Source organism: Micrococcus sp. HOU01 (assembly GCF_035609305.1).
GTDB classification, from domain to species: domain Bacteria; phylum Actinomycetota; class Actinomycetes; order Actinomycetales; family Micrococcaceae; genus Micrococcus; species Micrococcus luteus.
The window spans coordinates 1,185,963-1,301,305 of record NZ_CP141211.1 but is presented as its reverse complement, the minus strand read 5'-3'; the positions used below and the strand labels follow the sequence as shown (position 1 = coordinate 1,301,305).

Annotated in this window: 89 protein-coding genes and 3 pseudogenes (2 of these 92 cut by a window edge); 30 read left to right on the top strand and 62 right to left on the bottom strand. The window is 73.6% G+C overall.

The annotated features are described in order from the left end of the window. The 3 genes in view from SOY78_RS05955 to dxs are tightly spaced (at most 3 nt apart) and all read right to left on the bottom strand, a layout consistent with a single transcriptional unit that may run on beyond the window. A protein-coding gene (locus tag SOY78_RS05955) for an aldo/keto reductase (protein WP_036317666.1) crosses the window boundary here: on the bottom strand, nucleotides 1-739 show its 5' portion. It extends 236 nt beyond the left edge of the window; the window shows 739 of its 975 coding nt (coding positions 1-739); its start codon is at nucleotides 737-739; its stop codon lies off the left edge, out of view. Between the two features lie 3 nt (nucleotides 740-742). Beyond that, nucleotides 743-1,261: a hypothetical protein gene (locus tag SOY78_RS05950; protein ID WP_036382832.1), complete on the bottom strand. Its 519-nt coding sequence runs from the start codon at nucleotides 1,259-1,261 to the stop codon at nucleotides 743-745. Then, complete coding sequence (gene dxs / locus SOY78_RS05945; RefSeq protein ID WP_049147652.1) at nucleotides 1,258-3,273, bottom strand: 1-deoxy-D-xylulose-5-phosphate synthase; 2,016 nt, start codon at nucleotides 3,271-3,273, stop codon at nucleotides 1,258-1,260. Before dxs ends, SOY78_RS05950 begins: the two co-directional genes overlap by 4 nt. A 501-nt stretch (nucleotides 3,274-3,774) precedes the next feature. Here dxs and SOY78_RS05940 point away from each other — a divergent pair. From SOY78_RS05940 to SOY78_RS05925, 4 genes are all read left to right on the top strand, one after another. Continuing rightward, nucleotides 3,775-4,362 carry a YdhK family protein gene (locus SOY78_RS05940; RefSeq protein WP_270618287.1) on the top strand — a complete coding sequence of 196 codons (588 nt, stop codon included), beginning with the start codon at nucleotides 3,775-3,777 and terminating at the stop codon, nucleotides 4,360-4,362. An 89-nt stretch (nucleotides 4,363-4,451) separates the two neighbouring features. Continuing rightward, nucleotides 4,452-6,587 (top strand): heavy metal translocating P-type ATPase, encoded by a 2,136-nt coding sequence (locus SOY78_RS05935; protein ID WP_317676438.1) that lies wholly within the window; start codon nucleotides 4,452-4,454, stop codon nucleotides 6,585-6,587. Between the two features lie 11 nt (nucleotides 6,588-6,598). After that, the gene (locus SOY78_RS05930; RefSeq protein ID WP_270618289.1) at nucleotides 6,599-6,934 is read left to right on the top strand and encodes a metal-sensitive transcriptional regulator; all 336 of its coding nucleotides are present in this window, start codon (nucleotides 6,599-6,601) and stop codon (nucleotides 6,932-6,934) included. A 182-nt stretch (nucleotides 6,935-7,116) separates the two neighbouring features. Further along, nucleotides 7,117-7,740 carry a CueP family metal-binding protein gene (locus SOY78_RS05925; RefSeq protein ID WP_044659994.1) on the top strand — a complete coding sequence of 208 codons (624 nt, stop codon included), beginning with the start codon at nucleotides 7,117-7,119 and terminating at the stop codon, nucleotides 7,738-7,740. A gap of 67 nt (nucleotides 7,741-7,807) precedes the next feature. Here the strand turns inward: SOY78_RS05925 and SOY78_RS05920 are convergent. From SOY78_RS05920 to SOY78_RS05900, 5 genes and pseudogenes are all read right to left on the bottom strand, one after another. Then, a protein-coding gene (locus tag SOY78_RS05920; RefSeq protein ID WP_324701277.1) for an IS3 family transposase occupies nucleotides 7,808-8,958 on the bottom strand; the annotation gives its coding sequence in 2 pieces (ribosomal slippage) (nucleotides 7,808-8,688 and nucleotides 8,688-8,958; 1,152 coding nt in all). Nucleotides 8,959-9,327: 369 nt separating this feature from the next. Further along, nucleotides 9,328-10,045 (bottom strand): annotated as a pseudogene (locus SOY78_RS05915) (transposase); the annotation flags it as partial. Nucleotides 10,046-10,276: 231 nt separating this feature from the next. Further along, complete coding sequence (acnA, locus tag SOY78_RS05910) at nucleotides 10,277-12,979, bottom strand: aconitate hydratase AcnA (RefSeq protein ID WP_324701276.1); 2,703 nt, start codon at nucleotides 12,977-12,979, stop codon at nucleotides 10,277-10,279. 201 nt (nucleotides 12,980-13,180) lie between these two features. Further along, the gene (locus SOY78_RS05905; RefSeq protein WP_270618290.1) at nucleotides 13,181-14,653 is read right to left on the bottom strand and encodes a class I SAM-dependent RNA methyltransferase; all 1,473 of its coding nucleotides are present in this window, start codon (nucleotides 14,651-14,653) and stop codon (nucleotides 13,181-13,183) included. 159 nt (nucleotides 14,654-14,812) lie between these two features. Beyond that, nucleotides 14,813-16,765, bottom strand: coding sequence for an APC family permease (locus SOY78_RS05900; protein WP_324701275.1), 1,953 nt, complete (start codon nucleotides 16,763-16,765; stop codon nucleotides 14,813-14,815). A 134-nt stretch (nucleotides 16,766-16,899) separates the two neighbouring features. On the opposite strand from SOY78_RS05900, the gene SOY78_RS05895 reads away from it, so the two are divergent. Further along, nucleotides 16,900-17,601, top strand: a complete 702-nt coding sequence (locus tag SOY78_RS05895; protein ID WP_020625081.1) for a potassium channel family protein — start codon at nucleotides 16,900-16,902, stop codon at nucleotides 17,599-17,601. Further along, entirely contained in the window at nucleotides 17,598-18,311 is a 714-nt protein-coding gene (locus SOY78_RS05890) for a potassium channel family protein (RefSeq protein WP_324701274.1), read from the top strand. The genes SOY78_RS05895 and SOY78_RS05890 overlap by 4 nt, the downstream gene beginning before the upstream one ends. On the opposite strand, the gene SOY78_RS05885 is transcribed toward SOY78_RS05890, so the two are convergent. The 4 genes from SOY78_RS05885 to dut are packed head-to-tail and all read right to left on the bottom strand — an operon-like array spanning nucleotide 18,263 to nucleotide 20,560. Beyond that, nucleotides 18,263-18,967 carry a DUF3159 domain-containing protein gene (locus tag SOY78_RS05885; RefSeq protein ID WP_020625079.1) on the bottom strand — a complete coding sequence of 235 codons (705 nt, stop codon included), beginning with the start codon at nucleotides 18,965-18,967 and terminating at the stop codon, nucleotides 18,263-18,265. The genes SOY78_RS05890 and SOY78_RS05885 overlap by 49 nt on opposite strands. A gap of 23 nt (nucleotides 18,968-18,990) precedes the next feature. Continuing rightward, nucleotides 18,991-19,308, bottom strand: a complete 318-nt coding sequence (locus SOY78_RS05880) for an OB-fold nucleic acid binding domain-containing protein (RefSeq protein ID WP_036382824.1) — start codon at nucleotides 19,306-19,308, stop codon at nucleotides 18,991-18,993. Next, nucleotides 19,305-20,081: a DUF3710 domain-containing protein gene (locus SOY78_RS05875; protein ID WP_324701273.1), complete on the bottom strand. Its 777-nt coding sequence runs from the start codon at nucleotides 20,079-20,081 to the stop codon at nucleotides 19,305-19,307. The genes SOY78_RS05880 and SOY78_RS05875 overlap by 4 nt, the downstream gene beginning before the upstream one ends. Further along, nucleotides 20,078-20,560, bottom strand: coding sequence for a dUTP diphosphatase (dut, locus tag SOY78_RS05870; RefSeq protein ID WP_036382821.1), 483 nt, complete (start codon nucleotides 20,558-20,560; stop codon nucleotides 20,078-20,080). The genes SOY78_RS05875 and dut overlap by 4 nt, the downstream gene beginning before the upstream one ends. A 117-nt stretch (nucleotides 20,561-20,677) precedes the next feature. Between dut and SOY78_RS05865 the strand changes: the two genes are divergently transcribed. After that, nucleotides 20,678-21,220 carry a DUF3093 domain-containing protein gene (locus tag SOY78_RS05865; protein WP_036382817.1) on the top strand — a complete coding sequence of 181 codons (543 nt, stop codon included), beginning with the start codon at nucleotides 20,678-20,680 and terminating at the stop codon, nucleotides 21,218-21,220. Nucleotides 21,221-21,239: 19 nt separating this feature from the next. Here the strand turns inward: SOY78_RS05865 and SOY78_RS05860 are convergent, their stop codons facing one another. After that, nucleotides 21,240-21,539 (bottom strand): DUF4193 domain-containing protein, encoded by a 300-nt coding sequence (locus SOY78_RS05860; protein ID WP_002858157.1) that lies wholly within the window; start codon nucleotides 21,537-21,539, stop codon nucleotides 21,240-21,242. A 291-nt stretch (nucleotides 21,540-21,830) separates the two neighbouring features. On the opposite strand from SOY78_RS05860, the gene sepH reads away from it, so the two are divergent. Beyond that, a complete protein-coding gene (gene sepH / locus SOY78_RS05855) occupies nucleotides 21,831-23,255 on the top strand; it encodes a septation protein SepH (protein ID WP_036382816.1) in 1,425 nt (474 codons plus the stop codon). A 30-nt stretch (nucleotides 23,256-23,285) separates the two neighbouring features. Here sepH and SOY78_RS05850 read toward each other — a convergent pair whose 3' ends face one another. Genes SOY78_RS05850 through SOY78_RS05840 form a run of 3 tightly spaced genes read right to left on the bottom strand, consistent with a single transcriptional unit; the run spans nucleotide 23,286 to nucleotide 27,919 of the window. Next, on the bottom strand, nucleotides 23,286-24,467 hold the full coding sequence (locus tag SOY78_RS05850; RefSeq protein ID WP_036382815.1) for an alkaline phosphatase family protein: 1,182 nt from the start codon (nucleotides 24,465-24,467) through the stop codon (nucleotides 23,286-23,288). Further along, nucleotides 24,464-25,132, bottom strand: a complete 669-nt coding sequence (locus SOY78_RS05845; protein WP_036382843.1) for a DUF5998 family protein — start codon at nucleotides 25,130-25,132, stop codon at nucleotides 24,464-24,466. Before SOY78_RS05845 ends, SOY78_RS05850 begins: the two co-directional genes overlap by 4 nt. 57 nt (nucleotides 25,133-25,189) lie before the next feature. Then, a complete protein-coding gene (locus tag SOY78_RS05840; protein ID WP_324701918.1) occupies nucleotides 25,190-27,919 on the bottom strand; it encodes a GNAT family N-acetyltransferase in 2,730 nt (909 codons plus the stop codon). 48 nt (nucleotides 27,920-27,967) lie between these two features. Between SOY78_RS05840 and SOY78_RS05835 the strand changes: the two genes are divergently transcribed. Then, complete coding sequence (locus tag SOY78_RS05835) at nucleotides 27,968-30,574, top strand: DNA gyrase/topoisomerase IV subunit A (protein ID WP_324701917.1); 2,607 nt, start codon at nucleotides 27,968-27,970, stop codon at nucleotides 30,572-30,574. Nucleotides 30,575-30,584: 10 nt separating this feature from the next. On the opposite strand, the gene cydC is transcribed toward SOY78_RS05835, so the two are convergent. The 3 genes from cydC to SOY78_RS05820 are packed head-to-tail and all read right to left on the bottom strand — an operon-like array spanning nucleotide 30,585 to nucleotide 36,721. Continuing rightward, the gene (gene cydC / locus SOY78_RS05830; RefSeq protein WP_036382811.1) at nucleotides 30,585-34,100 is read right to left on the bottom strand and encodes a thiol reductant ABC exporter subunit CydC; all 3,516 of its coding nucleotides are present in this window, start codon (nucleotides 34,098-34,100) and stop codon (nucleotides 30,585-30,587) included. Next, entirely contained in the window at nucleotides 34,097-35,119 is a 1,023-nt protein-coding gene (gene cydB / locus SOY78_RS05825; RefSeq protein WP_036314110.1) for a cytochrome d ubiquinol oxidase subunit II, read from the bottom strand. The genes cydC and cydB overlap by 4 nt, the downstream gene beginning before the upstream one ends. A 27-nt stretch (nucleotides 35,120-35,146) precedes the next feature. Beyond that, a complete protein-coding gene (locus SOY78_RS05820; protein ID WP_036314107.1) occupies nucleotides 35,147-36,721 on the bottom strand; it encodes a cytochrome ubiquinol oxidase subunit I in 1,575 nt (524 codons plus the stop codon). A gap of 270 nt (nucleotides 36,722-36,991) precedes the next feature. Between SOY78_RS05820 and SOY78_RS05815 the strand changes: the two genes are divergently transcribed. Genes SOY78_RS05815 through SOY78_RS05805 form a run of 3 tightly spaced genes read left to right on the top strand, consistent with a single transcriptional unit; the run spans nucleotide 36,992 to nucleotide 42,048 of the window. After that, on the top strand, nucleotides 36,992-38,023 hold the full coding sequence (locus SOY78_RS05815) for a 3-oxoacyl-ACP synthase III (protein WP_036314104.1): 1,032 nt from the start codon (nucleotides 36,992-36,994) through the stop codon (nucleotides 38,021-38,023). 18 nt (nucleotides 38,024-38,041) lie between these two features. Further along, nucleotides 38,042-40,978 carry an alpha/beta fold hydrolase gene (locus SOY78_RS05810; RefSeq protein ID WP_250161798.1) on the top strand — a complete coding sequence of 979 codons (2,937 nt, stop codon included), beginning with the start codon at nucleotides 38,042-38,044 and terminating at the stop codon, nucleotides 40,976-40,978. Then, entirely contained in the window at nucleotides 40,975-42,048 is a 1,074-nt protein-coding gene (locus tag SOY78_RS05805) for an NAD-dependent epimerase/dehydratase family protein (protein ID WP_036384625.1), read from the top strand. The genes SOY78_RS05810 and SOY78_RS05805 overlap by 4 nt, the downstream gene beginning before the upstream one ends. A gap of 142 nt (nucleotides 42,049-42,190) precedes the next feature. On the opposite strand, the gene SOY78_RS05800 is transcribed toward SOY78_RS05805, so the two are convergent. After that, a complete protein-coding gene (locus SOY78_RS05800) occupies nucleotides 42,191-44,296 on the bottom strand; it encodes a DNA gyrase/topoisomerase IV subunit B (RefSeq protein WP_036384624.1) in 2,106 nt (701 codons plus the stop codon). Between the two features lie 251 nt (nucleotides 44,297-44,547). On the opposite strand from SOY78_RS05800, the gene SOY78_RS05795 reads away from it, so the two are divergent. Further along, nucleotides 44,548-44,757 carry a DUF7455 domain-containing protein gene (locus tag SOY78_RS05795; RefSeq protein WP_002858172.1) on the top strand — a complete coding sequence of 70 codons (210 nt, stop codon included), beginning with the start codon at nucleotides 44,548-44,550 and terminating at the stop codon, nucleotides 44,755-44,757. Between the two features lie 65 nt (nucleotides 44,758-44,822). On the opposite strand, the gene SOY78_RS05790 is transcribed toward SOY78_RS05795, so the two are convergent. The 3 genes from SOY78_RS05790 to SOY78_RS05780 form a co-directional block, all read right to left on the bottom strand. Next, nucleotides 44,823-46,298, bottom strand: coding sequence for an RNA polymerase sigma factor (locus SOY78_RS05790; RefSeq protein WP_036384623.1), 1,476 nt, complete (start codon nucleotides 46,296-46,298; stop codon nucleotides 44,823-44,825). 235 nt (nucleotides 46,299-46,533) lie between these two features. Next, nucleotides 46,534-47,592, bottom strand: a complete 1,059-nt coding sequence (locus SOY78_RS05785; protein ID WP_012750911.1) for a DUF4192 domain-containing protein — start codon at nucleotides 47,590-47,592, stop codon at nucleotides 46,534-46,536. A 36-nt stretch (nucleotides 47,593-47,628) separates the two neighbouring features. Continuing rightward, nucleotides 47,629-48,585 carry a PAC2 family protein gene (locus tag SOY78_RS05780; RefSeq protein WP_036384622.1) on the bottom strand — a complete coding sequence of 319 codons (957 nt, stop codon included), beginning with the start codon at nucleotides 48,583-48,585 and terminating at the stop codon, nucleotides 47,629-47,631. A 234-nt stretch (nucleotides 48,586-48,819) separates the two neighbouring features. Here SOY78_RS05780 and SOY78_RS05775 point away from each other — a divergent pair, with 234 nt between their 5' ends. The 4 genes from SOY78_RS05775 to SOY78_RS05760 all read left to right on the top strand — a co-directional run bounded on the left by SOY78_RS05775 (nucleotide 48,820) and on the right by SOY78_RS05760 (nucleotide 54,174). Beyond that, on the top strand, nucleotides 48,820-50,352 hold the full coding sequence (locus SOY78_RS05775; protein WP_145951433.1) for a leucyl aminopeptidase: 1,533 nt from the start codon (nucleotides 48,820-48,822) through the stop codon (nucleotides 50,350-50,352). Between the two features lie 115 nt (nucleotides 50,353-50,467). Then, the gene (gene lpdA / locus SOY78_RS05770; protein WP_036336938.1) at nucleotides 50,468-51,847 is read left to right on the top strand and encodes a dihydrolipoyl dehydrogenase; all 1,380 of its coding nucleotides are present in this window, start codon (nucleotides 50,468-50,470) and stop codon (nucleotides 51,845-51,847) included. A 98-nt stretch (nucleotides 51,848-51,945) separates the two neighbouring features. After that, nucleotides 51,946-53,811, top strand: a complete 1,866-nt coding sequence (sucB, locus tag SOY78_RS05765; RefSeq protein WP_036336936.1) for a 2-oxoglutarate dehydrogenase, E2 component, dihydrolipoamide succinyltransferase — start codon at nucleotides 51,946-51,948, stop codon at nucleotides 53,809-53,811. Nucleotides 53,812-53,829: 18 nt separating this feature from the next. After that, nucleotides 53,830-54,174: a hypothetical protein gene (locus SOY78_RS05760; protein ID WP_010078527.1), complete on the top strand. Its 345-nt coding sequence runs from the start codon at nucleotides 53,830-53,832 to the stop codon at nucleotides 54,172-54,174. Between the two features lie 116 nt (nucleotides 54,175-54,290). On the opposite strand, the gene SOY78_RS05755 is transcribed toward SOY78_RS05760, so the two are convergent. Beyond that, entirely contained in the window at nucleotides 54,291-55,964 is a 1,674-nt protein-coding gene (locus SOY78_RS05755) for a serine/threonine-protein kinase (RefSeq protein ID WP_324701916.1), read from the bottom strand. A 108-nt stretch (nucleotides 55,965-56,072) separates the two neighbouring features. Between SOY78_RS05755 and lipB the strand changes: the two genes are divergently transcribed. The 3 genes from lipB to SOY78_RS05740 are packed head-to-tail and all read left to right on the top strand — an operon-like array spanning nucleotide 56,073 to nucleotide 58,617. Beyond that, nucleotides 56,073-56,774, top strand: coding sequence for a lipoyl(octanoyl) transferase LipB (gene lipB, locus SOY78_RS05750; protein WP_036383074.1), 702 nt, complete (start codon nucleotides 56,073-56,075; stop codon nucleotides 56,772-56,774). Further along, entirely contained in the window at nucleotides 56,771-57,778 is a 1,008-nt protein-coding gene (gene lipA / locus SOY78_RS05745; protein ID WP_036383060.1) for a lipoyl synthase, read from the top strand. Before lipB ends, lipA begins: the two co-directional genes overlap by 4 nt. Before the next feature lie 26 nt (nucleotides 57,779-57,804). After that, nucleotides 57,805-58,617: a DUF4191 domain-containing protein gene (locus SOY78_RS05740; protein WP_036314203.1), complete on the top strand. Its 813-nt coding sequence runs from the start codon at nucleotides 57,805-57,807 to the stop codon at nucleotides 58,615-58,617. Nucleotides 58,618-58,739: 122 nt separating this feature from the next. On the opposite strand, the gene SOY78_RS05735 is transcribed toward SOY78_RS05740, so the two are convergent. Beyond that, nucleotides 58,740-59,240: an RDD family protein gene (locus SOY78_RS05735; RefSeq protein ID WP_049146950.1), complete on the bottom strand. Its 501-nt coding sequence runs from the start codon at nucleotides 59,238-59,240 to the stop codon at nucleotides 58,740-58,742. Between the two features lie 151 nt (nucleotides 59,241-59,391). Here SOY78_RS05735 and glnA (SOY78_RS05730) point away from each other — a divergent pair, with 151 nt between their 5' ends. Both glnA (SOY78_RS05730) and SOY78_RS05725 read left to right on the top strand, forming a co-directional pair. Beyond that, entirely contained in the window at nucleotides 59,392-60,816 is a 1,425-nt protein-coding gene (gene glnA, locus SOY78_RS05730) for a type I glutamate--ammonia ligase (RefSeq protein ID WP_036314201.1), read from the top strand. A gap of 153 nt (nucleotides 60,817-60,969) precedes the next feature. After that, entirely contained in the window at nucleotides 60,970-61,974 is a 1,005-nt protein-coding gene (locus tag SOY78_RS05725; protein WP_036314199.1) for an LLM class flavin-dependent oxidoreductase, read from the top strand. A gap of 66 nt (nucleotides 61,975-62,040) precedes the next feature. Here SOY78_RS05725 and SOY78_RS05720 read toward each other — a convergent pair whose 3' ends face one another. Together SOY78_RS05720 and glnA (SOY78_RS05715) are read right to left on the bottom strand one after the other, a co-directional pair. Beyond that, nucleotides 62,041-65,163: a bifunctional [glutamine synthetase] adenylyltransferase/[glutamine synthetase]-adenylyl-L-tyrosine phosphorylase gene (locus SOY78_RS05720; RefSeq protein ID WP_141844051.1), complete on the bottom strand. Its 3,123-nt coding sequence runs from the start codon at nucleotides 65,161-65,163 to the stop codon at nucleotides 62,041-62,043. A gap of 10 nt (nucleotides 65,164-65,173) precedes the next feature. After that, the gene (gene glnA / locus SOY78_RS05715) at nucleotides 65,174-66,514 is read right to left on the bottom strand and encodes a type I glutamate--ammonia ligase (protein ID WP_036383058.1); all 1,341 of its coding nucleotides are present in this window, start codon (nucleotides 66,512-66,514) and stop codon (nucleotides 65,174-65,176) included. A gap of 36 nt (nucleotides 66,515-66,550) precedes the next feature. Here glnA (SOY78_RS05715) and panB point away from each other — a divergent pair, with 36 nt between their 5' ends. Continuing rightward, complete coding sequence (gene panB / locus SOY78_RS05710; protein ID WP_036383056.1) at nucleotides 66,551-67,414, top strand: 3-methyl-2-oxobutanoate hydroxymethyltransferase; 864 nt, start codon at nucleotides 66,551-66,553, stop codon at nucleotides 67,412-67,414. A 67-nt stretch (nucleotides 67,415-67,481) separates the two neighbouring features. On the opposite strand, the gene SOY78_RS05705 is transcribed toward panB, so the two are convergent. After that, nucleotides 67,482-67,694: an SPOR domain-containing protein gene (locus SOY78_RS05705; protein WP_036314191.1), complete on the bottom strand. Its 213-nt coding sequence runs from the start codon at nucleotides 67,692-67,694 to the stop codon at nucleotides 67,482-67,484. Between the two features lie 36 nt (nucleotides 67,695-67,730). Here SOY78_RS05705 and map point away from each other — a divergent pair, with 36 nt between their 5' ends. Together map and ppgK are read left to right on the top strand one after the other, a co-directional pair. Continuing rightward, the gene (map, locus tag SOY78_RS05700) at nucleotides 67,731-68,675 is read left to right on the top strand and encodes a type I methionyl aminopeptidase (protein WP_324701915.1); all 945 of its coding nucleotides are present in this window, start codon (nucleotides 67,731-67,733) and stop codon (nucleotides 68,673-68,675) included. A gap of 21 nt (nucleotides 68,676-68,696) precedes the next feature. Then, nucleotides 68,697-69,521 (top strand): polyphosphate--glucose phosphotransferase, encoded by an 825-nt coding sequence (gene ppgK / locus SOY78_RS05695; RefSeq protein WP_036339941.1) that lies wholly within the window; start codon nucleotides 68,697-68,699, stop codon nucleotides 69,519-69,521. A 158-nt stretch (nucleotides 69,522-69,679) separates the two neighbouring features. Here the strand turns inward: ppgK and nrdR are convergent, their stop codons facing one another. The 24 genes and pseudogenes from nrdR to dinB form a co-directional block, all read right to left on the bottom strand. Further along, the gene (gene nrdR, locus SOY78_RS05690; protein ID WP_002855838.1) at nucleotides 69,680-70,174 is read right to left on the bottom strand and encodes a transcriptional regulator NrdR; all 495 of its coding nucleotides are present in this window, start codon (nucleotides 70,172-70,174) and stop codon (nucleotides 69,680-69,682) included. Between the two features lie 43 nt (nucleotides 70,175-70,217). Then, nucleotides 70,218-73,814, bottom strand: a complete 3,597-nt coding sequence (gene dnaE, locus SOY78_RS05685; RefSeq protein ID WP_324701914.1) for a DNA polymerase III subunit alpha — start codon at nucleotides 73,812-73,814, stop codon at nucleotides 70,218-70,220. A gap of 107 nt (nucleotides 73,815-73,921) precedes the next feature. Further along, nucleotides 73,922-74,884: an RluA family pseudouridine synthase gene (locus SOY78_RS05680; RefSeq protein WP_080772536.1), complete on the bottom strand. Its 963-nt coding sequence runs from the start codon at nucleotides 74,882-74,884 to the stop codon at nucleotides 73,922-73,924. Between the two features lie 4 nt (nucleotides 74,885-74,888). Further along, nucleotides 74,889-75,359 (bottom strand): signal peptidase II, encoded by a 471-nt coding sequence (gene lspA / locus SOY78_RS05675; RefSeq protein ID WP_036314214.1) that lies wholly within the window; start codon nucleotides 75,357-75,359, stop codon nucleotides 74,889-74,891. Between the two features lie 56 nt (nucleotides 75,360-75,415). Next, nucleotides 75,416-76,015 carry a DivIVA domain-containing protein gene (locus SOY78_RS05670; RefSeq protein WP_041102723.1) on the bottom strand — a complete coding sequence of 200 codons (600 nt, stop codon included), beginning with the start codon at nucleotides 76,013-76,015 and terminating at the stop codon, nucleotides 75,416-75,418. 139 nt (nucleotides 76,016-76,154) lie between these two features. After that, entirely contained in the window at nucleotides 76,155-76,451 is a 297-nt protein-coding gene (locus SOY78_RS05665; protein ID WP_036314180.1) for a YggT family protein, read from the bottom strand. A 7-nt stretch (nucleotides 76,452-76,458) separates the two neighbouring features. Beyond that, on the bottom strand, nucleotides 76,459-77,091 hold the full coding sequence (gene sepF / locus SOY78_RS05660; RefSeq protein ID WP_036314178.1) for a cell division protein SepF: 633 nt from the start codon (nucleotides 77,089-77,091) through the stop codon (nucleotides 76,459-76,461). A gap of 110 nt (nucleotides 77,092-77,201) precedes the next feature. Further along, nucleotides 77,202-77,990 (bottom strand): YggS family pyridoxal phosphate-dependent enzyme, encoded by a 789-nt coding sequence (locus tag SOY78_RS05655; protein WP_041102722.1) that lies wholly within the window; start codon nucleotides 77,988-77,990, stop codon nucleotides 77,202-77,204. Next, a complete protein-coding gene (locus tag SOY78_RS05650) occupies nucleotides 77,987-78,808 on the bottom strand; it encodes a polyphenol oxidase family protein (RefSeq protein WP_041102721.1) in 822 nt (273 codons plus the stop codon). Before SOY78_RS05650 ends, SOY78_RS05655 begins: the two co-directional genes overlap by 4 nt. Then, complete coding sequence (gene ftsZ, locus SOY78_RS05645; protein WP_324701913.1) at nucleotides 78,805-80,022, bottom strand: cell division protein FtsZ; 1,218 nt, start codon at nucleotides 80,020-80,022, stop codon at nucleotides 78,805-78,807. Before ftsZ ends, SOY78_RS05650 begins: the two co-directional genes overlap by 4 nt. 317 nt (nucleotides 80,023-80,339) lie before the next feature. After that, nucleotides 80,340-81,068 carry a cell division protein FtsQ/DivIB gene (locus SOY78_RS05640; protein ID WP_051995230.1) on the bottom strand — a complete coding sequence of 243 codons (729 nt, stop codon included), beginning with the start codon at nucleotides 81,066-81,068 and terminating at the stop codon, nucleotides 80,340-80,342. A gap of 53 nt (nucleotides 81,069-81,121) precedes the next feature. Beyond that, the gene (gene murC / locus SOY78_RS05635; protein WP_036314167.1) at nucleotides 81,122-82,609 is read right to left on the bottom strand and encodes a UDP-N-acetylmuramate--L-alanine ligase; all 1,488 of its coding nucleotides are present in this window, start codon (nucleotides 82,607-82,609) and stop codon (nucleotides 81,122-81,124) included. Next, entirely contained in the window at nucleotides 82,606-83,736 is a 1,131-nt protein-coding gene (gene murG / locus SOY78_RS05630; RefSeq protein WP_036314165.1) for an undecaprenyldiphospho-muramoylpentapeptide beta-N-acetylglucosaminyltransferase, read from the bottom strand. The genes murC and murG overlap by 4 nt, the downstream gene beginning before the upstream one ends. Then, a complete protein-coding gene (gene ftsW, locus SOY78_RS05625; protein ID WP_324701912.1) occupies nucleotides 83,733-85,025 on the bottom strand; it encodes a putative lipid II flippase FtsW in 1,293 nt (430 codons plus the stop codon). The genes murG and ftsW overlap by 4 nt, the downstream gene beginning before the upstream one ends. Before the next feature lie 44 nt (nucleotides 85,026-85,069). Then, nucleotides 85,070-86,627 (bottom strand): annotated as a pseudogene (gene murD / locus SOY78_RS05620) (UDP-N-acetylmuramoyl-L-alanine--D-glutamate ligase). A 32-nt stretch (nucleotides 86,628-86,659) separates the two neighbouring features. After that, nucleotides 86,660-87,787: a phospho-N-acetylmuramoyl-pentapeptide-transferase gene (gene mraY / locus SOY78_RS05615; RefSeq protein WP_036314159.1), complete on the bottom strand. Its 1,128-nt coding sequence runs from the start codon at nucleotides 87,785-87,787 to the stop codon at nucleotides 86,660-86,662. Then, the gene (locus tag SOY78_RS05610; RefSeq protein WP_324701911.1) at nucleotides 87,784-89,298 is read right to left on the bottom strand and encodes a UDP-N-acetylmuramoyl-tripeptide--D-alanyl-D-alanine ligase; all 1,515 of its coding nucleotides are present in this window, start codon (nucleotides 89,296-89,298) and stop codon (nucleotides 87,784-87,786) included. The genes mraY and SOY78_RS05610 overlap by 4 nt, the downstream gene beginning before the upstream one ends. Further along, nucleotides 89,295-91,052 (bottom strand): Mur ligase family protein, encoded by a 1,758-nt coding sequence (locus tag SOY78_RS05605; RefSeq protein ID WP_036314155.1) that lies wholly within the window; start codon nucleotides 91,050-91,052, stop codon nucleotides 89,295-89,297. The genes SOY78_RS05610 and SOY78_RS05605 overlap by 4 nt, the downstream gene beginning before the upstream one ends. A 38-nt stretch (nucleotides 91,053-91,090) precedes the next feature. Beyond that, a complete protein-coding gene (locus SOY78_RS05600; RefSeq protein WP_230297510.1) occupies nucleotides 91,091-92,845 on the bottom strand; it encodes a peptidoglycan D,D-transpeptidase FtsI family protein in 1,755 nt (584 codons plus the stop codon). A gap of 68 nt (nucleotides 92,846-92,913) precedes the next feature. After that, nucleotides 92,914-93,483 carry a hypothetical protein gene (locus tag SOY78_RS05595; RefSeq protein ID WP_324701910.1) on the bottom strand — a complete coding sequence of 190 codons (570 nt, stop codon included), beginning with the start codon at nucleotides 93,481-93,483 and terminating at the stop codon, nucleotides 92,914-92,916. Between the two features lie 20 nt (nucleotides 93,484-93,503). After that, nucleotides 93,504-94,499: a 16S rRNA (cytosine(1402)-N(4))-methyltransferase RsmH gene (gene rsmH / locus SOY78_RS05590; protein WP_036314148.1), complete on the bottom strand. Its 996-nt coding sequence runs from the start codon at nucleotides 94,497-94,499 to the stop codon at nucleotides 93,504-93,506. A gap of 142 nt (nucleotides 94,500-94,641) precedes the next feature. Continuing rightward, nucleotides 94,642-95,073, bottom strand: a complete 432-nt coding sequence (gene mraZ, locus SOY78_RS05585; protein WP_002854575.1) for a division/cell wall cluster transcriptional repressor MraZ — start codon at nucleotides 95,071-95,073, stop codon at nucleotides 94,642-94,644. 322 nt (nucleotides 95,074-95,395) lie between these two features. Continuing rightward, nucleotides 95,396-95,782, bottom strand: coding sequence for a DUF3040 domain-containing protein (locus tag SOY78_RS05580; RefSeq protein WP_012750919.1), 387 nt, complete (start codon nucleotides 95,780-95,782; stop codon nucleotides 95,396-95,398). Nucleotides 95,783-95,915: 133 nt separating this feature from the next. Further along, the gene (dinB, locus tag SOY78_RS05575) at nucleotides 95,916-97,211 is read right to left on the bottom strand and encodes a DNA polymerase IV (protein WP_063189731.1); all 1,296 of its coding nucleotides are present in this window, start codon (nucleotides 97,209-97,211) and stop codon (nucleotides 95,916-95,918) included. A gap of 56 nt (nucleotides 97,212-97,267) precedes the next feature. Here dinB and SOY78_RS05570 point away from each other — a divergent pair, with 56 nt between their 5' ends. Beyond that, the gene (locus tag SOY78_RS05570) at nucleotides 97,268-98,383 is read left to right on the top strand and encodes a polyprenyl synthetase family protein (protein WP_324701909.1); all 1,116 of its coding nucleotides are present in this window, start codon (nucleotides 97,268-97,270) and stop codon (nucleotides 98,381-98,383) included. A 45-nt stretch (nucleotides 98,384-98,428) separates the two neighbouring features. Here SOY78_RS05570 and SOY78_RS05565 read toward each other — a convergent pair. Continuing rightward, nucleotides 98,429-98,824 (bottom strand): annotated as a pseudogene (locus SOY78_RS05565) (Rv2175c family DNA-binding protein); the annotation flags it as partial. A gap of 210 nt (nucleotides 98,825-99,034) precedes the next feature. Here SOY78_RS05565 and SOY78_RS05560 point away from each other — a divergent pair. After that, the gene (locus tag SOY78_RS05560) at nucleotides 99,035-100,207 is read left to right on the top strand and encodes a LysM peptidoglycan-binding domain-containing protein (protein ID WP_063189735.1); all 1,173 of its coding nucleotides are present in this window, start codon (nucleotides 99,035-99,037) and stop codon (nucleotides 100,205-100,207) included. 54 nt (nucleotides 100,208-100,261) lie between these two features. Next, the gene (pknB, locus tag SOY78_RS05555; RefSeq protein WP_324701908.1) at nucleotides 100,262-102,199 is read left to right on the top strand and encodes a Stk1 family PASTA domain-containing Ser/Thr kinase; all 1,938 of its coding nucleotides are present in this window, start codon (nucleotides 100,262-100,264) and stop codon (nucleotides 102,197-102,199) included. 24 nt (nucleotides 102,200-102,223) lie between these two features. Here pknB and SOY78_RS05550 read toward each other — a convergent pair whose 3' ends face one another. Beyond that, on the bottom strand, nucleotides 102,224-103,636 hold the full coding sequence (locus SOY78_RS05550) for a class II 3-deoxy-7-phosphoheptulonate synthase (RefSeq protein ID WP_159833223.1): 1,413 nt from the start codon (nucleotides 103,634-103,636) through the stop codon (nucleotides 102,224-102,226). Nucleotides 103,637-103,707: 71 nt separating this feature from the next. After that, nucleotides 103,708-104,415: a lysophospholipid acyltransferase family protein gene (locus SOY78_RS05545; RefSeq protein ID WP_324701907.1), complete on the bottom strand. Its 708-nt coding sequence runs from the start codon at nucleotides 104,413-104,415 to the stop codon at nucleotides 103,708-103,710. 68 nt (nucleotides 104,416-104,483) lie between these two features. Between SOY78_RS05545 and SOY78_RS05540 the strand changes: the two genes are divergently transcribed. Then, nucleotides 104,484-105,254 carry an alpha/beta hydrolase gene (locus tag SOY78_RS05540; protein ID WP_036316677.1) on the top strand — a complete coding sequence of 257 codons (771 nt, stop codon included), beginning with the start codon at nucleotides 104,484-104,486 and terminating at the stop codon, nucleotides 105,252-105,254. A 114-nt stretch (nucleotides 105,255-105,368) separates the two neighbouring features. Then, on the top strand, nucleotides 105,369-107,204 hold the full coding sequence (locus tag SOY78_RS05535) for an AMP-dependent synthetase/ligase (protein ID WP_324701906.1): 1,836 nt from the start codon (nucleotides 105,369-105,371) through the stop codon (nucleotides 107,202-107,204). 61 nt (nucleotides 107,205-107,265) lie between these two features. On the opposite strand, the gene SOY78_RS05530 is transcribed toward SOY78_RS05535, so the two are convergent. The 7 genes from SOY78_RS05530 to gcvH form a co-directional block, all read right to left on the bottom strand. Then, nucleotides 107,266-108,729: a mycothione reductase gene (locus SOY78_RS05530; RefSeq protein ID WP_163721305.1), complete on the bottom strand. Its 1,464-nt coding sequence runs from the start codon at nucleotides 108,727-108,729 to the stop codon at nucleotides 107,266-107,268. Nucleotides 108,730-108,811: 82 nt separating this feature from the next. Continuing rightward, complete coding sequence (locus tag SOY78_RS05525) at nucleotides 108,812-112,330, bottom strand: pyruvate carboxylase (RefSeq protein ID WP_324701905.1); 3,519 nt, start codon at nucleotides 112,328-112,330, stop codon at nucleotides 108,812-108,814. A 111-nt stretch (nucleotides 112,331-112,441) separates the two neighbouring features. Next, nucleotides 112,442-113,005 carry a MerR family transcriptional regulator gene (locus SOY78_RS05520; protein ID WP_135019669.1) on the bottom strand — a complete coding sequence of 188 codons (564 nt, stop codon included), beginning with the start codon at nucleotides 113,003-113,005 and terminating at the stop codon, nucleotides 112,442-112,444. Next, a complete protein-coding gene (locus SOY78_RS05515; RefSeq protein WP_324701904.1) occupies nucleotides 113,002-113,733 on the bottom strand; it encodes a bifunctional nuclease family protein in 732 nt (243 codons plus the stop codon). The genes SOY78_RS05520 and SOY78_RS05515 overlap by 4 nt, the downstream gene beginning before the upstream one ends. Beyond that, nucleotides 113,726-114,469 (bottom strand): MerR family transcriptional regulator, encoded by a 744-nt coding sequence (locus SOY78_RS05510; RefSeq protein WP_225348543.1) that lies wholly within the window; start codon nucleotides 114,467-114,469, stop codon nucleotides 113,726-113,728. Before SOY78_RS05510 ends, SOY78_RS05515 begins: the two co-directional genes overlap by 8 nt. 12 nt (nucleotides 114,470-114,481) lie before the next feature. Beyond that, nucleotides 114,482-114,907 carry an FHA domain-containing protein gene (locus SOY78_RS05505; RefSeq protein WP_002854606.1) on the bottom strand — a complete coding sequence of 142 codons (426 nt, stop codon included), beginning with the start codon at nucleotides 114,905-114,907 and terminating at the stop codon, nucleotides 114,482-114,484. Between the two features lie 101 nt (nucleotides 114,908-115,008). Further along, nucleotides 115,009-115,343 carry the 3' portion of a glycine cleavage system protein GcvH gene (gene gcvH / locus SOY78_RS05500; protein ID WP_002854607.1) on the bottom strand. The gene runs 52 nt beyond the window's last position, so only the last 335 of its 387 coding nucleotides appear in the window; its start codon lies beyond the right edge, outside the window; it ends in the stop codon at nucleotides 115,009-115,011.

Below are 115,343 nucleotides of genomic sequence, written 5' to 3'. Positions count from 1 at the left end.
CGGCGTCGGCCACCATGTGCTGGCGCACGTGGGACAGGCGCGAGCCCTCGGGGGCGTCGCCCTGCGAGTACTTGCCCGTGAGCAGCCCGTTGGCCAGCGGGAAGTACGGCAGGACGCCGAGCCCGAACTCGGCCGCCGCCGGGACCACCTCGAGCTCGGCCCGGCGGTCCAGCAGGTTGTAGTGGTTCTGCGCGGACACGAAGCGCTCCACGCCCAGCTCGCGGGCCACGTACTCGGCCTGGGCGATCTGCCACCCGGCCCGGTTCGAGTGGCCCACGTAGCGGACCTTGCCGGCGCGCACGAGGTCGTCGAGCGCTCGGAGGGTCTCCTCGATGGGCGTGGCCGGGTCCGGGGTGTGGAACTGGTAGAGGTCGATCCAGTCGGTGCCGAGGCGGCGCAGGGAGTCCTCGACGGCGCGCACGATGTACCGGCGGGAGCCCCGCGCGCCGCCGTCGTCGCCGGCGACACCGCCCATGTCCATGCCGAACTTGGTGCCGATCACCACCTCGTCGCGGCGGGCGCCCAGGGCGCGGCCGAGCCGCTCCTCGGACAGGCCGGGCTCGGCGCCGTAGACGTCGGCGACGTCGAAGAAGGTGATGCCGGCGTCGAGCGCGGCGTGGACGACGGCGTCGGTGCCGGCCTGCTCCAGCGTGGCGGTGCCGGGGCGGCCGAGGTTGTTGCAGCCCAGGCCGACGACGGAGACGGTCAGCCCGGAGCGGCCGAGACGGGTGTGGCGCACGGGTCAGCCCTCCTGCTCTGCGGTGCGGACGTCCACCTTGTTCGGCTGCACGCCGTCGGCGCGCTTGGCGGCCGCCGGGATCTCGGCGGCGGCCTTGCGGGCGTGGGGGGTCCGGACGCGCAGCACGAGGGCACCGACCTCCTCGACGACGTCCTCGACCTCGCCGAGACCGCGCCAGGCCAGCTGGTGGGTCACCTCGACGCGCAGCCGCTCGACGGTGCGCCGCTCGATCGCCGTGGCCTCCCGGCCGCGGAGCCGGTAGGCCACCGGCAGCACGGCGAAGGTCGCGGGGTCCGCCTCGGCGAAGCCCTCCTCCGCGCCCTGCGCCACGAACGCGGCCAGCAGCTGATCACCCTCGGCCTGGTCGGCCAGGGGCTGCTCCCCGACGGTGCCGGGCTGGCCGACCCGACCGTGGTGGACCACGAACTCCCCGGCCTCCGCGTCGGCCCATGCCTCGCGGTACTCGAAGAGCCGGGCGCCGTCGTCGCCGACGCTCTCACGGTACAGCCGGACGATGCTCATGCCTGCTCCTGGTGGTGGGGGGCGGCCGCGTCCTCGGGGACGGGCCGGGCGTACGGGACCTTGGCGCCGAGGACCTGGGCGACGGTGTCCTGGGTGATGCGCTGCGCCGTGAGGCCCACGCGGGCCAGCACCTGCTCGCGGCTGCCGTGGGCGAGGAACTCGACCGGCAGGCCGACCTCGTTCAGGGCGGTGTCCACGCCGGCCGCGCGCATCTCCTGCCGGATCCGCGAGCCGACGCCGCCGGCCCGCACCCCGTCCTCGAGGCACACGACGATCCGGTGGCGGGCGGCCGTGTCGATCACGGACCGGGCCACGGGCAGGACCCACCGCGGGTCGATCACCGTGGCGCTGATGCCGTGCCGCTCGAGCCGTTCGGCGACGTCGAGGCCGAGCTCGGCCATCGCGCCCACCGCCACGATCAGCACGTCCCGCTCGGCGCCGTCGCGCCCGCCGGCCTCGCCCCGCCGGGCGAGCACGTCCGTGCCGTCCGACAGCCGCTCCAGGGCGCGCACCGGCTCGCCGACCGAGCCCTTCGCGAACCGCACCACGGTGGGCGCGTCCTCGACGGCGACGGCCTCGCGCAGCTCCTCCCGGAGCGTGTCCGCGTCGCGGGGCGCGGCGATCCGCAGCCCCGGCACCGACTGCAGCAGGGCCAGATCCCACATGCCGTGGTGGCTCGGGCCGTCCGGCCCGGTGACGCCCGCGCGGTCCAGCACGAACGTCACGCCCGCACGGTGCAGGCCCACGTCCATGAGCACCTGGTCGTAGGCGCGGTTGAGGAAGGTCGCGTAGACGGCCACCACGGGGTGCAGACCGCCGAAGGCCATGCCGGCGGCCGAGGTGACCGCGTGCTGCTCGGCGATGCCGACGTCGAACACCCGGTCCGGATGGGCCAGCGCCATCGGGGCCAGGCCCACGGGGTTCTGCATGGCGGCGGTGATGGCCACGACGTCCGGCCGCTCATTCGCGATCGCGACCATCTCCTCGCCGAACACGGAGGTCCAGGACTGGGCCGTCGACGAGGTGATGGGCTCGCCCGTGGAGGGGTCGATCACGCCGATCGCGTGGAACTGGTCCGCCTCGTGCGCGACCGCCGGCGGATAGCCGTGCCCCTTCTCGGTCATCGCGTGGACGATCACGGGCCCGCCGTACGCCCGCGCGTCCTCCAGGGCCTCCTCCATGGCGGTGAGGTCGTGACCGTCCACCGGGCCGATGTACTTCATGCCCAGGTCCTCGAACAGGCCCTGCGGCGCCCAGAGGTCCTTGAGGCCCTTCTTCGCCGCGTGCAGCGGCCGGTACACCAGCTCCCCCGCGAGCCCGGCCTCCTGGAGGCGGCGCTTGAGGTAGTCGAGGGTCTGCTCGTAGCGGTGGTGGGTGCGCACCTTGTCCAGCACCCCGCGGCGCAGTCCGCCCAGGTGCTCGGCGACGCCGCCCACGGTGGGCGCGTACGAGCGGCCGTTGTCGTTGACGACGATCACCACGCGCCGGTCCCGGCCCGCGGCGATGTTGTTGACCGCCTCCCAGGCCATGCCCCCCGTGAGTGCGCCGTCGCCGATCACGGCCACCACGGTGCGGTCCCCCTGCCCGGTCTGCGCCCAGGCCCGCGCGATGCCGTCCGCCCAGGAGAGCGAGCTGGAGGCGTGCGAGGACTCCACCACATCGTGCTCGGACTCCGTGCGGTCGCCGTAGCCGGACAGGCCCCCCTCCTGGCGGAGCGTCGTGAAGTCCTGGCGTCCGGTGAGCAGCTTGTGCACGTACGACTGGTGACCCGTGTCGAAGATGACCGCGTCCTTCGGCGACTCGAAGACGCGGTGCACGGCCAGCGTCAGCTCGACGACGCCCAGGTTCGGTCCGAGGTGGCCGCCCGTCTTGGAGACGTGGGCGATCAGGTAGGCGCGGATCTCGGCCGCCAGCGCGGTCAACTGGTCCTCCGTGAGGGCCGACAGGTCCGCCGGGCGGGCGATCTGCGGCAGCAGCGGGGCGCCGGGACTCGTGGGGGGCAGATGTTCCATGGTGCGACCAGCCTACTCCGCGGCTCCGCACCCGGGCGGGACGCCGGCGGCGGCCCGCGCGGGCGGGCCCCGTGGATCAGGCCTTCGCGGCGATCTGACGGAGCACGTACTGAGACATGCTTCGCTCTGCCTGGCGATAGTTGCACAGCTTCCGTCGGCTCTCAGGATCCCTGTCTCGATGGGACACCCGACGATGCAACCGTACAAGACCAATTTCTCTTGGGTGATCGACGGTACTGGGATCGTCTTCTCACCACGGTGATGTTCACGAGACGACGCAGCCGATCCCGTCACGACGGCGAGCGAGGTGAGCCCGTCCGTTCGGGCCTCGATTCCATCTGCGACCAGAGCCGCCGAGCCGATGTTCTCCATCGCAGCCTCAGCGCTGCCACCCCGGGTCGATTGGATCTTGGCCGGGCGATTCCACGCCCGCCGATCGACATCGACTTGATACCCGGGAGGGGTATAGCGTTGACTGGACCAGAACGAACAGGAGACTTCATGCGCAAGCACCTCATGACCACCGTCGCCGCAGGAGTGCTCGGAGGAGCGCTCGTGTTCACCGGCTGCAGCACCGGCGGCGACCAGGACCAAGGGACCCCCTCGACGACCAGCCAGCACGAGGGCCACGGCAGCAGCTCTGACAGCGGCGGGATGGAGCATCCGATGGACGGCGGCCCCGCCCCCGAGGGCATCGAGACGGCTGCGTCGCCCACATACCCGGTCGGCACCGAGGTCACGCTCACCGCCGACCACATGGAGGGCATGGACGGTGCGAACGCGACGATCGCCGGCGCGTACGACACGTACACCTATGCGGTGGACTTCACGCCGTCCGCAGGCGGGGAGCCGGTCAAGGATCACAAGTGGGTCGTCCAGCAGGAGATCAAGGACGCCGGAGATGAACGTCTGGCCGACGGCACCGAGGTCACTCTCGAGGCCGAACACATGGAAGGCATGAAGGGCGCGAAGGCGACCATCGCCTCCTCCACCGAGGAGACCGTCTACATGGTCGATTACGAGTCCGACGGCATGACGATGACCAACCACAAGTGGGTCGTCGAGAGCGAGCTCAAGCCGGCCCCCTGAGCCGATCGCCGCGGGCGCGCTGAAGGTCCGCGGCGAAATACGACCCGATCGAAGGAAAGATCGGGGAATGACGAGGGGAAGCGAAGAGCATGACGGACCCGACCACGCATCACCATGACCACGCCGGCGTCGCGACCACCGAGTCCGGCCACCGTGACGACTCGCGCGCCGAGAACGAAGACCACACCATGGAACACGGTGACCACGCCGGGCACGGTCATCACGGCGGTGGTCACGCGGGCCACGGCGACCACGTCGGCCAGTTCCGGCGGCTGTTCTGGATCAACCTGATCATCGCCATCCCGGTGGTCGCGTTCTCCCCCATGTTCGCCATGCTCCTGGGCTACTCGGTCCCCAGCTGGGCGGGCTGGGTCGCCGCAGTCCTCGGCTCCGTCATGTACGCCTGGGGCGGCACCCCGTTCCTCACCGGTGCTGTCAGCGAGCTGAAAAGCCGCCAGCCGGGGATGATGCTGCTCATCGCGCTCGGCATCACCGTAGCGTTCCTCGCCTCCTGGGCCGCCACTGTCGGTCTCGTCCACCCCGAGCTCGAGTTCTGGTGGGAGTTGGCGCTGCTGATCGTCATCATGCTGCTGGGCCACTGGATCGAGATGCGCTCACTGGCCCAGACCACCTCGGCGTTGGACTCCCTCGCCGCGCTGCTCCCTGACGAGGCTGAGCGTATAGAAGGAGACGACGTCGTCAAGGTCGACCCGGCACAGCTGCGCGTCGGCGACGTCGTCATCGTCCGGCCTGGCGGCAGCGTCCCCGCCGATGGCACCATCGTCGACGGCCGCGCCGACATGGACGAGTCCATGATCACCGGCGAATCACACCCCGTCGCCCGCGGCGAGGGCGAGAACGTCACCGCCGGCACCGTGGCCACCGACTCCGGCCTGCGCGTAGAGATCACCGCCACCGGCGACGACACGGCTCTGGCGGGCATCAACAGGCTCGTCGCCGAGGCGCAGGGATCATCCTCCCGTGCCCAGCGCATCGCCGACCGGGCTGCGGCCCTGCTGTTCTGGTTCGCCCTCGGAGCTGCGCTGATCACCGCCGTCGTCTGGACGCTCTTCGGGCTCCCCGACGACGCGGTCGTTCGCACCATCACTGTCCTCGTCATCGCCTGCCCCCATGCGCTGGGTCTGGCGATCCCTCTGGTCGTGTCCATCGCCACCGAGCGCGCCGCCCGCGGCGGCGTCCTGATCAAGGACCGCCTCGCCCTGGAGTCCATGCGCCAGGTCGACGCGGTGCTCTTCGACAAGACCGGCACCCTGACCAAGGGCGAGCCCACCGTCACCGGCGTGGAGCCGACCGGCGGCCTGAATGCCGAACAGGTCCTCGCCCTGGCCGCCTCCGCCGAGGCCGACAGTGAGCACCCCCTCGCCCGGTCCATCGTCACCGCCGCCAAGGAGAAGGGCCTCGCCGTCGAACCGGCCAGCGGGTTCACCTCCTCCCCGGCGGTCGGCGTCACCGCGACGGTGGCCGACCATGAGATCCGCGTCGGCGGACCCCGTCTGCTCGAGGAGACCGGCCAGGACGAGATCGGTGTCGCCGACGAATGGCGGGCAGAGGGTGCGATCATCCTGCACGTCCTCCGCGACGGCAAGGTCATCGGCGGTCTCAAGCTCGCCGACGAGGTTCGCCCAGAGTCCCGCGACGCCGTCGATGCGCTCCATCAGCTCGGCGTCGAGGTCGTCATGATCACCGGCGACGCGGAAGCCGTGGCGAACGAGGTGGGAAGAGAGCTCGGCATCGACCGGGTCTTCGCCGGCGTCCGCCCCGAGAACAAATCCGCCAAGGTCGACCAGCTGCAGAAGGAGGGCAAGAAGGTCGCCATGGTCGGCGACGGCGTCAACGACGCCCCTGCCCTGGCCCAGGCCGACGTCGGCATCGCCATCGGGGCCGGCACCGACGTCGCCATCGCCTCTGCAGGTGTCATCCTCGCCAGCTCCGACCCGCGTAGCGTCCTCTCGGTCATCCAGCTCTCCCGTGCCGCATACCGTAAAATGAGGCAAAACCTGTGGTGGGCCGCAGGGTACAACTTGCTCTCTGTGCCGCTCGCGGCTGGCGTGCTCGCACCCGTCGGCTTCGTCATGCCGATGTCAGTAGGCGCGATCCTGATGTCGATCTCCACCGTCGTCGTCGCGCTCAACGCCCAGCTGCTGCGTCGCATCGACCTCGCCCCAGATGCCAGCACCCGCTCCGTCCTGGAGCACCAGAAGTGAAGGACGCACTCGTGACCACTGAAACTGCAGCCGATGAGACCGGTGCCGACACCGGAGCCCATCGGCACGGCTACATCAGTGACAAGGACCGTTACCGCAACCGCATGAAGCGCATCGAAGGCCAAGCCCGCGGCATCACGAAGATGATCGACGACGAAAAGTACTGCATCGACATCCTCACCCAGGTCTCGGCCCTCACCCGCGCCCTGCAGGGAGTGGCGACCGGTCTGCTCGATGACCACCTCAAGCACTGCGTGCTCGACGCCGCCAAGAAAGGCGATGAAGACGCGGCCATCGCCAAGATCCAGGAGGCCACCGACGCCATCAATCGCCTCGTGCGCTCCTGACACCATCCGATTTCGTCAACACAGGGTGCCTCGGACCGGTGGGCCCCAGATCAGGACAAGGCTCTTGATGTCTCCGGGCAGGCGTGCTTTGCACGTCGTCGCGCCCTTGGCACCGGCGAACTCGGGATGCCTTCTGTCTAACCTGACGACATGAACACGTTCACCTGAGAAAAGAGTTGGGCATGCCACTTGCCATTGTTGCTCCGATCCAGTCCTCCAGGAGCCGCCTGAGGATCTGCGCGGCCTTGACCGGTCTGGCGACCAGCGCCGTCCTCCTGCTCAGCGGCTGTGCTGATGCGGGACCGTCCGCTGATGCAGGATCCGATCACTCACTGGTGGTCGAGCACAATCTAGACGGATTGAATGCTCGCGAGATCATCAAGCGCCTCGACTCAACGAAGGTGACAGATCGCTCGTCTGAATTCATCGCGTCGATTGAACCGGACCAGCTTGTACTGACCGACGACCAGAACAATCAGACCACCCTGCCGATGCCAGAAGACGAATTCTACGTCTCTATCGCCCCGTATCGCAGCCAGACTCACGAATGCTACTTCCACAGCCTCACGACCTGCACCGGCGAACTCGCCAATACTGACGTCCACGTCACCGTGGTCGAGGCGACGTCCGGGGAGACCCTCCTCGATGAAACGCTGACGACGTACGACAACGGATTCGTCGGGGTCTGGCTGCCGCGTGGAATTGACGCTACTCTCACTGTCTCAGCTGAAGGCCGCACCGCGAAAAAGGCCATCTCGACCCGCCCCGACGACCCCACCTGCTTGACCGGTCTTCAGCTGGTTTAAGGCCCAGGTCTCATGCTCCTCTTCAGCGCCGACAGATCAGGCGTCGAGACGTCCTGAGCCGCCCCCTTCATTCGGTCCGGACGTTCTGTGAGTTGTCGGTTTCCATTTGATGGGTGCACTGCCGAGCGTACTCGGCTGGGGTTAGGTAGCCGAGCGAGGAGTGCCGGCGGTGGTGGTTGTACTCGTCCTTCCAGTCGCCGATGATGACCTGTGCGTGCAGCAGCGAGTAGAAGCTGTTGATGTTGAGGCACTCGTCGCGGATCCGGCTGTTGAACGACTCGACGTACCCGTTGCGCCACGGCGAGCCCGGAGGGATGTAGGACAGGCCGGTGCGGGTGCCGGCCCAGTCGGCCATCGCCTCGCTGATGAACTCCGGCCCGTTGTCCGACCTGAGCACCGCCGGGGCGCCCCGGGCGGCGACGAGGTCCTCGAGGTGGGCGGTGAGTCGGTCGGCGGTAATCGAGCGCTCCACGAGCCCGCCGATGCACTCCCGGGTGTGTTCGTCGACGATCGAGCAGATCTTGATCGGTCGTCCGTGCTCGTCGGCGTCGAACTGGAAGTCCACCGCCCACACCACGTTCGGCGCGTCCGCCGTCGGCGCCTCGACGGTCGAGGACCCGACGCGCTTGCGTCGACGCCGCTGCGGGACCCGGAGCCCTTCGTCACGCCACAGGCGTTGGATCTTCTTGTGGTTCACCACCCACCCCTCGGCGCGGGCGTCGTGATACGCCCGCCGATACCCGTAGCGGGGATGGTCCTTCGCCCAGGCGCGCAGCCACTCCCTGAGCGCCCGATCCGGGTCCGCGACCGTGTCGCCCTTGAGCGGTCGCCGGTACGCGGAGCGGCTCAGCCCGACCAGACGGCACGCCATCCGTTCGCTCACCCGCAACTTGCCCTTGAGGTGATCGACGGCGGCGCGGCGCCTGTCCGGGCTTAGAAGTTTCCCTCAGCCAGCTCCTTGAGCGCGGCCTTCTCCAGCTCCGCTTCCGCGAGCAGACGCTTCAGGGTCGCGTTCTGCTTCTCCAGCTCCTTCAGGCGCTTTGCGTCGTCGGCCTTGAGGCCGCCGTACTGGTTCCGCCACCGGTAGTACGTCTGCTCGGACACCCCGAGCTCCCGGCACACCGCCGCGACGTCCTGACCATCGGCGAGCATCCTGTCGGCCTGCCCGAGCTTACGGACGACCTGCTCGGGGGTGTGACGCTTCCTGCTGTTCGTCATGATCTGACCAGTCTCCCTGCCCGCGACCGCGGGCAACAGGACGACTCTCATAACGACTGGACCTACGAAACGGGGTCAGCCCAGTCCCATCCTTGGACTCCCACAGGGTCTCGGCGTCCCGATGTGAGGATTCGCCCGAGAGCCGGCTTCAGAGTCATCGCAGGGCATCACCAGACCGGGCTGAAGCCTCGTCGACCAATATCAACCAGTGCCAACTGAAGAGCACTACATCGCTCACTCTGTTTCACGATGTGCATTTCGGGGGATCCTCTCTGTCCAGGTCCTCACGCTCATACCTGCCGGTGCTGAGCCTCGCCGAGCTTCTCGAGCACTTGACCTGGATCGTCGATCAGTTCGAACACGCCACTCGGGCGTGTCCGACAATGCCGTCGACCACGCGAGCACAGCATTCAGGACCACGGCAGCCCAGTACACGATCGCGTACTTGTCGTACGTGCTCGCCAGGCCCGGCCACTGCTGCAGGTGCGCGTCCTGGCGCTCGATCACGTTCCGGCCCGTGTAAGCCTCCAAGTCCAGGCCCGCGGTTCGGCCGCCGGCCGAGCCGCGGCGTCTGCGGTGGCCCTGCTGGTCAGCCGGTTGGGGAGGACGGCCTTGATGCCACCGGCGCGCAGATGGGTGCCGATCGCCCGCGATGAGTACGCCCTCTCGCCCAGCACCGTCGACCAGCTGATGGGTCTTCGTGCTCAGCCCGCTCCGTGAGCGCCCGAGGCCGTGGTCGGCGGGCTCTTCACGCGGATTCCTTGTCGTTCGATCCAGCCCCCTGTGAGCCGGGTGGTGTTCCTCGCGTGCTGATGGGCGCGGGCGATCGTGGAGTCCACCGAGACCGACCAATCGATCACGATTTCGGCATCCGCTGCGGCGGTCAGTGTTGCCAGCACCGTGCCCCACGTGCCCTCTTCGGCCATGCGGCCGTGCCAGGTCCACACGACTCAGCCAGGGCCCGTAGACCTCGGGCAGGTCCCGCCAGGGGATCGATGCACCTGTACCGGTGGATGATGGCGTCGACCATCGTGACGGCATCGGCGAACGGCCGGCCCTGCCGGCCTGTGGGGGCGTGGGAGAGCATCTGGAACCGGGACCGTGTCTTCGAGGGTGCCGGCCTTCCCCCGGCTTCATTGTCAGACACGCCCGAGGACCGTCTGGCCCAAGGGTTGGCCGGTCCCTGCACTGGGGGATGAAGAGCGGTCCTGCACCGGCTTCGGCCCCGGCGCCCCACGACGACGGCGGCCCGCCGCCCTCCGTGCGGAGGGCGGCGGGCCGCCGTCGTGGTGCCAGCGCGCGGGCGGTGTCCCGTGGATCAGGCCTTCGCGGCGATCTGACGGAGCACGTACTGCAGGATGCCGCCGTTGCGGTAGTACTCGGCCTCACCGGGGGTGTCGATGCGGACGACCGCGTCGAACTCGGTGACCCTGCCGTCCTCACCGGTGGCCGTGACCTTCACGGTCTTCGGCGTGGTGCCCTCGTTGAGGGCGGTGATGCCGGAGATGTCGAAGGTCTCGGTGCCGGTCAGGCCCAGCGAGTCGGCGTTCTCACCCTCCGGGAACTGCAGCGGCAGCACGCCCATGCCGATGAGGTTCGAGCGGTGGATGCGCTCGAAGGACTCCGTGATCACGGCCTTGACGCCCAGGAGCGCGGTGCCCTTGGCCGCCCAGTCACGGGAGGAGCCGGAGCCGTACTCCTTGCCGCCCAGGACCACCAGCGGGGTGCCCTGCTCGGCGTAGTTCTGCGCCGCGTCGTACACGTAGGCCTGCGGGGCGCCCTCCTGGGTGAAGTCGCGCGTGAAGCCGCCCTCCACGCCGTCGAGCAGCTGGTTCTTGATGCGGATGTTCGCGAACGTGCCGCGGATCATGACCTCGTGGTTGCCACGACGGGATCCGTAGGAGTTGAAGTCCTTGCGCTGCACGCCGTTCTCCAGCAGGTAGCGGCCCGCCGGGGTGTCCGACTTGAAGGAGCCGGCCGGGGAGATGTGGTCCGTGGTCACGGAGTCACCCAGCTTGAGCAGGACGCGGGCGCCGGAGATGTCCGACACCGGGTCCGGCTGCATGGTCATGCCCTCGAAGTACGGGGGCTTGCGCACGTAGGTGGACTTCTCGTCCCACTCGAAGGTGGAGCCCGAGGGGGTCTCCAGGGACTGCCAGCGCTCGTCGCCGTCGAAGATCGTGGCGTACTGCGAGGTGAACATCTCGGTGTCGATCGACGCGTCGATGATCTGCTGGACCTCGGTCGGGTCCGGCCAGATGTCCTTGAGGAAGACGTCGTTGCCCTCCGTGTCCTGGCCCAGGGCCTCGTTCTCGAAGTCGAAGTCCATGGTGCCGGCCAGGGCGTAGGCGACCACCAGCGGCGGGGAGGCCAGGTAGTTCATCTTCACGTCCGGGTTGATGCGGCCCTCGAAGTTGCGGTTGCCGGAGAGCACCGCGGTCACGGACAGGTCGTTCTCCTGGATGGCCTCGGAGATCTCGGACTCCAGCGGGCCGGAGTTGCCGATGCAGGTGGTGCAGCCGTAGCCGACCACGTTGAAGCCGAGGTCGTTGAGGGACTCGCGCAGCCCGGACTTCTCGTAGTAGTCGGTCACCACGCGGGAGCCCGGGGCCACGGAGGTCTTCACCCACGGCTTGGACTTCAGGCCCTTGGCGACCGCGTTGCGGGCCAGCACGCCGGCCGCCATCATCACGGAGGGGTTGGACGTGTTGGTGCACGAGGTGATCGAGGCGATGGACACGGCACCGTGGTCCAGCTGGAACTGGCGGCCGTCCGGCATGGCCACGTCCACGAGCTTGGACGGGCGGCCCTCGCCGGCCTCGTCCTGCGTGGCGTAGTTGTGCAGGTCCTTGCGGAACTGGTCCTTGGAGTCGGTGAGCTCGATGCGATCCTGGGGTCGCTTCGGGCCGGAGATGGAGGGCACCACGGTGGACAGGTCCAGCTCGAGGTACTCGGAGTAGGCGACCTCGGAGGACGGGTCGTGCCACATCCCCTGCTCCTTGGTGTACGCCTCCACGAGGGCGACCTGCTCCTCGGAGCGGCCGGTCAGGCGCAGGTAGTCGAGGGTGACCTCGTCGATCGGGAAGATCGCGGCGGTGGAGCCGAACTCGGGCGACATGTTGCCGATGGTGGCGCGGTTGGCCAGGGGCACGGAGCCGACGCCCTCGCCGTAGAACTCGACGAACTTGCCGACCACGCCGTGCTGGCGGAGCATCTCGGTGATGGTCAGCACCACGTCGGTCGCGGTGGCGCCAGAGGGGATGCTGCCGGTCAGCTTGAAGCCCACGACCCGCGGGATCAGCATGGACACGGGCTGGCCGAGCATCGCGGCCTCGGCCTCGATGCCGCCGACGCCCCAGCCGAGCACGCCCAGGCCGTTGACCATGGTGGTGTGCGAGTCGGTGCCGACGCAGGAGTCCGGGTAGGCGCGCAGCACGCCGTCGACCTCGCGGGTCATCACGGTGCGGGCCAGGTTCTCGATGTTGACCTGGTGGACGATGCCCATGCCCGGGGGGACGACCTTGAAGTTGTCGAAGGCGGTCTGGCCCCAGCGCAGGAACTTGTAGCGCTCGCCGTTGCGCTCGTACTCGATCTCCATGTTCCGCTCGATGGCGGCGTCGTTGCCGAAGGAGTCGATCTGCACGGAGTGGTCGATCACGAGCTCGGCCGGGGAGAGCGGGTTCACGCGCTCCGGGTCGCCGCCCAGGTCCTGGATGGCCTCACGCATGGTGGCCAGGTCCACGACGCAGGGCACGCCGGTGAAGTCCTGCATGATCACGCGCGCCGGCGTGAACTGGATCTCGGTGTCCGGCTGGGCGTTCGGGTCCCAGGCGGCCAGGGCCTTGATCTGGTCGGCGGTCACGTTGGCGCCGTCCTCGGTGCGCAGCAGGTTCTCCAGCAGCACCTTCAGGGAGTAGGGCAGCTTCTGCGCCCCCTCGACCTTGTTCAGACGGAAAATCTCATACTCGGCTCCCTTGACGTCCAGGACGCCCTTGGAGCCGAAGCTGTCGACGGTGGTCACGAGAGGACTCCTCTTCCCGCCCGGTTTCCTCCGGGCGCTCGTCCAGTGGGGGGTGGTCACCCGCGGCCGCGGACCGCGCGCCGTCCGGGACGGGCGTCGTCTGCGTCACAGGTGCCGCACTGTGTCCCAGGGTACCGCGCCGGTCGCGTGTGACGCGGGCATGGCGCGCGGCGGCCCGCAGGCCGCCGCGCGGATGCCGGATCAGATCTCGACGACGGCCGGGGCCGGTGCGCTCTGGGCGGCCGGCACCAGCACGGTGACCGACTCGAGGTGGTGGGTGTCCGGGTAGAGGTCGAACACGCGGGCGCGCTCCACCTCGTAGCCGCCGTCGCGCAGCCACGCCAGGTCGCGGGCGAACGAGGCGGGGTCGCACGAGACGTACACGATGCGGCCCGGCTCGAGCGCGAGGATGCGCTCGATCGCCCGCCGCCCCGCGCCCGCCCGCGGCGGGTCCAGGACGACGGTGTCCAGCGCGGCACCGCCGAGGCCGCCGTCCGCCACGGGGCGCTCGGGGTACTTCAGCCAGCTACCGAGCACCTTGTCCGTGGGGCCGTTGAGCACCGAGGCCTGCGGCTGATCGTGCAGGTTGCGGCGGGCGTCCTTCGAGGCCTGGCGGGAGGCCTCCACCGAGTACACGCGGCCCTCGGGTCCCACGGCGTCCGCCAGGTACGCGCTGAACAGGCCGGCACCGCCGTAGAGGTCGGCCACGACCTGGCCCGGCTCGACGCGCGCGTCCTCGAGCACCGCGTCCACGAGGGTGGCCGGGGCGTGCTGGTGGACCTGCCAGAAGCCGTCACCCGTGACGCGGAAGCGCTTGGTGCCGCCGCGCTCGGACTCCACGGTCTCCTCGACCCAGGTCTTGCCGGTGATGCGCTCGACCTTGACCGGCTGGAACTGCTTCGGGCCGGGCAGGGCCAGGCCGGTGGAGACGTCCACGCCGCACGCATTGGCCGCCTGGCGGATCCGGGTGCGCAGCCGGCCGAGCTTGACCTCGTCCGCCCGCGTCTGCGGGGTGGGCGTCACCAGCACGAGGGGGCGGGAGCCGGAGGCCGGCGTCGCGACGTCCACGCGGGCGGCTCCGGTGAAGTCCCAGTCCCACAGGGCGAGCGCATCGAGGGCCGGCACGCCGAGCGGCATGTTGCGCACGGGTAGGAGGGTCGCCGAACGGTAGGCGTGCATCGCGATGTGCCCCTGGGGGGTCACCGCGAACGCGTTCCGGGTCCGCCAGCGCTGGCCGGTGGGCTCGTCCTCGGAGCCGGCGAAGCACACCTCCGGCTCCACCGCGAGGTCGGCGATGCGGTGCACCGTGTCCCGGAAGACCTGGGCCTTGAGCCGGCGCTGGTGCGGGACCACGATGTGGCCGAACTCGGCGCCGCCCACGGGCGGGCGACCCGAGGCGTGGGCGCGCAGCATGTCCGCGAGCTTCCACTGGTGGATGCGGCGGAACTCGGAGGGCCGCAGCACCTCCACGACGTCGCCGCGCCAGAAGCGGGCCCCGTCCTCGGCCTCGGTCAGGGCCACCCGGACCTTCTCGCCGGGCACGGCGTGGCGCACGAAGACGACCCGCCCCTCGTGCCGGGCCACGCAGTGGCCGCCGTGGGCCATGGCCCCGACCTCCACCTCGATGGTCCTCCCGATCCCGGTGACGTCTGTGGACGTGTCGACGACTGCCATGTCTGGCTCCTCTCGCATCGCAGCGCGCTTCAGGTCTTGCCCTGAGCATCGACTGGTCAGATCATCATCATCCTTGCAGACCGATGCGGCTGTGTCGCCTCGATCGTGGGCGCGCCGTCGGACGGCGTCATCCGCCGCTCCCCGGGGGCGCCGGGGCGGTCAAGAGCCCTGGCCCTCGTGGACCTGCCACGGCACCGAGCCCACCATCACGCCCGGCTCCCGCTGCAGTCGCCGCGTCTGGCGGGTGGCGGTCCGGTTGTGCAGGAGCGTGCGCCAGCCCGGCCGGACCACGTACTCCGGGATGAACACCATGGTCAGGTCCCGCGGGGAACGGCGTCGGTGCTCGCGCACATGCCGCACCAGGGGGGCCACCGTGTCGCGGTAGGGCGAGGCGATCACGGTGAGCGACATCGGCAGGCCGGCACGCTCCCAGGCGTCGATCACCTCCAGGGTGGCGGCGCGCTCGGCGTCCACGACGACGGCCTCGAGGGAGGACGGCCGCGACGCGCGGGCGTAGGCCAGCGCCCGCAGCGCCGGCCGGTCCAGCGTGGTCACGACGACCACCACGTGGACCCGCGAGGGCAGGGCCCGCGCGTCGTCCTGGGGGTCCGGTGCGAGCTCGCGGTCCACGTCCGCGTAGTGGCGGCGGATCCGCCCCATCACCAGCGAGCCGAGCACGATCGCCAGCAGCGCCACCCACGCGCCCTGCGTGAAGCGGGTGACCAGGACGACGACGCCCGCCAGCGCCGTGACCACCCAGGCCACCGCCGTGATGATCAGGCGCAGCCGGACGGCCGCGCGGGCCCGGGCGCCCGGTGTGTGCACGAGCCGGCGGCGCCACAGCCGCAGCATGCCGGCCTGCGCGAGCGTGAAGGCCAGCAGCACGCCGATGACGTAAAGCTGCACGAGCAGGGCGGTCCGGGCCTCGAAGAACAGCACGAGCGAGAGGGCCACGGCCCCCATCCCGAGGACGCTCCACGTGTGCACCAGCCGGTCGCTGCGGACCCTCAGCTGCCGGGGCAGGTAGCCGTCCTCGGCCACGCGCGCGGCCAGGGCGGGGAACGAGCGGAACGCCGACTTGGCCGCGAACAGCAGGAGCAGGGCGGTGGCCGCGATGGTGGCGACGGACAGGACACTGCCCGGGCCGTACACGGTGTCCGCGAGCTGGGCGAGCACGGGGGCGGGGGCGCGGTCGGGCGTGACCTCGGCACCCGCGGCGTCCCGGAGGTTCTCCAGCTCCAGCCCGACGACGACGCCGGTGCGCTGAGCCAGGTGCATGACGCCCACGGTCAGCGCGCCGAGGGTGAGGGCCATCACGGTGAGCACCCACCGCACCGTGGGCACGGCCGGCCGGGCCATCAGGCGGGTGCTCGAGACCGGCACCTCGACGCCGGTGAGCAGCACCGATCCCGCGCTGAACGCGCGCAGGGCGAGCAGCGCCGTCGCCACGGTGCCGACGGTCCCGCCGACCCCGGCGCCCTCCTGCGTCCAGCCGGCCGTCGGCGCCGCGCCGAGCAGCCCACGGCCCTCCTGCCACAGGCCCGCCAGGACGAGCAGCGCGGTCAGGGCGACGAACACGCTCACGAGCACGGGCAGCACCCACCGGGACAGCCGCACCCCGCGGAGCGCGGCCAGCAGTACGCCCACGAGCGCGGCCGAGGCCACCAGCACGCGGCTGCCGACGGTGAGTCCGGGGGCCAGCGCCGCCACGAAGTGGGCGAAGGCGGCCACGGAGACCGCGGCGGTGAACACGAAGTCCAGCAGGAGCGCGGCCGAGGCGACGACGCCGGCCCTCGGGCCCAGCTTCATGCCGGCCATGTGATAGATGCCGCCGTGCGGAACGGCGGCGACCGCGGCGCGGAAGGACACGACGATGAGCAGCATCACCGCGACGACGGCCCAGCCGACGGCGGGTCCGAGCGCGAGCGCGGACGTGCCGGCCGCGACCAGGGTGAGGATGACCTCGTCCGGGGCGTAGGCGAGGGAGGACAGGGCGTTCGACGACGTCACGGGCAGCGCCCGCCACCGGTTCATGCGGGGCTCGTCGGCGGCGTGCGACGTCACGGGGCGACCGAGGAGGCCGCGGCGCAGGAGGGAGGACAGCGTGGCCACCGCACCACGGTACCCCCGCCGGGCCCGGACGCCGCGGCGACGCGGATGCTCCCGGACGTGCCCGCCGGATGCGAGGATGGAGCGCGCGTCGGCTCCCCGGCGCACGGAGCACCGCACGAGAGGCAGGGACGGGCATGGCCCACTACGTGATCGTCGGCGGCGGACGGGTGGGCACCCGGTTGGCGGCCGCGCTGGACGCGGCCGGTCACGGCGTCGCCCTCGTGGACCGCGACCCGCGGACCGTGGAGGGGCTGGCCCCCGGCTTCTCCGGCGAGCTCGTGGCCGGCGTGGGCTTCGACCGCTCCGCGCTGCTCGCCGCCGGCATCGACCGCGCGCAGGGCCTGGCGGCCGTGACCGCGGACGACAACACGAACATCATCGCCGCCCGCGTGGCCCGCGAGACCTTCCACGTGGACCACGTGGTGGCGCGCATCTACGACGCCGACCGGGCCCGGCTGTACCAGCGCCTCGGCATCCCCACGGTCGCCTCGATCCAGTGGACGGCCGACCAGGTGCTGCACCGGCTGCTGCCGGCCGGCACCGCCGATGCGGAGCACCGCGACGCCTCCGGCCGGTTGCTCGTGACCGAGCTGGTCCCCCACTCTTCGTGGTGGGGCCGTCGGCTGACCGACGTCGAGTCCACGGTGGGGATGCGCATCGCCTACCTCACCCGGCTCGGCGACGGCCAGCTGCCCCGGCCGGGCGACCGCCTGCAGGAGGGCGACGTGCTGCACGCCGTCTACCCGGTGGACCGCCGGGACCAGGTGGAGGCCGCCCTGCAGGGCGAGGCACGCGTGCCGGACGGCACGGACGAGGACGAGGAGGGACGGGCATGAGGGCCGTCATCGCCGGAGCCGGCGCCGTGGGCGCCTCCATCGCGCGGGAGCTGCACGCGCACGGCCACGAGGTGGTTGTCGTCGAGGCGCGCACGGACGCGGCCCGCAAGGCCGACGTCGGCGGCGCACGCCTCGTCCTCGGGGATGCGTGCGACCTGACCGTGCTCGAGCAGTGCGGCGCCCTGGAGGCGGACGTGCTCGTCGCGGCGACCGGCGACGACCGGGTCAACCTCGTGTGCTCCCTGCTGAGCCGCTCGGAGTTCGGCGTCGGCCGCACCGTGGCTCGCGTCAACAACCCGCTCAACGACTGGCTCTTCGACGAGTCGTGGGGCGTGGACGTGGCCGTGTCCACCCCCTCGATCATGACGGCGCTCGTGGAGGAGGCCGTGGAGACCGGGGACCTCGTGCGCCTGCTCAGACTGGAGGCCGGCGGCGCGGCGCTGTCCGAGTTCCGGGTCCCGGCGGAGCACTGGCTCGAGGGCCGGCGCATCGGCACCGTGTCCTGGCCGCAGGAGGCTCCGCTCGTGGCGGTCGTGCGCGACGGCGCCCCCCGGCAGGCGTCGGCGGACGAGGTCCTGGAGGTGGGCGACGAGCTCTTCTTCCTGGCCGCCGGCTTCGCCGAGCCGGCCCTGCGTCGCCTCCTCGTCGGCGAGGGCCGCGCTCAGGGACGCTCGGAGGCGGCGGAGTCCGCCGGCACGCCGTCGTCCTGACCGGGCGAGCTGACGGACCAGGCGAGCCAGAGCCCCAGGGCATAGAGCGGCAGGCCCATCACCAGGCGGGCCACCCCGAGCGCGGTGACGGCGTCCCCGAGGTAGAGGGGCACCTGCACCGCCAGGCGCAGCGCGAACACGGCCACGAGGATCCAGGTGGCCGCGGCGTAGGCGCGGCGCCGACGCCGGTGGGCCCGCCAGCGGGTGCCCTCGGCGCGCACGAGGCCGAGCACCAGGCCCGCCGCGGGCCAGCCCACGAGGACGGACACCGCGAACGCGAGGCCGTAGGCGGCGTTGGTGACGAAGCCCCACAGGTAGTAGTCGCGGGCCTGGCCGGTGGTCAGGGAGACCACGACGGACAGGACGACGACGGCGAGGCCGGCCAGCACCTGGACCGGCGACTGGCGCTGGACGAGGCGCGCGACGCCCAGCACGAGTGCGACCGCGACGGCCGCCACGCCGGAGGGCCACACCTGCTGGGTGGCGACGTAGCCGACCATGTAGACGAGGGTGGGCAGGGAGGCCTCGACGATGCCGCGCCAGCCACCGACGCTGCCCAGCGCGTCGAGGCGGCCGCGCTCGTCCAGGCGGGCTCGAGACGGCAGGGGGCCGGCCCCGTCCGGGGCGGCGGTGACGGGGCCACGCGGCTCGGTCATGGGCTCTCCTCTCGGGGCCGTGCTCAGAGCGTGGCCTCGGGCGCGTCGACCAGGTCGAACTCGGGGTTGTGCAGGGTGGGCACGCCATCCATCTGGGTGACGCGGCCGCGGACCGTCAGCCACTCCCCCGGCATGACGCCGGGCACGCGGCGCCGCCCGTGCCAGACCAGCTGCAGCGTCTCGGCGGGCGCCATGCTCCCGGGCGCGGGCAGGCGGTCGGCCAAGACCGCGCGGAAGACGGTCGCCTCGTCCACGCCGGGCAGCGTGACGGAGGCGATGACGCCGCGGCGCTCGATGCGGCCCGCGGTGCCGGTCGGGCGGGCCGCGACGGCGGGGCTCACCGGGTCTCCGTGATCTCCGGACCGCGCTCGGGCAGCGCGGTGGCCTCCGGTGCCGTGCCGTCCCCCGGGCCGGCGGCGGTGTCCGCGAGCACGTCCCGGCCCTCGTCCGGGGCCGGGCGGCGACGCTGCAGCGGGCGCGCGTTGGGAGGCGGACGCAGGGGCAGCAGCTCGCGCGGCGGGAGCGGCTCGTCGCCCCGCACCACGACCAGGTCGGAGAACACCTGTTCCAGCGGCTCAGCGGCCTCCGGCTGGAAGGCGGCCTCGCCGTGGAACACACCGCGGACGAACCAGCGCGGACCGTCCACGCCCACGAACCGGGCGACGTTCCACCCCGGCGAGCCGTCCGGCAGCGCCGCCGGCACGCGCGTGAGGATCTCGATGCCGAAGCGGCCGGTCTGCTCCTGCACGGTCGCATGGGCGGTGGTCGACAGGGAGTCGTGCAGCTCGGCGCGCAGGTTGTCCCACAGACCCGTGCGGCGCGGGGCGCTGAACGCCTGGACCTGCAGCGCCGAGCGGCCGAGGCTGACGGTGGCGGCGACGATCCGCTTCGTCGCGTCCTCGACGTCGAGGCGCAGCTTCATGCCCTGGACCGCCCGCAGGCGCAGCGACCCCAGGTCGATCATGCCGGCGGGATCCGGGCGGGTGGCGACGTCGTGCGGACCGACGTCGGCTGCCTCCGGCGCGGCGGCGATCTCGAGGTCGCGCTCCTCCAGCAGCTCGGCCGGCAGGCTGACCTGCTCGTGGCGCACGGTGCGGTTGCGTCCGAAGATCACGACGTCCTCCCAGGGGTGGTGTCGGCGGTGAAGCCGCCGGTCGAGCCGAAGCCGCCGGCCCCGCGTTCGGAGTCGGGCAGCGCGTCCACGGGCTCGAAGCGGGCCCGCACGACCGGCTGCAGCACGAGCTGGGCGATCCGGTCGCCGCGGCGCAGCACGATCGGCTCGGTCGGGTCCAGGTTGATCAGGGGCACCTTGATCTCGCCGCGGTAGCCGGCGTCGATGGTGCCGGGGGCGTTGACGACGCTCAGGCCGTGGCGGACCGCGAGGCCCGAGCGGGGGTGCACGAACCCCGCGTGGCCCTCCGGGATGGCCAGCGCCACGCCGGTCGGCACGAGGGCACGCTCACCCGGGGCCAGGGTCACGTCGACGGCGGTGCGCAGGTCCGCGCCCGCGTCGCCCGGCTGCGCGTAGGCGGGCGGGGCCAGGCCCGGATCGAGGGCGTGCAGGGGCACGGGCAGCTCGGCGGAGTCGGTCACGAGGCCCGACCCTACACGAGCACCCGTCGGCCCGGGGCCGCGTCGAGGCGGCCGGGCGGGCGCCCTCACCGGTGCCGCGCGGCGGGACCGGAGTCCGGATGTGGGAAGCTGGGACCCATGCGTGATCCCCAGCAGCACCCCGTCGCCGATGCCTCCCGCCGCGCCCCCGAGGGCGCTGCGGCGGGACCCGATCCGGTCCTGTTCGAGGAGCGGTTGACGCCCTCCCCGGGGGTCTGGGCCGTGGCGCTCATGCTGGCGGCGCTGACGATACTCGTGTTCGCGCCGATCGACCTCGGGGTGGGCATCGCGGCCGCCGTCGCGTTCTTCGCCGTCGAGGTCCTGATCCTGGTGGCCACCACCCCGCGCATCGTGGTGCGCGAACGCACCCTCCAGGTGGGCCGCGCCAGCATCGAACGGCACCACGTCGGTCAGGTCACGGGGTATCGCGGCGAGGACGCCCGGGCCCAGCGCGGCCCGCTGCTGCACGGGCTGGCCTTCGTGAACGTGCGCGGCTGGATCGCGCCCGTCGTGCGGATCCAGCTGACCGACGAGCGCGACCGCACACCCTACTGGCTGACCAGCACCCGGCGTCCGGAGGAGCTGGTCGCGGCCCTCGGCGGGACCATGGCCCGGCAGGAGGGGACGGCCGAGGGCCGCTGACCGCCCCGGCGGCGGGGGCTCAGCCCTCGCAGTCGGTGCAGTAGATCAGGCCGTTCTTCTCACGCGCGGCCTGCGAGCGATGGCGGACCAGGAAGCAGGAGGCGCAGGTGAACTCATCCGACTGGGCGGGCAGCACCCGCACCATCAGCTCTTCACCCGAGAGGTCGGCGCCGGGCAGCTCGAACCCCTCGGCGGCCTCCGCTTCGTCCTCGTCCACGACGGCGGACTGGGTGTCCGTGCGCCGTGCCTTCAGCTCCTCGATGGAGTTCTGGCTCAGCTCTTCCTCGTTCTTGCGAGGGGCGTCGTAGTCAGTGGCCATGGGGTTTCACGCTCCGCTGGTGGGGGACGGCACCGGGACCGGTGCCGGCACTGCGCGGGCGGCGTCGTGGGCGGACCACGCGTCACCGGCCTGCGCCGTTGCGCGTAGATTGTGCACCATGGCCGAACCCGTGCCAAATGTTGTCGGGCACGCTCGCCCAGGGCGGATTCGCGCGGGCGCTCGTCCCTCGCCCGGGCCGTGGTCTGCGGCACGGCGGCTAGGATCGGGGCATGCCCGGCCGGGCGTCCGCATGCCCGGTGACCAGAACACGATGTGGGAGGGACCACCGCCATGGCAGAGCTGCGACTGACCGGACCCACCGAGGACGGCGACGCGCTGCGCCTGTCGGGGCCCGAGGGCGAGGAGCACACGCTCCCCCTCTCCCCCTATCTGCGCCGGCTGGTCATCGAGGGCGCCGCGCCCGAGGACGGGCGACCGGCCGAGGACGGCCCCGCGGCCTGGCACGACATGACGGAGATGGACGTCCCCGGGGCGGACGACGAGGACGCCGAGGGACCGGTGGACGCGGCGACGCACGCCGACGATGCCGCGGAGGAGGACGAGCGGGCTCCCGAGGCGCCCTCCGGCCCGGCCCGGCCGGACGAGGACCTCGCGCTCACCCCGCGGATCGACCCGCGGCCCGTGGCCGACGACTCGACCGCGGACGGACCGACCCCGGCGCCGCTGACCGACCAGGAGTCCGTCAAGGCCGCCGCGACCCAGGAGGCCGTGCCCCTCACCCCCCGGGAGATCCAGCAGCGCATCCGTGCGGGCGCCTCCGTGGAGCAGGTGGCCCGGGAGAGCGGGAACGCGTTCTCGCGCATCCGCACCTACGGTCACCCCGTCTTGGCCGAGCGCGACTGGATCGCCCGGCAGGCCCGCGCCGTCGAGGTCTGGGTCGGCGGGCCCGACCTCTACTCGGACCTCGTCCAGGACGGCGGCCCCACCACGCTCGGCGAGCTCGCCGCGCACCGGCTCGCCGAGCTGGGCGTGGACGAGGCGAGCCTCGAGTGGGACGCGTGGCGCGAGGACCAGGCCGGCTGGACCGTGGCCGCCCGGTTCGCCGTGGCCGGTGCGAGGAGTCTGCCCACCCGCGAGGAGCCGCCGGCGCTCTGGACGTTCCGCCCGGCCGGACGCCACCTCGAACCCGAGAACGCCTGGGCCCGCGCCCTGTCCGAGGCGGAGGCCTGGGACCTGGTCCCCCGCGCCCCCGCGGCCGAACCGGTGACGGACGACGTGGACGCCGAGGACGCCGTGACCCCCGCGGGTGCGCACTCCCCGGCCGCCGACCGCGACGCCGATCTGCTGGAGATCCTGCGGGTGCGCCGGGGTCAGCGTGTGGGCGCGGACCTGGAGTCGGACGACGCGCTCGCGCACCTGATCGCTCGCGAGCACCAGGACCGGAGTCGGCGCGAGGCCGCCCAGGCGCCCGAGCGGCTCGCCCCGGTCGACGCCGAGGGGGCCCTGACGACCGCCGACGACGCCCCGGTCGTCGACGCGCCGGAACCGGCCGCCGAGACCGACCGCGCCGAGGACACTGCCGCAGACGTCGCGGACGCGGGTGTCGAGGACGAGGGGGCGGAGCCCGCGCCTCGCGAGCGTGCCGCGCGCCCTGCCATGCCGACCGTCACGCCGCGCCCCCGGGCCCGCTCGGCCGCTCGCCGCGCGTCCGTGCCCAGCTGGGACGAGATCGTCTTCGGCCGCAAGGGCGACTGACCCCGGCCCGGCCCCGGCCGCGGGGCGGGCTCAGCGGTGCCAGGTGAGCAGCGGGACCTCCCGCTCGGCGCGCGTGGGCGCGCCGTGCTGGCCCACCATCTCGAAGGCGTGCGGGGGCACCCGCCGGCCGTCGTAGAGGGCCAGATCCCCGTGCACGGCGACGAGCAGATCCCCGATGCGGGCACGGACCCGGTCCTCGACGACGGCGCCGAACCAGCCGGCGTCGACGGCCTCGTCCCGCGTGAGCACCCACGCGTGCGCCCCGTAGCGCTCGGCCCAGGTGCGCCGCACCCTCGCGCGCACGTCCGGACCCGCGTCGGACCGGAAGTGCAGCTGCACGAGGCGGGGCTCCCCCGCGGTGTGCGCGATCCCCTCGAGCAGCGCGGGGTCGGCGAGCTCCCCGGCCTCGTCCAGGGCGGCGTAGTCCACGCGGCGCGACGGCGGCACGTCGACCATGCCGTGGTCGCCGGTGGCGAGCACCACCGTCCCGGCGGGCACGCGGTCCACCAGGCGCCGCACCGCCGCGTCGATCTCCTCGAGGGCGTGCAGCCACCGTTCCGAGCCCACGCCGTCCCGGTGGCCGGCCTTGTCCAGCTCGTTGACGTAGAAGTAGACGAGCGTGGGCATGCGCGCGTCCTTCATCACGCGTTCGGCGGCCTGGGCGCGGGCGATCAGGGTGCGACCGGCCACGAACCGGCCGCCACGCAGCCCCGCCCGTGTCAGGGCCGAACGCTCGAAGGCGGGCAGCGAGACCGTGACGGCGTCCACGCCGGCCGCGGCGGCGCGCTCGAACACGGTGGGCTTCGGCTGCCACCCCACCGGGTCGGTGGCCTCGTCCCAGCCGCCCAGCTGATTGATCACCACGTCCCGGTCCGGGTCGAGCACGTCGTAGCCGGCCACGCCGTGCTCCCCGACGTCCAGCCCGGTGCCCAGGCTCGTGAGGGAGGCGGCCGTCGTGGTGGGCACGGCCACCTCGAGGACGCGGCCGCCGTCGGCCATCGCCGAGCGCAGCGTGGGGGCGTGGCCGCCGAAGCGCTTCAGCAGGGACCGTCCGAGGCCGTCCACCAGGGCGACGACCACGCGGCGGCCCGCCGGGACCGCGAGCGCGTTCTCACAGCCCGGGACACCGAGGGCGGCCGCGGCGGAGGTCAGGACGGAGCGCAGGGCACGGTCGGCGGGGACCACGCCCGCGGGGAGGGCGGGCCCCGTCACGTGGTGGCCGCCAGGTGGGCGCGGCGCAGGGCCCGGGCGAAGGCCAGGGCGCCGTCGACGGCCCCCTGCCCGTCGGCGTCGGCGGCGACGCGGATCACGAGGTCCTCGCGGGTGGCGGTGCCGGTGTAGCCGTGGTCGAGGTCGCACTGGGGGTCGGCGCAGCCGGCGGGCTGCAGGTCCAGTCGCTGGCCTCCGGCCCACATCAGCCCGAGGGTCATCTCGGCCACGGGGTCGGACGGCCGGAAGCGGGCGGGGTCGGCGTGGCCGGTGGTCAGGACCACGGAGCCGAGGGCGCGGACCGGGACCATCTCGGTGGAGACCTGGGCGAGGACCGCCTGGCCGGCCGGGTCGGCGGCGTGGTCGTCGAGGTGGACGGCCAGCAGGGTGTCCCCGGCGAGCACGAGGGCCGTGATGTGCCGGTGGATCTCCTCGTAGTCGAAGTGCGTGTCCACGTGGACGAGGTGCGCGTCCGGGGTGCGGCCTTCGAGCTCGACGGCGATGGCGTGCGCCACGAGGTCCGGGTAGAAGCCGGCGCGGACGAGCGAGGCGTCGAGGCCGCCGCTGCCGTCCAGGGTGCGGGCCTCGCGCTGCCGGCCCTCGGCCTCGGGGGCGTCGGGGCGGTGGTCGGGACGGCCGGGCTCGTGACTCCTGCGGAACGGGCTCATGTCCCCCATGCTACGGGTCCGGTGCCGGGCCGTCCGGGCCCGCTGTGGACGGCCCGGTCAGCGGCCGCGCAGCGCGCGCCGGGCCGAGTCGGTGCGGCGGGCCGCGTTGGCGACGTGCACCTCGGCCTGCAGCACCGTCACGCCCTCGGGGGCGGCCAGCACGGGCGCGAAGCGCAGGCGGGCGACCTGCGGCAGGTCGTCCTTGAGGACGCTGACGCGGCCCACGAGGTCCTCCAGCGCGGCGAGGTTGACGGAGGGCACCCCGCCGGTGCCGCGCAGCTTCACGGCGGCGCGGGGGGCGCGGACCATGCGGGCCACGTCCCGGTCCGTGAGCGGGGGCACGCGGTGCACCCAGTCCCCCAGCAGGTCCGTGGCGTCGCCGGCGATGCCGAAGGAGACCACGGGGCCCAGCAGCGGGTCCTCGAGCGCCGTGAGCATGCAGGCCTGGCCGGCGGGGGCCATGGCCTGGACCTCGAGCTCGCGCACGCCGAACGGCGCGAGCAGACGGCGCATGTGCTCGACGTTGCGGCGCAGGGAGTCGGCGTCCACCACGTTCAGGCGGACGCCGCCCAGGTCGAGTCGGTGCCGCAGGTGGGGGTCCACGGCCTTGAGCGCCACGGGGAAGCCGAGCCGCTCGGCGGCCGCCACGGCCTCGTCGGCGGTCTCGAACCGGGCCGAGGGCAGCACGGTGATCCCGTAGTGGCCCAGCAGCGTCTCGGTCTCCTCGTCGGAGAGCCGGACGAGTTCGGTGCCCTCGGCACGCGCGGCGGCCGCCTCCACGAGCTCCTCGGCCTCGTGCGGGTGCAGGCCGGTCGGCTCGAGCGGCTCGCCGACCTCCTGGCGGCGCCAGTGGACGTAGTCCGCGAGCGCGCCGAGCACGGTCATGGCCTGCTGCGGCGACGGGTAGAAGGGCAGACCGGGCTGCAGGGAGCCGGGCTCGGCGTCGTCGTCGACGGGACCGGCGGCGCCGAGCGTGGCCCCGCGGTAGCGCGGGGAGACGACGTCGGTCAGGCAGCCGAGCACGGGGATGCGGGCGTCCCGGGTCGCGTCGGCGAGGGCGTGGGCCAGTCGCTCCGGCTCGTCGTCCGCCTGGTGCAGGCCGAGGCGGGCCAGCACCACGACGGCGTCGGCCTGCTCGTGGCGGACGGCGTCCCGGACGGCGGAGACCAGCGTCTCGGCGGGCGGGGCGATGCCCTGCTCGCTGCCGACGAGGCCGACGGTGGCCGTGACCTCCAGCCCGGCCTCGGCCGCGGCGTCGCGGCCCAGCCGGTCCAGGGCGAGGGAGTCGGCCACGAGGACGACGCGGTGGCCCGTGGGCAGCGGCTGGCTGGCCACGGCCATGAGGATGTCGAGCATGGCCTCGTGCGTGTGGGCCTCGAGCACGCCGGTCTGGTCGAGCATCGAGTCCACGGTGCCCTCGGGGGCCTGGGTGGTGCGGGTCTCGTGGCCCGGGGGCAGGAAGCGCCCGGTGACGTCGGAGCGGACCACCACGACGGGCTTGGTGCGGGAGAGCCGCCGGGCGATGCGGGAGAACTTGCGTGGGTTGCCGAACAACTCGAGGTACACACCGACGGCGGCGGTGTGGGGGTCCGCCTCGAAGAACTGCATGGCGTCGTTGCCCGAGACGTCCGCACGGTTGCCGGCGCTGATCGAGGTGGAGATCCCCACCCCGCGGCGCTTGACGCCGGCGGAGACCATGGCGCCGACGGCGCCGGACTGGCTGAACAGCCCGACGGGGCCGCGCTGGGCCAGGCCCGGGGACGGGGAGGCGTTGAGGCGGATCGCGGGGTCGGTGCGGACCAGGCCGGCCGAGGCCGGGCCGATCACGCGCATGCCGTGGGCGCGGGCGAGGGAGACCAGGCGGCGCTGGGCCTCGAGCCCCTCGGCGCCGGCGTCGGCGTAGCCCGAGGTGAGGACCACGAGGCCCTGGGCCCCGGCCGCGGCGGCCTCGGGGATGAGGGCCTCGACCTCGTCGGCGGGCACAGCGACGACGACGAGGTCGACCGGCTCGCCGATGTCGGCCAGGGAGCGGTGGGCGGTGAGGCCCTGGACGTCCTCGGCGGCGCGGTTCACGGCGTGGACGGCTCCCGTGAAGCCCGCCTCGAGGACGTGGCGCAGCACGAGCGAGCCGACGGCCTGCGGATCGCGGGAGGCGCCGACGACGGCCACGGACGCGGGCTCGACCAGCTCGGCGACGCTGCGGGACTCGGCGCGGTGCTCGCGGGACTCGACGACGGCGCGCCACCGGGCGGTGGGGTCGATGGGGAACTCGACGGCCACGACGCCGTCCTCGAAGCGGCGAGTCACCTCGAAGCCGGACTCCTGGAACACCGAGAGCATCTTGCGGTTCTCGGGCAGGACCTCGGCGGTGAAGCGGCGGATGCCGTTCTCGCGGGCGGCCACGGCGAGGTGCTCCATGAGGATGGAGCCCAGTCCGCGGCCCTGCGCGGCGTCGGAGATGTTGAAGGCGACCTCCGCGGCGTCGGAGTCCCCGTAGCGGTCGTAGCGGCCCACGCCGAGCAGTCGGCCGCCGCGGGTGATCACGAACGCCACCCGGTCCCGGTGGTCCACGTGGGTGAACCGGTCCAGGTCCTTGGCGCTCAGCTCGGACTTGTACGTGAAGTAGCGCAGGTAGATGGAGTTCTCGGACTGCCCGGCGTGCATGCGCTGCAGCTCGGCGGCGTCCTCGGGCGAGATGGGCCGCAGGTGGGCCGTCGCACCGTCACGGAGCACCACATCGGCCTCCCAGTGGGAGGGATATCCGCGGACGGCTTCGGTCTCACCCATAGGATCACTGTAGACAATCCCCGACGCCGTGAGGACTCCCCGACCACCATGATGGCCCGTTCATCCCGTTCCCGCCCCGCCGAGCAGGACGCCCCGCGCCCGCTGCCGCTGGAGCAGGAGAACATCGTCGACGTCGACGTCTCCGAGGAGATGGAGGCGTCCTTCCTCGAGTACGCCTACTCGGTGATCTACTCGCGCGCCCTGCCGGACGCGCGCGACGGCCTCAAGCCGGTGCAGCGGCGCATCCTCTACATGATGTCCCGCATGGGCCTGCGCCCGGACCGCGGCCACGTGAAGTCCGCCCGTGTGGTGGGCGAGGTGATGGGCAAGCTGCACCCCCACGGCGACGCCGCGATCTACGACGCGATGGTCCGCCTCGCCCAGCCGTTCTCCCTGCGCCTGCCCGTGGTGGACGGGCACGGCAACTTCGGCTCGCTCGACGACGGCCCCGCGGCCCCGCGCTACACGGAGGCCCGCATGGCCCCGGCCGCCCTGGCGCTCACCGCGGACCTCGACGAGGGCACCGTGGACTTCGTCCCCAACTACGACAACCAGCTCCAGCAGCCGGCCGTGCTGCCCGCCGCCTACCCCAACCTGCTCGTCAACGGCACCACCGGCATCGCCGTCGGCATGGCCACGAACATGGCCCCGCACAACCTGCGCGAGGTCGTGGCGGGCGCGCGCCACCTGCTCGCGGACCCCGAGGCGGACCTCGAGGCGATCATGGCCCACATCCCCGGCCCCGACCTCCCCTCGGGCGGCCGGATCGTGGGGCTCGACGGCGTCCGCGACGCCTACGCGACCGGCCGCGGCACGTTCCGCATGCGGGCCGCCGTCGCCGTGGAGCAGGTCTCCGCGCGGCGCACCGGCCTGGTCGTCACCGAGCTGCCGTACGGCGTGGGCCCCGAGAAGGTCATCGAGCGGATCAAGGCCGGCGTCGACGCGAAGAAGCTCAGCGGCATCGCCGACGTCGTGGACCTGACGGACCGCAAGAACGGGCTGCGCCTGCAGATCGAGCTCAAGTCCGGGTTCAACCCCCAGGCCGTGCTGGCCGCCCTGTACCGGCACACCCCGCTCGAGGAGACGTTCGGGATCAACAACGTCGCGCTCGTCGACGGCCAGCCGCAGACCCTGGGCCTGCTGCCCCTGCTGCGGGTCTACGTGGACCACCGTCTGGACGTGGTGCGGCGCCGCACCGGGCACCGCCTCGGCAAGCACCGCGACCGCCTCCACCTCGTCGAGGGCCTGCTGCTGGCGCTCGTGGACATCGACGAGGTCATCGAGATCATCCGTTCCTCGGACGACACCACGGCCGCGCGCACCCGCCTCATGGGCGTCTTCGACCTCACCCAGGTGCAGGCCGACCACATCCTGGAGCTGCGGCTGCGCCAGCTGACGAGATTCTCCCGCATCGAGCTGGAGGCCGAGCGCGACGAGCTGCAGGCCGCGATCGCCGAGCTCGAGGCGATCCTCGCCTCCGACGCGCGGCTGCGTGAGGTGGTCTCGGCCGAGCTGCAGGCCGTCGCCGACGAGCACGGCGACAACCGGCGCACGGTCCTGCTCGAGGCCGAGACCGCCGCGGCCCCCGCCGCCGGGCCCGCACCGTCCGGGCCCACCCCCGCCGGCGCCGCGGAGGCCGGGGCGGACCTGATGGTCCCGGACACGGCGTGCTGGGCCCTGCTCTCCACCTCCGGACGCCTGCTGCGCACCGCGGACCGCACGCCGATCGCCCCGCAGGGCGGGCGCCGCAAGCACGACGCCTTCGCCTCCGTGGTCCCGACGACGGCCCGCGGTGAGATCGGGGCCCTCACCTCCGCCGGCGCGCTGCACCGCCTCCAGGCGGTCGACCTGCCGGTGGCCGGCGAGCCGTCCGCGGCCCCCGCGATGACCGCGGCCGTCCCCGCCGCGGAGCTGGTGCCCCTGGCCAAGGGCGAGACGCTCGTGGCCCTGGTCCCCCTGGACGCCGTCCTGGCGCTGGGCACCGCCCACGGGGTCGTCAAGCGCGTCCGGCCGGAATGGCCCCTGAACCGCCAGGTCGTCGACGCCGTCGCCCTGAAGGACGGCGATGCGGTGGTCGGCGCCGCCCCCGCCCCGGACGAGGCCGACCAGCTCGTCTTCCTCACCCGCACCGGCCAGCTGCTGCGCTACGCCGCCTCCGCCGTGCGCCCCCAGGGCCCGGCCGGCGGCGGTGTCGCGGGCATCCGGCTGGCCGCCGGGGACACGGTGCTCGCGTTCGGGGTGGCCCCCGCCGCCTCCCTCACCGAGACCGGTGCGGACGCCGCCGCCCACCCACGGCCCGCCGTCGTGGTGACCGTGACGGACGGCGAGGCGGACGTGCTCGGCTCCGCCCCGGGCTCCGTCAAGGTCACGCCGCTCGGGGAGTATCCGGCCAAGGGCCGCGGCACCGGCGGCGTGCGCGCCCACCGGCTGCTCAAGGGCGAGAGCGGCCTCGAGCTCGGCTGGATCGGCGCTGCGCCCGCGCTCGCGGCCTCGCGGGCCGGGGTGGCCCGCGCGCTGCCGATCGAGTACGGGCGTCGGGACGGCTCGGGCGTGCCCGTGGACCAGCGCATCGAGGCCGTCGGTGCCGGCGCCTCCCCCGACCTCGTCTCGGCCCCGCCCGCCGAGGACGACGCCGTGGCCGTGTCCGCGGACTGATCAGGGGGCCTCAGCAACCGACCCGCACAGGGACGTCACCGTCCTCGAGCAGCCTGCCGTCATGGGTGACGATCACGACGATCCTGTCTGCCAGAGCCCGGCGCAGATCCGTGATGAGGGCGCGTGCCTCGTCGGCGTCCACGTGTGCGGTCGGCTCGTCCAGCAGCACGACATCGGCGCGGGCCACGAGAGCCCGGGCCACGGCCAGGCGTTGACGCTGCCCGCCCGAGAGCCGCTGCCCGCCAGGGCCGACGCGCGTGTCCAGGCCCTGCGGTGCCGCGGCCAGCCACGGACCCAGTCCCACCAGCTCGAGCGCGGCGGTGAGCTCTGCGTCGGACGGGGCGTCCGCGACGCCGCGGGCCAGGGCGAGGTTGCCGCGCGCCGTGGAGTCGAAGATCAGGGCGTCCTGCGGGGTCCAGGCGACCCGGGCCAGCGCCGTCGCGTCCGGGCGGACCGGGTCCGGCTGGGGCGTCGGGGGCACGGTCTCGAGCGTGTACCGGCCGGCGGTCAGGGGCAGGAAGCCCAGCAGCACGGCCAGCAGGGTCGACTTCCCGGATCCGGAGGGCCCGGTGACGACGGCGACGTCCCCGGGGGCCAGGTCGAGCTCCAGGTCGGTCCACAGCGGCGGCGCACCGGGGTGGGCGAAGGCGGCCTCGACCAGGCGCAGGCGGCACACCCGTGCCTCCGGCTCTGCGGCCTCCGCCGGCTCAGGCGGCGCCGCGGCAGCTCCGCCCTCCTCCGGGCCGAGCAGCTCGCCGGTCGCCCGCGCCCGATCCGCCAGGGTGCCCCAGTGCTGGGCGGCGGCGGCCAGCGCCCCATAGGGCTCGGCCCAGGAGAGTGCGAGCAGCACCACCAGGGCCGCGACCGGCGCTGAGGTGCCGGTGTGGGCCGCCGCGGCCGCCGCGGCCACCGCGATCCCCCCGGAGGCCGCGACCGCCAGCGCCCGGCCCCCGCCGGCGGCCCACGCGGCCCGACGGCGGGGACGCTGCAGCCGGTCGTCCAGCACCGCCAGTCCCCTCAGCGCAGGCTCGGTCAGCCCCAGCCCGCGCAGGTCCCCGGCCGCGTTCAGCACGGCGGCCACACGGTCGACGAGCGCGCCCTGCCCTCGCACCTGGGCCGCGGTCTGGCGGCGGTCCAGGACGGCGACCAGCGCGGGGATCACCACCAGGGCGACTGCCCCGGGCACCAGGGCCACGACCGCCAGCTCCGGGGCCAACGCCCAGGTCAGGGCGGCGGTGGCCAGCCAGGCGAGCAGGGCCGCCGGGGCAGGCACGAGCACCCGGGGCACCGCGTCCCGAAAGGCGTCCACGTCCGAGACCAACAGGGACAGGGCGCCGTCGGTCCGGCCCACCCGCCCCCACAGCCGGGGTTGACGGCCCAGCGCGTCCCACAGGCGCAGCCGCAGCTCCGTGGCCCAGCCGAACACGGCGTCGTGGGTGGTCAGCCGGTCCAGGTAGCGGAACACGGCCCGGGACAGGCCGAACCCGCGCACCAGCACGATCACGGCCAGCAGGTAGAGCACCGGCGGCCGCGTCGAGGCGGTGACGATCAGCCAGCCGGACAGTGCCGCCAGCAGTGCCGCGGACACGTGGGTCCCGGCGGCCCAGCCGATGCCGGCCCAGAGCTTCGGTTGCCGCCACGGCAGCAGCCGCAGTCCGGCCCGCAGCGAGACCTGTCGCGGGGTGACCGGCTCCGGCCGCGCACGCCCCTGGGCGGCGGCGACCGGCATAGCCGTGGCCGGGGATCCGGCGGTCGGACCGGCGCCGGGGGCCAGCCGGACGATGGCGTCGGCGGCCGTCAGCAGGGTGGGATCGTGGGAGGCGGCCAGCACGGTGCACTGCGGCGTGCTCAGCCCGGGCACCGCACCGGAGGGCAAGGCCGCGAGGGTCTCGACGACGACGGCGGCGACGGCGCCGTCCAGGTGGGCGGTGGGCTCGTCCAGGAGTACGAGCCACGGGCCGGTCCCGTCCGCGGCGTGCAGGCGGGCCAGGAGGCGGGCGACCGCGACCCGCCGGCACTCCCCCGGACTCAGATCGGCCGGGTCCCGCTCCTGGAGACCCTCGAGCGCCACGGCGGCCAGCACGGCGGAGCGAACGGGACCGGGCAGCGCACCCCCGGCGGCCAGGTCCAGTTCGCCGGCGACCGTGCGCTCGGTCAGCACGGGGTGCTGCCCGATCCAGAGGGTGCGTTCCGTGTCGACTCCGGCGACCCGGCCGGTGGCCTCGGCGGCGTCCTGGCGCAGCAGGCCGGCCAGCAGACGCAGGACGGTGGACTTGCCGGTGCCGGAGGGCCCGGCCAGGGCGGTCAGATGCCCCGGGGGCGCGGTGAGGTCGAGACCCTCGAGCACCTGCCGTCCGGCCATCCGGACGCTCAGGTCCTGCACCAGGACGCCGCCGTCCCGGTCCGGCCCGGAGGCCGGCCCGAGCGTGTCGAGCACGGGGGCCGGGACGGGGGCGTCGGCCGCGGCCCGGGCGCGGGACTCGGCCTCGCGGCCGTCCTCGGAGGCGTGGAAGGCCGCGCCGACCTCCCGCAGCGGCAGGTAGAGCTCGGCGGCGAGGATGAGGACCACCAGGCCGTCGAGAAGCGCCATCTGCCCGTTCACCAGGCGCAGTCCGATGAACACCGCCATGACGGCCACGGACAGGGAGGCGATCAGCTCGAGGGCGAGACCGGAGAGGAATGCGGTGCGCAGCGTGACCATCGTGGCCGCGTGGTGCCGCTGGGAGACCTCCTGCAGAGCGCGGCGCTGGACGCCGGCCCGGTGGAGTCCGACGAGCACCGGCAGGCCGCGGGCGAGCTCCAGCAGGTGCCCGGCCAGCCGGTCGAGCCCGTCCTGGGCGGCATCGATGCGCTCCTGGGTGTGGCGGCCCACCAGGATCATGAACAGGGGAACCAGGGGCAGGGTGATGGCGGCCACCACGGCGGAGACGAGGTCGTGGGTGAGGATCCACACGCCCAGGGCCGCCGGGACCACGGCGGTGGCGGCCAGCGCGGGCAGGGCTTCGGTGTAGTGGTCGTCCAGGCTCTTGAGGCCGTGGGTGACCAGGACGGCATCGGCGCCGGAACGGGGGCGTCCGCCGTCGGCGGCGGCCAGCCGTTGGGCGACGACGGCGGCCCGCACCTGCTGCTGGGCCCCCAGCGCGGCACGGCGGCCCACCACGCGCTGCCCCGCCTCCGCCAGGGCACGCAGGGCCACCCCGGCCGCCCCGAGCAGCACGGGGCCACTCAGGGTCTGCGCGGCGGGCACAGGGCCCACGGGGGCCGGCGGGTGGAACAGCAGCTCCAGCAGCCGGGCGGAGTCCTCGGGGTCCAGGGTCATCGCCAGGCCGGTGATCAGCCGGGCCAGGGATTCGGCGAGCAGGATCCAGCCGAGCGCGCGCAGCACGGCAAGGGCCAGCAGGGCCGGCAGGGCCCGACGTGCCGCCGGGGTCATCGGGGGCCGGGCCCGACGGGTCCTGCCCGGAGGCGGCCCGGCCGCCGAGGCGGAGCGCTCGACGGCCGGGGCGGCGGGGCGGCTGGGGCTCACAGCGGCTCCACCAGGTGGGCCTCCGGGATGTGGGTGTCGGCCAGACGGCGGCGGAACATCCAGTAGGACCACCCCGTGTAGGCCAGCACGATGGGCACGAAGATCAGGGAGATCACGGCCATCAGGCCCAGGGTGTACGGGCCGGAGGAGGCCAGCTGAGCGGTGAGGCTGAACTGCGGGTCCACCGTGGAGGGCAGCACCACCGGGTACTGGGTGACCATGATCGCCGTCCACGCCAGCACCAGAACCAGCGTCAGGGACGTGAAGGCCAGGCCCTCGCGGCCGGCCCGGGCGGCCACCACCGACGCGGCCACCGCCACGACGGCCAGCACCAGCAGCGCCCAGGTCCACGGGCGGTCGCCGCGGGCCACCACGAGCCCTGCCCAGACCAGCAGCGGCAGCACGGCCAGCGGGGTCCACGTGGACAGGAAGCGGGCGGCCGACCGGCGGGGGGCGCCGTCGGTCTTCAGGCCGATGAACGCCCACGCCTGCGCCAGGGAGAAGCCGACCACGGCCAGACCACCGAGCAGCGCCGGGCCGGTCACCCACACGAAGGGGCCGCCCACCCGGTCCCCGTTGGCGTCCAGCGGCAGGCCGGTCGTCGTCAGCACGAGCAGCACGCCGGCCATGAAGGCCGCCAGGAACGAGCCGATGCCCAGGGTCCAGGTCCAGATCTCCCGGCCGGCGTCGGTGGCGGCCTTGCCGCGGTACTCGATGGACACCGCCCGCAGGATCAGACCGAACAGCATCACGAGCATCGGCAGGTACAGGGTGGAGAACACCGCCGCGTACCAGAACGGGAAGGCCGCGAACATCGCTCCGACGGCGGTGATCAGCCACACCTCGTTGCCCTCCCAGACGGGGCCGATGATGTTCAGCAGCACCCGGCGCCGTGGCTCGTCCCGCGCCCAGAAGCGCACGAGCATGCCGACCCCGAGGTCGAAGCCCTCGAGGGCCAGGTAGCCGAGCCAGAGCACGGCGATGATGACGTACCAGTAGACGGGAAGGACCTCAGCCATGGTCGTGCTGTCCTCTCTGCGAGCGGGTCAGTAGGCGAACGCGAGCACGTCGTCGCGGTCGCGCTTCTGTTCATCGGAGTGCTCGGCGGCGGTGAGCTCCGGCATGGCGGCCGGGACGCCGCCGCGGACGAACCGGGTCAGCAGGAAGACCTCGACGCCCAGCAGCACCGCGTAGATCCCGACCAGGACGATCAGGGACACGAGGACCTCTTCACCCGTGACCCCGGGCGAGACGGCCGCGGCGGTGAACATGTACACCTGATCCACGCCCATCGCCGGGTTCGGGTACACCACGAACGGCTGCCGGCCCATCTCGGTGAACACCCAGCCGGTCATGTTCGCCGCGAACGGCGCCCCGATCGAGGCCACGGCCAGGCGCATCCAGCCACGGGAGGCCGGGACGGTGCCGCGGCGGGAGAACCACAGCGCGCCCAGTGCCGCGAGCGCGCCGAGTCCGCCGAAGAGGATCATGAGCCGGAATCCCCAGTAGGTGACCTCCATCAGCGGCAGATAGGAGATCTCGCTGCCGGCGCGGTCGCCGTAGAGCTCGGAGTCGGGCAGGTGCGTGCCGTACTTCTGCTCGAACTCCGGCAGCAGGGTGTTGATGCCGCGCACCGGCGTGGTGAAGTCCTCGTACGCGAGGTAGGAGAGCAGGCCCGGCACCTCGATCACGCCCTGGACGTCCTCGCAGGTGGTCGCTCCACCCGAGCGCACATCGCCGAGGGTGAGCACGGAGAACGCGGTGCCGTCGTGGCAGGCGGCCTCCGCGGCGGCCATCTTGGTGGGCTGGAAGTGGATCATCTGCTGGGCCTGGGCATGGCCGGAGAATGCGGTGCCGACGAAGCCGATCAGGGCGACGGCCGCCCCGGCGCGCAGCGAGGTGAGCCAGACGCGGTGGTCGGTGCGGTCCCGGGCGGCGGTGCCGGCGTCGCCGACGACGACCCGGCCCGCCTCGTCCACGACGTCGATGCCGTCCCGGCGGCGCTTCCACAGGTGGTACCAGGCGATCCCCACGAGGAAGCCGCCGGCCACGGCCCAGGAGCCGAAGATGGTGTGCGGGTAGTGGGTGAGGACGATCGGGTTGGTCAGCACGGCGCCGAGGTCGTTGAGCACCGGGCGGCCGTCGACGACCTCATAGCCCACCGGGTGCTGCATGAAGCCGTTGGCCACCATGATGAAGTAGGCCGAGAGGTTGATCCCCAGCACCGCGCACCACAGGGCGGCCAGGTGGAGTCTTCGCGGGATCCGGTCCCAGCCGAAGATCCAGATGCCCAGGAACACCGATTCCAGGAAGAACGCGATGAGCGCCTCGAGGGCCAGCGGCGCCCCGAAGACGTCCCCGACGAACCGGGAGTACTCCGACCAGGCCATGCCGAACTGGAACTCCTGCACCAGCCCGGTGGCCACGCCCATGATGAAGTTGATCAGGAACAGCTTTCCCCAGAACTTCGTCATCCGCAGGTAGTGGTCCTTGCCCGTGGCGACCCAGAGGGTCTGCAGGACGGCGACGACGAGGCCGAGTCCGATGGTCAGCGGGACCATGAGGAAGTGGTAGACGGTGGTGATGCCGAACTGCCACCGTGCGAGTTCGAGGGGATCCACGAGGCTGCGCTCCTGAGACAGGCGTTCGACCGCGACAACGCGGTCGCTGGATACCACCACCCTAGTCCGTCGGACGTCGTGACATCGCCGGACGGCGCCGGGCCGACGACGCCCTGACCGTGTCCGCGGACTGTCCCGGCCGAGGCGACCCTGTTCGCCTCGGGCCGATCGAGGCCTCCGACGGGCGCCCCGCCCGACCCCTCCGATACAGTGGGCTGTCGTCTCACCGCAGGTGAGCGCCCCCTCCCCGACCCCCGCAGATTGGTCCTGGTGACGAACGTGTCCGGCAACGCCAGCTACGAGTACTCCCGCGCCGCCCTCCTGGCGGTCACCGAGGTGGAGGCCCCCGTCGAAGTCACCTCGCAGGACCTCGACGACCAGCTGGCGGAGGTGCTCACCCGCCTGCGCCTGCCCGGCTCCCTCCTGGAGCGGGTGGCCGGTGTGCGCAGCCGACGGAACTGGGACGAGACCGAGGACTTCCAGGAGGCCGCCGCGCGCGCCGGCGTCGCGGCCCTGGAGCAGGCCGGCGTCCCGCGGGAGCGGGTGGGCCTGCTCGTGAACACGTCGGTGACCCGGGCCACGCTCGAGCCCTCCGTGGCCGTGCGGATCCACCACCTCATGGGGCTGCCCACCTCGGCGACCAACTTCGACATCACGAACGCGTGCCTCGGGTTCGTCAACGGCCTCATGCTCGCCTCCACCCTGGTGGACGCCGGCCAGATCGACTACGCGGTCGTGGTCGCCGCCGAGGACGCCTCGAAGGTGCAGGCCGCCACCGTGGCCAACCTGCACGCCGAGACCACGCACCGCGGCAACTTCATGGAGCAGTTCGCGTCCCTGACGTTGGGCTCCGGGGCCGCCGCCGCCGTCGTCGGCCGCATCGAGGACCACCCGGACGCCCATCGGATCGTCCGCGGGATCACCCGCGCCGGCACCGACCACCACGGCCTGTGCGTGGGCGACCACCACGGCATGTACACCGACTCCACCGCCCTGCTCAAGGACGGTCTCGAGCTCGTGATGGACGCGTGGCACGACGTCCCGGCGGAGTGGGCGTGGCCGCAGGCCGACCGGTTCATCACCCACCAGGTCTCGCAGATGCACACCGACGCGATCGCGGAGTCCGCCCACCTGGACCCGGCGCGCATCCCGACGACGTTCCCCACGCTGGGCAACGTCGGCCCGGCGTCGCTGCCCATCACCCTCGTGCGGGAGATGGACGCCCTGGAGGACGGGGACACAGTGGTCTGCCTGGGCGTGGGCTCGGGTCTGAACACCGCGATGCTCGAGATCGAATGGTGAGCTGAAGGAGCCAGAGCCATGCCCCAGATCCCCGCCGCCCCCGCCGCCCTGCCGCCGGCCGACCGACTGCCCGGCTGGGACCCGGCATGGTCCCGCCTCGTGGAGATCCGCTCCGCCGCGGACCCGGAGGGGACCGTGCGGACGCTGCACGTGGCGGACACCGGTCCCGTGCTCGCGGCGGCCGGGGCCGAGATCGTCGGCACGATCGTGGCGTTGCACGGCAACCCGACCTGGTCCTGGCTGTGGCGGTCCCTGCTCGCGGAGACCGTGCGCCGGGCACGCCGGGGCATGGCCGCGTGGCGCGTCGTGGCGCCGGACCAGCTAGACATGGGCTTCTCCGAGCGCCTCGCGCACGCGGGCTCCCCGTCCGCCGCGTCGATGGGCCGTGCCGGCGACACCTACCGCACGCTGGGCGGCCGCATCGCCGACCTGGACGCCCTGCTGGCGGCTCTCGGGCTGCGCGACCTGGCAGCCACCGGCCACCCGCTGATCACGCTCGGCCACGACTGGGGCGGCGTCGTGTCCCTCGGCTGGGCGGCGCGTCATCCGGAGCTGGTGGCCGGCGTCGCGACCCTGAACACCGCGGTCCACCAGCCCGAGGGGGCGCCGATCCCCGCCCCGCTGCAGGCCGCCCTCGCCGGGCCCGTCCTGCCGGCCTCCACCGTCACCACGGACGCCTTCCTCTCCGTGACGACCTCCCTCGCCACCCCGGCCCTCGACCGCGAGACCCGGGCCGCCTACCACCTGCCCTACGACACGGCGGCCCGACGCGGCGGCGTCGGCGGCTTCGTCGCGGACATCCCGGCCGACCCCGGCCACGGCAGCCATCCCGAACTGCAGCGGGTGGGCGAGGACCTCGCCGCCCTGGGTCGCACCGACGTGCCCGCCCTCATCCTGTGGGGCGCCGACGACCCGGTCTTCCTGGACCGCTACCTCGACGACCTCCGCGACCGCCTGCCCCACGCGCGCGTGCACCGCTACGAGCAGGCGGGGCACCTGCTCGTGGACGACCGCGACATCACCGCGCCCCTGCTGCAGTGGGCCCAGCTGCTGCGCGGCGGCCAGCTCTCCGACCCCGCCTCGGGGCTGCCGGGCCCCGTCCCGCACGCCACCGCCGACGCGGCCGCCGACCCGGGCCTGGAGGTGGACCTCGGGGAGGAGCCCGGAGCCCGCGAGCCCGGCGTGGTCCGACTCTGGGACCACCTCCGCGACTGGGGCGCCCCCGGCTCGGACCACCGCGAGTACACCGCGCTGGTGGACATGGCCGGCGCCCAGGCCGGCCGCTCGCTCGTGGGCACCGCCCGCCGACCCGTGGCGGTCACCTGGGGCGAGCTGCAGGAGATGGTCTCGGCCATCGCCACCGGGCTGTGGGCCGCGGGCATGCGGCCGGGCGACCGGGTCGCCATGCTCGTGCCGCCGGGCCGCGACCTGTCGGCGGCGCTGTACGCCGTGCTGCGCGTGGGCGCCGTCGCCGTGGTGGCGGACCAGGGCCTCGGCGTCAAGGGCATGACCCGGGCGATGAAGTCGGCCCGCCCCCGCTGGATCATCGGTCGCACCCCCGGGCTGACACTCGCCCGCGCCCAGTCCTGGCCGGGCACCCGGATCTCCGTGACCGAGCCGGGCGCCGCCCAGCGCCGCCTGCTCGACGTCTCCGACTCGCTCTACGCGATGGTCGACCGCCACCGGGACCCGGCCGCGGCCGACGCCGTCGACGAGCACGGCACCGTGCTGCCCGAGCCAGCCCTGGACGCGGACGCCGCGGTGCTGTTCACGTCCGGCTCCACGGGCCCGGCCAAGGGCGTCGTGTACACGCACGAGCGGCTGGGCCGCCTCGTGGCGCTGATCTCCCGCACCCTGGGCATCCGCCCGGGCGGCTCCCTGCTGGCCGGCTTCGCCCCGTTCGCGCTGCTCGGACCCGCCCTGGGCGCCGCGTCCGTCTCCCCGGACATGGACGTCACCCAGCCGGCCACCCTCACCGCGCAGAAGCTGGCCGACGCCGCGATCGCCGGGCAGTCGAGCGTGCTGTTCGCCTCCCCCGCCGCCCTGGCGAACGTGGTCGCGACCGCCGACGGCCTCGACGCGCCCCGGCGCGAGGCACTCGACGCCGTGCGCCTCGTGCTCTCGGCCGGCGCCCCCGTGCACCCGCAGCTGATGCGTCAGGTCTCGGACCTCATGCCGAACGCCCGGGTCCACACGCCGTGGGGCATGACCGAGGGGCTGCTGCTCACGGACATCGACGGCGCCGAGGTGCAGCGCCTGCGCACCGCCGACGACGAGGGCGTCTGCGTGGGCTCCGCGCTGCCCACGGTGTCCCTGGCCATCGCGCCGCTGCTCGAGGACGGCAGCGCCGACGACGTCATCCTCGACCCCGCGCGGGGCCACGGCGTCCTCGGCGAGATCGTGGTCAGCGCCCCCCACCTGAAGGACCGCTACGACGCGCTCTGGCACACCGACCAGCAGAGCAAGCGAGACGGGCTGTGGCGGCGCGACGGCCGGGTGTGGCACCGCACCGCCGACGTCGGCCACATCGATGCCGAGGGCCGCGTCTGGCTCGAGGGCCGGCTCCAGCACGTCATCACCACGCCCGAGGGCCCGATCGGTCCGGGCGGGCCCGAGAAGACCGTCGACGCCCTCGGGCCGGTGCGGCGCAGCGCCGTCGTCGGCGTCGGGCCCCGGGGCACGCAGGCCGTGGTCGTCGTCGTGGAGGCGGCCGTGCCGGCCACGCGCCCGGCGCGGCGCCCGGGTCACCACCGCGACGGCCGGCCCAAGCAGGGCCTCGCCCCGACCGCGCTGGCCTCCGCCGTGCGCGCGGCCCTCGAGCCGCTGCCGGTGGCCGCGGTGCTCGTGGCCGATGAGATCCCCACGGACATCCGGCACAACTCCAAGATCGACCGCGCCCGGGTGGCCGACTGGGCGGAGGCCGTGCTCGCCGGCGGGAAGGCGGGTGCGCTGTGAGCGGCTTCGGCTACGACGTCGGCCTCGACGCCGCCGGCATGCCCGACCTCGTCGAGCGCCTCGAGTCCCGCCGCGTCCTGGTGACCGGCGCCTCGGGGCTGCTGGGCGCGGGCGTCGCCCGGGTGCTCGCCGATGCCGGCAACGACGTGACCACCCTGCAGCGGCGTCCCTCGGGCGTGCCCGGTGCGCGGGACGTGCGCGGGTCCGTGACCGACCCGGCCGCCGTCGAGGAGGCCCTGACCGGCGCGGACACCGTGGTGCACGTGGCCGCGAAGGTGTCCGTGTCCGGTCCCGAGCACGAGTACGAGGCCGTGAACGTGGAGGGCACGCGCATCCTGTTGCACGCCGCACAGCGCCACGGCGTGCGACGCTTCGTCCACGTCTCCTCCCCCTCCGTGGCGCACGCCGGCGACTCCATCGTCGGCGAGGGCGCCGGAGCCGCCAGCCCCGAGCACGCGCGCGGACCCTACGCGCGCACGAAGGCGGCCGGCGAGCGACTGGCCCTGGCCGCCGACCGCGACGACTTCCGCGTCCTGGTGCTGCGCCCCCACCTGATGTGGGGGCCCGGGGACCTGCAGCTCACCGACCGGATCGTGCAGCGCGCGCGGGCCGGGCGAATGCCCGTGCTCGGCACGGGCGCTCCCCTGGTCGACACGCTGTACACGGCCAACGCCGTCGAGGCCGTGGTGGCGGCTGTGTCCGCGGCCGACGTGCACCACGGCGAGGCCCTCGTGGTCACCAACGGCGAGCCGCGACCGGTCGGCGAGCTGATCCGCCAGATCGCGCTGGCGGGCGGCGCCGCGGAGCCCGAACGCCGCGTCCCGGCGGGCCTGGCCCGGCGCGCCGGTGCCCTGATCGAGCGGGCGTGGGAGCGGGATCTGTTCGGGCTGCGGTCCCGGGGCGTGGGCTCCGACGACGGCGAGCCGCCGCTGACCGAGTTCCTCGCCGAGCAGCTCTCGACCGCCCACTGGTTCGACCAGCGTCGCACCCGTGAGGTCCTCGCGTGGACGCCGACCGTGAGCATCGACGAGGGCCTGCACCGCGTCGCGGCGTACTACCGCGACCGCTGACGTCCGCCGCGGTCGGAGCAGCCGCCCGCCCAGGGCTTTCGTTCGGGAAACGGCGCGGGTCACGCCGCTTTCGTTCGGGAAACGGCGGCGACTGCGCCGCCGACGCCTCGGTGCCCGCCGTTTCCCGAACGAAAGTGGGGGGTCAGGCGTCGATGCGCTCGCGGTCCAGCTCGTCGGCGTGGGAGACGATGAAGTCCTTGCGGGGGGCCACGGCGGAGCCCATGAGCAGGTCGAAGACCCGCTCGGCGGCCTCCACCTCGGCGATGTTCACGCGGCGGAGCATGCGGTGGCGCGGGTCCATCGTGGTCTCGGCCAGCTGGTCGGCGTCCATCTCGCCCAGGCCCTTGTAGCGCTGGATCGGCTCGCGGTACGAGCGACCCTCCCGCTCCAGGCGGGCGAGCGTCGCGTGCAGCTCCTGCTCCGAGTACGTGTAGATGACCTCGCGTTCCTTCACGCCGCGGGTCACCGCCTCGATCCGGTGCAGCGGCGGGACGGCCGCGTACACGCGCCCGGCCTCGACCATGGGACGCATGTAGCGGAAGAAGAGCGTCAGCAGGAGGGTGCGGATGTGGGCACCGTCCACGTCCGCGTCCGTCATCAGCACGACCTTGCCGTAGCGGGCCGCATCCAGGTCGAAGCTGCGCCCCGCGCCGCCCCCGACGACCTGGATCAGCGCCGCGCACTCGGCATTGGCCAGGATGTCCGAGACGGAGGCCTTCTGCACGTTCAGGATCTTGCCCCGGATCGGCAGCAGGGCCTGGAAGTCGGAGGACCGGGCCAGCTTGGCGGTGCCGAGCGCCGAGTCGCCCTCGACGATGAACAGCTCGGAGGAGGCGACGTCGTTGCTGCGGCAGTCCGCCAGCTTGGCCGGCATCGTCGAGGTCTCCAGGGCGTTCTTGCGCCGCTGGTTCTCCTTGTGGGTGCGCGCGGAGATGCGCGACTTCATCTCCGCGACGACCTTCTCCAGCAGCGTGTGCACCTGCTGCTTCTGGGCGCGGGCCGTGGAGGTGAGGCGGGCGGTCAGCTGCTTCTCCACCACCTGGGAGACGATCCGCCGCACCGCGGAGGTGCCGAGGATCTCCTTGGTCTGTCCCTCGAACTGCGGCTCGGCGAGCCGCACCGTCAGGACGGCGGTCATGCCGGCCAGCACGTCGTCCTTCTCCACCTTGTCCGACCCGGCCTTGAGCCGGCGCGCGTTGGCCTCCACCTGGGCGCGGAACGCCTTCAGCAGTGCCGCCTCGAACCCGGACTGGTGGGTGCCGCCCTTGGGCGTGGCGATGATGTTCACGAAGGACCGGAACACGGTGTCGTAGCCGACGTCCCAGCGCAGGGCGACGTCCACCTCGCACGTGCGCTGCACATCCTGCATGGAGGTGCGCCCGTCCTCGCCGAGCACCGGGACCCGCTCCTTGAAGGTGCCGGAGCCCTGGATCCGCCACACGTCCGTCACCGGGGTGGCGGGCGTGAGGTGCTCCACGAACTCGGAGATGCCGCCGTCGTACTGGAAGACCTCCTCGACCGGGCCGTCGGCGCCGGGCGTGCCGGGTCGGCGGCGCAGGTCCTTGACCGTGATCCGCAGGCCCGGGATCAGGTAGGCGGTCTGGCGCGCCCGCGCCTGGAGCTCCTCGGCGGAGAACGTCGCGTCCTTCACGAAGATCTGCTCGTCCGCCCAGTAGCGCACGCGCGTGCCGGTCTGCCCACGTTTGGCCTTCCCGACGACGTCCAGCGGCGAGGCGTCCGTGGACGGCTCGAACGGGGCGTCCGGCGACGGGCGCGACCCGTCCTGGAAGCGGCCCGGCTCGCCGCGCCGGAACGACATCTGATGGACCTTGCCCCCGCGCAGCACCTGCACGTCCAGGCGCGAGGACAGGGCGTTGACCACCGACGCGCCCACGCCGTGCAGGCCGCCCGAGGCGGCGTAGGAACCGCCGCCGAACTTGCCGCCGGCGTGGAGCTTGGTGAACACCACCTCGACGCCGGACAGACCGGTGCGCGGCTCCACGTCCACGGGGATGCCGCGCCCGTTGTCCTCGACCTCGACGGAGCCGTCCGGATGCAGGGTGATCTCGATCGACTGCCCGAAGCCGGCCAGGGCCTCGTCCACCGAGTTGTCGATGATCTCCCAGAGGCAGTGCATGAGGCCGCGGGAATCGGTGGAGCCGATGTACATGCCCGGCCGCTTGCGGACGGCCTCGAGCCCCTCCAGCACGGAGAGGTGGCGGGCGTTGTACTCGGTGTTCGCGGGCACGGGGCGGGCCTTTCGGTGGACGACGGCGGCCGGTCCAGCCTACTCCGCGGGCCGGACACGCCAGGATCCGAGCCGGACCTCCCGGGCCGCCCGGCCCGGGCGCTTGCGTACGCGGGTGGCGAAACGCGGGTGCGGGGCGGGCGCGCGGGGAAGTTCCCTGCCATCCTTGCTGTTCCATGGGACAAGAGGAGGACCGGCCCGCCCCACCGGCGTCGTCGCCCTCCAGCCCCGAGAGACCCGAGGAGGACACCATGTCCATCACCGCCGTGGCCGAGCCGGCCGCCCTCACCCGTTCCGACCGCTGCGACCGCTGCGGCGCGCAGGCCTACGTCCGCGCCGTGCTGCACTCCGGCGGTGCCCTCCAGTTCTGCGCCCACCACGCCCGCGCCGTCGAGGACGCGCTGCGTCCCCAGGCCGCGCTGTGGCAGGACGAGACGGACCGCCTCACCGCCGGCGCCTGAGGCGCCCGGCATGACGAAGGGCCGGACCCCCGCGGGGGTCCGGCCCTTCGTCATGCCGCTCCGACTCAGTCCAGGTAGTCCCGGAGCACCTGCGAGCGGGAGGGGTGACGCAGCTTGGACATGGTCTTCGACTCGATCTGGCGGATCCGCTCGCGCGTCACTCCATAGACCTTGCCGATCTCATCCAGCGTCTTGGGCTGTCCGTCGGTCAGGCCGAAGCGCATGGCGACGACACCGGCCTCGCGCTCGGAGAGCGTGTCGAGCACCGAGTGCAGCTGCTCCTGGAGCAGCGTGAAGGAGACGGCGTCCGCGGGCACGACGGCCTCGGAGTCCTCGATCAGGTCGCCGAACTCGGAGTCGCCGTCCTCGCCGAGCGGGGTGTGCAGGGAGATGGGCTCGCGGCCGTACTTCTGCACCTCCACGACCTTCTCCGGGGTCATGTCCAGCTCCTTGGCCAGCTCCTCCGGGGTGGGCTCGCGGCCGAGGTCCTGGAGCATCTGCCGCTGCACGCGGGCCAGCTTGTTGATGACCTCCACCATGTGCACCGGGATGCGGATGGTGCGGGCCTGGTCCGCCATGGCGCGGGTGATGGCCTGACGGATCCACCACGTGGCATACGTGGAGAACTTGAAGCCCTTGGTGTAGTCGAACTTCTCGACGGCGCGGATCAGGCCGAGGTTGCCCTCCTGGATGAGGTCCAGGAACAGCATGCCGCGGCCGGTGTAGCGCTTGGCCAGGGAGACCACCAGACGCAGGTTGGCCTCGAGCAGGTGGTTCTTGGCCTTGCGCCCGTCCGCGATGATCAGCTGGATGTCCCGGCGCTCGCGGTAGTCGTCGGAGGCCTCGTGCTGCACGACGTGCTCGGCGTAGAGGCCGGCCTCGATGCGCATGGCCAGGTCCACCTCCTGCTCGGCGTTGAGCAGGGCGACCTTGCCGATCTGCTTCAGGTAGTCCTTCACCGGGTCCGCCGTGGCACCCGCCACGACCACCTGCTGCACCGGGGCGTCGTCCTCGGAGTCGTCCATGACGAACGCGCCCTTGGACTGGGCCACCTTCTGGCCCGTGGCGGCCTTCGTGCCGGTCACGGCCTCCGCGTCCATCGCCGGGCGCTCCGGAGCGTCCGAGCCGTCCGCGTCCGCGTCGTCCGAGTCCTCGGTGGCGGTCTCGTCCTCCACCACGTCCTCCTCGACGGCGTCGGCGGCCTCGGTGCGCTCGCGCGCCTGGACGAGCTCCTCGTCGTCCTCGGCCTGCTCGGCGGAGGCGGCGGACGCGGTGGCCTTCTTGCCCCCGGTCGTGGCGGTCTTCTTCGCGGCGGTGGTCTTGGCCGTGGCGGTGGTCTTGGCCGCGGTGGGCTTCCGGGTCGCCTTCTTCTTGGCCGTCGGCGTGGCAGCGGTCTTGGTCGCCGCCGACTTCGTCGCGGTTGTCCGCGTCGTGGCGCTCTTCGTGGCTGCCGACTTCTTGGCTGCCGACTTCTTGGCTGCCGTGGAGCGGGTGCGCGTGGTCGTGGCCTCGGAGGCAGTGGTCTCCTTGCCGTCCTGCACACCGCTGGTCGTCGAAGTGGTCACTCGAGGCCTTTCCGTCTCGTCCGCGGCCACCCGCGGATCCTTGCAGTCCATAGACACGTGACCCTGTCAAGTCGCGGCCTCGGACGACCGACGTCGTCCGGGCCCGCCGACTGCAGGGTCCGTGAGTGCCAACGACGGCTGAGACCGATCTATTCCGAACCCGGGAAACGGGCTGCGGTCGGCCGTGCCGTCGTGAAGCCGCATCATTCTCTCATGGGCGGCCACCGTCGGGCCGCCACGCGGTGGCCGGGTCGGTCGCCCAGCCTGCGACGCACCCCGCGGCCACGATGCGTCGCAGGACGGAGACGAACGGGTCGCCGGGACTCAGCGCCGCCGCCGCGGTCAGGTGGGCGTCCGCGTCGGAGCCGTGGCCGCGGGCCCAGCCGACCCACCCGGCCAGTGCCAGGGCCTGAGCCGCCACGGCCGGCGTCGCGACGGGCACGAGCGCGCGCAGCCCCGCCCGCAGGGCGTCCAGCCGGTCCCAGGCCGGCGCCCGGCGCGAGGCCGCGGTGAGGATCCGTTCCTCGTCCCCCGGATCCCCCGTGGCCGCGCCGGACGGCGCGGCGGCATGGAGCAGCAGGCCGTCGCGCCAGGCCGGACGCGTCAGCGGCGAGCCCAGCACGGCGGGGGCGGGCGCACCGCGGCCACGCGCCGTGCCGGTCAGCACCGGCTCCCACTGCGCCAGCCACGCGCGGCGTGCCGGGGGCGCGTCCTGCTCGGGCGGCCGCCACCGCGCGTCGTCGGGCCGGGCCGCGGCGGGACCACGACGCGGGACCGGGTCGGACACCGCCGCGCGGTCCCAGACCGAACCGCGGGTCATCAGGTGCAGGGACAGCGGCGCGGCTCGGGGGTCGAGGGTGCCCTCCTCGGCGATGCTGCTCCCCCACCAGGGGCGCGCCCGTCCGTGCGCGCACGTCCAGGCCGCGGCCAGGGGGCGACCCGCGGACGCCAGGGCGTCGTCGAGCGCCGCGGCCCAGCCGGGACGGGTCAGCGTGGCTCGGGCGCCGTCCGGCAACGCGAGGCAGAGCGTCGCGTCCGCTGCCGCGTCCCGCCGGCACACCTCGGCCACGGCGCAGGCCCAAGCGTCGACGTCGACCTCCTCGGGAGGCAGATCGACCCGCACCACAGCGCGCAGGCGCCCGTCGTGCAGGGTGAGGAGGACGAGGCTGTCCTCGGGCAACCGCCCGAGGGCGTGGCCGACGTAGGCGAGCAGGTCCTCCGGGCCGCGGGCCGGCAGGACGGGGGCGTCGAGCGAGGTGGGGGCTTCCATGCCGCCACCCTCGCCGACCGGGCCCCCGCGGTGGAATCAGTCCCCGTCGTCGGTGGACGGACGGCCGGGTCCGTCCTCCTGTGCAGGAGCGGACCCGCCGCCGGCGTCCCGCGCGGCGAGGTACGCCTCGACGGCGGAGGCGAGTTCGTCGCCGTCGGGCAGGCCCTGCTCGGTCTCGAGCAACGACCGCTCCTGGTCCTCGGCGTTCTGGTCGTAGTTGCGCTCCAGGCCGGCGATCATCTGCTGGATCTCCCCGGACCCGGAGACCTGGCGCTCCAGCTCGGCCTCGATGTCCCGCGAGGCGTCTCGCAGGTCGTCCGAGGGCAGCATGAGCCCCATGGCGGCCCCCGCGTACTCGAGCGCGGCCACGGCCGCCTGGGGGAAGGACGCCTCGGCCACGTAGTGCGGCACATGGACGGTGTAGCCCGCCGTCGGCAGGTCCGCCTCCTCGGCGCGCAGCTCCAGCATCTGCAGCAGCCCCGCGACGATGTCCGCCTGCGGGCTCCAGGTGGACAGCCCCTCGACGGCCTCGGCGCGGGACCCGTGGGTCGTGACCCCGAGCCGCCGCGTGTGCGGCACGGGCAGCGGGGCCGCGTCGAGGAACGTGAGCGAGTCCACCTCCCACTCCTGCGCGAGGCCGAGCACGGCCTCCGTCACCGCCTGCCACCGGAAGTCCGGCTCGGGGCCGGACAGCAGCAGGAAGGGGTGGCCGAGCAGGTCCTCGACCAGCTGCACCTCGAGCGCGGGCAGGCGCAGATCGCGGTAGCGGTCCCGGTCGAACCGGAGCCGGGGACGCCGGGCGCGGTAGTCGAACATCGAGTCGACGTCGAAGGAGACGACGGTCCGATGGGTCAGGTGCTCATGCAGGGCGGCCCGCACCTGCCGAGCGACCCGGCCCGCGTCCATGTGCCCGGTCAGGGCCACGAGCATGCCCAGGCCGGGGGGCACGGGCGCCCCCTCATGACGGGTGTACAGCGGCGCGGCGTCCTGCACGTCTCGTTCCCCTTCCGGTGGTCTGTCTGCGGGAGAGCCGTCCCCGCCGCCCGGATGGCGACGGACGCGGATCCCTCCCTATCCTCTGGCGTCAGTCAACCACGGCACGGCACACTCCTATTCCGCGCCCGCGCGCCCTGGACGGGCGCGCGAGCCCTCTGGCTAGGATGACGCGGGACGGCCCGGCCCACCCCGCCGGGCGCATCCCCCCACCCCCGGAAGAGAGGCCCGTCCGTGATCACCCTGGACCGCCCGACCCTGACCGCCTGTGCCCTGGAGGACCTGACCGCCTCCGCCCTCGTGGTGGGGGTGGGCACCGGCCCGGACGGCCCCGTGCTCCTGACGGACGCGCTGCCGGCCGAGGCGGCCACCGCCCTCGAGGCCTCGTTCGAGCTGCTGGGCGTGCGGGGCGCCGAGGACGAGATCCACCGCCTCCCGGGCCTGGGCGGCGTGCCGGTGCCGCTGCTGGTCCTGGCCGGCGTCGGCGGTCTGGACGACGACGGCGAGGCCGCGGACGAGTCCCTGCGCCGCGCCGCCGGGGCTGCCATGCGCTCCCTGGCCGGCACCGACGCCGTGGCCCTGGCCCTGCCGGCCGACACCCCGGCCCGACTGGCCGCCGTCGCCGAGGGCGCCGTCCTGGGCGCGTACGCCTTCACCGCCCAGAAGTCCGAGCGCGCCCGCGCCGAGACGGACACGTCCCGTCCCGTCCGCGAGGTCGAGGTCGTCACCCCGCTCGCCGCCGCGGACGCCGACCCCGTGCTGCGCCGGGCCGCCGTCGTGGGCGACGCGGTCTGCGCCGTGCGCGACCTGGTGAACACGGCCCCCTCGCACCTCTACCCGGCCACGTTCGCGGACGCCGTCGCGGAGGACCTCGCGGACTCGTCCGTGAGCGTGGACGTGTGGGACGAGGACCGCCTACGCGCCGAGGGCTTCGGCGGCATCCTCGCGATCGGCCAGGGCTCCTCCCGCCCGCCGCGGCTCGTGCGCATCGAGCACGCGCCGGCCGACGCCGCCGCGCACATCGCGCTGGTGGGCAAGGGCATCACCTTCGACACGGGCGGCATCTCGCTGAAGCCCGCCGCCTCGATGATGACGATGAAGTCGGACATGGCCGGCGCCGCCACCGTCTTCGCCGTCGTGCGCGCCGCCGCGGCCCTGGACGTCCCTGTGAAGGTGACCGGCTGGCTGGCGCTGGCCGAGAACATGCCCTCGGGCACCGCCATCCGCCCGTCCGACGTCATCACGATGTACGGCGGCAAGACCGTGGAGGTCATGAACACGGACGCCGAGGGCCGCGTCGTCATGGCCGACGCCCTCGTGGCGGCCACCGACGAGCGACCCGACGCGGTGCTCGACGTGGCCACCCTCACCGGTGCCCAGCTGGTCGCCCTCGGCGTGCGCCACACGGGCGTCATGGGTGACGACGCGCTGCGCGACGAGGTCGTCGCCGCGGCCGACGCGGCCGGGGAGCTCGCGTGGGGCATGCCCCTGCCGGAGCAGCTGCGCGCCTCGCTCACTTCGCGCGTCGCGGACATCTCCAACATGGGCGACCGCTTCGGCGGCATGATGACCGCCGCCACCTTCCTGCGCGAATTCGTCGACGCCGGACGGTCGGAGGGCGACGCCGCCGCACGGACCCCCTGGGCCCACCTCGACATCGCCGGCCCCTCCTTCAACGAGTCGGCCGCGTACGGCTACACCCCGCAGGACGCCACCGGCGTGATGGTGCGGACCCTGTTGGGTCTCATCGAGGGGCGTGCCCGGTAAGGTTGGTCCCGATGTCCACCGCGTCCCCGGCCGCGCGGCCCGCCGCCGACGGCCGGGGGTGGCGGTGACGCACCACCACCACGATCCACCGACCCCAGCACCAAGGAGCAACATCGTGGCCGACAAGGCAACCGCTCAGGAATTCGACGTCCTCGTCCTCGGCGGTGGCTCCGCCGGGTACGCCGCAGCCCTGCGTTCCGTGCAGTACGGCAAGTCCGTCGCCCTCGTGGAGAAGTCCAAGGTCGGCGGCACCTGCCTGCACTGGGGCTGCATCCCCACGAAGGCCTACCTGCACGCCGCCGAGGTGGCCGATGAGACCCGCAACGCCGCCAAGTTCGGCGTCAACGCGACCCTCGAGTCCGTGGACATGGCGAAGGTGCGCGACTACAAGGACGGCATCGTCGCCGGCAAGCACAAGGGCCTGGCCGGCCTGCTGAAGATGCGCAAGGTCCAGGTCATCGAGGGCGAGGGCAAGCTCGTCTCGAAGAACGAGGTCGAGGTCGACGGCACCCGTTACACGGCGGAGAACATCGTGCTGGCCTCCGGCTCCGTGGCCAAGACCATGGGCCTGCCCATCTCCAAGAAGATCATGACCTCCACGGAGGCCCTCGAGCTGGACTACACCCCGAAGTCGGCCATCGTGCTCGGCGGCGGTGTCATCGGCTCCGAGTTCGCGTCCCTGTGGAACTCCTTCGGCGTCGACGTCACCATCATCGAGGGCCTGAAGACCCTGGTCCCCAACGAGGACCCGGCGATCATCAAGGTCCTCGAGCGCGAGTTCAAGAAGAAGGGCATCAAGACCAACCTGGGCACGTTCTTCGACAAGGTCGAGGAGACCGACTCGGGCGTCAAGGTGACCCTCGCGGACGGCAAGGAGTTCGAGGCCGAGGTCTGCCTCGTCGCCGTCGGCCGCGGCCCGAACACCGAGGGCCTCGGCTACGAGGAGCAGGGCGTCAAGATGGACCGCGGCTTCGTCCTCACCGACGAGCGTCTGCACACCGGCGTCGGCAACATCTACGCCGTGGGCGACATCGTTCCCGGTCTGCAGCTGGCGCACCGCGGCTTCCAGCAGGGCATCTTCGTGGCCGAGGAGATCGCCGGCAACAAGCCGATGGTCGTCGAGGACATCAACATCCCGAAGGTCACCTTCACCGAGCCGGAGATCATGTCCGTGGGCTACACCCAGCCCAAGGCGGAGGAGAAGTTCGGCAAGGACAACGTCGAGGTCGCCGAGTACAACCTGGCCGGCAACGGCAAGTCCTCGATCCTCGGCACCGGCGGCATCATCAAGATGATCCGCCAGAAGAACGGCCCGATCGTGGGCGTGCACGGCATCGGCAAGCGCATCGGCGAGCAGATCGGCGAGGCGCAGCTCATCGTGAACTGGGAGGCCTACCCCGAGGACGTCGCCCAGTTCGTGCACGCGCACCCCACGCAGAACGAGGCCCTGGGCGAGGCCGCCATGGCCCTGTTCGGCCACCCGCTGCACAGCTGACCCACCGCACTGACCATCCCGGGTCCGTGCGTCGGGCCCACCTCGCAACCCCGGGTGGGCGCCCCCGGCGCCCACCCCTCATGAGGAGCATCGGAACCATGTCTGAAACCGTGAACCTGCCCGCCCTGGGCGAATCCGTCACCGAGGGCACCGTGACCCGCTGGCTCAAGGCCGTCGGCGACGAGGTCGCCGTCGACGAGCCCCTGGTGGAGGTCTCCACCGACAAGGTCGACACCGAGATCCCGTCCCCCGTGGCCGGCGTGCTCGAGGAGATCCTGGTCGAGGAGGACGACACGGTCGAGGTCGGCGCCCCGCTGGCCACGATCGGCGACGGCTCCGGCGGCGGCTCCGCCGACGCGTCGGAGGACGACGCCGCGGCCGAGGAGCCCGCCGTCGAGGAGGCGCAGCAGGACGACGCCCAGCAGGAGCCCGCAGGCGAGCCGGCTCCGGAGGAGCGCGCCTCCACCGACCAGGGCTCGGACGGGGCCCCGTCGGCCGGCGGCGAGGCCTCCGAGGTCACCCTGCCCGCGCTGGGCGAGTCCGTGACCGAGGGCACCGTGACCCGCTGGCTGAAGTCCGTCGGCGACGAGGTCGAGGTCGACGAGCCGCTGCTCGAGGTCTCCACCGACAAGGTCGACACCGAGATCCCCTCCCCCGTGGCGGGCACCCTCCTGGAGATCCGTGCGGAGGAGGACGACACCGTCGAGGTGGGCGCCGTCCTCGCACTCGTCGGCTCCGGCTCCGCCGGCGGCGGCTCCGCCCCGTCGGAGGGCTCCTCCGGTCAGGACGAGGCGTCCGCCGAGGAGATCGAGGACAAGGCGACCGAGGCCGAGGCCCCCGAGGAGACCGAGGAGGCCGCCGAGGCCGCCGGCGCCGAGAAGTCGGAGAAGACGCCGGAGGCGTCTCCGTCCGAGGAGGCCTCCCGGCGCGAGTCCGCCGAGCGCGACTCCGCGCAGGCCGAGTCCGCCGAGGCGCCCTCCGCCACCGAGCCCGGCCAGGGCTACGTGACCCCGCTGGTGCGCCGCCTGGCCCACCAGAACAACGTGGACCTGTCCACGGTTCGCGGCACGGGCGTCGGCGGCCGCATCCGCAAGCAGGACGTGCTCGCCGCCGCGCTGGCCTCGCAGGCCGCCGCGGGCGGGTCCGAGGCTCCGGCCGAGCAGGCCTCCGAGGCTGCCGCCCCGTCGTCCGCCCCGGCCGCTGCGTCCGCCCCGGCCGCGAGCTCCTCCGTGGACCCCTCGGTCCGCGGCGAGGTGGAGAAGGCGCCGCGCATCCGCCAGGTCATCGCCCAGCGCATGCGCGAGTCCCTCGACCTGTCCGCCCAGCTGACCCAGGTGCACGAGGTGGACGTCACCCGCATCGTGCAGCTGCGCAAGAAGGCCAAGGCCTCCTTCCAGCAGCAGGCCGGCGTGAACCTGACGTACCTGCCGTTCATCACCAAGGCGGTCGCCGAGGCCCTCAAGCAGCACCCCAAGCTGAACGCGTCGTTCTCCGAGGACAACAAGGAGATCACATACCACGCGTCCGAGGACATCGCGATCGCCGTGGACACGGAGAAGGGGCTGCTGGTGCCCGTCATCAAGGACGCCGGCTCCCTGAACCTGACGGGCCTCGCCCAGAAGATCGCCGACGTGGCCGAGCGCACCCGCACGAACAAGATTTCGCCGGACGAGCTCTCGGGCGGCACGTTCTCGATCACGAACATCGGCTCCGTGGGCGCGCTGTTCGACACGCCGATCATCAACCAGCCGCAGGTCGCGATCCTGGGCACCGGTGCGATCGTGAAGCGCCCCATGGTGGTGACCGACGCGGACGGCAACGACTCGATCGCCATCCGCCACATGATGTACCTGTCCCTGACCTACGACCACCGCCTGGTGGACGGGGCCGACGCGGGCCGCTTCCTGACGACGCTGCGTCAGCGTCTCGAGGGCGGCGAGTTCGCCAACGAGCTGGGTCTCTGACGGAAAGGGAGAAGGACTGTGGATATCCTGCACAGCATCCTGGTGGCCGTGCACATCGTGTCCGCCGCAGCGATCGTGGGCGGTTGGTTCGCGCACTTCCGCAACCCGACCGTCACCACCTCGCAGTGGTGGGGCTCCGTGGGCATGATCGTCTCCGGCGTGGTGCTTTTCGGCCTCGCCATGAGCGGGGAGCCGAACCACATGAAGCTGGGCGTCAAGTTCCTGATCGGCGTCATCGTCTTCGTGGCCGCCCTGATCGGCCGCCGCAAGTCCAACCGCGGGGAGGTCGTGCCCACGGGCCTGGCCCACGCGGTGGGCGGTCTGGGCCTGGTGAACATCCTGGTCGCCGTCCTCTGGCAGTGATCAGCCCAGGCGGCTGACGCCGCACCACGCCGCGGGCCCCGGGGAGCTTCTCCCCGGGGCCCGCGGCGTCCCCCCGTCGGGACCGCCGGCCTCCGGCGCTGGATCCGGGCCCGGGGTCAGCGCGGATCGACGGTCTCGACCCGCCACGTCCGACCCGCCGCGCCGCCGTCCCGCCCCTCGGGGCCCTCTCCGTGGCCGCTGCGCAGGACCAGCACGACCTCCTCGGCCGTCGCCTCCCGATGCGCCGCCACGCGTCCCGCGCGGTCCAGCACGGTGTGGGCCGACGTCCGGAGCACGGCGTCGACACGCAGCGCGTCGTCCCCGGCCCGCCGGGCGGGACCGGCCTGCTCCACCGTCACCTCGAGGCCGGAGAAGGCGAACCCCTCGTCCGTCAGCCGGCGCAGCAGATCCCGGTCGTTCTCCCACGCCGGTCCCCCAGGCACGGCGTAGGCGTCCAGTCGCGCGGGCTCCGGGTCGGTGAGCGCGGCCGTCCGTGCGTGGCCGACCGCGGCCAGCGTTTCGCCCACGTCGACGGCGTCCTCCCCGGCGGCGTCCTCCCCGGGGGCACCCGTGTCCGGCACCCTCGCCGGCGCCCCGCTCTCCCGCGTCCCGTCCGCCGGGCCCGCCGCGTCCACCGCGGTGCCGGCCGGCACCGCGCCCGCCGGCTCCGGCGCCCCCTCCGCTGCCGAGCCCGGAGCCGCCGGCCACCACAGCCCGGCGGTGCCACCGCCCACGGCCAGCGCGGTGGCCAGCCCTGCGGCCAGGAGGACGCCCCGGCGTGGCGCCGCCCCACGTCGGCGCGCGAGCGCGCGCCGTCTCGGAGCCGCGCGTCGTCCCCGGCGTCGCCGCGTGGGCCCGGAGCCCGGCAGCACCGTGGGCAGCAGGTGCGCCACCTCGGCGGGGGCGGCCTCTCCCAGCGGGACCGGCTCGGGCCGGGCCGTCGCGTATACGGCTGCGGCGGCCTCCTCCGCGCTCGGCCGCGCCGCCGGGTCCGGGGAGAGCGCCGCATCGAGCAGCAGCGCGAGCTCGGGGGACGCTTCGGGGACCAGGACGGGCAGCGGCGCCCGATGCCCGGCGGCGCCCGGCGCCCGACCGGTGAGCGCGTACCAGCCCAGGGCGGCCCACGCATGGACGTCACTCGGCGCCCCCACCGCCGGAGACGCCCCCGGTTCCGCCCCGGCCCCCTCCACCGCGGCGAGCGCCTCGGGGGCCGCGAAGCCCGGCGTCGCCCCGGCCCCCGACGCCCCGCCGACCACCCGGGCGACGCCGAGGTCGGCGAGGGCCGGGCTGCCGTCGACGCCGAACAGGACGTTCGCCGGGGACACGTCGCCGTGCACCACCCCCTCGCGGTGCAGGCACGCGAGAGCCTGGGCGATCGGGACGAGCACGGTGACGGCCTGCCCCGGGCTCAGGGGTCCGACCCGCTGCACCATGTCCTGCAGCGTGCCGGCCGCGCGGTGCTCGGTGAGGACCCCGAGGCCCCGGTCCGTCTCCACCACGCCGAGCACGCGCAGCAGATGGGGATGCGCGACCCGTCCGGCCTGCGCCTCCGCCGCCAGCGCATCCGGCGCCGCGCCGGCACGGGGCACCTTCAGGGCGGCCCGGACGCCCCGACCGTCCTCGACGAGCCAGACCTCCGCCTGGGCGCCCGCGCCGAGCAGCCGGACGGGTTCCCAGCCCGGGGCGCGCGGCGCAGCCGTGCCCGGCTCCGACAACCTCTCCGGTTCGGTCTCCGGCCCGCCGCCGACGCGTCCGGCCGCGCCGCCGTCCGCCTCGTCCCAGTCCCGCATCGGTCTCCCCTCTCCGCCGCGCCGTCCGTTCCAGCCCAGGGTGCCGCATGTCCCCGAGCGTCACGGCGGTTGTCCACAGGTCCGGGCCCGAGGACTACAGTGGACGTCATGCCCGAGACACCCCTGCCGCCCCTGCGCGTGCTCGGCCTGGCGCCCGACCTGGTGGACTACCACGCCGCCTGGGACGCCCAGCGCGCCCTGCACGCGGACGTCGTCGCCGGCCGCTCCGACGGCGAATTCCTCCTCCTGGAGCACGAAGCCGTCTACACGGCCGGTCGTCGCACCGAGGACGCCGAGCGCCCCACGGACGGCGCCCCCGTCGTGGACGTGGACCGCGGCGGCAAGATCACATGGCACGGGCCGGGCCAGCTGGTCGGCTACCCCGTGGTCCGGCTGCGCGACCGTGCCCACGTCAAGGACTACGTCTGGTTCCTCGAGGAGCTGCTGATCCGCACCGCCGCCGAGTTCGGCGTCACGGCCGTCCGCGTGGACGGGCGGGCAGGCATCTGGGTCCTCGCGGACCGGGACGACGACGGCACGGCCCGCCCGGACCGCAAAGTCGGCGCCATCGGCCTGTCCATCCACGACGGCGTCTCCATGCACGGCTTCGCGCTGAACTGCTCCAACTCCCTGGCCCCCTACGAGGGGATCATCGCGTGCGGCATCACGGACGCCGCCACCACCACCCTGTCGGTCGAGACGGGCCGGACCATCACGCCGGCCGACGTCGTCCCGGTGCTCACCCGTCATCTGGACGAGCTCGGGCCGGCCTTCATCGCCGTCACCCCCACGGAAGGAATCCCCGCATGAGCCTCGCCCCCGAAGGACGCCGCCTGCTGCGCGTGGAGGCGCGCAACGCCGAGGTGCCCGTCGAGCGCAAGCCCGAGTGGATCAAGGCCAAGGTCCACATGGGCCCCGAGTACATCGGCCTGAAGAACAAGGTCAAGTCCGCCGGCCTGCACACCGTGTGCGAGGAGGCCGGCTGCCCCAACATCTTCGAGTGCTGGGAGGACCGCGAGGCCACGTTCCTCATCGGCGGCGACATCTGCACCCGCCGGTGTGACTTCTGCGACATCACCTCCGGCAAGCCGCGTCCCCTGGACATGGAGGAGCCGCAGAAGGTCGCCGAGAACATCCGCGAGATGGACCTGCGGTACGCCACCGTCACGGGCGTGGCCCGTGACGACCAGAAGGACGGCGCGGCGTGGCTCTACGCGGAGACCATCCGCCGCATCCACGCGCTCAACCCGGGGACCGGCGTCGAGATCCTGCCGCCGGACTTCGGCGCGGTGCCGGAGCTCGTCCAGCAGGTGTTCGACGCGCGGCCCGAGGTGTTCGCGCACAACCTGGAGACGGTGCCGCGCATCTTCAAGCGCATCCGCCCGGCCTTCACGTACGAGAAGTCCCTCAGGGTGCTCACGATGGCCAAGGCCGACGGGCTCGTCACCAAGTCCAACCTCATCCTGGGCATGGGCGAGGAGGACCACGAGATCGACCAGGCCCTGGTGGACCTGCACGAGGCCGGCTGCGACATCATCACCATCACGCAGTACGTGCGGCCCTCGAAGCTGCACCACCCCATCGACCGCTGGGTGAAGCCGCAGGAGTTCGTCCAGTGGTCCCAGCGCGCCGAGGAGATCGGTTTCCAGGGCGTCATGGCGGGCCCGCTGGTGCGCTCGTCGTACCGCGCGGGCAAGCTCTACGCGCAGGCCATGCAGCGCCTCGGCCGGACCCTGCCGGAGAACCTGGCGCACCTGGCCGGGGAGAAGACCGCCCGCCAGGAGGCCTCCGCCGTCGTCGCCCAGATGTCCTGAGCCGCCCGACTAGACTGGACCCCGCCATGACGAAGAACAGCCAGCCCCCCGCGTCCTCCTCCGGCTCCACCTCCGCCACGCTCAAGGAGGTCAAGGCCATGCAGCGCGAGCGTCGCCTCCGCGAGAAGGAGCAGGCGAAGGCCCAGCGCCGGGACAAGCGCGCCACGAAGGGCCCGGGCGTGATCTCCCAGCTCAAGCAGGCCTACGCCATGACCAAGGCGCACGACCCCAAGGTCGGACTGTGGATGCTGCTGGCCTTCCTGGGCGCCCTGGTCGTCGGCCTCGTCATCGGCCTCCTGCTGGACAACTGGATCACGTGGCTGCTCATCGCGATCCCGTTCGGTGTGCTCGCCGCCGTCGTCATCCTGAACCGGAAGGCGCGCCGCGCCGGGTTCGCCCAGCTCGAGGGCCGCCCCGGCGCCGCCGGCGCCGCGCTCTCCACGCTGGGCCGCGGCTGGATCGTGTCCGAGCAGCCGGCCGCCGTGAACCCGAAGACCCAGGACCTCGTCTACCGCGCCGTGGGCCGGCCGGGCGTCGTGCTGGTGACGGAGGGCCCCTCCCCCCGCGTCGCCGCGCTGGTGGTCAAGGAGGAGAAGGCCATGCGCCGCTTCCTGCCCGGCGTGCCCGTCACCGTGGTGGAGTCCGGCAACGGCCAGGGCCAGGTCCCGCTGCACGAGCTGCCCGGCACGCTCAAGGGCATGAAGAAGGCCCTCACGGCGCAGGAGGTCCAGGCCGTGGACAAGCGTCTGACCGCGCTCAACACCAACCGGCTGCCCATCCCCAAGGGCGTCGACCCGAACAAGGTGCGCCCGAGCCGGCGCGCCATGCGCGGCCGCTGAGCGCCGACGCACCCGCGCGAAAGGGGGGCGCCCCGCCGAGGATTCGGCGGGGCGCCCCCCTTTCGTCGTGTCCGGCCTCGCGTCGAGTCGGATCCGGCGTCGTCCGGCGCGGGCCGGTGCGCTCACATGCGGATCTCGACGGTGCCGGCGACCTTGTCGTGCATGCCGCGGCCGTCCGGGCCGACGACAACGGCCGGCAGCACGAGGCACAGCAGCGCCGTGCGCACCACCACGCGGTGCACGGGGGCGGTCCGGCCGCCGAGGCGCACCACCTGGGTGCGGCACACGGCCTTGCCCACGGTGGTGGCCAGCAGGGTGATGCCCAGGATGTGCATGGTGGCGAAGACCATCAGGGTGGCGATCGCGTCGGAGTCGAAGAGCAGCCAGGACACGCCCAGGGCCAGGAACCAGTCGATCACGAGGGCGACGGCGCGGCGGGCCGCAGTGGCCATCGAGGTCGGGCCGTGCTCGGGCAGGCCCAGCAGGTCCCCCGGCCAGCGGCCGCCGGCCAGGCCGCCGCCCGGACCGTCCACCCAGCCGGCGAGGTCGCGCCGGGTGATCAGCGGCTCGTCGCGGCGGGTCGGTTCGGGCTCTTGCGCGGGGTCGGGTGCTCTGCGTGCCACCGGCCCAGCCTACCGGCGCGGAACCGCGAGGCTCGCCGTGGGGCGTCACCGACGCCCACGGAGGCCGCCGGGCAAGTAGGGTGATGACACCCGCCACGCCAGCGCCGCCGTGCCGGACATGCCACCATCGTCACAACCACAGGAGCGCACCATGTTCACCTCCCCCGCGGACGTCCTCGCGTACATCAAGGATGAGGGGATCGAGTTCGTCGACGTCCGCTTCACCGACCTCCCCGGCATGCAGCACCACTTCAACGTGCCCGCCTCGAGCGTCGACGAGGACTTCTTCGTCACGGGCCAGCTCTTCGACGGCTCCTCGATCCGGGGCTTCGCGGGCATCGCCGAGTCCGACATGCAGCTCATCCCGGACGTCGCGACGGCCTTCGTGGACCCCTTCCGGGTCCGCAAGACCCTCACGATGAACTTCTCCATCGTGAACCCCCGCACCGGCGAGCCCTACCTGCGCGACCCGCGCGGCGTGGCCCAGCGCGCGGAGGCCTACCTGAGCTCCTCCGGCATCGCCGACACGGCGTTCTTCGCCCCCGAGGCCGAGTTCTTCATCTTCGAGGACGTCCGCTACGAGTCCTCCCCCCGCGGCTCGTTCTACGCCGTGGACTCGGACGAGGCCTGGTGGAACGCCTCCCGCGAGGACGAGGGCGGCAACCTGAGCCACAAGACCGGCCTCAAGGGCGGCTACTTCCCCGTCTCCCCCACGGACAAGCAGGCCGACCTGCGCGACGAGATCTGCTCGGTCCTGGCCGAGGTCGGCCTCGAGGTAGAGCGCTCCCACCACGAGGTGGGCGCCGCGGGCCAGGCGGAGATCAACTACCGCTTCAACACGCTGACCCACTCGGCGGACGACCTGCAGAAGTTCAAGTACGTCGTCAAGAACGTCGCCAACATGTTCGGCAAGTCCGCGACCTTCATGCCCAAGCCCGTCTTCGGCGACAACGGCTCCGGCATGCACTGCCACCAGTCCCTTTGGAACGGCGGCGAGCCGCTGTTCTTCGACGAGAAGGGCTACGCGAACCTCTCGGACACCGCCCGCTGGTACATCGGCGGCCTGCTGAAGCACGCCTCCGCGGTCCTGGCCTTCACCAACCCCACGGTGAACTCCTACCGCCGCCTGGTGCCGGGCTTCGAGGCCCCCGTGAACATGGTTTACTCGCAGGGCAACCGCTCGGCGGGCATCCGCATCCCGATCACCGGCTCCAACCCGAAGGCCAAGCGCATCGAGTTCCGCGCCCCGGACGCCTCGGGCAACCCGTACCTCGCGTTCGCCGCGCAGCTGATGGCCGGCCTGGACGGCATCCGCAACCGCATCGAGCCGGCCGAGCCGATCGACAAGGACCTCTACGAGCTGCCGGCCGAGGAGGCCGCCGACATCCAGAAGGCACCCGCCACCCTGGACGAGGCCCTGAACGCCCTCGAGGAGGACCACGAGTTCCTCCTGGCCGGCGACGTGTTCACCGAGGAGCTGATCGAGACCTGGATCGCGTACAAGCGCGAGATGGAGATTGCCCCGCTGGCCCTGCGCCCGAACCCCTACGAGTTCGAGCTGTACTACTCGGTCTGATCCGCCCGCCGCGGCCCCGACGACGGCCGTTCGTCTCCCACGCCGGAGGCGGGCGGCCGTCGTCGTGCCCGGCCGCGGAATAGTCCGGGGCCGGTGGGCGCTGGATCTGTGGAGACCTCCGCCCGGCCGGGCGGCCCGCAGACCAGGAGCACCATGACCGAGCACACCGCCCCCACCCCCCTGCCGCTGTCCCTGCTGGACCTCGCCCTCGTCCGCGACGGCGCCCCGATGGGCGAAGCCTTCGCCGAATCCGTGGAGCAGGCCCGCGTCGCCGAGGCCGCCGGCTTCCGGCGCGTCTGGTACGCGGAGCACCACAACATGCCCTCCATCGCCTCCTCCGCCACGGCCGTACTCATCGCGCACGTGGCCGCGCACACCGACTCGATCCGCCTCGGCTCCGGCGGCGTCATGCTGCCCAACCACTCGCCGCTGGTGATCGCCGAGCAGTTCGGCACCCTGGCCGAGCTGCACCCCGGCCGCATCGACCTGGGCCTGGGTCGCGCCCCCGGCACCGACCAGCGGACGCTGCAGGCGCTGCGCCGGGATCCGTCGGCGGCCGAGCGCTTCCCGCAGGACGTGCTCGAGCTGCAGGGCTACCTCACCGGCCAGAGCCTGATCCCCGGCATCGACGCCTACCCCGGCAAGGGCACCAACGTCCCGCTGTACATCCTCGGCTCCTCGGCGTTCGGCGCCCAGCTGGCCGCGCAGCTCGGCCTGGGCTACGCGTTCGCGAGCCACTTCGCACCGCAGATGCTCGAGCATGCGGCGCGCCTGTACCGGGAGCACTTCGAGCCCTCCGAGGCCCTCGCGGAGCCGCACTTCATCGCGGCGGCCAACGTGATCGCCGCGGACACCGAGGAGGTGGCCGAGCGGGAGTGGCAGGCCGCGCAGCGGGCGCGCATCCGGATGATGCTCGGCCGGGGCCGCACCCTCACCGACGACGAGGTCGAGATGCTGCTGCACTCCCCCGCCGGTCAGCAGGTGCTCGGGATGCTCGAGTGCACGGCCGTGGGCACCGGCCCGACGACGGCGGCGTGGCTGCACGACTTCGCGGCGCGGGTCCAGGCGGACGAGCTGATCATCACGACGGCGGCCCAGGACGCCGGCGTGCGGCGACGCACCCTGGAGCTGCTCGGGGAGCACGTCGTGCGCGCCTGAGCCGGCGCTCGCGACACCGGAGCACGGCCGGCCCGCCACCCCGTCGAGGTGGCGGGCCGGCGTTGTTCAGAGCCCGTAGAACCGGGTCTCGAACACCTGACGGGCCAGGCGGGTCACCCGCAGGTAGCGCTCCTCGAGCTCCCCGCCGGTCGTGCCCACCCCGCTGAGGCGGGCCACGGCCTCGAGGTCGCGCATGTTCGTGGGCAGCACGTCCGAGACCTTGCCCGTCCACAGCAGCAGGGCGGCGCGGATCCGGGTGGCCAACAGCCACGCCTCCTCCAGCACGGCGACCTCGGACTCGGGCAGCAGGTCGTGCCGGGCGATCGCCCGCAGCGCCGGCAGCGTGCCGGTCACGCGCAGGTCCTCGATCTGACCGGCGTGCTTGAGCTGCATTGACTGCACGAGCCACTCGACGTCCGAGAGCCCCCCGCGCCCGAGCTTGACATGGCGCGCCGGATCCGCCCCGCGGGGCAGCCGCTCGGCCTCCACGCGGGCCTTGATCCGGCGGATCTCCCGGGCATCGGCGGCCGAGAGGTCCTGCGCGTAGCGGACGCCGTCGGCCCAGCGGCGGAAGTCGGTGGCCAGGTCGTCGTCGCCGGCCAGGGGGCGGGCGCGCAGCAGCGCCTGCCGCTCCCACACCTCGGCCCAGCGACCGTAGTACTCCCGGTACGAGTCCAGGGTGCGCACCAGGGGCCCCTGGCGTCCCTCGGGGCGCAGGTCGGCGTCCACCTCGAGCCGCCGCTCCCCGGGCAGCGGCGGCGCGACGGGCTTCTGCAGGAGGGCCATGAGCGTGCGGACAACCTCCTCGGCCTGCTCGCGCGCCCGCCCCTCGTCGACGCCGGGGCGTGGCCGGTGCACGAACAGGGCGTCGAGGTCCGAGCCGTAGGTGATCTCCCGGCCGCCCTGGCGGCCCATGGCCACCACGAGCACGTCGGTGAGCGGGTCGGCGTCCCCGACGACGGCGCGCGAGGCCACGCGCAGGGCGCCGACGACGGTGATCTGGTCGATGTCCGACAGGGCCCCGGTGACGGCCTCGAGGTCCAGCAGCCCCGAGATGTCCGCCAGGGCCACGCGCAGGGTCTCGCTGCGCCGCACCTGCCGCACATGGCGCACGGCCGCGGGGGCCTCCTCCGCGGCCACGCGGCGGTCGAGCCGCGCGTCGACCTGGCGCCACAGCTGGATCGCGCCCCGGGGGTCGAGCTCCCGGTCGTCGCCCACCCAGGCCACGGCCTCGGGCGAGTGCTCGAGCAGGTCCCCCACGAACCGGGAGCCGGACAGGACCAGGCACAGCCGTCGGGCGGCGTCCGAGGAGTCGCGGAGCATCCGCAGATACCAGGCCGTGCCGCCCAGCGACTCGGAGAGCCGGCGGAAGGCGAGCAGGCCGCCGTCGGGGTCGGCGCCCCGCGCGAACCAGCCGAGCATGGCCGGCAGCAGTTGCCGCTGGACCGCGGCCCGGCGCGAGACGCCCTGCGTGAGGGCCTCGATGTGCCGCAGGGCGCCCTGCGGGTCGCGGTAGCCCAGCGCCGCCAGGCGGTCGCGGACGGCCTCCGCGGACAGCCGCACGTCCTCGGCGGACAGGGCGGCCGTCGTCGACAGCAGCGGCCGGTAGAACACGGTCTCGTGGAGACCGCGCACGGCGCGGCGCACGCGCGTGAACTCGGCCTGGAGGTCCTCGCCGGTGGCGGGGCCCCGGTCCGCGGCGCCGCGCATCGACCGGGCGACGATGCGGCGGGCCTCCTCCTTGACCGGCATCAGGTGGGTGCGCCGCAGGTGCACGAGCTGGATGCGGTGCTCGAGGGTGCGCAGCCACCGGTAGTGCTCGTCGAACGCCCGCGCGTCTCGCGTGGTGACGTAGGAGGCGGCGTGCAGCGCCCGCACCGCGTCGAGCGTGCCGCGCACCCGCAGCGACTCGTCCGCACGGCCGTGCACGAGCTGGAGCAGCTGGGCCGTGAACTCGACGTCGCGCAGACCGCCGGGCCCGAGCTTGATCTCCCGCTCGCGCTCCGCGGGGGCGAGGGTGTCCAGGACCCGGGCGCGCATGGCCCGGACGGACTCGACGAACCCGTCGCGCGAGGAGGACTCCCACACCCGGGGCCAGATCTCCGCGATGTAGCGCTCGCCGAGCTGTGGCGAGCCCGCGATGGGACGGGCCTTGAGCAGGGCCTGGAACTCCCAGCCGTGGGCCCAGCGGCGGTAGTACTCGGCGTGGGACTCCACGGTGCGGCTCAGGGCGCCGTCCTTGCCCTCGGGACGCAGGTTGGCGTCCACTTCCCACAGCCCCGGCTCGGGGGCCGCACCCTGGATCACGCGGCCGATGCCCGCGGCCAGCTCGGCCGCGAGCGCGGCGGCGCGCGGCCCGTCCGGGACCTGGGCGTCGGGGTCCGCGCCGTCCACGGCCTCGCGGACGGCGTGGGCGAACACGACGTCCACGTCCGAGACGTAGTTGAGCTCGCCGGCGCCGCACTTGCCCATGCCGATCACGGCGAGGTCCAGGCGGTCCACCACGGGGCCCTCCCGCTCGGTGAGGACGGCCCGTGAGACGGCGAGCGCCGCGTCCACGGCGGCGCCGGCCAGGTCCGCGAGCCAGCGGCCCACCGAGGGCATGGCCGCCGTGGGCTCGGCGGAGTCGAGGTCACGCAGGGCGATCGCGGCCAGCTGGCGGCGGTAGGCGCGGCGCAGGGCGACGGCGGCGTCCTTGCCGGTGACGGCCGCGAGGGGGCGGTCGGCGTCCGGGTCGGCGCCCACCGAGTCCAGGAGCAGGCGGCGCAGGGCGGCGGACGCATCACCCCAGGGCTCGCCGGCGGTCGGGTCGGGCTGGGCGAGGGCGGGCGCGGTGGCGGCGGCCGCGTCCGGGTCGAGGACGAGGTCCAGGTGCTCGGGACGGCGGATGAGGAACTCGCCGAGGGCCTCGGAGGCGCCGAGCAGCCGCAGCAGGCGGGCCGTCGTCCCGGGGTCCCGGAGGGCGTGGTGGACGCGGGGCTCGCGCTCGGCCAGGCGCACCCACAGCAGCAGGGCCCGGTCGGGATCGGCGGCGTGGCCGAGGAGCTCGACGAGGGGACGCACGTCCACGCCCTCGAACTCGGGCGAGGTGAGCAGCGTCTGCACGCGGCCGGCGTCGGCGACGCCGGCGTGCGCGAGGGTGCGGCGGTCCGGGGCGTCGGCGGTCGCCGCGTCGGGCAGGGCGGACACGGCCGGCGCCTCAGAGGCCGGAGAGGTAGCGCCGCAGCTCGTACGGCGTGACCTCCACCCGGTAGTCGTCCCATTCCTGGCGCTTGTTGCGCAGCAGGGCGTCGAAGACGTGCTCGCCCAGCACGGATGCCACGAACTCGGACTCCTCGGCGGCGCGCAGGGCGTCGTGCAGGGTGCCGGGCAGGGGGACGTGGCCGAGCACGCGCCGCTCGTGGGTGGTCAGCGCGCTGACGTCCTCGGCGGCGGACTCGGGCAGCTCGTAGCCCTCCTCGATGCCCTTGAGCCCGGCCGCGATCAGCAGGGCGTAGGCCAGGTACGGGTTGGCCGAGGCGTCGATGCCGCGGTACTCGATGCGGGCCGAGCCGGCCTTGTCCGGCTTGTACAGGGGCACGCGCACGAGCGCGGAACGGTTGTTGTGGCCCCAGGAGACGTACGAGGGCGCCTCGCCGCCGCCCCACAGGCGCTTGTAGGAGTTCACGAACTGGTGGGTCACCGCGGTGATCTCCACGGAGTGGCGCAGCAGGCCCGCGATGAACCGGCGGCCCGTGACGGAGAGCCGGAACTCGTCCGCCGGGTCGTAGAACGCGTTCGCGTCACCCTCGAAGAGGGAGAAGTGGGTGTGCATGCCCGAGCCGGGGTGCTCGGAGAACGGCTTGGGCATGAACGTGGCGTACGTGCCCTGGGCGGCGGCGACCTCCTTGACGACGGTCCGGAACGTCATCACGTTGTCCGCCGTCGTGAGCGCGTCCGCCGCGCGCAGGTCGATCTCGTTCTGGCCGGGGCCGTTCTCGTGGTGGCTGAACTCGACGGAGATGCCCATCCCCTCGAGGAGGCTGACGGCGTCGCGGCGGAAGTCGGCCGCGTCGGAGCCGGGCACGTTGTCGAAGTAGCCCGCGCGGTCCACGGGCACCGGCTCCCCGTCCGGGCCGGGCTGGTCCGACTGGAGGAGGTAGAACTCGATCTCCGGGTGGGTGAAGCACGTGAAGCCCCGGTCTGCGGCCCGGTCCAGCACGCGGCGCAGCACGTGCCGCGGGTCGGCGGGGGCGGGTCGGCCGTCCGGGGTGAGCACGTCGCAGAACATCCGGGAGCTCTGTCCCTGGTCGCCGCGCCACGGCAGGATCTGGAAGGTCGAGGGGTCGGGCTGCAGCAGCATGTCCGACTCCGAGATGCGGGTGTATCCGTCGATCGAGGAGCCGTCGAAGCCCAGGCCCTCCGTGAAGGCGTTCTCCACCTCGGCCGGAGACAGGGCCACCGACTTCAGCGTACCGATCACGTCCGTGAACCAGAGCCTGACGAACCTGACGTCCCGGTCCTCGATGGTGCGGAGCACGTAGTCCTGCTGTCGATCCATGCCGCCACTCTAGACGCGCCGCGTAGACTCCGGCCCATGTCTGCTCCCCAGTCCCCCCGGCAGCCTGACGACACCGCCCCCTACGGGCCGCCCGCCCCGTCCCGGTACCGGACGGTCCACCTGCAGCGGGCCAAGGACGAGGGCCGGCGCTTCGCGATGCTCACCACCTACGACGCGATGACGGCGGCCCTGTTCGACGAGGCCGGCGTCGAGGTGCTGCTCGTGGGCGACTCGGTGGGCAACACCGTGCTGGGCCATCCCACCACCCTGCCGGTCACCCTGGACCAGATGATCCTGTTCACCCAGGCCGTGGTGCGCGGTGCCGAGCGTGCCCTCGTGGTCGCGGACCTGCCCTTCGGCTCGTACGAGGCCTCCCCGCGGCAGGCCGTCGAGTCGGCCGTGCGCCTCGTGAAGGAGTCCGGCGCGCACGCCGTCAAGGTGGAGGGCGACGAGCGCTTCGCCGAGCACGTGGCCGCGATGACGGCAGCCGGCGTCGCGGTCATGGCCCACATCGGCTTCACCCCGCAGTCCGAGCACGTGCTCGGCGGCTACCGGGTGCAGGGCCGCGGCGCGGGGGCGGCCGAGCGGATGACGGCGTCGGCCCGGGCCCTCGAGGCCGCGGGGGCGTTCGCCGTCCTGATGGAGATGGTCCCCTCGGACGTCGCCGCCGCCGTCGACGCCGCGCTGCGGGTGCCCACCGTGGGCATCGGCGCGGGCCCGGGCACCACGGGCCAGGTGCTCGTGTGGCAGGACATGCTCGGCCTGCGCGAGGGACGGGTGCCCCGGTTCGTCCGTCAGTACGCCCGCCTGCACGAGGTCGTGGGCGACGCGGTCCGGGCCTATCGCGCGGACGTGCTCGACGGCGCGTTCCCGGCCCCGGAGCACGGCTTCGAGGGCTGAACCCGCCCCGTGAGACGACCGGGCCCCCGTCCGAGGGACGGGGGCCCGGCGTCGTCCGGCGCCGCGGTCAGGAGGCGTCGTCGACGGGACGGCTGTCCCAGTCGTCGTCGCGCTCGTCCCAGGCGTCGGCGGTCTCGTTGTTCGCCCGCACGCGGTCCATCGCGGCCTGGGCCTCCTCACGGGTGCCGAACGGGCCCAGCAGCTGGGACCAGTCCGACTGGGCGCCCACCTCCACCTGATGCGTGTTGACGTTGTACCAGAACTCGCTCGTCTCGGTCATGGGGGCCACAGTAGCCGGGCCGATAGGCTGGAGGACATGTCCCAGCGTCAGAACCCCGTCGCCCCGTCCAGCCACAACGGTCCCCGCCCTGCGGGCCCCACCGCGCCGGAGCCCGGGTCGCTCGCCCCCGTCGGCACGCTGACGCCCGGGGCCCCGTCCCCCGCCCCGCCCGTGCCGGCCGCGATCCCGCGCCCCGAGTACGTCGGCAAGGCCACCCCGGACGAGGGCAAGGCCTCGGACGTCTACGACGCCGCCGGCGTCGAGCGGATCCGCGCCGCCGGCCGCCTGGCCGCGCAGGCCATGGAGCACACCGCCGCCCACATCCGCCCGGGCGTCACCACGGACGAGCTGGACCGGATCGCGCACGCCTTCCTCGTGGAGCGCGGCGCCTACCCGTCCTGCCTGGGCTACCGCGGCTTCCCGCGGTCCATCTGCACCTCGATCAACGAGGTCATCTGCCACGGCATCCCGGACGGCACCGTCCTGGAGGACGGGGACATCGTCAACCTGGACATCACCGCGTACCTGGACGGCGTCCACGGGGACCACAACCGCACCTACCTGGTCGGCGACGTGGACGAGGAGTCCCGGCTGCTCGTCGAGCGCACCGAGGAGGCCCTGCGCCGCGGCATCCGCGCCGTGAAGCCCGGCCGTCAGGTCAACGTGATCGGCCGCGCCATCGAGTCCTACGCCAAGCGCTTCGGCTACGGCGTGGTGCGCGACTTCATCGGCCACGGCGTGGGCGTGGACTTCCACTCCGGCCTCGTGATCCCCCACTACGACGCGGCCCCGGCCCACGACCGCCTGCTCGTGCCCGGCATGGTGTTCACCATCGAGCCGATGCTCACCCTCGGCACGATCGACTGGGACCAGTGGGACGACGGCTGGACCGTGGTGACCCGCGACCGCCGTCGCACCGCGCAGTTCGAGCACACGATCGTGGTCACGGACGACGGCGCGGAGATTCTCACGCTGCCGTGACCCGGCACTAAGCTGGGGGCCGTGACGACGCACACCAGCACCGCCCAGCGCTCCTCCAAATACCCCACGACGATCGGCATCGACGTCGGGGGGACCGGCATGAAGGGCGGCCTGGTCCGCCTCGGGTCGGGGCCGAAGGCGGGCACCCTGCGCGGGGACCGCTTCCGCATCCCCACGCCGCAGCCGGCCATGCCCGAGCCCGTGGCGGCGACCCTGGCGGCCATCACCGCCGAGCTCGACGGGCGCGAGAAGGCGCCGAAGCCCTCCGCCCCGCTGGGTGTGTGCTTCCCCTCGATCGTCAAGGACGGGGTGTGCCTGTCCGCGAACAACATCGACCACTCGTGGATCGGCACGGACCTGCGCGGCAGGTTCGAGGAGCACCTGCGCCGCCCCGTGACCGTGGTCAACGACGCCGACGCGGCCGGCCTCGCGGAGGCCCGCTACGGGGCCGGGCGGGGCGTGCGCGGCCTGGTGCACGTGATCACCCTCGGCACCGGCATCGGCGGCGCGATGATCCACGACGGCGTGCTCGTCCCGAACTTCGAGGTCGGCTCCCTGGAGCTCGACGGCGTGATGGCCGAGTCGCGGGCCTCCGCGAAGGCCCGGGAGCGCGATCAGCTCAGCTGGGCCGAGTACGCCGAGCGACTGCAGCGCTTCTTCTCCCACGTGGAGCGGATCTTCTCGCCGGACCTGTTCATCGTCGGCGGCGGCATCTCCAAGCGGCCGGACGACTACCTGCCGCTGCTGCGCCTGCGCACCCCGATCGTCCCGGCCCAGCTGCAGAACAACGCGGGCATCGTGGGCGCCGCCCTGGCCGCGCACGGCTCGCTCGCCGACGGCAACTGAGGGCGCAGACACCGAGGGCGGTTCCGGCTTCCCCTCCGGAACCGCCCTCGGCAGTCTTGCCGGGCCGACCGAGGTCGGCCCGGGGATCACTGTAGCGTCTGGAGGCCGTGCGCACCACTGCACCGTCGATCCCGGCGGCGCCGTCGCATCGGCCCGGGTCAGCGGGTGAACAGCCGCGGCTGCACGGCGGGACGGCCGCGGTCGTCCCCGTCACCGGCCCGGAGCTCCGCGATGGCCTCCTCGAAGTCGTCGAGGGACTCGAAGTCCCGGTAGACGGAGGCGAAGCGCAGGAAGGCCACCTGGTCGAGACGGCGCAGCGGATCGAGGATGGCCAGGCCGACGTCGTGGGCGTCCACCTCGGCGTTGCCCGTGGCACGGACCGTCTCCTCGACCTCCTGGGCGAGCATGGCCAGGTCGTCGCTCGTCACCGGCCGCCCCTGGCACGCCTTCCGGACGCCGTTGATCACCTTGGAGCGGTCGAACGGCTCCGCCACCCCGGAGCGCTTGACGACGGTCAGGGCGGTGGTCTCCATGGTGGTGAACCGCTTCCCGCAGGCCTGACACTGCCGACGCCGACGGATGGCGGAGCCGTCGTCGAGGGAGCGTGAGTCGACCACGCGCGAGTCCTCATGGCGGCAGAACGGGCAGTGCATCAGCTCTCTCCTCCTGGGCGGGGCACTCCCATGCTACGTCCGCTCAGCCGAGGCAGGCCGGACCCAGCAGGATCTTGAGGTCACCGAACAGCGCCGGGTTCGGGCTCACCCGGAACTGCGGGCCCAGCTGGAACTCCTGCGTGGCACGCTGGCCCACCAGGGACAGCCGCACCTCCGAGGAGCCCTCATGGGTGCGCAGCACGTCCGCCAGCTGGCCCATGACCTGCTCCGTGGCCTTGAACGCCGGCAGCGTGATCCGCACGGGGCCGCCGGGGCCGTCCGAGAGCTCCGGGATGGTCAGCTCCATCGCCGACAGGGACACCGACCCGTCGTCGCGGCGCTGGACCCTGCCCTTGACGGCGACGACGAGGTCCTCGGCCAGCATCATCGCGATGGGCGCGTACACCTGGCCGAAGAACATGACGTCCATCGAGCCCCCGAGGTCCTCGATCTCGCAGCGCGCGTACGCGTTGCCCGAGGACTTGGCGATGCGGCGCTCGAGCGTGGTGACCAGGCCCGCGATGGTGACGATCGCGCCGTCCGCGGGCCCGTCGTCGTCGAGGACGCGGCTGATCTGGACGTCGGCGTGCTGGGCCAGGACGCCGTCGAGGCCCTGCAGCGGATGGTCGGACACGTACAGGCCCAGCATCTCGCGCTCGAACGCGAGCTTCTCCTTCTTGGACCACTCCGGCAGGTCCGGGACGGCGACGCCGTCCGCGGCGTCGGAGTCGTCCTCGTCGCCGCCGCCGAGCGCGAACAGGTCGAAGGTGAACTCGCCGTGGTCCTCCTTGCGCTTCTGCGCCACGGTGGCGTCCACGGCCTCCTCGTGCACGGCCAGCAGGGCGCGGCGGGCGTAGCCGAGGGAGTCGAAGGCGCCGGCCTTGATCATGGACTCGATGGTGCGCTTGTTGCACACCACGAGCGGCACCTTCGCCAGGAAGTCGCCGAAGCCCGTGTACGAACCCCCGTCCTCGCGCCCCTGGACCATGCCCTTGACCACGTTGGCGCCCACGTTGCGGACGGCGCCCATGCCGAAGCGGATGTCCCGGCCGACGGGGGTGAAGGTCAGGTGGGACTCGTTCACGTCCGGGGGCAGCACGGTGATGCCCATGTGGCGGCACTCGTTGAGGTACATGGCCAGCTTGTCCTTGTCGTCGCCCACCGAGGTGAGCAGCGCGGCCATGTACTCCGCCGGGTAGTGCGCCTTGAGGTAGGCCGTCCAGTAGGAGACCAGGCCGTAGGCGGCCGAGTGCGCCTTGTTGAACGCGTAGTCCGAGAAGGGCAGCAGGATGTCCCACAGGGCCTTCACCGCGGCCTCCGAGTAGCCGCGGTCCAGCATCCCCTGGTGGAACGCCTCGTACTGCTTGTCCAGCTCCGACTTCTTCTTCTTGCCCATCGCACGGCGCAGGATGTCGGCCTGGCCGAGCGAGTAGCCCGCCACCTTCTGGGCGATCGCCATGACCTGCTCCTGATACACGATCAGGCCGTAGGTGGTGTCCAGGATCTCCCGCAGCGGCTCCTCCAGCTCCGGGTGGATCGGGGTGATCTCCTGCTGCCCGTTCTTGCGCAGCGCGTAGTTGGTGTGCGAGTTCGCGCCCATGGGGCCGGGGCGGTACAGGGCGATGGTCGCCGAGATGTCCTCGAAGTTGTCCGGGCGCATCATCTTCAGCAGCGAGCGCATGGGCCCGCCGTCGAGCTGGAACACGCCGAGGGTGTCACCGCGGGCCAGCAGCTCGTAGGCCGCCGGGTCGTCCACGTCGAGGGTCTCCAGGTCCAGGTCCACGCCCTGGTTCGCCTTCACGTTCTCGAGCGCGTCCGAGATGATCGTGAGGTTGCGCAGCCCCAGGAAGTCCATCTTGATCAGGCCCAGGGACTCCGCCATCGGGTAGTCGAACTGGGTGATGACCTGGCCGTCCTGGAGGCGGCGCATGATCGGGATGACGTCGATCACCGGCACCGAGGACATGATCACGCCGGCCGCGTGCACGCCCCACTGCCGCTTCAGGCCCTCGAGACCCTTGGCGGTCTCGAAGACCTCCTTCGCCACCGGGTCCGTCGCGATCAGCTCGCGGAAGGGCGCGGCCTCCCCGTAGCGCGGGGCCGCGGGGTCCTCGATGTCCTTGAGCGGGATGTCCTTGGCCATCACCGCCGGCGGCAGCGCCTTGGTGAGGGACTCGCCCATCGAGAAGGGCTGGTCCATCACGCGGGCCGAGTCCTTCAGAGCCTGCTTGGTCTTGATGGTGCCGTACGTGACGATCATGGTGACGCGCTCGTCGCCGTACTTGCGGGTGACGTAGTCGATCACCTCGGAGCGACGGCGGTCGTCGAAGTCGACGTCGAAGTCGGGCATGGACACGCGGTCCGGGTTGAGGAACCGCTCGAAGATCAGCCCGTGCTTGAGCGGGTCCAGGTCCGTGATGCGCAGCGCGTACGCCACCATCGATCCGGCGCCCGAGCCGCGGCCCGGGCCCACCCGGATGCCGTTCTCCTTGGCCCAGTTGATGAAGTCGGCCACGACGAGGAAGTACCCGGGGAAGCCCATCGAGATGATGACGTCCAGCTCGTAGTCCGCCTGCATGCGCACGTGGTCCGGCACGCCGTCCGGGTAGCGGTAGGCCAGACCGGAGGCGACCTCCTTGATGAGCCAGCTGGTCTCGTCCTCGCCCTCCGGCGTGGGGAAGACCGGCATGTAGTTGGCCTTCGTGTCGAACTCGACCTCGCACCGCTCGGCGATGAGCAGCGTGTTGTCGCAGGCCTCGGGCAGCTCCGCGAACAGCTCGCGCATCTGCCGCGGGGACTTCAGGTAGTACTCGGTGCCGGAGAACGCGAAGCGGGAGCCGCCCTGGTCGTAGCTGGGCTCGTTGAGCTTCGAGCCCGACTGCAGGGCCAGCAGCGCCTCGTGCGCCTTGGCGTCGTGCTCGTGGGTGTAGTGCAGGTCGTTCGTGGCCACGAACGGCAGGCCCAGGTCCTTGGCGAGCCGCCGCAGGTCCGTCATCACCCGGCGCTCGATGTCGAGGCCGTGGTGCATGATCTCGCAGTAGTAGTTGTCCTTGCCGAAGATGTCCCGGAAGTCCGAGGCCGCCTGCATCGCCTCCCGGTACTGGCCCAGGCGCAGGCGCGTCTGCACCTCGCCGGAGGGGCAGCCCGTGGTGGCGATCAGGCCCTTCGAGTACTGGCTCAGCAGCTCCCGGTCCAGCCGCGGCCACTTGGCGTACACCGAGTCCAGCGAGGCGATCGAGCCCATCCGGAACAGGTTGTGCATCCCCTCGGTGGTCTCGCTCAGCAGCGTCATGTGCGTGTACGCACCGCCGCCGGACACGTCGTCCCCCCGCTGGTGGGGCTCGCCCCAGCGGGTCTTCTCCTTGTCCGTGCGGTGCTGATGCCCGGGGGCCACGTAGGCCTCGAGCCCGATGATCGGCTTGACGCCCGCCGCCTTCGCCTTGGACCAGAAGTCGTAGGCGCCGAAGAGGTAGCCGTGGTCCGTGATGGCCAGCGAGTCCATGCCCAGCCGCTGGGCCTCGGCGAACAGGTTGTCCAGCTTCGCGGCGCCGTCGAGCATGGAGTACTCGGTGTGCGTGTGCAGGTGGACGAAGCCGCCGTCCTTCACGGCGTCGGGGCGGGCGTCGGCGGACACGGTCATGCGGGGTGGGCCTTTCGACGGGGAGGACGGCAGGGCCGCACCAGCCTACTCGTGGTGCCCGGGCGGCGGGGCCGGACCGGGACGGGGGTCACATCGACGGTGCCGGCTCAGTCCTCGTCGCCGCGCAGCGCCGCCAGGGCGTGGGCGAGGTCGTCCGGATACGGGGAGGTGATCGTCACCGGCTCCCCCGTGACCGGGTGCGGGAACGCCAGGCGGTGGGCGTGCAGCCACTGGCGGGTCAGCCCGAGCTCGGCCGCCAGGCGCGGATCCGCCCCGTACGTGAGGTCGCCGACGCACGGGTGGCGCAGCGCCGAGGTGTGCACGCGGATCTGGTGGGTGCGCCCGGTCTCCAGGTGGACCTCGAGCAGGGTGGCCCGGCCGAACACCTCGAGCGTCTCGTAGTGGGTCACGGACGGCCGGCCGTCCTCGAGCACCGCGAACTTCCAGTGGTGGCCGGGATGCCGCCCGATGGGCGCGTCCACGGTGCCGCTCAGCGGGTCCGGGATGCCCTGGACCACGGCGTGGTAGACCTTCTCCGGCACGCGCTCGCGGAACTGGTCCTTCATGGCCGTGTAGGCGCGCTCGGTCTTGGCCACGACCATGACCCCGGTGGTGCCGACGTCGAGCCGGTGCACGATCCCCTGGCGCTCAGGGGCGCCCGAGGTGGTGATGTCGTAGCCGAGGGCGGCCAGGGCGCCCACCACGGTGGGCCCGACCCAGCCCGGCGAGGGGTGCGCGGCCACGCCGGTGGGCTTGTCCACGGCCACCAGGTCCTCGTCCTCGTACAGGATGCTCAGCGCGTCCACGCGCTCTGCCCTCACTTCCAGGGGGTCGGGGTCGTCGGGGACGTCGACGGCGAGGGTCTCCCCCACCACGGCCTTCGCGGACTTGGCCAGGACGCGGTCCCGGCGGCCGGAGCGCGACTCGGCCCGCACCAGGCCCCGGGAGAACCAGTCCGCCAGCAGCGAGCGGGAGACGCCGAACGCGTCGGCGAGCACCGCGTCGACCCTCCGGCCCGCCTCGGCCTCGGTGACCTCGAGCCGCTCGGTCAGTCCCGGTCTCATGCCCATGTCCTCACGCCTCCCGTGTGCCGTCCAGGCGGCGGCCGGTCATCACGAGCAGGGCGACGCCGATGACGGAGCAGACGATGAACGAGTCCGCAACGTTGAAGATCGCGAAGTGCGGCACGGAGATCATGTCGACCACGTGGCCGCGCCCGAACGCCGGGGGCCGGAACAGCCGGTCCGTGAGGTTGCCGAGCACGCCGCCGGCGAGCCCGCCCAGCGCCAGGGCCCACGGCGTCGAGCGCACGCGGGCGATCCCGACGAGGGCGGCGACCGCCACCACGGCTTGGATGATGGTGAACACCCAGGTGTGGTCCTCGCCGATGGAGAAGGCCGCGCCCGGGTTCAGGATGTAGTGCCAGCGCAGCACCCCGGGGATCACCGCGACGGAGTCCCCCAGCTGCATCGTGCTCTCGACCGCGTACTTGGTCAGCTGGTCGAGGGCGTAGGCCAGCACCGCCACGATGAGGGCGGTGAGCACGGCTCGCCGGCCCGCGCGAGGGGATCGCGGGGCCGGCGCGGCGTCGACGGCACGACTCACGCCGTGGGCGTGGGGGGCTCGACGCGCTTCTGGGCGCGGATCTCCCGCAGCTGGCCCTCGATGTAGGAGGTGAGGCGGCTGCGGTAGTCGGTCTCGAAGCTGCGCAGCTGTTCGACCTCGCCCTCCAGGCCGGCCTTCTCCACGGCCAGGGCCTCGAGGGTGCGGGCCTTCTGCTCCTCGGCGTCGCTGACGAGCCGGGCCGCGGTGGCCTCGGCCTCGGCGACGAGCTCGGTGCTGCGCTGCTCGCCCGCGGCGACGTGCTCGTCATGCAGCCGCTGGGCCATGGCCAGGACGCCGGCGGCGGAGGTCGCGGCCGCGTCGGCGGACTCGGGGGCGGCGGCCGGGGCCGACTCCTCGGCGGAGGCCGGGGTCGCGGCGGCCTCCGGGGTGTCCGCAGCGGGGCCGGCGGCCGGGGCGGCGCCGCCGGCGCGCAGCTCCGCGTTCTCGGACTCGAGCTGCTCGTTGAGGGCGATCAGGCGCTTGAACTCCGCCACGATCTCGTCGAGGAAGTCATCCACCTCGGTCTGGTCGTAGCCCTCGCGGAACTTCGTGGGCTGGAACTGCTTGTTGACCACGTCTTCCCAGGACAGCGCCATGGAACCGTCTCGCTCTCTGCTCGGTGCTCGGGGACGGCCGGGCGGCCCGGCGCGTCGGCGGTCGGCGCGCCGGTGAGGGGCGGCGCCGATCCTGCCGCGAAGACTACCACCGGGGCCGACAGCCGCCCCGGGCCGCGGGTCAGGCCACGCCGGCCAGGCTCAGCACCAGGACCCGCAGCAGGACGACGCCGAGGAACACGATGAGGAAGGCCACGTCCAGGCCGATGCCGCCCAGGTTCACCGGCGGCACGGCACGACGCACGGGGCGCAGCAACGGATCGGTGGCCCCGTACACGCCGCTGGCCAGCATGAGGGCCGCCCCGGTGGGGCGCCAGTGGCGGACGAACGACTGCGTGACGTCCAGGACGATCCGCACGGTCAGCGCCGCGAGCACCACCGTCAGGGCGATGTAGGCGAGGGCGAGGAGCAGCTGCATGGGCGCCTCAGTCGCCGTCGAACGGGGAGTCGGCCGCGCCGGACTCGCCCTGCTCGGCGCCGACGACGTCCACGGTGGCCGGGGTCAGCAGGAACACCTTGCTGGTGATGCGGGAGATCGAGCCGTGCAGGCCGAAGACGAGGCCGGCCGCGAAGTCCACGAGGCGCTTGGCCTCGTTCTCACCGAGGTCGGTCACGTTCATGATCACGGGGACGCCGGAGCGGAAGGCCTCGCCGATCGCCTTCGCGTCGTTGTAGGAGCGGGGGTGGACGGTGGAGAGGGTGTGCACGGAGGCTCCTTCGGCAGACGACGCTGCGGCTCGCTTGATGGGGGTCACCGGGGCCCGGTAGCCCGGGTCGACCGGCTCGGGACGCGCCGGACGCCGGGGTTCGACGGGATCGGCCGCGGTGGAGCCGGACGGGGTCACGGGCTCCGGCCGCTCGGCCGGCTCGGGATCGCGGACCGCAGCCGGGCGGACGGCCTCCATGTGGGGGTCGGTGTCCGGCTCCGCGGGGCGGCGCGCCTCGACGACCTCGTGTCGGGGCGCGGTCTCCCGCTCGGCCGCACGCGGCTGCTCGTCGTACTCGTCGCCGTCGGCCAGGCCGAGGTAGATCATCGTCTTCTTCAGGGCACCAGCCATGAGTCTTCCTTCACCACGTCCTCCGGCCCCGGGGGCCGCCGTCGTTCGTCGTCGGTGCGCGTGCGTCCGCACGGTCCTGTCGCGTCCCGCCGGGACGCGCGGGGTCAACGTTAGCCCACCGCGTCCCGGGCCCCCAGAACGTCGGAGCCGATGCGCACCTGTGTCGCCCCGGCGCGCACGGCCGCCTCGAGGTCCGCGCTCATCCCCATGGACAGTGCGGTGGCCTCCGGATGCGTCTGCCGCAGGCGCGCGCCGAGTGCGGCAAGGCGGCGGAACGCGTGCTCCGGGTCCAGGCCGCGCGGTGCCACGCACATCAGCCCGCCCAGCCGCAGGCCCGGCAGGCCTGCGATGACGTCCGCGAGGGCGGGGACGTCCTCGGGGCGGGCGCCGCCGCGCGGGCCGATCCCCTCGGGACGGTCCTCGTCGGCGCGGTCGTCGACATCCACCTGCACGAGGCACTCCAGGTCGGGGATCGCGGCCTCGGGCTCGCGCTCGCGCCGCAGCACGAGCGCCCGCGAGAGCGCCTCGGCCAGTTCGGGTCGGTCCACCGACTCCACCACGGACGCGTAGCGCACCACGTACTTGGCCTTGTTGGTCTGCAGCTGGCCCACGAAGTGCCAGCGCGGGGCGTCCGCCCCCAGAGCCGCGGCGACGGCCTCGGCCTTGGGCCGGGCCTCCTGGTCGCGGTTCTCCCCCACGTCGGTCACGCCGAGCGCGGCGAGGCGCACGACGTCGTCGGCGGGGTGGGTCTTGGTCACGACGACGAGCGCGGGCTCCGCCTCGCGCCCGGCGTCCCGCGCGGCGTCGGCGATGCGGGCGTGCACCGCGGCGAGCGCGTCGGCGATCTCCCGGGCGCGGGGGTCCGTCGGGGTCGGCCCGGCGGTGGCGGGGGCGGTCATGCGTCTCCTCTCGGGACGGTGGCGTCGGGGTCGGCGCGCCAGACGAGGCCGGCGAACCGGCCCTCACCGGGCGCCCGACGGTGTGAGAACAGGCGCTCGTCCTCCCGCGTGCACACGTTGATCGTCGCGGTGGCCACCCCGCGGGCACGGAGGACCTCCGCGGCGCCGGCGGGCAGGTCGAGGGCGGGGGTGCCCCAGGACGTGGTGGCCGCGGTCGCCGGGAGGCAGGCGGCGGCGTCGTCGCGCATGGCCGCGGGCACCTCATAGCAGCGGCCGCACACGCCGGGGCCGATCCAGGCGCGCAGGCCGGGACCGGTCCGGTCGGCCTCCGGCCGCAGGGAGAGCAGCCGATCGACGGTCGCCTCCAGGACGCCGTCCAGCAGCCCGCGCCGCCCGGCGTGGGCCACGGCGGTCGCGCCGGTTGTCTCGTCGACGACGACCACGGGGAGGCAGTCGGCCACCATGACGGCCAGCGGCCGTGACCCGTCGCGGCTCACGGCGGCGTCGGCCACGGGGGCCGAGGCACCGCCGCGCCCGGGCCCGTCCGCCCACACGACGTCGGCCGAGTGCACCTGGTCCAGATAGAGCGTGGCGCCCTCGGGGACCCCCATCACGCGCTCCAGGGCGCGGCGGGCGGCGCTGACGCGAGCGAGCCCCGCGGCCTCGTCCGGCGGGACCACGTGCGGCGCGAGGTTGCCGGCGGCCACGGACGTCCAGGCCACGTGCACGGCGCCCGTCGCGGTGCGGACGGTCTCGCGGTGCACGAAGGGGCCGGCGGGGACCCGTGCGGTCCCGGCCGGCCCCTCCGCGGCCGTCACTTGAGGAAGTCCGGGACGTCCAGGTCCGAGGACCCGGCGCCGAGGTCCGGCTCCACCACGGTGGGCAGGTCCTGCTGGCGGCGCGGCTGCTGCTCCTGCGGGGCCAGCGGCACGGTGCCGCGCACGGCGGGGCGCTCGGCCTGCTGCGGCTGGGCCGGGGCGGCGGGCTGCGGCTGGGCGGCGGGCTGCGGCTGCGCGGGGGCCGCGGCCCGCTGCGGGGCCGCCTGCTGCTGCACGGCCTGCGGGGCGGCCGGGGCGGAGGTGACGTCCACCTTGTCGAAGCCCGCGGCGATCACGGTCACGCGCACCTCGTCGCCGAGGGCGTCGTCGATGACCGCGCCGAAGATGATGTTGGCCTCCGGGTGGGCGACCTCCTGGACCAGTCGCGCGGCCTCGTTGATCTCGAAGAGGCCGAGGTCGGAGCCGCCCTGGATGGAGAGCAGCACGCCGTACGCGCCGTCGATGGAGGCCTCGAGCAGCGGCGAGGCGATCGCCAGCTCGGCCGCCTTGACGGCGCGGTCCTCGCCCTGCGCGTGGCCGATGCCCATGAGCGCGGAGCCCGCGCCCTGCATCACGGACTTCACGTCCGCGAAGTCGAGGTTGATCAGGCCCGGGGTGGTGATCAGGTCGGTGATGCCCTGGACGCCGGAGAGGAGCACCTGGTCCGCCTGACGGAAGGCGTCCATGACCGAGACGTTGCGGTCCGAGATGGACAGCAGCCGGTTGTTCGGGATCACGATGAGGGTGTCGACCTCGTCCCGCAGGGCGTCGATGCCCGCCTCGGCGAAGCCGGCGCGACGGCGGCCCTCGAACGTGAACGGACGGGTCACGACGCCGATGGTCAGGGCGCCGAGCGAGCGCGCGATGCGGGCCACGACGGGCGCCCCGCCGGTGCCGGTGCCGCCGCCCTCGCCCGCGGTCACGAACACCATGTCCGCGCCCCGCAGGACCTCCTCGATCTCCTCCGCGTGGTCCTCGGCGGCCTGGCGGCCCACCTCGGGGTTCGCGCCCGCGCCGAGTCCACGGGTGAGCTCGCGGCCCACGTCCAGCTTCACGTCCGCGTCCGACATCAACAGCGCCTGGGCGTCCGTGTTGATGGCGATGAACTCCACGCCGCGGAGCCCCACCTCGATCATGCGGTTCACGGCGTTCACGCCGCCGCCGCCGATGCCGACGACCTTGATGACGGCCAGGTAGTTCTGGGGTGCAGCCACGGTGTTGGTTCCCTTTGTTCGAGATCTCGAGAGGTCCGCGCGAGGCACATCGCCCCGATGATCGGCGGCCACCCGGGGTGGACACCTTCAAGCACAGCGTGAAGCGAGCCTCGCGCGCGTTCGGATCCACCGTACTGGGAGGCCCGCGTCACGCGCAAAAGAAAACGGCGTGTCCACGCGGAAAAGACGCCCTCAACATCAACTTTCACGTGAGACTCGAAGGACGAGCCTCCGCAGTGATGGCACCCCGACTCGCATGAGGCCCCGCGCCCCGACCTTCACCTTCACGTTCTACTGGAGACTCCTGTGGCCCCGGTTCAGCGCGTGATCGGCCGCGTGGGCACGGAGACGTCGATCTCGGCGACGCCGCCCGCCGCGGACCCGTGCCGCTCGTCCGCCAGGAACGCCTCGGCCACGGACCCCTTGAGGCCGGCGTCCTGCGCGTCGCCCCAGACCAGGGTCACCCCACCCTCGAGCGCCAGACGGACCTGGCCCGGGCCCCGGGAGTCGGCCGTCTCGACACGATCCGCCACGGCCTCCGGCAGGGCGGCCAGCACCTCGGCCACCTCGGCGCGCTCCTCCTGCGCCCGCTGCGCCAGCTCCTCCGAGAACGCGGGGAGGTCCTCGCCCTCGAGCCGTTCCTCCGGCACTCCCGTCAGGACGGTGCCGTCTGCGAGCAGCAGCTGCACACCGTCGTCGCCATCCCGCCGGGCCCGCGTCTCATGCTCCCGGACCACGACCTCCAGGCCGGTGGGCAGGCGGGGAACGGTCTGGACCTCGGCCACTCCGGGCAGACCACCGACCAGCTCGCCCACACAGCCGGCGCCGACGCGGGACAGCGGCACGCCGTACACGGGCTCCAGGCGCTCCTGGACCTCGGCGGCGGAGACATGGCGGGTGCCGGTGACCTCGACGCGGTCCACCGCGAGCACGGGCGAGAAGAACACGACCCAGCCCAGGGCGGTCAGCACCGCGAGGACCGCGGCCGCCACACCCCAGCGCGTGGCGCGGCGCCGGCGCGCGGTGCGGCCCGGGAATCGGACCACGGTGGAGGCGTCGGCCCCGGCTGGTGCGACCGGCGGCGTCCCGCGGCCGAGCCTCACGGGTGGGCGACGCCGGGCGCCGCGTCCCGACCGAGCTCGGCCAGCAGGTCCGCACCCAAGGCGGTGACGTCCCCCGCGCCCATCGTCAGGACGACGTCGCCGGCCGTGGCGCCCGCCGCGAGCGAGCGCACCGCCTCGGCGCGGTCCTCGGCGACGACACGGTCCTCGGCGGCGCCCGTGGTGAGGCGGGAGGCGATGAGGGACGAGTCGACGCCGGGCATCGGCTCCTCCCGGGCCGCGTACACGGGCAGCACGCGCACCGCGTCCGCCCCGGAGAGGGCGGCGGCGAACTCGGCGGCGAAGTCCCGGGTGCGGGAGAACAGGTGGGGCTGGAACAGGACGTGCACGCGGGCGTCGCCGGCCACGGCACGGCCGGCGGAGACCGCGGCGGCCACCTCCGTGGGATGGTGCGCGTAGTCGTCGAAGACCCGCACGCCGCGCGCGGCGCCGCGGAACTCGAAGCGGCGGGCCGTGCCCCGGAAGGCCTCCACGCCCCGCACGGCGGCCTCGAAGGCCATGCCCGCCCGGACGGCGGCCAGGACCACAGCGGCGGCGTTCAGCGCGTTGTGCCGGCCGGGCACCTGCAGATGCAGGGTGCGCTCCGGGCCGCCCGCCATCCGGAACGTGGCGCGCTGGCCCACTCCGGTCTCGCCCGGCTCCACCGCGAGGTCGGTGACCAGCAGGTCCGGCGCCACGCCGTCACGGGGCGCCGAGCCGTAGGTCACGACGTCGGCGGCCGCGTGCTCCCGTGCCCAGGCGGCCAGGTCCGCCGCGCCGGCGTCGTCGAGGCAGGCCACGAGGACCCCGCCCTGGGCGGCGGCCGGCAGCCCGCCCGCGAAGTCCCGGAAGACCTGGTGCACCGCCTCCTCGGTCCCGTAGTGGTCCAGGTGGTCGGCCTCCACGGTCGTGACGATCCCGATCGTGCTCGGGTAGTTCACCAGGGTGCCGTCGGACTCGTCGGCCTCCGCGATGAACCACTCGCCCCGGCCCGCCCGGGCGTTGGTGCCGAGCCCGGCGACGGCGGCGCCGACCGCGAACGTGGGGTCCCAGCCGGCGTCGGAGAAGGCCATGGCGGCCATGGAGGACGTGGTGGTCTTCCCGTGCGTGCCGGCGACGGCCAGCACCCGGTGGCCGCGCATGGCCAGGGCGAGGCCCTCGGAACGGTGCAGCACGCGCAGTCCGCGCGCCACGGCGGCGTCGTGCTCCGGGTTGCCCGGCCCGGCGATCGAGGAGGCGATCACCGTGGTGACGTCCCGGCCGAGGTGCGCCGCGTCGTAGCCGACCGTGATCCGGGCGCCGCCCGCGGCGAGCTCGCGCATCACGGGCAGGTCCTTCGCGTCGGAGCCGGACACCGCGACGCCTTGCTCCTGCAGGATGCGGGCGACCCCCGACACGCCGACACCGCCGATCCCCAGCAGGTGCACGCGGCCCAGGTCGGCGAAGCGGCCCTCGGCCGCGGGACGGGTGCTCTCGTCTCGGCTCATCGCCGGGCTCCTTCCTGGGCGGCCGAGCGCACGAGGCCGGCCATGGTGACGTCCGCATCCCGGACGCCGAAGCGGGCGGCCGCCTCCCCCATGCGCGCGAGACGCTCGGGGTCGGTCGCCAACGGGATCAGCTGACGCTGCACCCACGCGCGCCCGAAGGCGTCGTCACGGACGAGCAGCGCGCCCTCCGCCTCCACCACGGGGCGGGCGTTGAGCGCCTGCTCGCCGTTGCCGATGGGCAGGGGAACGTAGACGGCGGGCAGGCCGACCGCGGACACCTCGCAGACCGTGCCGGCGCCCGAGCGGGCCACGATCAGGTCGGCGGCGGCGTAGGCCTGCTCCATGCCCGCCAAGTACTCCCGCTGGACGTAGCCGTCCCGGACCAGCAGGCTGCCGTCGTCCTCGGTGAGGGCCTTGTCCCGACCGGTCAGGTGGAACACCTGCAGACCGGCGTCCAGGAGGTCGCCCAGCGCGGCGCGCACGGTGCGGTTCACGGCCAGCGCACCCGAGCTGCCGCCGGTCACCACGACGGTGGTCCGGTCCGGGTCCAGGCCGAGGGCCTCACGGGCGGCACGGCGGGCGGCCGCCCGGTCCAGGCCGGAGATCTCGGGGCGCATCGGCATGCCCACCCAGCGGGCACCGCGGAGGCGGGTGTCCGGCAGGGCGGTGCCGACGTGCGCGGCCCGCAGGGCGCCGATGCGGTTGGCCAGGCCGGGGCGGGCGTTGGCCTCGTGGACCACCACGGGCACACCGGCCCGGAACGCGGCGAGGTACACGGGCGTGGCGACGTAGCCGCCCACGCCCACGACGACGTCGGCGCGCCGGTCCCGCAGGATCCGGGCCGCCGTGGCGACCGCGGCGCGCATGCGGGCCGGGAAGCGGACGACGTCCATCGACGGGCGGCGCGGCATCGGGACCCGGTCGATCAGGTCGAGCTCGTAGCCCGCCTCGGGGACGAGACGCGTCTCCATGCCGGAGGCGGTGCCGACCATGGTGCACTCGACGGGACCGCCGCCGTCGCCCTCCAGGGCGCGGGCGATCGCGAGCATCGGGGAGATGTGGCCGGCGGTGCCGCCGCCGGCCAGCACCACCCGCAGGGGTCCGGAGGGATGAGAGGTCTGCGTCATCGGGGCTCCTGGAGGGCGGGGGTGGGGATCACGGGGAGGGGGTCGGTGTCCGGCTCGTCCGCCTGCGGGCGGGCGTCCGGCTGCGCGGCACGGCGGCGCTCGTGACGGGCGAAGGCCAGCACGATGCCGACCGCGCTCAAGGACAGGGTGAGCGCGGAACCACCATAGGAGATGAAGGGCAGGGGGACGCCCACCACGGGGATGACCCCGGAGACCATCGCGATGTTGACGGCCGCCTGACCCACCAGCCAGGCCAGGATCCCCCACGTGGACAGGCGGATGAACGTGGACGTGGTCCCGGCGGCGACGCGGTAGATGCCGATCGCCAGGCCGAGGTAGGCCAGCAGCACCACCAGCGTGCCCACGAGCCCGAGCTCCTCGCCGAGGATGGTGAAGATGAAGTCGTTCTCGGCCTCCGGGATGTAGCTCCACTTCTGGCGGGACTGGCCGAGGCCCGCGCCCCACCAGCCGCCCGAGGCCAGGGCGTACATCCCGTGCGCCGGCTGGAAGCAGGGGTCGGTGGCGTCCGAGCAGTCCCCCATCCAGGCCTGCACCCGGACCATGCGGTGCGGGGCGAGGAGGGTCAGGGCCAGGATGCCCAGCACGCTCAGCGCCAGGAAGGTGAGGAAGACCCCCCAGTGGGTGCCGGCCACATACAGCACCGTGGCCAGCACGATCGCGAGGATGATCGCGGTCCCGAGGTCGCTGCCCGCCATCACCAGGCCCAGCAGCAGCAGGCCGCCGGGCAGCACCGGGATCAGGGCGTGCCGCACCTGGGTGACGAGGCGGTGCTTGCGCTCCAGGACCGCCGCCGCCCACAGGGCCAGGGCGAGCTTGGCGGCCTCGGAGGGCTGCATCCGGAACCCGCCGATGCCCAGCCAGTTGCGATTGCCGCCCACGGTGACGCCGAGCGGGGAGAACGCGACCAGCGCGAGCAGGATCACGGCCACGCCGAACGCCGGCCAGGCGAGCGCCTTGAAGACGCGCACCGGCAGGCGCGAGAACACGAGCAGGGCCGCCACGCCCGCCACCGCCCAGGCGCTCTGGCGCAGGAACAGCGCGTACGAGCCGCCGCCGGTGCCGATCGCCTCGACGGAGGACGAGGAGAGCACCATCACGAGCCCCAGCACGGTGAGCAGGGCGGTGCAGCCGCTGATGAGCAGGACCGACAGGTCGAGGGCGCGGCGACCCTCGAGGACCCGCCACATCCGGTGCAGGAGCCGCTCCCGGTGCTCGGGGGCGTCGTCGTCCGCGCGGGGGCGGACCGGGCGGAGCTCGATCGGGGACATGGCCCTCCTCACGGGGGAAGCGAGACGGTCGGGTGGGCGGCGGGTCAGTCGGTGTCGGGGGCGGCGTCGTCGTGCACGTCCCAGCCGTGCTCGCGCATCAGCCCGGCGACGGCCTCGATGAATGCGTCGCCGCGGGCCGCGTAGGAGCGGAACTGGTCCATCGACGCCGCGGCGGGCGCCATGAGCACGGTGTCACCGGGGCGGGCCAGGCCGTCGGCCACGCGCACCGCCTCGGCCATCACGGCCGCGCCGTCGGCGGGGCCGGTGCCGTCGGCCGCGGCGAGGGGGGCGTGGACGGGGACGTCCGGGGCGTGCGCGGCCAGGGCAGCGCGCAGGGCCGAGGTGTCCCTGCCCAGGAGCACCACCGCCCGGAGCCGGTGGGCGTGCGCGGCCACCAGCTCGTGATAGGTCACGCCCTTGGGCAGGCCGCCGGCCAGCCACACCACGGAGCTGAACGCCGCCAGCGACGCGTCCGCGGCGTGCGGGTTCGTCGCCTTGGAGTCGTTGACCCACATGATGTCGCGGGAGGTGGCCACGAGCTGGATGCGGTGCTCCCCGCGGTCGTAGGAGCGCAGGCCCTCGGCCACGGCCGCGGGGCTCACCCCGACGGCCCGGGTCAGCGCCGCCGCGGCGGCCGCGTTGGCCATGGTGTGGCGCGGCGCCACCGGGCCCAGGTCGGCGCGCTCGGCCAGGGCGATCGCCTCGTGGCGCCGGTTGTCCAGGAACGCACGGTCCACGAGGATCCCGTCCACGACGCCGATGTCGGACAGGCCCGGGGTGTCCGTGGTGAAGCCGATCGCGCGGCAGCCCTCCTGGACGTCCGCGCGCTCCACGAGGGTGCGGGTCAGCGGGTCCTGCTCGTTGAACACGCAGGCCACCCGCGTGTTCGCATACACCTTGCCCTTGGCGGCGGCGTACTCCTCCATCGAGCCGTGCCAGTCCACGTGGTCCTCGGCCAGGTTCAGCACCGCAGACGACGCCGGGGCCAGGCCGTGCGTCCAGTGCAGCTGGAAGCTGGAGAGCTCGAGGGCGAGCACGTCGAAGCCCTGCGGGTCGCGGATCGCGTCGAGCACGGGGGTGCCGACGTTGCCGCAGGCCACCGCTCGACGGCCGTCCGCCCGCAGGATGGCCTCGACCATCGTCACGGTCGTCGTCTTGCCGTTCGTGCCCGTCAGGCACACCCAGTCGGCGGTCTTCCGGCCGGCGCGCTCGCGCAGCCGCCAGGCGAGTTCGACGTCGGACCAGATCGGCAGGCCCGCCGCGTGGGCGGCCATCAGCAGCGGCTGGTCCGGCCGCCAGCCCGGGGAGGTCACGACGAGGTCCGCGGCGGCGCCGTCGACCTCGGGCAGCGCCTGCGTGGCCGCCCGGTCCAGCAGGACCTCGCGGACCCCCACGATCCGCAGGGTCTCGGCGCGCGCCCGGTTCTCGGGGCCGTCATCGCCGTCCACCACCACGACGGCGGCGCCCAGCTCGGCCAGGGTGTCGGCCACGGAGAAGCCGGTGACGCCCAGGCCCGTGACGACGACGCGCAGGCCTGCACCCCGGGGCGTCCCAGGACGTGAGGTCGGCGGTGCGGGCGGTGTCGGCGCGAGGCCGGCGCACCGGTGCGAGCGCGGCGTCGGACGCGGGGCCGGTCACGGGGTCACCCCCGCGAGGCCGCCCTGGCGGATGAGCCAGTCGCCGTAGAAGATCGCGAGCCCCACGGTGACGCACATCAGGGACAGCAGCCAGAAGCGGACCACGACGGTCACCTCGGCCCAGCCCTTGAGCTCGAAGTGGTGCTGCAGCGGCGCCATGAGGAACACGCGCTTGCCGCCGGAGACCTTGAACCAGCCCACCTGGATGATGACGGAGAGCGTGATCGCGACCATGAGGCCGGCCAGCACGGCCACCAGGATCTCGGTGCGCGTGAAGATCGCGAAGCCGGCCAGGGCGCCGCCCAGGCCCAGGGAGCCGGTGTCCCCCATGAAGATCTTGGCCGGCGAGGTGTTCCACCAGAGGAAGCCCAGCAGGCTGCCCGTGAGGATCGCCGCGAGCAGGGCGAGGTCCATGGGGTCGCGGACCTCGTAGCAGCCGCGGGTGCCCTCGAGCGCGCAGGACTGGCTCGACTGGAAGAGCGATATCAGGACGTAGGCGCCCGTGATCATGGCGGTGGCGCCCGTGGCGAGCCCGTCGAGGCCATCCGTGAGGTTCACGGCGTTCGTGGTGGCGGTGGTGATGAGGTTCGACCAGATCACGAACAGGATGACGCCGATCGCGGGTCCGGCGAAGGCCAGGTCGAGCCACGGGATGTCCCGGGCGAAGGAGATCGCCGTCGAGGCGGGGGTCAGGCCCCGCTCGTCCGGGAAGTTCAGGGCGAGGACCGCGAAGGCGGTGCCGATCAGGGCCTGGAGGATGATCTTGCCGCGCGGCGTCAGGCCGAGCGAGCGCTGCTTCGTGATCTTCGTGAAGTCGTCCACGAAACCGACGAAGGCCATGCCCACCGTGAGCAGCAGCAGGATCAGGCCGGAGGCCGTGGGCCCGCCGAAGTCGACGCCGAACACCGCGAGCAGCCCGTGGGTGATCAGGTACGCCAGCACCATGGAGCCGATGATGACCGCGCCGCCCATCGTGGGCGTGCCGCGCTTGGTCTTGTGGGTGGTCGGGCCGTCGTCGCGGACGAACTGGCCGTATCCGCGCTTGACGAGGAACCTGATGAACAGCGGGGTGCCGACGGCCGAGAGGACCAGGCCGAGCACGCCGCCGATGAGCAGTCCGATCACGGTCGGGACTCCTTCGGGGAGGCGGAGGGGGCGGCGACGGCGTCGGCCGTGGCGAGGCGCTCGCCGAGGGCCGCGAGCCCGACGCCGTTGGAGGACTTGACGAGGACGAGGTCGCCGGGGCGCAGGTGCTCGGCGAGGAACGCCTCGGCCTGCGCGGCGTCGTCGACGAAGTGCGCCTCCTCGCCCCAGCTGCCCTCGTTGAGGGCGCCGATGTAGAGCGGCCGGGCTCCGGCGCCCACCACCAGCAGCTGGGCGATGTTCAGGCGCACCACGGACTCGCCCACGAGGGTGTGCTCACGGACGCGGGCATCGCCGAGCTCGAGCATCTCCCCCAGGACGGCCCAGGTGCGGCGGCCGCTGGAGCGGCCGAGGGTGGCCAGCGTCCGCAGCGCGGCGCGCATGGACTCGGGGTTGGCGTTGTACGCGTCGTTGATGATCGTGACGCCGTCCGCGCGGTCGGTGCGCTCCATCCGGAAGCGGCTGGCGGGCCCGAGCCCGTCGAGACCACGGGCGATCTCGGCCGGGTCCATGCCGGCGGCGTGGGCGGCCGCGGCGGCGGCCAGCACGTTGTGCACGTGGTGCAGGCCGGTCAGTCCGGAGGCGACCGGATGCCGCACGGCGGCCTCATCCGTCCCGACCTGCAGGTCGAAGACGGGGCGCTCCTGGTCGTCGGCTCGCACGTCCCGTGCGGCGACGAGTCCCGACGCGCGGCCGGCGGCCACGTCCTCGGCCGCGCGGGCGACGCCCCGCTCGTCCGCGGTGAACCAGGTGATCGGGGCGGCGGTCCGTGCCGCCATGCCGGCGACACGCTCGTCGTCGAGGTTGAGGACGGCGACGCCCTCGGGGCCGAGGGCCTCCACGAGCTCGCCCTTGGTGCGCGCGATGTTCGCCACGCCGCCGAAGCTGCCCGCATGGGCGGTGCCCACCATGAGCACGACGCCGATGTCCGGGCGCACGATGTCGCAGAGGTACGCGATGTTGCCGACGTGGTCCGCGCCCATCTCGACCACGAGGAAGCGCGTGTCCAGCTCCGCCCGGAACACCGTGAGCGGCACGCCGACCTCGCCGTTGTACAAGCCGACCGGTGCGACGGTGGGGCCCTGGGTGGCCAGCAGCGCGGCGAGCAGGTCCTTCGTGGTGGTCTTGCCGGCCGAGCCGGTGATGCCGATGACGGTGGTCGGGGAGTGCTCCCGGACGCGGCGCACAACCTCCCGGGCGAGCGCGCCCATCGCGAGCACGGCGTCCGGAACGAGGATCGCCGGGTGCGCGGCGCCGTCGGGGGCGTGCGTGGCGCGCTCGGCGAGCACAGCGGCGGCGCCGGCGCCCAGCGCGGCGTCGATGAAGTCGTGGCCGTCGGCGCGCTCCCCCGGCTTCGCCACGTAGAGCGTGCCCTCGGCGGTGACCTCCCGCGAGTCGGGGGTGACGTGCACCAGCACGGTGGCGGGGTCGAGGGTGGCCGAGAGCGTGCCGGACACGGCCTCGGCGATCTGGGCTGCGGTGAGAGCGATCATGACTCGATGACCTTACCCTCGCGGGCGGGGCCGGAGCCCGAGGCGGAGGCCGCCGCGACACGGGCGGCCAGGGCCTCGCGCAGGGCCACCCGGTCGTCCAGCGGGACGAGCTCGCCGTCGTAGTCCATCGTGGTCTCGTGCCCGCGGCCGGCCAGGAGGATGCCGTCCTGCGGCCCCGCCAGCTCCACGGCGCGGCGGATGGCCGTGGCACGGTCGGCCACCTCCTCGATCACGACCGTGCGGCCCTCCTCCCGCGCGATGCGGTCGGCCTCGGCGCGGGCGCCGGCGAGGATGTGGGCGCGGATCGGGGCCGGGTCCTCCGAGTGGGGGGTGTCGTCGGTGACGATCAGCACATCCGCCGCCCGGGCCGCGATCGCGCCCATCACGGGCCGCTTGTCACGGTCACGGTCGCCGGCGGAGCCGAACACGATCAGGGTGCGGCCGCGCGTCCCGGCCGCCGCCCGGGCGTCGGCGAGGGAGCGCAGCGCCTGGACCATGCCGTCCGGGTTGTGCGCGAAGTCGACGACGGCGTCCGGCTCGCGGCCCACGACCTCCATCCGCCCCGGGACGGCGGCAGCCAGAGGGCCCTCCCCCGCGGGCACGTCCAGGACCGCGGCGAGCGCGTCCAGGTGCTCCTCCCCCACGGCGTGCAGCACGAGCAGAACCGCGAGGGCCGCGTTGGCCACGTTGAAGCGGCCCGGCAGACCGACGGAGGCCCGCAGCTCCCGGCCCGTGGCCGCGTGGCGCAGCGTGAAGCGGTGGCCGAGGCCGTCCGGCGCGAGCTCGGCGACCTCCCAGTCCGCCCGGAGGCCGGGGTCGTGTTCGGCCAGGGCGCCCGGCGTCGGCGCGGCCGGCCCGAGGGCGAGCGTGGTGACGGGAGCGCCGGCGGCCCGGGCCATGGCGACGCCCCAGCGGGGCCCCTCGCCGCCGTCGAGCGTGATGACGGCGTGGTCGGTGCGAGCGGGGTCGAACAGACCGGCCTTGGCCGCGAAGTACTCCTGCATCGAGCCGTGCATGTCCAGGTGGTCCTGGGTCAGGTTGGTGAACCCGGCCACCGCGTAGCGCAGGCCGGCGATCCGCTGGTACGCCACGGCGTGGGAGGAGACCTCCATGACGGCGGTGTCCACCTCCTCCTCGCGCATGAGCGCCATGAGGGCGTGCAGCTGGGTGGCCTCGGGCGTGGTGAGCGTGGAGGGGACCTCCCGCTCCCCCGCGCGGATCAGGATCGTGCCCACGATGCCCGACCGGCGCCCCAGGGCCTCGAGCAGGGCGGCGGCGAGGAAGCTCGTGGTGGTCTTGCCGTTGGTGCCGGTCACGCCGAGCAGGCGCGGGCCGGTGTCGCCCCCGCCGCCGTAGACGCGGGCCGCCACGGTGCCGGCGGCGGTGCGCACGGCGTCGACCTCGAGCACCGGGACGTCGGCCAGGCCCTGCTCCGCCAGGAGCGCGCGGCCCGCCGCGTCCGTCAGGACGCCGACGGCGCCGGCCTCCAGTGCCGTGGCCGCGAACGCCGCGCCGTGGGCGCGCGCCCCCGGAACGGCGACGTAGAGGTCGCCCGGGCGCACGACACGCGAGTCGAGGCTGACCCCCGTGACGCCGTCGGCCGGGGCCGCGCCGTGGACGTGGGCCGCGATCCCCGCCTCGGCCAGCGCCTGTGCGAGGGCGGGCCAGGCCGCGGCGGGGGTGTGGGAGGGCCGGAAGGCGGCGTCCTGCTGGGCCGGGGTCAGCGGCGCAGGGGGGTCGCTCGGAGTGGTCATGGGGGTGCTCCTGGGGTGCTCGGGGCCGGAGGCGTGGGTCACCACGGCCGGTCCTGCGGATCGTCCACGAAGACGCGGTAGTCGTTCGGCTCGGCTCCGGTGGCGGGCACGTCCGCCTGGCGGAGCATGTACTCCATGATCGTGGCGGCCGCGACGGACACGTCTCGGGAGCCCTGCTTCGACGGCGGCCGATGCATGGACACGGACACCACGAAGCGGGGGTCGTCGAGCGGGGCGACGGCGGTGAAGCCGAGGTTGTAGCCGTCGTACGTGCCGGTGTCGCTCGCGGCCTCGGCGGTGGAGGACTTGCCGCCCACGCGATACCCGGGGATCGCGGCGGCCTTGCTGGTGCCCTGCGTCACGACGGTCTCCATCATGCGGAGCATCTGCGCCGCCGTCTCCTCGGAGACCACGCGGTGGGGCTCCGCGGACGACTCCCAGCGCTTCTCCGCGCCGTCGCCGTCCACCGTGGCGTCGATCAGCCGGGCCGGGATCAGCACGCCGCCGTTGGCGAGGGCCTGGTACATCTGGGCGGTGTGCAGGGTGGTCTGGGTGTAGCCCTGGCCGAAGGCCGTGGTCAGGCGCTGGCGGCCGTCCCACTGTTCGGGCGGGACGAGGACGCTGCCCGCCTGCTGCGGCAGGCCGAGGTCGATGGGCTGGCCGACCCCGAAGGAGCGCATGTACTCGTAGCGCTGCTCGTCCGTGATCTTCTCGGCGATCTGCACCGTGCCCGTGTTGTAGGAGCGCGCGTAGATGCCTGCCACGGTCATGTCGAACGTCGGGTGCGGGGAGAAGTCCCGGATGGTCTGCCCGTCGAAGTCCTGGCTGCCGGGGACGGTGAAGCCGTCCGTGGCGGTGACCTTCCCGGCGTCGACGGCGGCCGCGATCGGCAGCGCCTTGCCCGTGGAGCCCGGCTCGTACGGCGTGCTCATCACGGTGGAGGTGCGGAAGTTCCCCTCGGTGGCGTCGGGGTCGGCGGGGTCCACCGTGGTGGAGTCCGCCATGACGATCACGTCGCCCATCTTCACGTCCATCACGACGGCGTTCGCCCACTCCGCCTCGTACTCGGCGGCGAGGGCGCCGAGGGTCTCCTGCGCGAACCACTGGGCGTCCTTGTCCACGGTCAGGCGCAGGTCGGCGCCGTCCACGGCCGGAACCTCCTCGAGCGGGGCGTTGGGGATGCGGATGCCGTCTGCGCCCACCTCGAACGTGCGGGTGCCCGGGGTGCCGGTCATGACGTCGTCCTGGCTGAGCTCGAGGCCCTCGAGGGCGGTGCCGTCGCCACCCATGAAGCCGATGATGCTGCCGGCGACCGACCCGTTCGGGTAGGTGCGGCGGTCCACCGCCTCGGAGAGCAGGCCCGGCACGTTGAGGGCCATGGCCGCATCCCGCACCTCCGGGGTCACGGAGCGACGCACCACGGCGTACGGGCGGGAGCCGATGGTGGCCTCGCGCACCTCCTCCTCCGACATGCCGAGCACCTCGGCCAGGCTGGCCAGGCGGGAGTCCACGTCCACCAGCACGGTCTCCCGGGCCTCGCGGTCCCATTCGTTGAAGTCCTTGACGAGGCGCTGGTCCACGACGATGTCGTAGCGGCGCACGCTGGCGGCCAGCACGTCGCCGTCGCGGTCCAGGATGGACCCGCGCTGCGGCAGGGTCTCCTGGTGTGTCAGGCGCTGGTCCATGGCCGCCGCGGCCTGCCCCGTGGGGTCGATGCCCTGCACGTAGACGAGCCGCAGTGCGAGCCCGCCGAGCAGGACGAAGACGAGCAGGAGAAGGATGCGGGTGCGCACGGCGGGGTGCCCGGGAGCGGGCCCGACCGTCGATCCGCCGCGGGGAAGGTGCGAGGCGGGACGGTCGATCAACGGTCGGCGGCGTCCTGGTCGGGGGCGGCGGAGGCGTCCTCGCCGCCGAGGGTGCGCGGTCCCTCGATCTCGTCCTGGCCGTCGCCGGCCGTCCCCTGGCGGACCGCGTCCGCGTCCGCCGGCGGCGCGACGTAGGTGGCGGAGACGTCCCCGTCCTGGGCCGCCTGGGCCTCGCCGCTGAACTGGCCCGTGCCCGCGTCCACGGAGGCGGTGCCGGCGGGGGCGACCATCCCGAGGGCGTCGGCGCGCGCGGCCAGGTTCTGCGGCGCCTCGAGGTGGCCCACCTGTTCGGCCAGCCGCTCATTGGTCTCGGTGACGGCCTGCTGCTCCTGGCGCAGGTCCAGGAGGGCGTACTGCCGGTTGGACATCGTGATGTTCATGACGAGCACCGCCGCGAGCGCGGCGAGCACCACGAGGACGCACAGCACGGTCACCCCGGAGCGGGATCGGGGCAGCGGGGCGGGCACCACCGAGAGCGGCGTGCGCTCCTGCGGAGTCGGCCGCGCAGGGGCGACGGGGGTCGACCCGGGGCGCAGCGACTCTGCGATCCGTGCGTGTGCGGCCATGCTCATCTCCTCGTGCAGCGTCATGCCGTGGTCCTGGACGTCCTGATCTTCTCAACCGCACGCACTCTCGCGGAGGAGGCGCGACGGTTCTCGGAGATTTCTTCTTCGGTGGGCTTCTCGGTGCCGCGGGTGAGCACCCGCACCACGGGTTCGTGCTCCTCCAGCACCACTGGGAACCCCGGGGGCGCCGTGGACGTGGCCCACGCGCTCAGGTGCCGCTTCGTGATGCGGTCTTCGAGGGAGTGGTAGCTCATCACCACGAGGCGCCCGCCCACGTGGAGGGCGTCGAGGATGGCGGGCACGGCGGCGTCGAGGATGTCGAGCTCCTCGTTCACGGCGATGCGCAGGGCCTGGAAGGTGCGCTTGGCCGGGTGCCCGCCGGTTGCCCCCGCGGCGACGGGGACGGCCGAGCGGATCACCTCGACGAGGCGGCCGGTGGTCTCGATGGGGGCCTCGTCGCGGGCCCGGACGATGGCCCGTGCGATGGGGCCGGCGAAGCGCTCCTCGCCGTCGCGACGGATGATGCGGCGCAGCTCCTGCTCGTCCAGCTCCGCCACGAGCGTCGCGGCGGAGCGCTCGGCGGTGTCGTCCATGCGCATGTCCAGCGGAGCGTCGTAGGAGTAGGCGAAGCCGCGCTCCCGGTCGTCCAGCTGGTAGGAGGACACACCGAGGTCGTAGAGCGCGGCGTCGACCTTCGTGACGCCCGCGGCGGCCATGGCCTCGGGCACCCGGTCGTAGGTGCCGTGGAAGGGGATCAGGCGCTCGGCGAGGGGGCCGAGGCGCTCGACGGCCATGGCCTGGGCGTGGACGTCGCGGTCGATGCCGATGACGCGCAGGTGGGGGAACCGGGTCAGCAGGGCCTCGGTGTGCCCGCCCATGCCCAGCGTGCCGTCGACGGCGACGGGCGTACGGCCGGCCTCGAGCGCGGCCTGGACGGCGGGGGCGAGGAGGTCGACGACGCGGTCCCGCATCACGGGCAGGTGGCGGTCCTCGGGGCGCGGCTGGCCTGCGTCCACTCTCGACCTCCTGCTCACATCGCGGTCCTGGCGGACCTCGGGCGGGATCCCCATCCGTCCGCCGCCGCGCCTGGCCCAGGGGAAGACGGGTCAGGTGCGGCGGCGTCGGCTGGAGGTCTCGCTCGAGGTCGGGTGGTCATGGTCAGAAGACGCCGGGCAGGACGTCCTCGTCGGTCTCGGAGAAGGCGGCTTCCTGCTCGGCGAGGTAGGTGTTCCAGGACTCCGAGTCCCAGATCTCCACTCGCGTCCCCGCGCCGATCACGGTCACGTCCCGGTCCAGCCCCGCGTACTGTCGCAGCGGCGCCGGCACGGTCACCCGACCCTGCTTGTCCGGGACCTCGTCCGACGCCCCCGAGAGGAAGACGCGGATGTAGTCACGGGCCTGGCGGGAGGACAGTGGAGCCGACCTCATCTGCTCGTGGACCCGCTCGAACTCACGAGCGCTGAACACGTAGATGCAGCGCTCCTGACCCCGGGTCAGGACCAGCCCCTCCGCCAGCTCCTCGCGGAACTTGGCGGGGAGGATCAGCCGGGACTTCTCGTCGAGCCGGGGGGTGTACGTGCCCAAGAACACGGCAGACCCCCTGGCTCGTCGAGCGGTCCCTCCCGACCAAGGTCGGGACCCATGCTCTCTCCTTCCCTCCACATTACCCCACTTCCCTCCACCATCAACCCCGGACGCGGGTCCCGGCGCCACGGGCGTGTCGAGGCCCCCCGAGTCCGGCGCGCCATCCCGCGGGTCCCGGGGCCGGCGTCGCCGTGGAGGGACGTGGAGGACCGGTGGGCCCCGGTGGAGGGCCGCGGCGACGACGGAGCCTCGGGCAGCGGAAAGGCCCCGATCCGGAGCGGATCGGGGCCTGGAGTGGAGGATAGTGGGGGCCCGGCGGGCCAGGCGCTCAGTCGCCTCCGGCGCGCCGCTCGTCCCAGCGCCGCTCGAGGCGGCCCATGAAGTCGCCGCCTCCCTGCCGTCGCGGTGCGCCCGACCGGCGGGCCTCCGGGCCCGAGGCCCCGGAGGCGACAGCGCGCGGCCGCGTGGTCAGCAGGAAGATGCCGGCCCCGATGACGACGACGCCGAGCACGCCCAGGAGGATCGCGTGGTTGGCGACCCCGAGGACCACGACGAGCAGCCCGACCACGGCGAGGACGGCCCCGGCCACGACGCGACCCACGGGCAGCCGATGCCGCCCCGTGTCCGCCATCTGGGTGGCCAGCCGGGGGTCCTCGGTGCGCAGCTGCTGCTCCAGCTGGTCCAGCATCCGCTGCTCATGCTCTGAGAGGGGCATGGCGACTCCTTCGAACGCGGCCTCCGACACCTCCGGGACCGGGAGGGGACGCCCGCGCGTCCGACTTGCCCTCCAGGATAGGACCTGCCGCCCCACCCTAGCCAGGTGGCGACGTCGCCGGCCCCGGAACCCCTCACTCCCGGTCCGGGCCTCCGGGGCCCGGCCGCGGCGCGTCCCGGCGGGCGTCGGCGCGGGCCTCGCGGCGACCCAGCAGCGACGCCGGCCGCACGGCCGCCGTCGGGAAGCGCCGGGCGACGGCGTCCAGGGCGGCCTCGGCACCGGCCCAGTCGCCCGCCTCCGACGCCTCGCCCTCCGTCCCCCAGGCGGGACCGCCGAAGAGCGCCTCCTGGGCCGGGGGCTGATCGGCCTCGTCCCCGAGGCGCTCGGCGCGCACGCCCACGAGCCGGACCGGATGCGGCCGTTCGGCGTGCAGCTCGCGGACGAGTCGCCGCGCCGGGCCGAGGAGGTCGTGGCCCGTGGCGGTCGGCCGGGCGAGGCGGGCGGTGCGGCTGCGGACCGACCCGTCCGGCGCCTTGAGGCGGACTGTGACCGCGCCGGCGGTGGCCTGCTCCGCACGCAGCCGGGCCGCGACCCGGTGGCACAGGCGCAGGACCTCCGGGTCGACGCCCGCGACGTCGACGGGGTCGACGTCGAAGGTGTGGTCCGCACCGATGCTGCGGGCCGCCGGGCGCGGGGCGACGGGACGCGGGTCGATGCCCCGGGCGAGCGACGCCCACTCCCGGCCGGCGGCCCCGAACGACGCCTCCAGTCGCGCGGGGTCCACCCGGGCGAGGTCGCCGATGGTCGCCACCCCCCGCCGGGCGAGCCGCTCGGCCGCCTTGGGGCCCACGCCCCACAGCCGGCCCACGGGCAGCGGATGGAGGAAGTCCAGGGTGCGCTCCGGCGGCACGATCAGCAGGCCGTCGGGCTTGGCCGCGGTGGACGCCGTCTTGGCCACGAACTTCACGGCCGAGCCGCCCACGGTGCACGGCAGCCCCAGCGCGGAGCGGACGCGCTCCCGGATCAGGTGGCCGATGTGCTCGGGCGGGCCGAGCCGACGGCGCGCGCCGGCGACGTCGAGGAACGCCTCGTCCACGCTGAGCTGCTCCATCACGGGGGTCACGTCCGCGAGCACGGCCATCACCTCGGCGGAGACGGCCCGGTAGAGCTGCTGGCGCGGCGGGATGACCACGAGGGGCGGGCACAGGGCGCGGGCGTGCGCCAGGGGCATCGCCGAGCGGACCCCGTAGGCCCGCGCCGCGTACGAGGCGGAGAGCACCACGGACCGGCCGCTCGGGGCGGCGACGGCGGCGGGACGCCCCTCGAGGTCGGGCCGTTCGCGCAGCTCGACGGACAGGAAGAACGCGTCCATGTCCACGTGGAGGATCGTCGCCTCATCGCGGGGTGCAGCGGGCGCGGTCTCGGACATGGACCGAGCCTATCCGGGACCGGCGATCCGTCGCGCGGCGCGGCTAGGGTGGGGCCATGCCCGCCGACGTCGCCGTCCCCCGCCCCCGTCCCGCCGACCAGGACCGCTTCCGCGCCGCCGTCGCCGACGCCCTCGACCGCCTGCTGGCGGAGCACCGGGACCTCGCCCGGGACGTCCACCCGCTGACCGCGCCCCTCGTGGACGCGATCGCGGACCTGACCGCGGGCGGCAAGCGCCTGCGCGCCGTCCTGGCCTGGCTCGGCTGGCGGGCGGCCGGTGGCGAGGCGGAGGACCCCCGCATCGCCGAGGCGGGGGCGGCGTTCGAGCTGTTCCAGGCCGCGGCGCTGATCCACGACGACATCCTGGACCGCTCGGACACCCGCCGCGGGATGCCCAGCGTGCACCGCCGCTTCGAGTCCCTCCACCGGGAGGCGGGCTGGCGGCACGCCGCGGAGCACTTCGGCGTCTCCGCCGCGATCCTCGCCGGCGACGTCGCGCTGGGGATGAGCGAGACGGCCTTCGCGCGCGTGCTCGCCGGCACGCCCCGGGAGGACCGGGCGCGGGTCGAGCTCGAGCGGATGCGCTTCGGCGTGATGGCGGGTCAGTACCTCGACGTGGTGGCCGAGATGGCCCCGGCGGCGCGCGACGCCCGCGAGGCCGAGGCGGCCGCCGAGGCGGTGGTGGAGCACAAGTCGGCGCGCTATTCGGCGGTGCACCCGCTCGCCCTCGGGGGGCTGCTGGCGGGGGCGGACGACGGGCTGGTGACCGCGTTCGCCCGGGTGTCGCTGCCGTTCGGCATGGCCTTCCAGTACCGGGACAACCTGCTCGGCGTGTTCGGCGACCCGGCGACCACGGGCAAGCCCGCGGGCGACGACCTGCGGGAGGGCAAGCAGACCGTGCTCATCGCCCGCGCCGTCGAGCTGCTCGCCCCGGACGAGGCCGCCGCGCTCGACGCGGACCTCGGCGACCCGGACCTCGGTGCGGACCGGGTGGCCCACTGGCAGGGCGTCCTCGAGGCGTGCGGCGCGCGCCGGGCCGTCGAAGAGCGGGTCGCGGCGCTCTCGCACGAGGCGGCCGGGGCCGTGGCGGGCCTGCTCGCGCACGGCGTCCCCGAGGACGTCAGCGCCGAGCTCACGCAGCTGATCGACGCCTACACGTCGCGCCGCCACTGAGCGGCACGGACCCCGCGGGCTAAGGCCGCCCGCGGGGCCGGCTGACCAGGCCAGGGCCTGGGCGCGACGCCGGATCTCGGTCTTCCGGCCGTCCCGGAGTGCGTCGATGGGCCGGCCGGGCAACAACTCGTCCTCGGTGAACAGCCAACGGAGGGCCTCCTCGTCGGAGAAGCCGGCGTCGGCCAGCAGCACGAGCGTGCCCTGCAGGGAGTCGAGCACGCCGGTCTCGGTGAGGAACAGGGCCGGCACGGACCGCACCGCGGGCTCGGGACGACGCACGGCCAGCAGGCGGCGATCATGCACGAGGTTGTGGACGCGGGTCACGCGCTGGTCGAGGTGCTCCGCCACGTCGGGCACGGAGAGCCACTCGCCCACGAGGGCGTCGAGCTCGGCGGGGATCGCGTCAGCGGGGACCGGGGTGTCGGAGGAAGTGGTGCTCACAGGCGCCAGCCTACGTGGCCGCCGACGGGCCCGGCCCATCGCGCCCCGGACGGCATGGATCTCAGTATGGTCACGAAGATCACATTCCGATAACATCGCCGAGGCTCCATGGCCGGGCGCCGACGTCGTCGGTCGACCGCGGGGGCCACGGGTCCCACCCGTCACTTCCCCGTCGTGTTCCATCCATCCGATCCGATGCCGAGGTCTGCCGTGCCCCACACCCCCGTCCGCTCCCGCTGCCTGCGCTCCGTCCTGACCGGCGGCGCGGTGCCCCTGCTGCTGCTCACCGGTCTGCCCGCCCAGGCCCACGCCCAGGAGGCGGCGGTGCACACCGTGCGCCCGGGCGACTCCCTCACCCGGATCTCGGCCGCCCGCGGCGTCTCCGTCGCCGACCTGCTGCGGTTCAACGGCCTGGGCCTGGAGACCGTGCTCTACCCGGGTGACGAGCTCCGCCTGACCGGCGCGGCGGCCCCGGCCCCGGCCGCGGGGACCTACACGGTGCAGCCGAACGACGGGTGGTGGGTCATCGCCCGCCGCACCGGCGTCTCCGCCGCGCAGCTGCAGCGGCTCAACGGCATGAGCGCGTCGAGCATGCTCCACCCGGGCATGGTCCTGACCACGCAGCGCACGGCCGCCGCACCGAAGGCCCCCGCGTCGCCCGCCCCGACCACGACCCCCGCCACCGCGCCGGCGTCGACGACCCCGACGGCGGCCGGCGGGACGGTCCGGTACACCGTGGTCTCCGGCGACTCCCTCTGGGGGATCTCCCAGCGGTTCGAGGTCTCCATCCCCCGTCTGCGCGAGCTCAACGGCCTGACGCGGGCCTCGACGCTGCACCCCGGCGACGTGCTCGTGATCTCCGACGGCACCCTCGAGGTGGAGCCGGTCTCGGCCGTCCAGGCGGTCGGCGACACCTTCCTCGGGCGCACCTACGCGCCGCACGTGACGGCCTCGGCGAACGAGAACCTGCGCCTGCTGCGCTCCGTCCCGCAGCCCACCCCCGAGCAGATGCAGCAGATCGTCCGCGAGACCGCCGAGCGGATGGGCGTGGACCCTCGCCTGGCCCTGGGCCACGCGTACACCGAGTCCCGCTTCCGCATGGCCTCGGTCTCCCCCGGCAACGCCGTGGGGGCGATGCAGGTCATCCCGATCACGGGCGAGTTCGCCTCGGAGCTGGTGGGCCGCGAGCTGAACCTGCTGGACCCCCACGACAACGCGGTGGCCGGCGTCGCGTTCATCAAGTACGTGCAGGACCGCACCCCCACCCTCGATGAGGGCATCGGGGCCTACTACCAGGGCCTCGGCGGGGTGCTGGACAGCGGCCTGAACCCGGAGGCACGGGACTACGTGGCCAAGGTGCGCGCCGCGATGGCGATGTTCTGATCCGCCGGCGGCGGACCGCCCCGAGGGGTCCGCCGCCTGTCCTACCCTGGGACGATGAGCAGCGCACGCCGCGACCCCCTCGTGGGGGGCATCGTCGACGGCCGCTACCGGGTCGTCGAGCGGCTGGCCCGGGGCGGCATGTCCACCGTCTACCTGGCCGTGGACGAGCGTCTCGACCGCGAGGTGGCGCTCAAGGTCATGCACCCGCACCTGGCGGAGGACCCCGTCCTCGTCGGCCGGTTCGAGCAGGAGGCCAAGACGGCGGCGCGGCTGTCCCATCCGCACGTCGTCGCGGTCCTGGACCAGGGCCACACCGAGGCCGAGGACGGCGACGTGCTGGCCTACCTCGTGATGGAGCACGTGCCCGGCCGCACGCTGCGCACCGTCATCCGGGACCGTGCCCCGCTCTCACCCCGGGAGGCGCTGCGGTTCCTGCGTCCGCTCGTCGACGGCCTGGCCGCCGCGCACCGCGCCGGGCTGGTGCACCGGGACGTGAAGCCCGAGAACGTGCTCGTCCGCGACGACGGGCGGGTGACGGTCGCGGACTTCGGCCTGTCCCGTGCCGCCACGGCCCACACCCTGGCCGGGCAGGCCGTCGTGGGCACGCCCGCCTACCTCGCCCCCGAGCACATCGCCGGGGCGCCCGCCGACGCCCGCTCCGACGTGTACGCCGTGGGCATCATCCTGTTCGAGCTGCTCACGGGCCGCCAGCCGTACACCGCGGCGACCGCGTTGCAGGTCGCCTACCGGCATGTCCACGAGCGGGTCCCCGTGCCGTCCACGCTGCACCCCGGGCTCCCCGAGGATCTCGACGACCTCGTGCTGTGGTGCACCGAGCCGGACCCGGCCGACCGGCCCGCCGGTGCCGGCGAGCTCCTGCACCGCATCGACGCCGTGGCGGCGGGCCTGGACCCCGACGAACCGGACCGCCACCCCGCCGAGGGCCCGGATGCGGAGCCGGCGGTGGGCGCCCCCGCCGCCGATGGCCCCGAGGACGCAGCCCCGGACGGGAACCTGGAGACCCGGGCCCTCGACGCCGGCGACCACCACGCGACGCGCCTGCTCCCCGCCCTGGCCGAGTCCGACCTCGACGAGGACATGACCGACGTCATCGACACCCGTGTGGCGACGCACGGGGGCGACCCGCGGCCCGCCGCGCACCCGGCGGAGCCGATCGGCCCGCTCGGGCTCGACCCCGCTCCGGCGGACCGGCATCCGGGGCGCAGCTCCCAGCGGCGGCTGCGTCGGGCGGCCCGCCGCCCCGCCCTCGACCTCGGCCAGGGCACCGGCCGGGCCGCGGCGATCGGCGCGGCCGTGACCCTGCTGCTCACCGGCGTCGCCCTGCTGCTGGGCTGGACGCTGGGCTCCGGCGGCCTCGGAGTCGGTGGCGTGGCGGTGGTCCCCGACCTCGACGGGCTGGCCCGGGAGGCGGCGGAGGAACGGCTGACCGCCGCGGGCTTCACCGCGGCGGTCACGGCCCGGCACGACGAACTCCGCACGGAGGGCACGGTTGTCGCCAGCTCGCCCGCGGCCGGGGAGCCGGCGGGGCGCGGCACCCCCGTCGAGCTCACCGTCTCCGCCGGCCCCGCGCCGGTGCCGGTGCCGGACCTGACCGGCGTCGTGATCCGGCGGGCCCACGGCGTGGCCCGGGACGCCCGATTCACCGTGGAGGTCGCGGAGCGCCGCACCGATCCCGCGGTGCCGGCCGGGGCCGTGATCGAGCAGCACCCGGCCCCCGGCGAGCAGGCGACGCCGGGCACCGCGGTCCGCGTGGTGCTCTCCGAGGGCCGCGCCGTGCGCCCGGTGCCGGACGTGACCGGGCAGGATCCGGAGACGGCGCGCACGACGCTGGCGGACGACGGCTGGGACGCCCGCGTGCATCGCCTGCCGCTGCCGCTCGCCGGCCGGGGCGAGTCCCGGGTCCTGCACCAGTCCCCCGCCGCCGGGACCGCCCTGCCCGAGGGCACCGCGGTCCACGTCTGGGTCGGCTGAGCCGGGGCGTGCCCGGCCGCGCGGTCAGGCCCGCGGCGCGCGACGCTCGGGGTGCGAGAGGGCCTCGGTGACCTTGAACGCCATCTCCAGGGACTGCTGGTGGTTCAGCCGCGGGTCGCAGAGCGTCTCGTAGCGGGCGTCGAAGTCGGCCTCGTTGATCGGGTCGGAGCCGCCCAGGCACTCGGCGACGTCGTCGCCGGTCAGCTCGACGTGCATGCCGCCCGGATGCGTGCCGAGCTCGCGGTGCACCTCGAAGAAGCCGCTGACCTCGTCCATCACGTCCTCGAACCGGCGGGTCTTGTAGCCGTTGGCCGCGGTCACGGTGTTGCCGTGCATGGGGTCGGTGACCCACACCGGTTCCAGCCCCGCGTCCCGGACGCCCTCGACGATGCCGGGCAGCACGTCCCGGATCCGCTCCGCACCCATGCGGGTGATGAAGGTCAGGCGGCCCGGCTCGCGCTCCGGGTCCAGCCGCTCGGCGAGCTCGAGCGCGTCCGCGACCGTGGTGGTCGGGCCGAGCTTCACGCCGATCGGGTTGCGGACCCGGGAGAGGAAGTCGACGTGGGCGCCGTCCACCTGGCGGGTGCGCTCGCCGATCCACAGGAAGTGGGCGCTCGTGGCGTAGGGGTCGCCGCTGCGCGAGTCCACGCGGGTCAGGGCGCGTTCGTAGTCGAGCAGGAGCGCCTCGTGGGCCGAGTAGAACTCGGTGCGGCGCATGGCCTCGAAGTCCACGCCCGCGGCGTTCATGAAGCGGACCGCGCGGTCGATCTCGGCGGCCATCTCCTCGTACTGGGCGTAGGCCGGGTTGGCCATGAAGCCCTGGTTCCACTGGTGCACGCTGCGCAGATCGGCGAAGCCGCCCTGGGTGAAGGCGCGGACCAGATTCAGGGTGGAGGCGGAGGTGTGGTACGCCTGCACCATCCGTCGGGCGTCGTGCCGGCGTGCCTGCTCGGTGAACTCGTAGCCGTTCACGATCTCGCCGCGGAAGCTGGGCAGGGTGACGCCGCCGCGGGTCTCCGTGTCCGAGGACCGCGGCTTGGCGAACTGGCCGGCGATCCGGCCCATCTTCACGACGGGCATGGAGGCGCCGTAGGTCAGCACCGCGGCCATCTGCAGGATGGTCTTCACCCGGGCGCTGATCCGGTTGGCGGTGGACCCGGCGAACGTCTCGGCGCAGTCGCCGCCCTGCAGGAGGAACGCGCGGCCCTGGGCGACGTCGGCCAGACGGGCGCCCAGCAGGTCGACCTCGCCCGCGAAGACGAGCGGGGGCAGGGCGCTCAGCTCGGCGACGGCGGCGCGGTGATCGGCCTCGTCCGCCCAGGACGGCGCCTGCGCGATCGGCAGCGAGCGCCAGTGGTCCAGGCCGGGGATGTCGGCGGCGCCCTCCGAGATGGCGGTGCCGAAGGCCAGGATCTTCTCGCGGGGGTCTTCAGTCATGTGCACCAGGCTAGGGGCCGCGTGCCGCGCCCCGGTCTGAGCGTCCCCGGATGACGACGCGCGGGCCCCGCTCAGTCGCGGGCGCGTGGCGGAGCGGCCGTACGGCCCGCCTTCACGTCCGCCGCGTAGGTGTCCACGTACTCCTGGCCCGACAGGCGCCGGATGGCCTCCATGATCTCGTCCGTCACCTCCCGCAGCACCCGGGGGTCGCCGACGGCCTCGGCACGGTCGGAGAAGTCCAGCGGCTCACCGAAGATCATGCCCAGGCGCCGGATCCGCGGCAGCACGTGGCCGATCGGCTGGACCCGGTCCGTGCCGATCATCGCGATGGGCACCACGGGCGCGCCCGAGGCCAGCGCGAGCTTGGCCACGCCGATCTTGCCGCGATGCAGCCGCCCGTCCGGGCTGCGGGTGCCCTCCGGGTAGATCCCGAGCAGCCGGCCCTCCCGCAGCGCCGCGAGGCCCGCGTTCAGCGAGCGCAGGGACGCCTCTCCGCCGGAGCGGTCCATGGGCAGCTGGTTCGCGGCCTCGAAGAACCGGCGGGTGACCCAGCCCTTCACGCCCGGGCCGGTGAAGTACTCGTGCTTGGCCAGGAAGTGCACCTGGCGGTCGAGCATGGCCGGCATGAACACCGAGTCCGAGACGGACAGGTGGTTGCTGGCCAGGATCGCCGGGCCCTCGGCCGGCACGTTCCCGAGGCCCTTCACCCAGGGGCGGAACAGCAGGCGGGTGGCCGGAGCCACGGCGAACGTCTTGGCGGACCAGTAGAACGTGGACACGAGGGCCTTCCGGTCGGGGCGGTCGGGTGCCTGCCCATGGTCTGGTCCGCCTGCCTTACCCTGGCACCATGCCCCGCCCCGTCGCCGTCGCCCCCGAAGACCTCCCCCTGCGCCTCATGCCCGCCGCTCCCGCCCGGCGCGACCACTGCGTCGTGCTCCTGCACGGGTTCACCTCGACTCCGGCCTCCGTCCGCGCCTGGGCCGAGGGGCTCGCGGCAGGCGGCTCCCCCGTGAGCGTGCCCCTGCTGCCGGGGCACGGCACGCGGTGGGAGGACCTCGCCGCCACGGGTGCGGACGAGATCCGCGCCGCCGTCCGGGCCGTCGTGGACCTCGAGCTCGCCCGACACGGCCGCGTGGTCATGGCGGGCATCTCGATGGGCGGCGCCCTCGCGCTCGACGCCGCGGCCCACCGACCCGTGGCCGGCGTGCTCGTGGTGAACCCCGCGCTGCGCTTCGCCAGCCCCCTCGCCCCCTTCGCCCCGCTGCTGGCCCCGTTCGTCCCCACGGTCGCCCCGATCGCGGACGACATCGCGGACCCGACGGCGCGCGAGCGCGCCTACCCCCGCACGCCGGTGGCCGGCGTCGCCGCCCTCGGCCGCATCCAGCGGGCCGCCCGCCGCGCCCTGCCGCGGATCACCGCTCCCGTGACGGTCTACCGGTCCGCCCGCGACGCCGTCGTGCCCGCCTCGAGCCACCGGACCCTGGTGCGGGGCCTGCGCCAGGCCCCCGTGGAGGTGGTGGGACTGCCCCGCAGCCGCCACGTCGCCACGCTCGACTACGACCTGCCGCTGCTGATCGACCACGGCCGGAGCGCGGTCGCCGCCATGACGACGCACTGAGTCGCGCCCGGACCCTGCCGCTGCCGGTTGTAGAGTGTGCGTGACACGACTCACACATACTTCCGTTCCGCCGACCATCGGTCGGCGGGACCGACCCGACGCCCGAGGAGTCCCATGCACGAGATCAGCGAGCCGTACCACCCCCGCCTGTCCCCGGAGGCGAACATCACGGACTTCCTGGAACGCCAGGCCACGGAGCGTCCCGACCACGGCCTCTTCGCGGTGCCCGACGCGCAGGACCAGTGGACGGACGTCTCCGCCCGGGACGCCCGCGAACGCGTGCGGGCCCTGGCCAAGGGGCTCATCGCCGCCGGGATCCAGCCCGGGGAGACGGTCGGTCTCCTGGCCTCCACCCGCCTGGAGTGGACACTGGTCGACTTCGCCATCTGGTATGCCGGCGCGGTCACCGTGCCCGTGTACGAGACCTCCTCCGTCAGCCAGGTGTCCTGGATCATCGAGGACTCGGACGTGCGCGCCGTCGTGACCGGGAACGAGGACCTCGCCAAGACGGTGCGGGACGCGGTGCAGCGCGAGGGCCTGCCGGAGCTGATCGGCCTGTGGACGATGGACCCGGCCGACGGCGCCCCCGGCTCCGGCCTCGAGGCGCTCGTCGCCCTGGGCGCGGACGTCACCGATGAGGAGCTCGAGACGCGCCGGTCCTCCGCCGGCCTGGCCGACCTGGCGACCATCATCTACACCTCCGGCACCACGGGCCTGCCCAAGGGCTGCGAGCTCACGCACGAGAACTTCGCGGAGCTCGTCAACCAGACCCTGTCCTCCTCGCTCGGCGACGTCGTCCGCGAGGACACCTCCACCGTGCTGTTCATCCCCCTGGCGCACGTGTTCGCGCGCTTCGTCTCGGTGCTCACCGTCGCCGCGGGCGCACGCTGCGGGCACGTCTCGGACATCAAGCGGCTCTCGGTCTCGCTGCAGACCTTCCAGCCGAGCTTCGTGCTGGCCGTGCCGCGCGTGTTCGAGAAGATCTACAACGCGGCGCTGCTCAACGCGCAGAGCGGCGGCAAGGAGAAGATCTTCCGCCGTGGCGCGGACGTGGCGATCCGCTGGTCCCGGGCGCTGGACTCGGGCCAGATGACGGCGCCCCTGCGGCTGCAGCGCGCGTTCTACTCCGCGCTGGTCTACCGCCGGATCCGGACGGCCATGGGCGGCCGGCTCGCGTACGCGGTCTCCGGCGGCGGCCCCCTCTCCACCGACCTGGCGCACTTCTTCCGCGGCGTGGGCGTGACCATCCTCGAGGGCTACGGCCTCACCGAGACGACGGCCCCCATCACCGTGGGCCGGCCGGACCGGCTGAAGATCGGCACGGTCGGACACCCCCTCGGCGGCAACCAGGTGCGGATCGCCGAGGACGGCGAGATCCTCACGCGCGGCACGTCGCTGATGCGCGGCTACCACAACCGGCCGGAGGCGAACGAGGAGGCCTTCGAGGACGGCTGGTTCCGCACCGGCGACCTCGGGGCCCTGGACGACGACGGCTTCCTCACGATCACCGGCCGCAAGAAGGAGCTGCTGGTGACGGCCGGCGGCAAGAACGTGGCACCGGCGATGCTCGAGGACGCGATCCGCAGCGACGCGCTCGTCTCCCAGGTGATGGTGGTCGGCGACGGCAAGCCCTTCATCGCGGCGATCGTCACCCTCGACACCGACACCCTGCCCGCGTGGCTCGCCGCGAACGGGCTGCCGAAGGACCTCGACGTCGCTGCGGCCGCACGCGAGGACGCGGTGCGCCGTCACATCCAGGAGGCCGTGGACAAGGCCAACAGCCTGGTCTCGCGCGCCGAGGGGATCCGGGAGTTCCGCATCCTCGACCGCGACTTCTCCCTGGAGGAGGGCCATGTGACCCCGTCCCTGAAGATGCGCCGGTCGGCGATCATGAAGGACTTCGCCGCGCAGATCGCGGACATCTACGGGGAGCCCGCCCCGCAGAACTGAACGCCCCTCGACGACGGCGCCCGGCCCCCGCGGCCGGGCGTCGTCGTCCCCGCGGGTCCGGTCAGAGCAGACCGGAGTCCGGCACGTCCAGGCCCAGCAGCGCGTTCTCGACGACCTCGGTGAGGGCCGGGTGGGGCCAGTACTGGCCCCGCGCGAGCCGGTGGGCGTCGATGCCGAACGCCATGCCGGTCACGAGCGGCTGGATGAGGTTCGCGGCCTCGTGCCCCAGGATGTGCCCGCCCAGGATCCGTCCCGTGGCCTTCTCCGCGACGACGGTGCACACGCCCTCGGTGTCCTCCATGGCCCAGCCGTAGGCGACGTCCCCGAAGGACTGGGTCTTCACCGTGATCGCGTCCGCGCCGTAGTCGGCGAGCGCCTGTTCCACCGTGAGCCCGACGGAGGCCGCCTGCGGATGGGTGAACACGGCCGCCGGCACGGGGCCGAGCGTGTTGGCGCGGAGGTCGTCCGGATGCTCCAGGTTGTGCGCGATGACGCGGGCCTCGTGGTTGGCCACGTGCTTGAGCTGCCACGTGTTGGCGACATCCCCGAGCACGTAGACCCCCTCCACCGGAGCACCGTCGGAGAGCGCGCGCTGGTGCTGGTCGCTGGCCAGGACGCCGCCGTCGGTGACGTCCAGTCCCGCGGCGGCGGGGTCGAGGCGGTCCGTGTTGGGCGTCCGGCCGACCGCGATCAGCACCGCGTCCGCCTCGATGGCCTCCTCCACGATGCCGGTCTGCTCCTGGCCCTCCGCGCGATCCAGGTGCACCCGGACCCAGCCGTCCGCGGCCCGCTCGGCGTCCTCGACCGGTTCGATCCCGGCCAGGGTCCACCCCGTGCGCAGGTCCCACCGTCGGGCAGCGATCTTCGTGAACGTCGTGGACACGGACATGTCGTGCTGCTTGAGCAGCCGGTGGCCGCGGTTGACCTGGACGACCTCGGTCCCCAGCCCGGCGAAGACGGAGGCGAACTCGCAGGCGATGAACCCGCCGCCCACCACGAGCAGCCGCCGCGGCAGCCGATCCATCCGCATGACGGTGTCCGAGGTGTGCACCGACGGCAGGTCCAGGCCCGGGATCGCCGGGAGGGTGGGCCGAGACCCCGCGGCGACCACCACCTGGTCCGCCGTGATCTCCCGGCCCGAGGCGGTGCGCACGCGGCGGGGGCCGACGAAGCGGACCTCCTCCTGGATCACGCTCGTGTAGTCCAGATCGTCCCGGCGGTAGCGGAGCCCGTCGCGGCTGATGCCGTCGATGCGCGTGAAGATGCGGTCCCGGATGGCCGGGAAGTCGGCGCCCGTGAACTCCAGCCCCACCCCGAGGCTCCGGGCCTCGGGGGGCAGCGCGGCCAGGCCGGCCGGGTAGGCGTACATCTTGGTGGGGATGCAGCCGACGTTCAGGCAGGTGCCGCCGAACGTGCCGGAGTCGGCGATCACGACGCTCCGGCCCTTCCAGTGTTCGCTGATCAGGGAGTTCCCCGATCCGGAGCCGATGATGAGCAGGTCGTGGTGTTCCGCAGAGGTGGCCATGCCTCCCAGGATAGGCACGGGCCCGGACGCGGTGGCGTCCGGGCCCGTGGGGCGGCCCGCCGGCGGCGGGCTCACGCGGGGCTCACTCGATCACGAGCAGCAGGTCTCCGCCGTTGACGGGCGTGACGCCCTCCGTGACCACGCGGCGCACGGTGCCCGCAGCCTGGGCCGTGATCGTGGCCTCCATCTTCATCGCCTCGATCGTGGCCACCGCCTGGCCGACCTCGACGGCGTCGCCCTCGGCCACCTGGACGGTGACCGAGCCCGCGAACGGGGCGGCGACGTGGCCGGGGGTGCCGGGGTCCGCCTTCTCCGCGGTCCGCACGGTGGACTCGATCGAGCGGTCCCGGACGGTCATCTGGCGCAGCTGGCCGTTCAGGGTGACCATCACCGTGCGCATGCCCTTCTCGTCCGGCTCGGAGACGGACATGAGGGTGGCGAGCAGCCGGACACCGCGTCCGAGCGAGATGACGTGCTCACGCCCGGGGACGAGGCCGTAGAGGAAGTCGCGGGTGTGCAGGGTGACGGTGTCCCCGAACTCCTCGCGGTGCGCCTCGAACTCCTTCGTGGGGCCGGGGAAGAGCAGGCGGTTCAGCACCGCGCGGCGGGTCTGTCCGGCCTCGGCGAGGGCGCTCGAGTCCTCCGCGGAGATCTCCACCATGCCCGCGCCCTCGCGGCGACCCTGGAGGGCCTTGGTCCGGAAGGGCTCCGGCCAGCCGCCGGGCGGGTCGCCGAGCTCGCCGCGCAGGAAGCCGATCACGGAGTCCGGGATGTCGAACTCCTGCGGACGCTCCGCGAACTCCTTCGGGTCCACGCCGGAGCCGACCAGCTGCAGCGCCAGATCGCCCACCACCTTGGAGGACGGGGTGACCTTGACGAGGTGGCCGAGCAGGTCGTCGGCCGCGGCGTACATCGACTCGATGGCCTCGAACCGCTCCCCCAGGCCGAGCGCGATCGCCTGGGTGCGCAGGTTGGACAGCTGGCCGCCCGGGATCTCGTGGTGGTACACGCGGCCGGTCGGGGCGGGCAGCCCCGCCTCGAAGGGCGCGTACGCCGAGCGGACGGACTCCCAGTAGGGCTCCATCGCGGTGGCGGCCTCGAGGCCGAGACCGGTGTCCCGCTCGGTGTGCTCGAGCGCCGCGACCAGGGCGGACAGCGGCACCTGGCTGGTGGTGCCCGCCATGGACGCGGTGGCCGCGTCGACGGCGTCCACGCCGGCCTCCGCCGCCGCGAGCAGGGTGGCCAGCTGGCCGCCGGCGGTGTCGTGCGTGTGCAGGTGCACGGGCAGGTCGAACTCGGCGCGCAGGGCGGTGACGAGCTCGCGCGCGGCGGCGGGCCGCAGCAGGCCCGCCATGTCCTTGATCGCCAGGACGTGGGCGCCGGCGTCGACCATCCGGCGGGCGAGGCCCAGGTAGTAGTCGAGCGTGTAGAGCGTCTCCTTCGGGTCCGTCATGTTGCCCGTGTAGCACAGGGCCGCCTCGGCCACGGCGGTGCCCGTGGCACGCACCGCCTCGATGGCCGGGGTGATCTGCTCGACGTCGTTGAGGGCGTCGAAGATGCGGAACACGTCGACGCCGGACGCCGCGGCCTCGGCCACGAACGCGTCCGTCACCTCGGTGGGGTACGGCGTGTAGCCCACCGTGTTGCGGCCGCGCAGCAGCATCTGGATCGGGATGTTCGGCAGCTCCGCGCGCAGCAGCTCGAGGCGCTGCCACGGGTCCTCGTGGAGGAAGCGCAGCGCGACGTCGTACGTCGCCCCGCCCCAGGCCTCCACGGAGAGCAGCCCCGGCAGGGTGTGCGCGACGGCGGGCGCGGCGGCCAGCAGGTCGCGCGTGCGGACGCGGGTGGCCAGCAGGGACTGGTGGGCGTCGCGGAACGTGGTGTCCGTGACGGCCAGCGCTGTCTGCTCACGCAGGGTGCGGGCGAAGCCCTCGGGGCCCTGCTCCAGCAGCACCTGACGCCAGCCGTGCGGGGGCACCGCGTCCTCGTTCCGGCTCGGGCCGTCGAAGGGCGAGCGGTCCGGCTCCTGGTGCTTGTCGCCCGGGTGCTCGGGGAGGCGGTCGCGAGGGTCGATGCCCTCGACGCGCGGGCCGTGCGGCTGGTTGACGGTGACGTCCACGAGGTACTGCAGGGCCTTGGAGCCGCGGTCCTGGGAGCGGTTCACCGTGGCCAGCTCGGGGTGCTTGTCGATGAAGTCCGTGGCGACGTCGCCGCTGAGGAACTGCGGGTTGTCCATCACGTTCATCAGGAAGGGGATGTTGGTGGCCACGCCGCGCACGCGGAACTCTGCCAGGGCGCGGCGCACGCGGCGCACGGCCGTGGCGTAGTCGCGTCCGCGGCAGGTGAGCTTGACCAGCATGGAGTCGAAGTGCGGGCTGATCTCCGCACCGGCGTAGATGGTGCCGCCGTCGAGGCGCACACCGGAGCCGCCGGCCGAGCGGTAGGCGGTGATGGTGCCGATGTCCGGGCGGAAGCCGTTGGCCGGGTCCTCGGTGGTGATGCGGCACTGGATGGCGAAGCCGCGGACCTGGAGGGCGTCCTGCGTGATGCCCAGCTCGGGCAGGGTGGCGCCGGCGGCGATGCGCAGCTGCGCGCCCACCAGGTCCACGTCCGTGACCTCCTCGGTCACGGTGTGCTCCACCTGGATGCGGGGGTTCATCTCGATGAACACGTGCTGGCCCGCACGCTCGCCCGCCGTGTCCACGAGGAACTCGACGGTGCCCGCGTTGACGTACCCCATCTCCTTGGCGAAGGCGACGGCGTCCCGGTGCAGGGCCTGCCGGATCTCCTCGTCCAGGTTCGGGGCCGGGGCCATCTCGATGACCTTCTGGTGGCGGCGCTGGAGCGAGCAGTCCCGCTCGAAGAGGTGCACGACGTTGCCCTCGCCGTCGGCGAGGATCTGCACCTCGATGTGCCGCGGCCGCAGGACGGCCTGCTCGAGGAACACGGTGGGGTCGCCGAAGGCGGTGTCCGCCTCGCGCATCGCGGCCTCGAGTGAGCCGCGCAGGTCCTCGGGGCGCTCGACGCGGCGCATGCCGCGGCCGCCGCCGCCGGCGACGGCCTTGACGAAGATGGGGAAGCCGATCTCCTCGGCCTGCTCCAGGAGCCACTCGACGTCGGCGCTCGGGTCCGAGGAGGCCAGGGTGGGGATGCCCGCACGCTTGGCCGCGCGCAGGGCCTCGACCTTGTTGCCGGTCAGCTCGAGGACGTCGGCGGGCGGGCCGACGAAGGTGATCCCGTTCTCGGCCGCGGCGCGGGCCAGGCCGGCGTTCTCCGACAGGAAGCCGTAGCCCGGATAGATCGCGTCGGCCCCGGCGTCCTTGGCCACGCGGATGATCTCGTCCACGTCGAGGTAGGCGCGCACGGGGTGGCCCTCCTCGCCGATGCGGTAGGCCTCGTCCGCCTTCTGGCGGTGGATCGAATTGCGGTCCTCGTAGGGGAAGACGGCGACGGTGCGGGCGCCCAGCTCGTAGCAGGCGCGGAAGGCGCGGACGGCGATCTCGCCGCGGTTGGCCACCAAGACCTTGGAGAAGACGGCGCCGGCTCCGGTCGACCCGGCCGCGTCCTCTGGAGGGGTGGAGTTCTCGACAGGTGCGGTCATGGTTGGGAGTGTGTCACACCGCGCCGGAGTTCCGCCTCATGTCGCGCACAGTCACCGCTGCGAGACGAAAGATGACTGACTCGGCCCTCCGGGGCGCCCCGCGGTGGAGGGTCAGGCGGAGCGGCGGGCCCGACGCCGCCCGGCCAGCTCGTCCCCCGGCTCGGGGGCGCCGACCACGCTCTCGCGGGGCAGCTCGGCGAGGCTGCCCTCGACCTCGCGCCACACGCGGCCGACGGCGATCCCGAAGACGCCCTGGCCGCCCTGGACGAGGTCCACGACCTCGTCCGCCGAGGTGCACTCGTACACCGAGGCGCCGTCGCTCATCAGGGTGATCTGCGCCAGATCCTCGACACCCCGCTCGCGCAGGTGGCCCACGGCGGCGCGGATCTGCTGGAGCGAGACGCCGGTGTCCAGGAGGCGCTTGACCACCTTGAGGACGAGGATGTCGCGGAACGAGTAGAGCCGCTGGGAGCCGGAGCCGGAGGCGCTGCGGACCGTGGGGACCACGAGGTCCGTGCGGGCCCAGTAGTCGAGCTGGCGATAGGTGATGCCGGCGGCCTTGCACGCGGTGGGACCGCGGAAGCCGACGTCGTCGCCCCGGGTCGCGCCCTCGTCGAAGAGCGTGCCCTGGGTGCCGAGCGCGGGGGGCCGGCCAGGACCTGCAGTGGGTGTCACGGGGAACCTCCTGGTGCGGGGCCCCCGGTGCGGGAAGGGGACGCGACCGTCATGTGCCGCCGGTGACCGTGGCGGCGCTCCCCGGTGACCGTGGGGAGGACGACGGAGGCGCCCCGGGTGGCGGGGCCCTCTTCCCCTCGAAGGTACGCGCGGGTCCGGGGGCGGTCAACGAAGCCGGCGGCGCGGCCGCGCCGTGTCGCCCCGGCTCCGCTCAGGCGAAGTCCTCGGGGCGCACCGTGTCCAGGAAGTCGCGGAAGTCCTCGACGGCGCGCTCCTGGCCGGCGTCCTCCTCCCCCGTCCGCGCCGGGCATGCCGGCGTCCGCGAGCACGGCGGGGCTGCCGAGCACGGGGGCGTCGGCGCGCAGGGCGACCACGACGGCGTCCGACGCGCGGGCGTCGACCCGGGCGCCCGTGGAGAGCACGAGCTCGGCGTGCACGACCTCGTCCCGGATCTCGGTGAGCCGCACCCGCACGACCTCGGCGCCCAGGGCGTCGACGGCGGCCAGGAGCAGCTCATGGGTGAGGGGCCGGGGCGCGCGGACGCCCTCGAGTGCGAGCGCGGCGGCGGCGGCCTCGGGCGCGCCCACCCACAGCGGGACCATCGTGCGGCCGGGCGGATCCACCAGCAGGATCACATGGTGCTGCTCGGGCAGCTCGACGCGCACGCCGAGCACGGAGAGCGGCACGTCGCCGACGTCGTCGGCGGGCACGGGGCGCGGCTCAGTCATCCCACTGCTCCAGCCCCTCGGCCACGAGGGCCGCGTGCAGCCGCAGGCTGGCCTGCGCGATCTCCCGTGCCGAGCGGGCCACGCGGGGGCGGGTGCCGGCATCGCGGCGGGCCTGCAGCGGGGCGACGGCGCGCTCCACCAGGCCCAGCTCGCGGTCGGCGGCGGCCCGCAGCGGGCGCAGGTGCCGCGGCTCCAGGCCGTGGCCCGCGAGCACGACGGCGGCCCGGGCCACGTCCATCGCGTGGCTCGGGTAGCCGCCGTCGGGATCGACGGGCAGGAGTGAGTACTGGTCCAGCTCGGCCAGCAGCTCCTCGCCCGCACCGGATTCGGCGGCGAGCTCGGCGCGTGTCCACGACCGGCGGCCCCCGGCGACCTCGCGGCCGAGCCGATCCGCGTCCGAGGACGCCGGGACCGCCGCGGTTCCGGGCAGGTCGGTGGGGCGTTCACCGCGGTCCAGCGCGGCCAGGTGTTCGGCGATCACCTTGAGCGGCAGGAAGTGGTCGCGCTGCAGGGCGAGGACGAACCGGAGCCGGTCCACGTCCTCGGGCCGGAAGCGCCGGTAGCCGGCGGGGGTCCGCTCGGGCAGGACGAGGCCACGCTCCTCCAGGAAGCGCACCTTGGACGCGGAGACGCCGGGGAATTCGGCTTCGAGGGCGGCCACCACCTCGCCGATGCCCAGCCGGCCCGCAGGGCGGGCGGTGGGGACGGCGTCGGGGCGCGGGCGCGGATCGGTCACGGGGATGGCGGCTCAGCCCCGCGCCGGTCCGGCGTAGTACGTGAGCCGGTACTTGCCGATCTGCACGTGCATCCCGGAGCGCAGCAGGATCTCGTCCACGCGGTCGTGGTTCACGAAGGTGCCGTTGAGGGAGTTCAGGTCCACGAGCCGATGGCCGCCGTCCTCGGCCCGGAACTCCGCGTGACGACGGGAGACGGTGACGTCGTCGAGGAAGATGTCCGCGTCCGGGTGGCGCCCCACGGAGACCACGTCCTCGTCCAGCAGGAAGCGGGCGGACTGGTCCGGGCCCTCGTGGGCGAGCAGCAGCGCGGAACCGGCCGGGAGGGCGCGGATCGCGTCCGACTCCTCGCGGGTGAGGTCCGCCGAGACCAGCGGCGCCAGCTCGGTGAGGTTGATGGCGGAGGTGGACAGGTCCGGTTCACGTCCGGGCTGGTTCATGGGGTGCTCCTGTGCGAGGGCCGGCGCCGCGGCGCCGGAGGGAGAGACGAAGGGGACGCCGTCGCCCCGCCGGCCAGCGGCGGGGCGAGGGCGGACGGGGCTCAGCTGGTGTGCGAGGCGTAGCCCTCGGCGTCCATGAGGCCCTCGAGCTGGGCCTCGTCCGCGAGGGTGATCTCGAACAGCCAGCCGCCCTCGTAGGGGGCGGAGTTGACCAGGCCGGGCTCGCCGTCGAGCTCGTCGTTGACGGCGGCCACGGTGCCGGAGACCGGGGCGTAGATGTCCGAGACGGACTTCGTGGACTCGACCTCGCCCACCGCGGTGCCCGCGGTGACCTCGGTGCCGACCTCCGGCAGGTCCACGTACACGACGTCACCCAGCGCATCCTGGGCGAAGTCGGTGATGCCCACGCGGACCGTGCCGGCGGCACCGGCCTCGG

Coding starts and splice junctions, on each gene's coding strand:
- SOY78_RS05550 (WP_159833223.1), bottom strand. CDS start 103,636: ATGACTGAAGACCCCCGCGAGAAGATCCTGGCCTTCGGCACCGCCATC.
- SOY78_RS05810 (WP_250161798.1), top strand. CDS start 38,042: ATGCCCCAGATCCCCGCCGCCCCCGCCGCCCTGCCGCCGGCCGACCGA.
- SOY78_RS05540 (WP_036316677.1), top strand. CDS start 104,484: ATGCCCCGCCCCGTCGCCGTCGCCCCCGAAGACCTCCCCCTGCGCCTC.
- SOY78_RS05705 (WP_036314191.1), bottom strand. CDS start 67,694: ATGACCGAGACGAGCGAGTTCTGGTACAACGTCAACACGCATCAGGTG.
- dxs (WP_049147652.1), bottom strand. CDS start 3,273: ATGGAACATCTGCCCCCCACGAGTCCCGGCGCCCCGCTGCTGCCGCAG.
- glnA (WP_036383058.1), bottom strand. CDS start 66,514: ATGGATCGACAGCAGGACTACGTGCTCCGCACCATCGAGGACCGGGAC.
- glnA (WP_036314201.1), top strand. CDS start 59,392: ATGTTCACCTCCCCCGCGGACGTCCTCGCGTACATCAAGGATGAGGGG.
- SOY78_RS05595 (WP_324701910.1), bottom strand. CDS start 93,483: ATGGCCGCACACGCACGGATCGCAGAGTCGCTGCGCCCCGGGTCGACC.
- SOY78_RS05950 (WP_036382832.1), bottom strand. CDS start 1,261: ATGAGCATCGTCCGGCTGTACCGTGAGAGCGTCGGCGACGACGGCGCC.
- SOY78_RS05795 (WP_002858172.1), top strand. CDS start 44,548: ATGTCCATCACCGCCGTGGCCGAGCCGGCCGCCCTCACCCGTTCCGAC.
- SOY78_RS05580 (WP_012750919.1), bottom strand. CDS start 95,782: ATGCCCCTCTCAGAGCATGAGCAGCGGATGCTGGACCAGCTGGAGCAG.
- SOY78_RS05905 (WP_270618290.1), bottom strand. CDS start 14,653: ATGGCAGTCGTCGACACGTCCACAGACGTCACCGGGATCGGGAGGACC.
- dnaE (WP_324701914.1), bottom strand. CDS start 73,814: ATGACCGTGTCCGCCGACGCCCGCCCCGACGCCGTGAAGGACGGCGGC.
- SOY78_RS05655 (WP_041102722.1), bottom strand. CDS start 77,990: ATGACCGCCCCCGCCACCGCCGGGCCGACCCCGACGGACCCCCGCGCC.
- SOY78_RS05890 (WP_324701274.1), top strand. CDS start 17,598: ATGAGGGCCGTCATCGCCGGAGCCGGCGCCGTGGGCGCCTCCATCGCG.
- SOY78_RS05665 (WP_036314180.1), bottom strand. CDS start 76,451: ATGCAGCTGCTCCTCGCCCTCGCCTACATCGCCCTGACGGTGGTGCTC.
- SOY78_RS05740 (WP_036314203.1), top strand. CDS start 57,805: ATGACGAAGAACAGCCAGCCCCCCGCGTCCTCCTCCGGCTCCACCTCC.
- SOY78_RS05840 (WP_324701918.1), bottom strand. CDS start 27,919: ATGGGTGAGACCGAAGCCGTCCGCGGATATCCCTCCCACTGGGAGGCC.
- SOY78_RS05535 (WP_324701906.1), top strand. CDS start 105,369: ATGCACGAGATCAGCGAGCCGTACCACCCCCGCCTGTCCCCGGAGGCG.
- SOY78_RS05860 (WP_002858157.1), bottom strand. CDS start 21,539: ATGGCCACTGACTACGACGCCCCTCGCAAGAACGAGGAAGAGCTGAGC.
- lipA (WP_036383060.1), top strand. CDS start 56,771: ATGAGCCTCGCCCCCGAAGGACGCCGCCTGCTGCGCGTGGAGGCGCGC.
- SOY78_RS05570 (WP_324701909.1), top strand. CDS start 97,268: ATGCCCGCCGACGTCGCCGTCCCCCGCCCCCGTCCCGCCGACCAGGAC.
- cydB (WP_036314110.1), bottom strand. CDS start 35,119: ATGGCTGAGGTCCTTCCCGTCTACTGGTACGTCATCATCGCCGTGCTC.
- SOY78_RS05845 (WP_036382843.1), bottom strand. CDS start 25,132: ATGAGCCCGTTCCGCAGGAGTCACGAGCCCGGCCGTCCCGACCACCGC.
- SOY78_RS05530 (WP_163721305.1), bottom strand. CDS start 108,729: ATGGCCACCTCTGCGGAACACCACGACCTGCTCATCATCGGCTCCGGA.
- panB (WP_036383056.1), top strand. CDS start 66,551: ATGTCTGCTCCCCAGTCCCCCCGGCAGCCTGACGACACCGCCCCCTAC.
- murC (WP_036314167.1), bottom strand. CDS start 82,609: ATGAGCCGAGACGAGAGCACCCGTCCCGCGGCCGAGGGCCGCTTCGCC.
- sepH (WP_036382816.1), top strand. CDS start 21,831: ATGGCAGAGCTGCGACTGACCGGACCCACCGAGGACGGCGACGCGCTG.
- SOY78_RS05680 (WP_080772536.1), bottom strand. CDS start 74,884: ATGGGCATGAGACCGGGACTGACCGAGCGGCTCGAGGTCACCGAGGCC.
- SOY78_RS05515 (WP_324701904.1), bottom strand. CDS start 113,733: ATGACTGAGCCGCGCCCCGTGCCCGCCGACGACGTCGGCGACGTGCCG.
- ftsW (WP_324701912.1), bottom strand. CDS start 85,025: ATGTCCCCGATCGAGCTCCGCCCGGTCCGCCCCCGCGCGGACGACGAC.
- SOY78_RS05935 (WP_317676438.1), top strand. CDS start 4,452: ATGACGGACCCGACCACGCATCACCATGACCACGCCGGCGTCGCGACC.
- SOY78_RS05610 (WP_324701911.1), bottom strand. CDS start 89,298: ATGATCGCTCTCACCGCAGCCCAGATCGCCGAGGCCGTGTCCGGCACG.
- SOY78_RS05785 (WP_012750911.1), bottom strand. CDS start 47,592: ATGGAAGCCCCCACCTCGCTCGACGCCCCCGTCCTGCCGGCCCGCGGC.
- nrdR (WP_002855838.1), bottom strand. CDS start 70,174: ATGCACTGCCCGTTCTGCCGCCATGAGGACTCGCGCGTGGTCGACTCA.
- SOY78_RS05925 (WP_044659994.1), top strand. CDS start 7,117: ATGCCACTTGCCATTGTTGCTCCGATCCAGTCCTCCAGGAGCCGCCTG.
- SOY78_RS05505 (WP_002854606.1), bottom strand. CDS start 114,907: ATGAACCAGCCCGGACGTGAACCGGACCTGTCCACCTCCGCCATCAAC.
- SOY78_RS05895 (WP_020625081.1), top strand. CDS start 16,900: ATGGCCCACTACGTGATCGTCGGCGGCGGACGGGTGGGCACCCGGTTG.
- SOY78_RS05835 (WP_324701917.1), top strand. CDS start 27,968: ATGATGGCCCGTTCATCCCGTTCCCGCCCCGCCGAGCAGGACGCCCCG.
- lipB (WP_036383074.1), top strand. CDS start 56,073: ATGCCCGAGACACCCCTGCCGCCCCTGCGCGTGCTCGGCCTGGCGCCC.
- SOY78_RS05885 (WP_020625079.1), bottom strand. CDS start 18,967: ATGACCGAGCCGCGTGGCCCCGTCACCGCCGCCCCGGACGGGGCCGGC.
- dinB (WP_063189731.1), bottom strand. CDS start 97,211: ATGTCCGAGACCGCGCCCGCTGCACCCCGCGATGAGGCGACGATCCTC.
- sepF (WP_036314178.1), bottom strand. CDS start 77,091: ATGGCTGGTGCCCTGAAGAAGACGATGATCTACCTCGGCCTGGCCGAC.
- SOY78_RS05755 (WP_324701916.1), bottom strand. CDS start 55,964: ATGCGGGACTGGGACGAGGCGGACGGCGGCGCGGCCGGACGCGTCGGC.
- SOY78_RS05940 (WP_270618287.1), top strand. CDS start 3,775: ATGCGCAAGCACCTCATGACCACCGTCGCCGCAGGAGTGCTCGGAGGA.
- SOY78_RS05525 (WP_324701905.1), bottom strand. CDS start 112,330: ATGACCGCACCTGTCGAGAACTCCACCCCTCCAGAGGACGCGGCCGGG.
- map (WP_324701915.1), top strand. CDS start 67,731: ATGTCCCAGCGTCAGAACCCCGTCGCCCCGTCCAGCCACAACGGTCCC.
- murG (WP_036314165.1), bottom strand. CDS start 83,736: ATGACGCAGACCTCTCATCCCTCCGGACCCCTGCGGGTGGTGCTGGCC.
- sucB (WP_036336936.1), top strand. CDS start 51,946: ATGTCTGAAACCGTGAACCTGCCCGCCCTGGGCGAATCCGTCACCGAG.
- SOY78_RS05725 (WP_036314199.1), top strand. CDS start 60,970: ATGACCGAGCACACCGCCCCCACCCCCCTGCCGCTGTCCCTGCTGGAC.
- SOY78_RS05865 (WP_036382817.1), top strand. CDS start 20,678: ATGCGTGATCCCCAGCAGCACCCCGTCGCCGATGCCTCCCGCCGCGCC.
- SOY78_RS05670 (WP_041102723.1), bottom strand. CDS start 76,015: ATGGCGCTGTCCTGGGAAGACGTGGTCAACAAGCAGTTCCAGCCCACG.
- SOY78_RS05605 (WP_036314155.1), bottom strand. CDS start 91,052: ATGACCACTCCGAGCGACCCCCCTGCGCCGCTGACCCCGGCCCAGCAG.
- pknB (WP_324701908.1), top strand. CDS start 100,262: ATGAGCAGCGCACGCCGCGACCCCCTCGTGGGGGGCATCGTCGACGGC.